Source organism: Streptomyces sp. NPDC002324 (assembly GCF_053593335.1).
In genome coordinates this window covers 169,924-280,496 of sequence record NZ_JBSFCF010000008.1, presented here as the reverse complement: position 1 = coordinate 280,496, position 110,573 = coordinate 169,924, and the positions used below count along the sequence as shown (strand labels likewise).

98 protein-coding genes, 2 tRNA genes and 2 pseudogenes (1 of these 102 running past the window's edge) are annotated in these 110,573 nt (G+C 71.8%); 39 read left to right on the top strand and 63 right to left on the bottom strand.

Annotated elements, in window-relative coordinates; genetic code table 11:
- Nucleotides 1–80 precede the first annotated feature (80 nt).
- The 4 genes from rsrA to ACWCRJ_RS14520 form a co-directional block, all read right to left on the bottom strand.
- Nucleotides 81–395 (bottom strand): mycothiol system anti-sigma-R factor, encoded by a 315-nt coding sequence (gene rsrA / locus ACWCRJ_RS14535; protein ID WP_450939593.1) that lies wholly within the window; start codon nt 393–395, stop codon nt 81–83.
- On the bottom strand, nt 392–1,063 hold the full coding sequence (gene sigR, locus ACWCRJ_RS14530) for an RNA polymerase sigma factor SigR (protein WP_020113984.1): 672 nt from the start codon (nt 1,061–1,063) through the stop codon (nt 392–394). Before sigR ends, rsrA begins: the two co-directional genes overlap by 4 nt.
- Nucleotides 1,064–1,330: 267 nt before the next feature.
- The gene (locus ACWCRJ_RS14525) at nt 1,331–1,978 is read right to left on the bottom strand and encodes an alpha/beta hydrolase family protein (protein WP_450939592.1); all 648 of its coding nucleotides are present in this window, start codon (nt 1,976–1,978) and stop codon (nt 1,331–1,333) included.
- Nucleotide 1,979: 1 nt separating this feature from the next.
- A complete protein-coding gene (locus ACWCRJ_RS14520) occupies nt 1,980–2,834 on the bottom strand; it encodes an SOS response-associated peptidase (protein ID WP_450939591.1) in 855 nt (284 codons plus the stop codon).
- A gap of 104 nt (nt 2,835–2,938) precedes the next feature.
- Between ACWCRJ_RS14520 and ACWCRJ_RS14515 the strand changes: the two genes are divergently transcribed.
- The 4 genes from ACWCRJ_RS14515 (at nt 2,939) to ACWCRJ_RS14500 (ending at nt 6,595) form a co-directional block, all read left to right on the top strand.
- Entirely contained in the window at nt 2,939–3,661 is a 723-nt protein-coding gene (locus tag ACWCRJ_RS14515; protein ID WP_450939590.1) for a M50 family metallopeptidase, read from the top strand.
- Nucleotides 3,662–3,790: 129 nt separating this feature from the next.
- The gene (gene aroA, locus ACWCRJ_RS14510; RefSeq protein ID WP_450939589.1) at nt 3,791–5,122 is read left to right on the top strand and encodes a 3-phosphoshikimate 1-carboxyvinyltransferase; all 1,332 of its coding nucleotides are present in this window, start codon (nt 3,791–3,793) and stop codon (nt 5,120–5,122) included.
- A 16-nt stretch (nt 5,123–5,138) separates the two neighbouring features.
- Nucleotides 5,139–6,152, top strand: a complete 1,014-nt coding sequence (rsgA, locus tag ACWCRJ_RS14505) for a ribosome small subunit-dependent GTPase A (protein ID WP_450939588.1) — start codon at nt 5,139–5,141, stop codon at nt 6,150–6,152.
- Between the two features lie 119 nt (nt 6,153–6,271).
- Entirely contained in the window at nt 6,272–6,595 is a 324-nt protein-coding gene (locus ACWCRJ_RS14500) for a DMT family transporter (RefSeq protein WP_450939587.1), read from the top strand.
- Nucleotides 6,596–6,627: 32 nt separating this feature from the next.
- Here the strand turns inward: ACWCRJ_RS14500 and ACWCRJ_RS14495 are convergent, their stop codons facing one another.
- Complete coding sequence (locus ACWCRJ_RS14495) at nt 6,628–7,251, bottom strand: TetR/AcrR family transcriptional regulator (protein WP_450939586.1); 624 nt, start codon at nt 7,249–7,251, stop codon at nt 6,628–6,630.
- Between the two features lie 481 nt (nt 7,252–7,732).
- On the opposite strand from ACWCRJ_RS14495, the gene hisN reads away from it, so the two are divergent.
- The 3 genes from hisN to ACWCRJ_RS14480 all read left to right on the top strand — a co-directional run bounded on the left by hisN (nt 7,733) and on the right by ACWCRJ_RS14480 (nt 9,919).
- Nucleotides 7,733–8,533, top strand: coding sequence for a histidinol-phosphatase (hisN, locus tag ACWCRJ_RS14490; RefSeq protein ID WP_097249392.1), 801 nt, complete (start codon nt 7,733–7,735; stop codon nt 8,531–8,533).
- 303 nt (nt 8,534–8,836) lie between these two features.
- A complete protein-coding gene (locus ACWCRJ_RS14485; protein WP_005480464.1) occupies nt 8,837–9,229 on the top strand; it encodes a CBS domain-containing protein in 393 nt (130 codons plus the stop codon).
- Nucleotides 9,230–9,502: 273 nt separating this feature from the next.
- Nucleotides 9,503–9,919, top strand: coding sequence for a Fur family transcriptional regulator (locus tag ACWCRJ_RS14480; protein ID WP_450939585.1), 417 nt, complete (start codon nt 9,503–9,505; stop codon nt 9,917–9,919).
- Between the two features lie 95 nt (nt 9,920–10,014).
- On the opposite strand, the gene ACWCRJ_RS14475 is transcribed toward ACWCRJ_RS14480, so the two are convergent.
- The 4 genes from ACWCRJ_RS14475 to ACWCRJ_RS14460 form a co-directional block, all read right to left on the bottom strand.
- Nucleotides 10,015–10,088, bottom strand: a tRNA-Met gene (locus ACWCRJ_RS14475).
- Between the two features lie 98 nt (nt 10,089–10,186).
- Nucleotides 10,187–12,193 carry a sel1 repeat family protein gene (locus tag ACWCRJ_RS14470; RefSeq protein ID WP_450939584.1) on the bottom strand — a complete coding sequence of 669 codons (2,007 nt, stop codon included), beginning with the start codon at nt 12,191–12,193 and terminating at the stop codon, nt 10,187–10,189.
- 171 nt (nt 12,194–12,364) lie between these two features.
- A tRNA-Met gene (locus ACWCRJ_RS14465) sits at nt 12,365–12,438 on the bottom strand.
- Between the two features lie 44 nt (nt 12,439–12,482).
- The gene (locus ACWCRJ_RS14460; RefSeq protein ID WP_450939606.1) at nt 12,483–15,416 is read right to left on the bottom strand and encodes a UPF0182 family membrane protein; all 2,934 of its coding nucleotides are present in this window, start codon (nt 15,414–15,416) and stop codon (nt 12,483–12,485) included.
- Nucleotides 15,417–15,579: 163 nt separating this feature from the next.
- Between ACWCRJ_RS14460 and ACWCRJ_RS14455 the strand changes: the two genes are divergently transcribed.
- On the top strand, nt 15,580–16,122 hold the full coding sequence (locus tag ACWCRJ_RS14455; protein ID WP_450939583.1) for a PPA1309 family protein: 543 nt from the start codon (nt 15,580–15,582) through the stop codon (nt 16,120–16,122).
- A gap of 72 nt (nt 16,123–16,194) precedes the next feature.
- Here ACWCRJ_RS14455 and ACWCRJ_RS14450 read toward each other — a convergent pair whose 3' ends face one another.
- The 4 genes from ACWCRJ_RS14450 to ACWCRJ_RS14435 form a co-directional block, all read right to left on the bottom strand.
- Entirely contained in the window at nt 16,195–17,292 is a 1,098-nt protein-coding gene (locus tag ACWCRJ_RS14450; RefSeq protein ID WP_450939582.1) for a YlbL family protein, read from the bottom strand.
- Between the two features lie 73 nt (nt 17,293–17,365).
- Nucleotides 17,366–17,530 (bottom strand): hypothetical protein, encoded by a 165-nt coding sequence (locus ACWCRJ_RS14445; RefSeq protein WP_013000832.1) that lies wholly within the window; start codon nt 17,528–17,530, stop codon nt 17,366–17,368.
- Nucleotides 17,531–17,716: 186 nt separating this feature from the next.
- On the bottom strand, nt 17,717–18,175 hold the full coding sequence (locus tag ACWCRJ_RS14440) for a molybdenum cofactor biosynthesis protein MoaE (RefSeq protein WP_450939581.1): 459 nt from the start codon (nt 18,173–18,175) through the stop codon (nt 17,717–17,719).
- 100 nt (nt 18,176–18,275) lie between these two features.
- Nucleotides 18,276–19,388, bottom strand: a complete 1,113-nt coding sequence (locus ACWCRJ_RS14435; RefSeq protein WP_450939580.1) for an SDR family oxidoreductase — start codon at nt 19,386–19,388, stop codon at nt 18,276–18,278.
- 190 nt (nt 19,389–19,578) lie between these two features.
- Here ACWCRJ_RS14435 and ACWCRJ_RS14430 point away from each other — a divergent pair, with 190 nt between their 5' ends.
- Together ACWCRJ_RS14430 and ACWCRJ_RS14425 are read left to right on the top strand one after the other, a co-directional pair.
- A complete protein-coding gene (locus tag ACWCRJ_RS14430) occupies nt 19,579–20,994 on the top strand; it encodes a zinc-dependent metalloprotease (RefSeq protein WP_450939579.1) in 1,416 nt (471 codons plus the stop codon).
- Complete coding sequence (locus tag ACWCRJ_RS14425; protein ID WP_450939578.1) at nt 20,991–21,506, top strand: NUDIX hydrolase; 516 nt, start codon at nt 20,991–20,993, stop codon at nt 21,504–21,506. Before ACWCRJ_RS14430 ends, ACWCRJ_RS14425 begins: the two co-directional genes overlap by 4 nt.
- Nucleotides 21,507–21,652: 146 nt before the next feature.
- Here ACWCRJ_RS14425 and ACWCRJ_RS14420 read toward each other — a convergent pair whose 3' ends face one another.
- From ACWCRJ_RS14420 to ACWCRJ_RS14405, 4 genes are all read right to left on the bottom strand, one after another.
- Nucleotides 21,653–22,405 carry an AIM24 family protein gene (locus tag ACWCRJ_RS14420; protein WP_005480483.1) on the bottom strand — a complete coding sequence of 251 codons (753 nt, stop codon included), beginning with the start codon at nt 22,403–22,405 and terminating at the stop codon, nt 21,653–21,655.
- A 27-nt stretch (nt 22,406–22,432) separates the two neighbouring features.
- Nucleotides 22,433–23,110: an AIM24 family protein gene (locus ACWCRJ_RS14415; RefSeq protein WP_450939577.1), complete on the bottom strand. Its 678-nt coding sequence runs from the start codon at nt 23,108–23,110 to the stop codon at nt 22,433–22,435.
- Between the two features lie 8 nt (nt 23,111–23,118).
- Entirely contained in the window at nt 23,119–24,744 is a 1,626-nt protein-coding gene (locus tag ACWCRJ_RS14410; protein WP_450939576.1) for a TerD family protein, read from the bottom strand.
- Nucleotides 24,745–25,010: 266 nt separating this feature from the next.
- Nucleotides 25,011–25,607 carry a M48 metallopeptidase family protein gene (locus tag ACWCRJ_RS14405; RefSeq protein WP_046919474.1) on the bottom strand — a complete coding sequence of 199 codons (597 nt, stop codon included), beginning with the start codon at nt 25,605–25,607 and terminating at the stop codon, nt 25,011–25,013.
- A 220-nt stretch (nt 25,608–25,827) separates the two neighbouring features.
- Here ACWCRJ_RS14405 and ACWCRJ_RS14400 point away from each other — a divergent pair, with 220 nt between their 5' ends.
- Nucleotides 25,828–27,093, top strand: coding sequence for a TOMM precursor leader peptide-binding protein (locus tag ACWCRJ_RS14400; RefSeq protein ID WP_450939575.1), 1,266 nt, complete (start codon nt 25,828–25,830; stop codon nt 27,091–27,093).
- Nucleotides 27,086–28,441, top strand: a complete 1,356-nt coding sequence (locus ACWCRJ_RS14395) for an ABC1 kinase family protein (RefSeq protein ID WP_450939574.1) — start codon at nt 27,086–27,088, stop codon at nt 28,439–28,441. The genes ACWCRJ_RS14400 and ACWCRJ_RS14395 overlap by 8 nt, the downstream gene beginning before the upstream one ends.
- A 64-nt stretch (nt 28,442–28,505) precedes the next feature.
- Here the strand turns inward: ACWCRJ_RS14395 and ACWCRJ_RS14390 are convergent, their stop codons facing one another.
- The 5 genes from ACWCRJ_RS14390 to ACWCRJ_RS14370 form a co-directional block, all read right to left on the bottom strand.
- On the bottom strand, nt 28,506–28,715 hold the full coding sequence (locus ACWCRJ_RS14390; protein ID WP_450939573.1) for a hypothetical protein: 210 nt from the start codon (nt 28,713–28,715) through the stop codon (nt 28,506–28,508).
- Nucleotides 28,716–28,864: 149 nt separating this feature from the next.
- Nucleotides 28,865–29,188, bottom strand: a complete 324-nt coding sequence (locus ACWCRJ_RS14385) for a hypothetical protein (RefSeq protein WP_450939572.1) — start codon at nt 29,186–29,188, stop codon at nt 28,865–28,867.
- Complete coding sequence (locus ACWCRJ_RS14380) at nt 29,185–29,553, bottom strand: WhiB family transcriptional regulator (RefSeq protein ID WP_005480495.1); 369 nt, start codon at nt 29,551–29,553, stop codon at nt 29,185–29,187. The genes ACWCRJ_RS14385 and ACWCRJ_RS14380 overlap by 4 nt, the downstream gene beginning before the upstream one ends.
- 173 nt (nt 29,554–29,726) lie before the next feature.
- Nucleotides 29,727–30,050 (bottom strand): hypothetical protein, encoded by a 324-nt coding sequence (locus ACWCRJ_RS14375; RefSeq protein WP_450939571.1) that lies wholly within the window; start codon nt 30,048–30,050, stop codon nt 29,727–29,729.
- Between the two features lie 164 nt (nt 30,051–30,214).
- On the bottom strand, nt 30,215–32,434 hold the full coding sequence (locus ACWCRJ_RS14370; RefSeq protein WP_450939570.1) for an ATP-dependent DNA helicase UvrD2: 2,220 nt from the start codon (nt 32,432–32,434) through the stop codon (nt 30,215–30,217).
- Between the two features lie 240 nt (nt 32,435–32,674).
- Between ACWCRJ_RS14370 and ACWCRJ_RS14365 the strand changes: the two genes are divergently transcribed.
- From ACWCRJ_RS14365 to ACWCRJ_RS14350, 4 genes and pseudogenes are all read left to right on the top strand, one after another.
- On the top strand, nt 32,675–32,932 hold the full coding sequence (locus ACWCRJ_RS14365; RefSeq protein ID WP_450939569.1) for a mycoredoxin: 258 nt from the start codon (nt 32,675–32,677) through the stop codon (nt 32,930–32,932).
- 97 nt (nt 32,933–33,029) lie between these two features.
- Nucleotides 33,030–33,842: a phosphotransferase gene (locus tag ACWCRJ_RS14360; RefSeq protein WP_450939568.1), complete on the top strand. Its 813-nt coding sequence runs from the start codon at nt 33,030–33,032 to the stop codon at nt 33,840–33,842.
- 286 nt (nt 33,843–34,128) lie between these two features.
- Nucleotides 34,129–34,326, top strand: coding sequence for a DUF6879 family protein (locus ACWCRJ_RS14355; protein WP_450939605.1), 198 nt, complete (start codon nt 34,129–34,131; stop codon nt 34,324–34,326).
- A gap of 72 nt (nt 34,327–34,398) precedes the next feature.
- Nucleotides 34,399–34,473 (top strand): annotated as a pseudogene (locus tag ACWCRJ_RS14350) (NrdH-redoxin); the annotation flags it as partial.
- Nucleotides 34,474–34,505: 32 nt separating this feature from the next.
- Here the strand turns inward: ACWCRJ_RS14350 and nudC are convergent.
- The 5 genes from nudC to ACWCRJ_RS14325 form a co-directional block, all read right to left on the bottom strand.
- On the bottom strand, nt 34,506–35,453 hold the full coding sequence (gene nudC, locus ACWCRJ_RS14345; protein WP_450939567.1) for an NAD(+) diphosphatase: 948 nt from the start codon (nt 35,451–35,453) through the stop codon (nt 34,506–34,508).
- Between the two features lie 98 nt (nt 35,454–35,551).
- Nucleotides 35,552–36,964 carry a dipeptidase gene (locus tag ACWCRJ_RS14340; RefSeq protein WP_450939566.1) on the bottom strand — a complete coding sequence of 471 codons (1,413 nt, stop codon included), beginning with the start codon at nt 36,962–36,964 and terminating at the stop codon, nt 35,552–35,554.
- Between the two features lie 10 nt (nt 36,965–36,974).
- On the bottom strand, nt 36,975–40,595 hold the full coding sequence (locus ACWCRJ_RS14335) for a UvrD-helicase domain-containing protein (RefSeq protein WP_450939565.1): 3,621 nt from the start codon (nt 40,593–40,595) through the stop codon (nt 36,975–36,977).
- A gap of 58 nt (nt 40,596–40,653) precedes the next feature.
- Nucleotides 40,654–44,049: an ATP-dependent helicase gene (locus tag ACWCRJ_RS14330; protein ID WP_450939564.1), complete on the bottom strand. Its 3,396-nt coding sequence runs from the start codon at nt 44,047–44,049 to the stop codon at nt 40,654–40,656.
- 311 nt (nt 44,050–44,360) lie between these two features.
- A complete protein-coding gene (locus ACWCRJ_RS14325) occupies nt 44,361–44,726 on the bottom strand; it encodes an MGMT family protein (RefSeq protein WP_450939563.1) in 366 nt (121 codons plus the stop codon).
- A gap of 185 nt (nt 44,727–44,911) precedes the next feature.
- Here ACWCRJ_RS14325 and ACWCRJ_RS14320 point away from each other — a divergent pair, with 185 nt between their 5' ends.
- From ACWCRJ_RS14320 to ACWCRJ_RS14310, 3 genes are all read left to right on the top strand, one after another.
- Nucleotides 44,912–47,713: a lysylphosphatidylglycerol synthase domain-containing protein gene (locus ACWCRJ_RS14320; RefSeq protein ID WP_450939562.1), complete on the top strand. Its 2,802-nt coding sequence runs from the start codon at nt 44,912–44,914 to the stop codon at nt 47,711–47,713.
- Between the two features lie 165 nt (nt 47,714–47,878).
- Nucleotides 47,879–49,429, top strand: coding sequence for an alpha/beta fold hydrolase (locus ACWCRJ_RS14315; RefSeq protein ID WP_450939561.1), 1,551 nt, complete (start codon nt 47,879–47,881; stop codon nt 49,427–49,429).
- Nucleotides 49,430–49,560: 131 nt separating this feature from the next.
- Nucleotides 49,561–51,096 (top strand): alpha/beta hydrolase, encoded by a 1,536-nt coding sequence (locus ACWCRJ_RS14310; RefSeq protein WP_450939560.1) that lies wholly within the window; start codon nt 49,561–49,563, stop codon nt 51,094–51,096.
- A gap of 89 nt (nt 51,097–51,185) precedes the next feature.
- Here ACWCRJ_RS14310 and moeZ read toward each other — a convergent pair whose 3' ends face one another.
- The 7 genes and pseudogenes from moeZ to ACWCRJ_RS14275 form a co-directional block, all read right to left on the bottom strand.
- Nucleotides 51,186–52,364 (bottom strand): adenylyltransferase/sulfurtransferase MoeZ, encoded by a 1,179-nt coding sequence (gene moeZ / locus ACWCRJ_RS14305; RefSeq protein ID WP_046916944.1) that lies wholly within the window; start codon nt 52,362–52,364, stop codon nt 51,186–51,188.
- Nucleotides 52,365–52,427: 63 nt separating this feature from the next.
- Nucleotides 52,428–53,177 carry a spherulation-specific family 4 protein gene (locus ACWCRJ_RS14300; protein WP_450939559.1) on the bottom strand — a complete coding sequence of 250 codons (750 nt, stop codon included), beginning with the start codon at nt 53,175–53,177 and terminating at the stop codon, nt 52,428–52,430.
- Nucleotides 53,165–54,124: an NAD-dependent epimerase/dehydratase family protein gene (locus ACWCRJ_RS14295; RefSeq protein ID WP_450939558.1), complete on the bottom strand. Its 960-nt coding sequence runs from the start codon at nt 54,122–54,124 to the stop codon at nt 53,165–53,167. The genes ACWCRJ_RS14300 and ACWCRJ_RS14295 overlap by 13 nt, the downstream gene beginning before the upstream one ends.
- A 199-nt stretch (nt 54,125–54,323) precedes the next feature.
- Entirely contained in the window at nt 54,324–55,694 is a 1,371-nt protein-coding gene (locus ACWCRJ_RS14290; RefSeq protein WP_450939557.1) for a hypothetical protein, read from the bottom strand.
- Nucleotides 55,691–57,892, bottom strand: a complete 2,202-nt coding sequence (locus ACWCRJ_RS14285; protein ID WP_450939556.1) for a DUF3492 domain-containing protein — start codon at nt 57,890–57,892, stop codon at nt 55,691–55,693. The genes ACWCRJ_RS14290 and ACWCRJ_RS14285 overlap by 4 nt, the downstream gene beginning before the upstream one ends.
- A 220-nt stretch (nt 57,893–58,112) precedes the next feature.
- Nucleotides 58,113–59,687, bottom strand: a complete 1,575-nt coding sequence (locus ACWCRJ_RS14280) for a DUF3152 domain-containing protein (RefSeq protein WP_450939555.1) — start codon at nt 59,685–59,687, stop codon at nt 58,113–58,115.
- Between the two features lie 568 nt (nt 59,688–60,255).
- Nucleotides 60,256–61,210: pseudogene (locus ACWCRJ_RS14275) on the bottom strand (alpha/beta fold hydrolase); the annotation flags it as partial.
- Nucleotides 61,211–61,505: 295 nt separating this feature from the next.
- On the opposite strand from ACWCRJ_RS14275, the gene ACWCRJ_RS14270 reads away from it, so the two are divergent.
- The 4 genes from ACWCRJ_RS14270 (at nt 61,506) to ACWCRJ_RS14255 (ending at nt 63,619) form a co-directional block, all read left to right on the top strand.
- Nucleotides 61,506–61,724 (top strand): hypothetical protein, encoded by a 219-nt coding sequence (locus tag ACWCRJ_RS14270; protein WP_450939554.1) that lies wholly within the window; start codon nt 61,506–61,508, stop codon nt 61,722–61,724.
- 201 nt (nt 61,725–61,925) lie between these two features.
- Nucleotides 61,926–62,567 (top strand): TetR/AcrR family transcriptional regulator, encoded by a 642-nt coding sequence (locus ACWCRJ_RS14265; RefSeq protein ID WP_005480530.1) that lies wholly within the window; start codon nt 61,926–61,928, stop codon nt 62,565–62,567.
- 344 nt (nt 62,568–62,911) lie between these two features.
- Nucleotides 62,912–63,139 carry a DUF3107 domain-containing protein gene (locus tag ACWCRJ_RS14260; RefSeq protein ID WP_005480533.1) on the top strand — a complete coding sequence of 76 codons (228 nt, stop codon included), beginning with the start codon at nt 62,912–62,914 and terminating at the stop codon, nt 63,137–63,139.
- A 207-nt stretch (nt 63,140–63,346) separates the two neighbouring features.
- Complete coding sequence (locus ACWCRJ_RS14255; protein ID WP_046914608.1) at nt 63,347–63,619, top strand: hypothetical protein; 273 nt, start codon at nt 63,347–63,349, stop codon at nt 63,617–63,619.
- Between the two features lie 181 nt (nt 63,620–63,800).
- On the opposite strand, the gene ACWCRJ_RS14250 is transcribed toward ACWCRJ_RS14255, so the two are convergent.
- Nucleotides 63,801–64,568 carry a ferritin-like fold-containing protein gene (locus ACWCRJ_RS14250; RefSeq protein WP_450939553.1) on the bottom strand — a complete coding sequence of 256 codons (768 nt, stop codon included), beginning with the start codon at nt 64,566–64,568 and terminating at the stop codon, nt 63,801–63,803.
- A 502-nt stretch (nt 64,569–65,070) separates the two neighbouring features.
- On the opposite strand from ACWCRJ_RS14250, the gene ACWCRJ_RS14245 reads away from it, so the two are divergent.
- Nucleotides 65,071–67,140, top strand: a complete 2,070-nt coding sequence (locus ACWCRJ_RS14245) for a DEAD/DEAH box helicase (protein WP_450939552.1) — start codon at nt 65,071–65,073, stop codon at nt 67,138–67,140.
- 147 nt (nt 67,141–67,287) lie between these two features.
- The gene (locus ACWCRJ_RS14240) at nt 67,288–68,163 is read left to right on the top strand and encodes an alpha/beta fold hydrolase (RefSeq protein WP_450939551.1); all 876 of its coding nucleotides are present in this window, start codon (nt 67,288–67,290) and stop codon (nt 68,161–68,163) included.
- Between the two features lie 43 nt (nt 68,164–68,206).
- On the opposite strand, the gene ACWCRJ_RS14235 is transcribed toward ACWCRJ_RS14240, so the two are convergent.
- A complete protein-coding gene (locus ACWCRJ_RS14235; RefSeq protein ID WP_450939604.1) occupies nt 68,207–69,112 on the bottom strand; it encodes an NYN domain-containing protein in 906 nt (301 codons plus the stop codon).
- A gap of 236 nt (nt 69,113–69,348) precedes the next feature.
- On the opposite strand from ACWCRJ_RS14235, the gene ACWCRJ_RS14230 reads away from it, so the two are divergent.
- Nucleotides 69,349–69,501: a hypothetical protein gene (locus tag ACWCRJ_RS14230; protein WP_020113966.1), complete on the top strand. Its 153-nt coding sequence runs from the start codon at nt 69,349–69,351 to the stop codon at nt 69,499–69,501.
- A gap of 85 nt (nt 69,502–69,586) precedes the next feature.
- Here ACWCRJ_RS14230 and ACWCRJ_RS14225 read toward each other — a convergent pair whose 3' ends face one another.
- From ACWCRJ_RS14225 to ACWCRJ_RS14210, 4 genes are all read right to left on the bottom strand, one after another.
- Nucleotides 69,587–70,192: a MarC family protein gene (locus ACWCRJ_RS14225; protein ID WP_450939550.1), complete on the bottom strand. Its 606-nt coding sequence runs from the start codon at nt 70,190–70,192 to the stop codon at nt 69,587–69,589.
- Between the two features lie 249 nt (nt 70,193–70,441).
- On the bottom strand, nt 70,442–71,302 hold the full coding sequence (locus ACWCRJ_RS14220; protein WP_450939549.1) for a PHP domain-containing protein: 861 nt from the start codon (nt 71,300–71,302) through the stop codon (nt 70,442–70,444).
- 343 nt (nt 71,303–71,645) lie between these two features.
- A complete protein-coding gene (locus ACWCRJ_RS14215) occupies nt 71,646–72,287 on the bottom strand; it encodes a DUF6758 family protein (RefSeq protein WP_326577722.1) in 642 nt (213 codons plus the stop codon).
- Nucleotides 72,288–72,529: 242 nt separating this feature from the next.
- Nucleotides 72,530–73,114 carry a suppressor of fused domain protein gene (locus ACWCRJ_RS14210; RefSeq protein WP_450939548.1) on the bottom strand — a complete coding sequence of 195 codons (585 nt, stop codon included), beginning with the start codon at nt 73,112–73,114 and terminating at the stop codon, nt 72,530–72,532.
- A gap of 588 nt (nt 73,115–73,702) precedes the next feature.
- Between ACWCRJ_RS14210 and ACWCRJ_RS14205 the strand changes: the two genes are divergently transcribed.
- The gene (locus ACWCRJ_RS14205) at nt 73,703–74,827 is read left to right on the top strand and encodes a magnesium and cobalt transport protein CorA (RefSeq protein WP_005480555.1); all 1,125 of its coding nucleotides are present in this window, start codon (nt 73,703–73,705) and stop codon (nt 74,825–74,827) included.
- Between the two features lie 68 nt (nt 74,828–74,895).
- Nucleotides 74,896–75,504, top strand: a complete 609-nt coding sequence (locus ACWCRJ_RS14200) for a hypothetical protein (RefSeq protein ID WP_450939547.1) — start codon at nt 74,896–74,898, stop codon at nt 75,502–75,504.
- A 273-nt stretch (nt 75,505–75,777) separates the two neighbouring features.
- On the opposite strand, the gene ACWCRJ_RS14195 is transcribed toward ACWCRJ_RS14200, so the two are convergent.
- Complete coding sequence (locus ACWCRJ_RS14195; RefSeq protein ID WP_450939546.1) at nt 75,778–76,536, bottom strand: hypothetical protein; 759 nt, start codon at nt 76,534–76,536, stop codon at nt 75,778–75,780.
- A gap of 176 nt (nt 76,537–76,712) precedes the next feature.
- On the opposite strand from ACWCRJ_RS14195, the gene ACWCRJ_RS14190 reads away from it, so the two are divergent.
- Genes ACWCRJ_RS14190 through ACWCRJ_RS14180 form a run of 3 tightly spaced genes read left to right on the top strand, consistent with a single transcriptional unit; the run spans nt 76,713 to nt 79,876 of the window.
- Nucleotides 76,713–78,014: a magnesium transporter MgtE N-terminal domain-containing protein gene (locus ACWCRJ_RS14190; protein WP_450939545.1), complete on the top strand. Its 1,302-nt coding sequence runs from the start codon at nt 76,713–76,715 to the stop codon at nt 78,012–78,014.
- Complete coding sequence (locus ACWCRJ_RS14185) at nt 78,004–78,699, top strand: DUF1003 domain-containing protein (RefSeq protein ID WP_450939544.1); 696 nt, start codon at nt 78,004–78,006, stop codon at nt 78,697–78,699. Before ACWCRJ_RS14190 ends, ACWCRJ_RS14185 begins: the two co-directional genes overlap by 11 nt.
- A gap of 43 nt (nt 78,700–78,742) precedes the next feature.
- Complete coding sequence (locus ACWCRJ_RS14180; RefSeq protein ID WP_028796511.1) at nt 78,743–79,876, top strand: Mrp/NBP35 family ATP-binding protein; 1,134 nt, start codon at nt 78,743–78,745, stop codon at nt 79,874–79,876.
- A 142-nt stretch (nt 79,877–80,018) separates the two neighbouring features.
- On the opposite strand, the gene ACWCRJ_RS14175 is transcribed toward ACWCRJ_RS14180, so the two are convergent.
- The 5 genes from ACWCRJ_RS14175 to sigE form a co-directional block, all read right to left on the bottom strand.
- Nucleotides 80,019–80,690 (bottom strand): hypothetical protein, encoded by a 672-nt coding sequence (locus ACWCRJ_RS14175; RefSeq protein WP_450939543.1) that lies wholly within the window; start codon nt 80,688–80,690, stop codon nt 80,019–80,021.
- Between the two features lie 310 nt (nt 80,691–81,000).
- On the bottom strand, nt 81,001–81,474 hold the full coding sequence (locus ACWCRJ_RS14170; RefSeq protein ID WP_450939542.1) for a sec-independent translocase: 474 nt from the start codon (nt 81,472–81,474) through the stop codon (nt 81,001–81,003).
- A 282-nt stretch (nt 81,475–81,756) separates the two neighbouring features.
- Nucleotides 81,757–83,361: a S1C family serine protease gene (locus ACWCRJ_RS14165; RefSeq protein ID WP_450939603.1), complete on the bottom strand. Its 1,605-nt coding sequence runs from the start codon at nt 83,359–83,361 to the stop codon at nt 81,757–81,759.
- Between the two features lie 1,028 nt (nt 83,362–84,389).
- Entirely contained in the window at nt 84,390–85,592 is a 1,203-nt protein-coding gene (locus tag ACWCRJ_RS14160; RefSeq protein WP_450939541.1) for an anti-sigma factor family protein, read from the bottom strand.
- Complete coding sequence (gene sigE, locus ACWCRJ_RS14155; protein ID WP_046706113.1) at nt 85,589–86,290, bottom strand: RNA polymerase sigma factor SigE; 702 nt, start codon at nt 86,288–86,290, stop codon at nt 85,589–85,591. The genes ACWCRJ_RS14160 and sigE overlap by 4 nt, the downstream gene beginning before the upstream one ends.
- Before the next feature lie 270 nt (nt 86,291–86,560).
- On the opposite strand from sigE, the gene ACWCRJ_RS14150 reads away from it, so the two are divergent.
- Nucleotides 86,561–87,262 (top strand): O-methyltransferase, encoded by a 702-nt coding sequence (locus tag ACWCRJ_RS14150; protein ID WP_450939602.1) that lies wholly within the window; start codon nt 86,561–86,563, stop codon nt 87,260–87,262.
- Between the two features lie 114 nt (nt 87,263–87,376).
- Here the strand turns inward: ACWCRJ_RS14150 and ACWCRJ_RS14145 are convergent, their stop codons facing one another.
- Entirely contained in the window at nt 87,377–87,544 is a 168-nt protein-coding gene (locus ACWCRJ_RS14145; RefSeq protein ID WP_003966491.1) for a DUF3117 domain-containing protein, read from the bottom strand.
- 375 nt (nt 87,545–87,919) lie between these two features.
- Between ACWCRJ_RS14145 and chcB the strand changes: the two genes are divergently transcribed.
- Entirely contained in the window at nt 87,920–88,711 is a 792-nt protein-coding gene (chcB, locus tag ACWCRJ_RS14140) for a 2-cyclohexenylcarbonyl CoA isomerase (protein ID WP_450939540.1), read from the top strand.
- Between the two features lie 59 nt (nt 88,712–88,770).
- On the opposite strand, the gene ACWCRJ_RS14135 is transcribed toward chcB, so the two are convergent.
- The gene (locus ACWCRJ_RS14135; protein WP_450939539.1) at nt 88,771–89,358 is read right to left on the bottom strand and encodes a DNA-3-methyladenine glycosylase I; all 588 of its coding nucleotides are present in this window, start codon (nt 89,356–89,358) and stop codon (nt 88,771–88,773) included.
- A complete protein-coding gene (locus ACWCRJ_RS14130) occupies nt 89,355–89,705 on the bottom strand; it encodes a DivIVA domain-containing protein (RefSeq protein WP_450939538.1) in 351 nt (116 codons plus the stop codon). Before ACWCRJ_RS14130 ends, ACWCRJ_RS14135 begins: the two co-directional genes overlap by 4 nt.
- A 119-nt stretch (nt 89,706–89,824) precedes the next feature.
- On the opposite strand from ACWCRJ_RS14130, the gene folP reads away from it, so the two are divergent.
- On the top strand, nt 89,825–90,685 hold the full coding sequence (gene folP / locus ACWCRJ_RS14125) for a dihydropteroate synthase (RefSeq protein ID WP_450939537.1): 861 nt from the start codon (nt 89,825–89,827) through the stop codon (nt 90,683–90,685).
- 147 nt (nt 90,686–90,832) lie between these two features.
- On the opposite strand, the gene ACWCRJ_RS14120 is transcribed toward folP, so the two are convergent.
- Both ACWCRJ_RS14120 and dapE read right to left on the bottom strand, forming a co-directional pair.
- On the bottom strand, nt 90,833–91,591 hold the full coding sequence (locus ACWCRJ_RS14120; RefSeq protein WP_450939536.1) for an LOG family protein: 759 nt from the start codon (nt 91,589–91,591) through the stop codon (nt 90,833–90,835).
- Nucleotides 91,592–91,696: 105 nt separating this feature from the next.
- Nucleotides 91,697–92,776 carry a succinyl-diaminopimelate desuccinylase gene (gene dapE / locus ACWCRJ_RS14115; protein ID WP_450939535.1) on the bottom strand — a complete coding sequence of 360 codons (1,080 nt, stop codon included), beginning with the start codon at nt 92,774–92,776 and terminating at the stop codon, nt 91,697–91,699.
- Nucleotides 92,777–92,906: 130 nt separating this feature from the next.
- Here dapE and ACWCRJ_RS14110 point away from each other — a divergent pair, with 130 nt between their 5' ends.
- Both ACWCRJ_RS14110 and ACWCRJ_RS14105 read left to right on the top strand, forming a co-directional pair.
- Nucleotides 92,907–93,911 (top strand): heavy metal transporter, encoded by a 1,005-nt coding sequence (locus tag ACWCRJ_RS14110; RefSeq protein WP_450939534.1) that lies wholly within the window; start codon nt 92,907–92,909, stop codon nt 93,909–93,911.
- A gap of 312 nt (nt 93,912–94,223) precedes the next feature.
- Complete coding sequence (locus tag ACWCRJ_RS14105; RefSeq protein ID WP_046915569.1) at nt 94,224–94,637, top strand: hypothetical protein; 414 nt, start codon at nt 94,224–94,226, stop codon at nt 94,635–94,637.
- 104 nt (nt 94,638–94,741) lie between these two features.
- On the opposite strand, the gene ACWCRJ_RS14100 is transcribed toward ACWCRJ_RS14105, so the two are convergent.
- The gene (locus ACWCRJ_RS14100; protein WP_450939533.1) at nt 94,742–95,842 is read right to left on the bottom strand and encodes a bifunctional succinyldiaminopimelate transaminase/glutamate-prephenate aminotransferase; all 1,101 of its coding nucleotides are present in this window, start codon (nt 95,840–95,842) and stop codon (nt 94,742–94,744) included.
- 188 nt (nt 95,843–96,030) lie between these two features.
- Nucleotides 96,031–96,348 (bottom strand): ferredoxin, encoded by a 318-nt coding sequence (fdxA, locus tag ACWCRJ_RS14095; protein ID WP_005480604.1) that lies wholly within the window; start codon nt 96,346–96,348, stop codon nt 96,031–96,033.
- Between the two features lie 140 nt (nt 96,349–96,488).
- Between fdxA and ACWCRJ_RS14090 the strand changes: the two genes are divergently transcribed.
- Together ACWCRJ_RS14090 and ACWCRJ_RS14085 are read left to right on the top strand one after the other, a co-directional pair.
- Nucleotides 96,489–97,559, top strand: coding sequence for a GNAT family N-acetyltransferase (locus ACWCRJ_RS14090; protein WP_450939532.1), 1,071 nt, complete (start codon nt 96,489–96,491; stop codon nt 97,557–97,559).
- 17 nt (nt 97,560–97,576) lie between these two features.
- Nucleotides 97,577–98,428 carry a transglutaminase-like domain-containing protein gene (locus ACWCRJ_RS14085; RefSeq protein WP_450939531.1) on the top strand — a complete coding sequence of 284 codons (852 nt, stop codon included), beginning with the start codon at nt 97,577–97,579 and terminating at the stop codon, nt 98,426–98,428.
- 496 nt (nt 98,429–98,924) lie between these two features.
- On the opposite strand, the gene ACWCRJ_RS14080 is transcribed toward ACWCRJ_RS14085, so the two are convergent.
- The 8 genes from ACWCRJ_RS14080 to ACWCRJ_RS14045 form a co-directional block, all read right to left on the bottom strand.
- On the bottom strand, nt 98,925–99,539 hold the full coding sequence (locus ACWCRJ_RS14080) for a response regulator (protein ID WP_450939530.1): 615 nt from the start codon (nt 99,537–99,539) through the stop codon (nt 98,925–98,927).
- Nucleotides 99,536–100,768, bottom strand: coding sequence for a sensor histidine kinase (locus ACWCRJ_RS14075; RefSeq protein ID WP_450939529.1), 1,233 nt, complete (start codon nt 100,766–100,768; stop codon nt 99,536–99,538). The genes ACWCRJ_RS14080 and ACWCRJ_RS14075 overlap by 4 nt, the downstream gene beginning before the upstream one ends.
- Nucleotides 100,765–101,505: an ABC transporter permease gene (locus ACWCRJ_RS14070; protein ID WP_450939528.1), complete on the bottom strand. Its 741-nt coding sequence runs from the start codon at nt 101,503–101,505 to the stop codon at nt 100,765–100,767. Before ACWCRJ_RS14070 ends, ACWCRJ_RS14075 begins: the two co-directional genes overlap by 4 nt.
- Entirely contained in the window at nt 101,502–102,455 is a 954-nt protein-coding gene (locus ACWCRJ_RS14065; RefSeq protein WP_450939527.1) for an ABC transporter ATP-binding protein, read from the bottom strand. The genes ACWCRJ_RS14070 and ACWCRJ_RS14065 overlap by 4 nt, the downstream gene beginning before the upstream one ends.
- A 163-nt stretch (nt 102,456–102,618) precedes the next feature.
- Entirely contained in the window at nt 102,619–104,769 is a 2,151-nt protein-coding gene (locus tag ACWCRJ_RS14060) for a hypothetical protein (protein WP_450939526.1), read from the bottom strand.
- A gap of 159 nt (nt 104,770–104,928) precedes the next feature.
- Nucleotides 104,929–105,360 carry a DUF6113 family protein gene (locus ACWCRJ_RS14055; RefSeq protein WP_450939525.1) on the bottom strand — a complete coding sequence of 144 codons (432 nt, stop codon included), beginning with the start codon at nt 105,358–105,360 and terminating at the stop codon, nt 104,929–104,931.
- A gap of 64 nt (nt 105,361–105,424) precedes the next feature.
- Nucleotides 105,425–106,414 carry an N-acetyl-1-D-myo-inositol-2-amino-2-deoxy-alpha-D-glucopyranoside deacetylase gene (gene mshB, locus ACWCRJ_RS14050; RefSeq protein ID WP_450939524.1) on the bottom strand — a complete coding sequence of 330 codons (990 nt, stop codon included), beginning with the start codon at nt 106,412–106,414 and terminating at the stop codon, nt 105,425–105,427.
- Nucleotides 106,415–106,538: 124 nt separating this feature from the next.
- Entirely contained in the window at nt 106,539–106,733 is a 195-nt protein-coding gene (locus ACWCRJ_RS14045; protein ID WP_005480627.1) for a hypothetical protein, read from the bottom strand.
- Nucleotides 106,734–106,957: 224 nt separating this feature from the next.
- Between ACWCRJ_RS14045 and ACWCRJ_RS14040 the strand changes: the two genes are divergently transcribed.
- Nucleotides 106,958–109,114: a prolyl oligopeptidase family serine peptidase gene (locus ACWCRJ_RS14040; RefSeq protein WP_450939523.1), complete on the top strand. Its 2,157-nt coding sequence runs from the start codon at nt 106,958–106,960 to the stop codon at nt 109,112–109,114.
- Between the two features lie 175 nt (nt 109,115–109,289).
- On the opposite strand, the gene ACWCRJ_RS14035 is transcribed toward ACWCRJ_RS14040, so the two are convergent.
- Nucleotides 109,290–110,441, bottom strand: coding sequence for a dipeptide ABC transporter ATP-binding protein (locus tag ACWCRJ_RS14035; protein ID WP_450939522.1), 1,152 nt, complete (start codon nt 110,439–110,441; stop codon nt 109,290–109,292).
- Nucleotides 110,422–110,573, bottom strand: partial view of an ABC transporter ATP-binding protein gene (locus tag ACWCRJ_RS14030; RefSeq protein WP_450939521.1) — the 3' portion only. It continues 844 nt past the right edge of the window; the window shows 152 of its 996 coding nt (coding positions 845–996); its start codon lies off the right edge, out of view; it ends in the stop codon at nt 110,422–110,424. Before ACWCRJ_RS14030 ends, ACWCRJ_RS14035 begins: the two co-directional genes overlap by 20 nt.

The window sequence follows — 110,573 nt, the reverse complement described above, 5'->3', positions numbered from 1 at the left end:
GCTGGACTTCGCCCGCGACGAGAGGCTCCCCGAGCTGCCCGTGTGGACGGCGGTGCCCCGCGGCTGGTGGGCTCGCGTGCTCAGCTCTCCTGCGGTGTGACCGGCGAGGCCGCCGTCACATCGTGCTCGGGCACGGTGTGCCCCGACCGGATCAGATCGATCCGGCCCATCACCTTGGCGCGCAGATCCGTGGGCACGTCGTCCTGCCCGCAGCACCGCTTCACCAGCTTCTTGACGGCCTGTTCGAGCCCGTACTTCTCCAGACAGGGCGAGCACTCCTCGAAGTGGTGCTCGAACTTGGTGCAGTCGGCGTCGGGCATCTCCCGGTCGAGGAACTCGTAGAGATGATCGAGGATTTCGCTGCAATCCGTCTCATGCGGCTCTCCGCAGCTCATGAGCCCGAGCCTTTCGATTCGTTCGACTCTCCGGCGCCGGCCGGGACAAGCCCGCGGTCACGGGCGTAGTCCTCGAGCATGCCGCGCAGTTGACGGCGGCCCCGGTGCAGCCGGGACATCACCGTACCGATGGGTGTCCCCATGATGTCGGCGATCTCCTTGTACGCAAAGCCCTCGACATCCGCGAGATAGACGGCGATGCGGAACTCCTCGGGGATCGCCTGCAGCGCCGACTTCACGTCCGAGTCGGGCAGGTGATCGAGCGCCTGCGACTCGGCCGAACGCAGACCGGTCGACATGTGCGACTCGGCGCGCGCCAGCTGCCAGTCCTCGATCTCCTCGGCCGCGGAGCGCTGGGGTTCGCGCTGCTTCTTGCGGTACGAGTTGATGAAGGTGTTCGTGAGGATGCGGTACAGCCAGGCCTTCAGGTTGGTGCCCTCACGGAACTGGTGGAAGGACGCGTACGCCTTCGCGTACGTCTCCTGCACCAGGTCCTCGGCATCGGCCGGGTTGCGCGTCATGCGCAGCGCGGCCGAGTACATCTGGTCGAGGAATTCCAGGGCGTCCCGCTCGAACCGGGCGCTGCGCTCCGCGGCGGTCTCGGTGCCCTCGGGCTGCTCCGCCTGGCCCCGTTCGGTCCCTGCGTCGGTCCCAGTGACCGGACCCACCTCCTCCAGCGTCTGTGCGATACCGAAACCGGTACCACCAGAATCGGAGGATAGACGACGATCCATGCCCGCCGCCGCCCGGACAGGGCCGCTCTTGGCCGCGTGCAGCACCGTCCAGTCCAGGTCAGCGCGGCTGCTGCGGCTCGGGCAATAGGTCGAACCCATGCGGCGGACTTCCTCTCCTACGGCGGTCAGCACGGTCCTTCGCGCTGTCTGATCCGCACAACAGGGTCACGCCGCTCAGCATTCCCGCCCCCACCCGCACCGTCATCCGAGTGACGCGATCCACTCCACGACACCGTCCGTGATCACCTTCAGCGCCTCCTCCTGCCCGAGGGGCGCCCGCTTCGGCACGGCGAACCCGTGATCGCCGTACGGCACCTCCACGAGCCCGTACGGGCCCTCCGGGAACTCCTCGGGCTTCCCGAACGGATCGTTCCCGCCCTGGACCACGAGGGTGGGAACTCCGGCACCGAGCAGCTCGTCGGCCCGCGACTTCTCGGGCCGGCCCGGCGGATGCAGCGGAAAGCTCAGCGCCAGTACGGCCACCGCGCCCAGCTCCGTCGCCGTACGGCAGGCCACCCGGGCCCCGGCACTGCGCCCGCCCGCGATCACCGGGAGTCCCGGCTCCGCCAGCGCCGGCCACAGTCCCCGCCAGCCCACGTCCAGCGTCTTCGGCGCGGGCGCCAGCTTCTTCCCGGCCACCCGCCACGGCTGCTCCACCAGGGCGACACTCACTCCGTGCGCGGGGAGCACTGCGGCCAGGGCCCGCAGATCACGGGCCTCGACACCACCGCCGGCACCGTGGCCGACAGCGAGGACGCAGGCCGGTCCCTCCGCCTCGTACCAGCTGACGCGGCCCGTACCGGCCTCCGTGTCGATCTCTTCCTTCGCCGCTGCCTCGATCTCGCTCACGTCAGAAGAGTGTGCCCTCCTCGGGCCCCTCCAGCTCCTTCAGCAGCTCCGGCCCGTTGTTGCGGACGTTGCTGACCGCGGTGGAGACGGGGTAGGCGCGCATCAGCCCGGCGGGCGGCGGTTCCAGCAGCCGGCGCAGATCGTCCGGATCCGTACGGGCCGGATCGAGCCAGCTGTCCCAGCGGTCGGGGGTGAGCATCAGCGGCATCCGGGGGTGGATCTCGGCCAACGAGCGCGGGCCGTCCTCGGGGGCCACGGCCAGCGGGGACGTCTCGGCCTCCGTCGTGATCACCGAACAGGTCGCCCACCAGGCCCGCGGATGGTCGTCCGGCAGCGTCCGGTCCCGCCAGAACTCGTACAGCCCGGCCATCGCGAAGACCGACCCGTCGGCCGGGAGCACGAAGTAGGGCTGCTTGCGCGGCCGCTTCTTCTTCCCCTCGACCTCCAGCTCCCGCTCCCCCGTGCCGGTGACCCACTCGAAGTACCCGTCGGCGGGCAGGATGCAGCGCCGGGTGGCGAAGGCCCGCCGGTACGACGGCTTCTCGTGCACGGTCTCCGCGCGGGCGTTGATCATCCGGGCGGCGCCCTCGGGGTTCTTGGACCAGGAGGGGACGAGCCCCCACTTGAGCTTCCGCAGCTGGCGAACCGGCCGCTTGTCGTCGGCGTCCTTCACAGGACGGTCCAGAACCGCGTAGACCTCCTTGGTGGGAGCCACGTTGTAGTCGGGCTCCAAGGACTCCTCCGGCTCCCTCCCCCGGAGGCTCGACTCCGCTCGCCCTGGGGGGACCCCCATCTCGATCTCAAAGACTCCTGCGAGATCCTCGGGCCTACGACTCGACGCATACCGTCCGCACATAAGTGCCACACTGCCAGGCCCACCCGTCACCCGACCACCACCCCCGACGACGGCGCCATCCGCCGGCCCCTGTCGATCGCGACCCCGAGGAGCCACCGCAGAACATGGAAAGCACCGCAGCCACCTCGCTGGCCGGCCTGTGGGACGAGGTCTTCGGCACCCAGCCCGACCCCGACCTCTGGGTCGTCATAGCCACCGCGGTCGCCGCGCTCGCGGCGATCGTCCCGCACGGCGTCTGGCGGCTCTCGCGCAACGCCATCACCATCGCGCACGAGGGCGGCCACGGTCTGGTCGCGCTGCTCACCGGCCGCACCCTGACCGGCATCCGGCTGCACTCCGACACCAGCGGCCTCACGGTGAGCCGGGGCAGGCCCACCGGCATCGGCATGATCCTCACCGCGGCCGCCGGCTACACCGCTCCCCCGCTCCTCGGCCTCGGTGGCGCCGCCCTCCTCGGGTCGGGCCGCATCACCCTCCTCCTGTGGCTCGCCACGATCCTGCTGATCGCCATGCTGGTCATGATCCGCAACGCCTACGGCGCCCTCACGGTCGTCCTCACCGGCGGCACCTTCGTGGTCGTCTCCTGGCTGGCGGGCCCCCAGATCCAGGCGGCGTTCGCGTACGCGGTGGTCTGGTTCCTGCTGCTGGGTGGCGTACGCCCGGCGTTCGAACTCCAGGCCAAGCGCCGTCGGGGAGGCGCCGGCGACTCCGACGCGGACCAGCTCTCCCGCCTGACCCACGTCCCGGCGACCGTGTGGCTCGTGATGTTCCATGTGGTGTCGCTGTGCGCGCTGATGGGCGGCGGCCGCTGGCTGCTGAACCTGTGACCCCGGCGGCTCAGGGGGCGCGGGGGGCGCGGGCATCCACCCGACCTGCCACGACGGAGGCGCACCGGACCGGCGACGCGTGTCAACCGGCGGAACCGGGCGGAGCCAACCCCCATTAAAGTGGGCCGCATGGCCCTGAACGCACAGCCCGCCCTCTGGCCCGCCCCCTACGCGAGCGGAGCCGTCGACGCGACGGTCCACGTCCCGGGGTCCAAGTCCGTCACCAATCGCGCCCTCGTCCTCGCCGCGCTCGCGAGCGAGCCCGGCTGGCTGCGCCGCCCCCTGCGCTCCCGCGACACGCTCCTGATGGCGGCCGCGCTGCGCGCGATGGGCGTCGGCATCGAGGAGACCGTGTCGTCCAGCTCCTCCGGCGCGGGCGGTTCGGGTGAGGCCTGGCGCGTCCTGCCCACCGGCCTGCACGGCCCGGCCACGGTGGACGTCGGCAACGCCGGCACGGTCATGCGCTTCCTCCCCCCGGTCGCCGCCCTCGCCGACGGCCCCATCCGCTTCGACGGCGATCCCCGGTCGTACGAGCGCCCGCTGCACGGCGTGATCGACGCCCTGCGCGTCCTCGGCGCCCGGATCGACGACGACGGCCGCGGCGCCCTCCCGCTGACGGTCCACGGCAGCGGCGCGCTGGACGGCGGCCCGGTGGCGATCGACGCGTCCTCGTCGTCGCAGTTCGTCTCGGCGCTCCTGCTGTCGGCCCCCCGCTTCAACCAGGGCGTGGAGGTCCGCCACACCGGCGCGACCCTCCCCTCCCTGCCCCACATCCGCATGACCGTCGACATGCTGCGTTCGGTCGGCGCGCAGGTGGACACCCCGGAGTCGGGCGGCGAGCCGAACGTCTGGCGGGTCACGCCGGGCGCGCTGCTCGGCCGCGACCTGACGATCGAGCCGGACCTGTCCAACGCCCAGCCGTTCCTGGCGGCGGCGCTGGTGACCGGCGGCAAGGTCGTCATCCCGGACTGGCCCTCGCGCACCACCCAGCCCGGCGACCAACTCCGCGAGATCTTCACGGAGATGGGCGGCACCTGCGAACTGACCGAGTACGGCCTGGTGTTCACCGGCTCCGGTTCGGTCCACGGCATCGACGTGGACCTGAGCGAGGTCGGCGAGCTGACCCCGGGCATCGCGGCGGTCGCCGCCCTCGCCGACTCCCCGTCGACCCTGCGCGGCGTCGCCCACCTCCGTCTCCACGAGACGGACCGCCTGGCCGCGCTCACCAAGGAGATCAACGAACTCGGCGGCGACGTCACCGAGACCGCCGACGGCCTCCACATCCGCCCCCGCACCCTGCACGGCGGTGTCTTCCACACGTACGACGACCACCGCATGGCCACGGCCGGTGCGATCATCGGCCTGGCCGTGGAGGGTGTGCGCATCGAGAACGTGGAGACGACGGCCAAGACCCTGCCGGACTTCCCCGACCTGTGGACCGGGATGCTCGGGAAGAACTGACGGGCGGACCGGGATCATGCGCCGTTACGGCAAGCACACCGACGAGGACGACATCCGCAGCCGCCCCAACCGCAAGGGCAACCGTCCCCGTACGCACATCCGTCCGAAGCACGAGGACGCCGCCGAGGGCATGGTCCTCACCGTCGACCGGGGCCGGCTGACCTGTCTCGTCGAGGACCGCGTCGTCCTCGCGATGAAGGCCCGGGAACTGGGCCGCAAGGCAGCGGTCGTCGGCGACAACGTCGCCATCGTCGGCGATCTCTCCGGCAAGAAGGACACCCTCGCCCGGATCGTCCGCATCGCCGACCGCACGTCGGTCCTGCGGCGCACGGCCGACGACGACGACCCCTACGAGCGCGTCGTCGTCGCCAACGCCGACCAGCTCGCCATCGTCACGGCCCTCGCCGACCCCGAACCCCGCCCCCGGTTGATCGACCGCTGCCTGGTGGCGGCGTACGACGCGGGTCTGGCCCCCCTGCTCGTGCTCACGAAGTCGGACCTGGCCTCTCCCGACAAACTCCTGGAGGCCTACGGCCACATCGACCTCCCGCACGTCGTGACGAGCCGCGAGGAGCTGGAGACGGGCGGCGCCGCCGACCGCGTACGCGAACACCTCGACGGCAAGGTCACGGCGTTCGTCGGCCACTCCGGCGTCGGCAAGACGACCCTGGTGAACGCCCTCGTCCCCGCGGACCTCCGCCGTACGACGGGCCATGTGAACGCGGTGACGGGCCGCGGCCGGCACACCACGACCTCCGCGCTGGCCCTGCCCCTGGCGGACTCGGACGGCGGCTGGGTGGTGGACACCCCGGGCGTACGGTCGTTCGGGCTGGCCCACGTCGACCCGTCCCGGGTCATCAATGCCTTCCCGGACCTGGTGCCGGGCACGGAAGGCTGTCCGCGTGCGTGCAGTCACGACGAGCAGGACTGCGCGCTGGACCAGTGGGTGGCGGACGGGCACGCGGACCCGGCCCGGCTCTACTCCCTGCGCCGGCTCCTCTCGACGCGCGAACGGCGGGAAGGCGACTGACCTCCGCGTTGTTTGCGCCCCCTCCCACCCGGTAAGTGCATAATCGCACCAAGTCGGAGCCCTACCAGACGAGAGCACACGAAGCGGTCACGGAACGTGGGGACACGGGAGGACGAGACATGGCGTGGCTGCTGGTTGTCGTGGCGGGACTTCTTGAGACCGGATTCGCCGTCTGCCTGAAGCTCTCGCACGGGTTCACCAGACTCTGGCCCACGGTCGCCTTCTGCGTCTTCGCCCTCGGCAGCTTCGGCCTGCTGACCCTCTCCCTGAAGAAACTCGACGTCGGCCCCGCCTACGCCGTCTGGACGGGCATCGGCGCGGCCGGTACCGCGATCTACGGAATGGTCTTCCTCGGCGACCTCGTCTCGACCCTGAAGATCGTCTCGATCAGTCTGGTGATCGTGGGGGTCGTGGGTCTGCAACTGTCGGGATCCGCGCAGTAGTTCGCGGCGTGGCGGGCACGATCCCGCGTCGGCTACAGGTGGTTGAGGGACCTGCTGGGCTGGCGGGGCAGCGCGGTCCGCACGAGCTCCGCGACCCCGCCCTCTCCCGGGGGTGCCGCCACGCAGGACAGGGCGAGCCGCACGGCGAGTTCGCAGGATCGGGCCAACTCCCCCGCGTCCGACCGGGGAGTGCCGGGCGCGGCCAGGGCGGCGACGGCCCGCTCGCGCACCAGTGCCACGAAGTCGGCGGGCGCGGGTAACGGTCCGTCCGCGCGGCGCTGGGCGGGCACGACGGAGGACGATGCCACCGCCGTGAGCGACGGCGAGGGCAGCCGCTCGCTCCAGCAGCCGGTGAGCATGGCCCGCACCAGCACGTTGGTACGGCAGGCCCGCACGGTCCACTCCGCGGTCGCGGCCAGCCTGTCCCGGGTGTCCGCGGGCAGGGCCAGTGCCCGGTCGACGCCCGCCAGATAGCCGTCCGCCTCCCTGCGGACCAGCGCCCTGGCGAGTCCCTCCTTGCTGCCGAACTCGTTGTACAGCGTCTGACGTGAGACTCCGGCCACCGCCGCCACGTCCACCATGCGCACGGCGGACCACGGCCGGCGCATCAGCGCCGTGTAAGCGGCGTCCAACAAGGATTCCCGCGCTGCAGGCATCATCGCCTCCCTAACAAGCGAGCGGGCGGCTCTGGCCCTCAGATTTGACGCGCTTCAAGTCACTGTCAAGAGTTCGCGGCGGCCCTCAGGGGCGCACTCCGGCCGGCGCGCGCGGCACGCACCGACCCCACCTCGACAAAGCCATCTCCACCCCCGTCGACGGCTCCCCCTCGTGTGCCCACGGCAACAGGGGAACATTCACGCCGGATCCCACATGATCACGGGCCCGCCCGTACCCGGCGCCGGGCATCGGCCTCCCCCACCGCGGACCGGGGTGTCCGCCGGGCGGGGAACCGGTGGGCGCCGCGGCACCCGGTGAGCACCGGTGGACGAAACCCACCGACCCCCGCTGTGACACAACACGCCCACTCCCGCTCCCGCCCGCCGGAGCGCCGGCCGATCGGCCGCCCCGCCCCCTTGCCCCTGGCGACCCCCGGCCCCCTGTAGCCCCGTAGCGACCTCGACAGATACCGTTCGCCACATGGCCGACTACCTCGACGACCTCCGCTTCGCCCACGTCCTCGCGGACGCCGCCGACGCGACCACCATGGCCCGCTTCAAGGCCCTCGACCTGAAGGTCGAGACGAAGCCGGACATGACCCCGGTCAGCGAGGCCGACAAGGCCGCCGAGGAACTCATCCGCGGCCAACTCCAGCGCGCCCGCCCCAGGGACGCCATCCTCGGTGAGGAGTTCGGGCTCGCCGGCACCGGCCCACGCCGCTGGGTCGTCGACCCGATCGACGGCACCAAGAACTACGTCCGGGGCGTCCCCGTCTGGGCCACCCTGATCTCCCTGATGGAGGCGGCCGAGGGCGGCTACCAGCCCGTCGTCGGCGTCGTCTCCGCACCCGCCCTGGGCCGGCGCTGGTGGGCGGCGAAGGGGCACGGCGCCTTCACGGGCCGCAGCCTCAGCTCGGCCTCCCGCCTGCGCGTCTCCCGCGTCGCCGAGCTGTCGGACGCGTCCTTCGCGTACTCCTCCCTCAGCGGCTGGGAGGAGCGCGGCAGCCTCAACGGCTTCCTGGACCTGACCCGCGAGGTGTGGCGGACGCGCGCGTACGGCGATTTCTGGCCGTACATGATGGTCGCCGAGGGCTCGGTGGACATCTGCGCCGAACCCGAACTGTCCCTCTGGGACATGTCCGCCAACGCGATCATCGTCACCGAGTCGGGCGGCACCTTCACCGGCCTCGACGGCCGCCCCGGCCCGCACAGCGGCAACGCGGCGGCCTCGAACGGTCTGCTCCACGACGAGTTGCTGGGATACCTGAACCAGCGCTACTAGACCGGTTCCGCCGCCCTCGTCCGGCTCTGCCGAGCGTTTCCGGCCTCCCACCACGTCACGCCACGGCCCGCCGCTTCCCGTCGCTTCCTGTCGCCTCCCGCCGTCACCGTCCGGTGCGCTCGGGACCCCGGAGTGATCCCAGAGCGCCCCGAACTGACCACGCACGCCCCCTTGTTGACCTCCGCTTTACCTGCCACATTGAGAGTCCCCCCACTTGTGAACTTGTGCAGTGCTCAATTGGCGCCTCCGGCGCCGGGCCTGAACTCTTCGTCACCGGGGTGCCCTAGGAGGTGGCTGAACTCCATGCTCGTCCGCGACGCCATGAGCACAGTGGTCCTCACCATCGGTCCCGATCACACTCTCCGGCAGGCCGCCGCACTGATGTCGGCCCGCCGGATCGGTGCGGCCGTGGTCCTCGACCCGGACGCCGGCGGACTCGGGATCCTCACCGAACGCGACGTCCTCAACTCCGTCGGCCTGGGCCAGAGCCCCGACGCCGAGCGCGCCCACGCCCACACCACCACCGACGTGGTGTTCGCCACGCCGTCCTGGACTCTGGAGGAAGCGGCCCGCGCCATGACCCACGGCGGCTTCCGCCATCTGATCGTCCTCGACGAGGGCGCCCCGATCGGCATCGTCTCGGTCCGCGACATCATCCGTTGCTGGACCCCGGCCCGACAGCACGCGACGGCCTAGCCGGCCCCGCACACGCGGAGGGGCCGGGACCTCGGACGAGATCCCGGCCCCTCCCCCACGACAAGCGGTCCAACCCCGGTCGGCCGCACAGGCCTGGACGGCGGCCTCCAAGCGCTTGCCGAAGCCTTGGCCGACGCCTCGAGGAGCGCCTCGGCCGAGCAGGATCCCGCTCACATCACATCCGATCCTACATTGGACCCATTCCAGCTCAAGGCAAGCTCTAAAGTCACACCTGTTCGGGAACTGTTCGCCCAGACTGTTACGCTGACCGGTATGAGTGACCTTCTGGAGCGGCTGCGCGGACGCGGATGGCGTATGACCGCACAGCGGCGTGTCGTGGCCGAGGTCCTCGACGGCGAACACGTCCATCTGACGGCCGACGAGGTCCACACGCGAGCTGTCGCCAAGCTGCCGGAGATCTCCCGGGCGACCGTCTACAACACCCTGGGCGAACTGGTCGTGCTCGGCGAGGTGCTCGAGGTCGCCACGGACAAGCGGGCCAAGCGGTACGACCCCAACGCCCACCGCCCGCACCACCACCTGGTCTGCGCCCGGTGCGGCACGATCCGGGACGTCCACCCCACCGGCAACCCCCTCGCCGACCTCCCCGCCTCCGAGCGCTTCGGCTTCACCGTCTCGGACGTGGAGGTCACCTACCGAGGCGTGTGCCCGACCTGCGCGACGGCATAGCCCCCGCGGCACATGACAAAGCCCCCGGCGCCGAACGGCCGGGGGCATACACCTAGGGCCCGGAACCTGATCGGTTCCGGGCCCTAGGTCTTCAGTAGCGGGGACAGGATTTGAACCTGCGACCTCTGGGTTATGAGCCCAGCGAGCTACCGAGCTGCTCCACCCCGCGGCGATGAACAGAACACTACGTCACGCCCATCGACCAGCGCAAATCCCTTAAGGAGCAGCCTGCGGTCCCACCCGGGGCCGACCAGGGCCGGCCGGTGGCTACGCCGACAACTCGTCCCGCAACGCGTCCCGCAACCGCGCCGCGCGCTCCGTGACCTCCGCCGGCCCGAGCGCCACGGCCCGGTCGGCCCACCGCTTGCCCTCCACCAGCTCCCCCCGACGCGCGTAGACGAGGGCGAGCCGCAAAGCCGCCCGCCCGTGCCCCGCGTCGGCGGCCCGGGCCCACCACAACGCGGCCTCCGGCTCGCTCCCCTCGCGTGCGAGCAGCAGCCCCAGGTTGAACGCCCCGTTCCGCGACCCGGACTCCGCCGCGGCCCGGTACCACCGAGCCGCCTCGACCACGTCACCCCTCCCGGCCGCCAGCATCCCGACCCGTACCTGCGCCCGCCGATGGCCCTGGGAGGCGGCCCTCTCGTACCACTCCTCGCACTCGTTCTTCTCCCGCACCGGCTCCCCCAGCTCATGCGCGGGAGCAGGCGGCCGGCGGGCGTCGAGCACGGCGGCAAGGCGGTACGCGGCCTCCGCGCTGCCCCCGCCGGCGGCACGCCGCAGATGCCGCTCGGCGGCCCTCTCGTCGCCGTCCCGCAGCCGCGCTATGGCGACCTGGAGCGCCGCCTCGGTGTGCCCGGCGGCGGCCGCCCGCTCGTACCAGACGAGCGCCGTCACGTCGTCGCCCCGCCCGGCGAACAGGATGCCCAGGTTGAAGGCGGCGTCCACACTGCCGGCCTCCGCGGCCTTGGAGAACCACGGCTCGGCCCCGGCCGCGTCCCCCACCTGCAGCAGCAGGATGGCCAGCGCGTTCGCCGCCTCACGGTGCCCGGCGTACGCGGCCCGCCGGTACCACTGCTCGGCCTGGGCGGTCCGCCCCTGCTCGGCGCAGAGCAGCCCGAGGTTGTACGCCCCGTTGACGTCACCGGCGTCCATCGCGGCGCGGTACCACCGCTCGGCGGTCTGCGTCTCACCGCGCTCGGCGTGCAGCGCGCCCAGCGCGTTCGCCGCGTTGCCGTCGCCGTCCTGGGCGGCCCGCAGCCACCACACGGCCGCGCTCTCGGTGTCGCCCGCGTCCCGCAGCAGGAACCCGAGCGCGCACGCGGCGCGCGGCTCACCGTCCTTGGCGGAGGTCAGATACCAGCGGCCGGCCTCCTTGAGTTCCCCGCGCCGCTCCAGGATCGCCCCGAGATGCAGCGCGGCCCGCCGGTGCCCGCGCGCGGCGGCCTGGCGGTACCACTGCTCTGCCTCCTCGGCGGCGGCTCCGACACCGTTGTCGGCGCCGGACTCCCCCGCACGCACGCCGGCGCGGCCCTCCCGTACGACGGGACGGCCCTCACGGGCGGCCTCACGGCCCGCGCCTGCGCCTGCGCTCTCGAACGCCGCGCGCGCGATTCTGCGCCCCTCACGCACCGCGGCGCGCTCCTCCAGCTCGGCGAGCCGGTCCAGCGCCCGGGCGAGCCGGTAGGCGGCCTCGCGGTGCCCGCGCTCGGCGGCGGCCCGCATCCACCGCTCCGCGGCGGGGTCACTGCGGTGTTCCAGCAGGTCGGCGAGGGCGTACGCACCGAGGGCATGGCCCTGCTCGGCGGACTGGCGCAGCCAGTACTCGGCGGCCGGTTCGTCACCGCGCTCGCGGTGGTGCCGGCCGAGCGCGTGCGCGGCGGCGGCCGAACCGGCGACGGCCGCGACCCGCCACCAGCTGGCGGCCTCGTCGGCGTACCCGCGCTGGTGCAGCAGGACACCCAGGTTGTTGGCGGCCGCACGGTCTCCGGCGGCGGTGGCGCCCCGCAGGTAGGGCTCGGCCCCGTCGAGGTCGCCTCGACGCAGCAGCATGGCTCCGAGGACGCTCATCGCCTCGGCGTCACCGGCTTCGGCGGCGAGCCGCTGACGCGCCTCCTCTACGGCGTCCCCCGTCTCGTCCTCGTCCGCCGCCTGCACGGACTCGACCGACGCGGCGGACTCGGCGGGCACCACGAAGTCGGCAGGCAGCGCAAAGTCGGCAGGCTGCGCAAACCGCCCTGTCTCCAACAGAGTTGCCTTGTCCCCCATAACGTCCATCGTCGCACCACCCGCAACCTGGGTACACCTGGTATACCGCAGCCATTGAGGTCACTACAGCGTTTTGTCGACATGCCCACAGAGCGACAAGTCAAACACAGATTGCCCGGCTCCCCCTGACAACACGTCGAAGGCCCGGATCCTTTGGAGGATCCGGGCCTTCAACTTCAGTAGCGGGGACAGGATTTGAACCTGCGACCTCTGGGTTATGAGCCCAGCGAGCTACCGAGCTGCTCCACCCCGCGCCGTTGTGTTGCAACCGTACCACGGCGCGGGAGGGAGCCTTGCATCAGCCGCTTCCGGAGCCTCCGTCGCCGCTCTTGTCGCTGTCCGCACTGCCGCTGCCGCCGGTCCCGCCGGTCTTGGCCTGGGCGTCCTCGGCACGCTTCAGCGCGTCCTCCAGGTCCTGTTGGGCCCGGCCGTACGCCTCCCAGTCGCCGTCCTTGAGGGCCTGCTGTCCCTCGTCGAACGCCTTCTGGGCTTCCTCCAGGGCCTGTTGGACCGTCGGGTCGCCGGTCTTCGGCGGCTCGTCGGTGCCCTCGTCGCCGTCGTCCACCGGTGGTTCCGTCGGCGGACCCTCCGTCTCGAACACCTTGTTGAGCGCGGCGTCGAGGGTGTCCTCGAAGGCCGTGTTGCCGCCGTAGGTGACCAGGACCTTGCGCAGCAGCGGGTACTTGAGTCCGCCGCCTCTCACATAGACAGGTTCCACGTAGAGCAGTCCGCCGTCGAGCGGGACCGTCAGGAGGTTGCCGTACTCGACCTGTGAGTCACCTCTCTTGAGGAGGCTGATGGTCTCGGCGATGTCCTGTTCGGAGTTGAACTGGCTCTGGACCTGTTTCGGTCCGTCGATCGGTTCGCTCGTCGGCAGTTTCAGAATTCTGATCTTGCCGTAGTCCTTGGTGCCCGCCTCGGCGTTGACCGCCACGAAGGCACTGAGGTTGTCGCGCCCGTTCGGCGTGAGCGTGGTGGTCAGCGAGAACGCCTGTGCCGTCTGGCCCGGCAGCTTCATGCTCAGGTAGTACGGCGGCACCGCGTTGCCCGAGGTGTTGGTCGGGTCGTCCGGGACCTGCCACACCTCGCTGCCGCTGAGGAACGTCTCGGCGTCCTTCACGTGGTAGCGGGTGAGCAGCTCGCGCTGGACCTTGAAGAGGTCCTGCGGGTACCGCAGGTGAGCCAGCAGCGAGTCGGAGATGTCGTCCTTCGGCTCCACCGTGTTCGGGAAGGCCTTCATCCAGGTCTTCAGGACCGGGTCCTCGGTGTCCCACTGGTAGAGCTTGACCTGACCCGTGTACGCGTCGACGGTCGCCTTCACCGAGTTGCGGATGTAGTTGACCTGGTTCTGCTGGGCCACCACCGCGCGCTGGCTGTTGTCGGCGGTCAGCGAGTCGGCCGTCGTGTCGCCCAGGGTGGTGCGGGAGGCGTACGGGTAGCCGTTGGTGGTGGTGTACGCGTCGACGATCCACTGGATCTTCCCGTCGACGACGGCCGGGTAGGCGTCACCGTCGATGGTCAGCCAGGGGGCGACCGCCTCCACGCGCTCCTTGGGCGTGCGGTTGTACAGGATCCGCGAACCCTCGCCGATGGCACCGGAGTAGAGGATCTGCGGCTCGTTGAACGCCACCGCGTACGCGGCCCGGTTGACCGGGCTGGAGAGGTTGATCCCGCTCTTGCCCTTGTAGCTGGTGGTCTTCTCCCCGCTGTCGTCGGAGTAGTCGATCTCCTTCTGGGGACCGCCGACGATCGAGTACTGCGTGGTCTTCTCGCCGTAGTAGACCCGCTGCTGGTACTTGCCCAGATCGCCCTTGGACGGCAGGTCGGACTCGGTGAACACCGGGCGGCCGCCGGAGGTGGCCTCGGTGCCCTTGGCGGCGACCACGCCGTAACCGTGGGTGTAGCGGAAGTGGTCGTTGATCCAGTTGTTCTTCGGGATGCCCGCCAGGTTCAGCTCACGCAGACCGATGACGGTGTCCTGCTCGGCGCCGTCCTCGTTGCTGTACCGGTCGACGTCCAGGTTCGTGGGGAACGCGTAGTAGTTCCTCATCTGCTGGAGCTGCTGGAAGGTCGGCGAGACGATGTTCGGGTCGAGCATGCGGATGCTGGCCGTGGTGTCGGCGTCCTTGCGGAGCTTGGCCTTGTCCGTGGTGTCGCTGACGCCCGAGTACTCCTCGACGTCGGTCCCGTCGATGCCGTAGGCCTGGCGGGTCGCCGCCAGGTTCTTCTCGACGTACGGCGCCTCCTTGGCCTGCTCGTTCGGCTGGACCTGGAACTTCTGGACGATCGCCGGATACAGCCCGCCGATGAGAATGGCCGAGAGCACCATCAGGCCGAAGCCGATGACCGGCAGCTGCCAGGTGCGCCGCCAGATGGTGGCGAAGAACAGCAGCGCGCAGATCACCGCGATGCAGAACAGGATCGTCTTGGCCGGCAGGTACGCGTTCGCGTCGACGTACCTCAGGCCCGTCCAGTTGCCCGTCGCCTTGAAGTCGCTGGACTTCACGGCCAGCCCGTACCGGTCGAGCCAGTAGGCGACCGCCTTCAGGGCGACGAAGATGCCGAGGAGCACCGACAGGTGTCCGGTGGCCGCGGCGGTGGCCCGCGCACCCGGGGAGGTGACCCTGAGGCCGCCGTACAGGTAGTGCGTGAGGGCGGCGGCGATCACCGAAAGCACGGCGGCGGCGAAGCCGAAGCCGAGCAGGAAGCGGTACCAGGGCAGGTCGAAGGCGTAGAAGGAGACGTCCAGGTCGAACTGGGGGTCCTTCTGGCCGAACGACACTCCGTTGACCCACATCAGCCAGGTGCGCCACTGCCCGGAGGCGGAGGCGCCGGCGATGAGGCCCACCAGGGAGGTGATCCCGAGGAGCAGCCATTTCTTGTAGGGCGCGATGCCCATGCGGTACCTGTCGAGGCTCTGCTGCTCCATCGACATGGCGCTCAGCGGTGGCCGCAGCCGGTGCGCGAGCCAGATGTTGAAGCCGACGGAGGCCGACATCAGCAGGCCGAAGACGAAGAAGAGCCCGATCTTCGTCCAGAGCGTGGTGGTGAAGACGGACGAATACTTCACCGACCGGTACCAGAGCCAGTCCGTCCAGAATCCCGCGAACATGACGAACGCCATGCCGAGGACGGCAAGGACGCCCAACGTCATGAGCAGCGTCCGGACACGTCGGGACGGTCGGCCCACTCTGATCCGCGGCCCCGTCGGGCCTCCGCCGCGGTCCGGCATCTGGAAAGCCAAGGTGCGCACCTCGAAGTTCGCTGTCGATACGTCAGGCCCGCGTCTACGGACCCTCCAGCGGGCCCCGTGATCGCAGGGGCCTCACCTATGCAACTTACTCACGCTTTACTCGGTTCCCGCTTCGGGGAACGAACGAGGCAGGATTGTGACCATGTCCAACACTCCCATGGCAGCGAACCCCCTCACCCGGGCCGTCCTCGAGATCGACGAGTACGCCTCTGGCCTCGGCTGGGACCAGCCCGCTCGCCTCTTCGCCCTGGTGGATACCGCGCGTCTGCGATCCCAGGAACCCGCCCTCGCGGCCCAGCTCGGTCTGCAGGACGAGTCCGAGACCGTCGGTCTCACCCCGATCGAGCAGGACGAGATTCCCGCGGGCAAGGCCCTGGACGAGTTCCTCGGCACCATCGCCTGGCCCGACGCAGTGGTCGGCTGCGCGCTGACCGTGGAGCGGCTGATGCTGCCGCCGTCCGCCGAGACGTCCGTCCCCGAGAACCTCGACGAGGCCCGTCTCGCCAAGTGGGTCGCCTCCCACCCGGAGCGCCAGGAGGTCCGTATGACGGTCGCCGTTCTCCGGGACGGCTCCCGCGACTCGGCCCTGCGGCTGCGCGAGAAGGACTCTCCGACCGAGGTCCTCACCGGCCCCGAACTGGTACCGGGCCTCGCCGAGGCCCTGTCCGCGACCTTCGTGGACTGACCCCCGCGTACGGCGGTGGGGGCGCCCCCGGATCCTCGGGAGCGCCCCCACGCGCGCGTACGTCCGTTTCCGTCAGCCCTTGGTGGTGCACTTCGGCAGGTCGGCGGTGTCGCCGGCGCGGATGTCCTTCAGGGCGCCCAGCGCGTCCTCGATGGTGCCGACCTTGACGAGGGTGAGTCCGTCGGGGACGTCCCCGGCGGCCGTGGCGCAGTTGTCCTCGGGCGTCAGGAAGTACTGGGCGCCCTTGGCGCGCGCGCCGACCGTCTTCATCTCGATACCGCCGATGGGGCCGACCTTGCCCTGGTCGTCGATCGTGCCGGTGCCGGCCACGAACTTGCCGCCCGTCAGGTTGCCCGGCGTGAGCTTGTCGTAGATACCGAGGGCGAACATCAGTCCGGCGCTCGGGCCGCCGACGTCGGCCAGCTTGATGTCGATGGTGAAGGGGAAGGTGTGGTCGGTCCCGGCCGAGATGCCGACGATCGCCCGCTTCTCGCCCGTGTCGTCGGACGTGCCCGTGGTGATGGTGACCTTCTGGGTCTCGGTCGCCGTCCTGTTCGCCTTCTCCGCGGCGGCCTGGGCCTTGGCGGGCACGATCAGGAAGTCGACGTCCTCGCCCGGCTTGTGCCTGGTGACCAGTTTCGCCACGTCCTCGGGCGCCTTGACCGCCGTACCGTCGACGGACTTGATCACGTCACCGGCGTGCAGCTTGCCCTCGGCCGGGGAGTCCTTGAGAACGGTGGAGACGATCACCCAGGACTGCACCGGGATGTCCAGCTCCTTCAGGGCCGCGACCTTGGCGCTCTCCTGGGACTGGCTGAACTCCTCGGCGTTCTCCTGCGTCGACTGCTCCTTGGTCTTGCCGTCCGGGTAGAGCGTGTCGTGCGGGACGACCTTGTTGTCGTGCGCCAGCCAGCCGTACACGGCCTCGACGAGGTTCATCCGGTAGTCGGCGCTGGTGACGCGGACCGTGGTCATGTTCAGATGGCCGGTCGTCCCGTACGTCTTGCGCCCGGAGATCTGCAGCACCGGCTCCCCGTCGTGCTCCCCGAGAGTGTTCACCGTCGGCCCCGGTGACATCTCCGAGTAGGGCACGGGAATGATCACACCCGCGCACAGGAGCGCGATCAGCATCAGGGTGGAGGCGAGCATCGTCGCGGTGCGGCGTGGCATGGAACGACAGTACGGGACAGGCCTGTAGGAGCACTGTCGGGGCCGTCCGTCCGGGGCGCGGGCGAGGTGGGCGCTAGCCGCCGGAGTGGGACCGCTCCATGGCTTCGCGGAAGCGGGAGTAACCCGCGAGCTCGGTGCCGTCCTCGATGCTCCTGCGGTTCCGGCTGGCCCAGCCGCCCCACAGTCCGGCACCGATCGCGGCCACGAGCGGAATCAGCAACCAGGCGAGCGCCGCCATGCCGGCCTCCCAACCCCTATCAAACAACCACAACTGACTGATCAGCAGATTATCCGTCCGCTCCGTCAACGCTCGCGCCGGGGGGCGGGTTACGCAACCGGAACGCGCGCGGGCGCATTCCGGTCACGCCTCAGCAGGCTCCCACCCGCCCTCCCGTCGCCCGACCACCGCCCCTCACCGGCGGCGCTACGCGCCGACCCATTCATCGGTGCCGTCCGAGAACTTCTGGTGCTTCCAGATGGGCACTTCGTGCTTCAGGTCGTCGATCAGTTTCCGACAGGCCTCGAAGGCCTCGCCCCGGTGCGGACACGACACGGCGACGACCACCGCCAGGTCCCCGACCTTCAGGTTGCCCACCCTGTGCACGGCCGCGAGCGCCCGCACCGGGTAGTCGGCGACCACCTTCTCCGCGATCCGCCGCATCTCGGCCTCGGCCGTCGGGTGACACGAATAGCCCAGCTCGTCGACATCCGCTCCCCCGTCGTGGTTCCGCACGGTCCCCACGAACAGCGCGGTCCCCCCGGCCGCGTCGTCCCCGACCGCCCGGAACACCTCGTCGAGGGAGAGCGCCGTCTCTCGAATCCCGATCAGCTTGACGGGCTCCTCGGCCCCCTGCTCGCCGGGATGATCATCATTCACTGCCATACCCCCATCGTGCCCCACCCGCCTCGCGACCGACATGGTCGAAAACGCCGTCACGCGCGCGTGGCGGCTTGGAGCGACCTCCATGGGCACAGGGCCGACCTCAGCGCCGCCCCCGAGCCTTCCGGACCTGCCGCACCAAAGCCGCCGTACCCAGCAACGCGACCGTCGCCCCCGCGGCACCCGCCGCGGTCGCGTCCTTGCGCCCCAGCCGCCGCCCGACCACGGTGTGCCGCCCGGCGACCTCCTCCAGCAGCTCCGCCAGCACTTCCTCGTTCGTCCACAGCGGCCGCCACCCGGCGTCGTGCAGCCGGCTCCCGCTGACGACCCACGGATACATCGTGTAGGCGAGATCCCCGGCCGGCGACGGCGTCAGACCGATCCGGTGGAGCCGGGCGGCGGCCCCGAGGGCGACGGCGGACGGCAGCTCCATGCGCCGGATCCCGCTGAGCTCCTCGACCTCCTCCTGCTCCAGCCACCCCTCGCACCCGACGGCCAGCTCCCCGTCGACCTTCTCCAGCACGGCGTACTCCAGCGCACCGCACAGATCCTCGACATGGCAGAACTGCCAGGCGGGCCGCGACCCAGCCACCACCAGCAGCCGAGGCGACTCGAAGTACCTGGTCAGGGCCGTGTCCGTGCCCCCGACAAGAGTCGCCGGGCGGACGACGGTGACATTGAGGCCCGGATGGGCGCGCGGCGCCCGGCGTGCGAGGCGCTCGATCTCCAGCAGGTCGCCGACCCCGGTGGCCTCGGCGGTCGCCCGCAGCTCGGCGTCCTCCGAGAGCGGCAGCTCGTTCTCGGGCAGCGCGCCGTAGACCATCGCCGAGGTGCACAGCACGACCCGGTGCACCCCGGCCGCGGCGGCCGCCGTGAGCACGGTCTGCGTGCCACGCACGTTGTACGCGCTGCGGGCCGCCGCGTCGGTGCCCAGGTCGAGGTCGACGGCGAGGTGCACGACGACGTCCGCCCCGCGCAGCTTCTCGGCGATCGCCGGGTCCCGTACGTCCAGGATGTGCCACTGCGCGGCCGCGCACTCCCCTCGCCGCTCGTCGATGGCGATGACCTGCCGGATCTCGTCGGACTCGGCGAGCCGCTCGGTGAGCAGCGCTCCGACGCCGGACGCGGCACCGGTGACCGCGACGACGGGCCCGCGCGCGGCGGGACTGGTTGAGTGGTTTCGCGCTGCGCGAACCTGTGGATCTGGGGAACTCACCGGGCGTCTCCAGCGGTTGTCTTCAGTACGAACGCGGGCGACGCGTGCGTACCAGGTGGCATCCATCCTGCCGCAGGCCAACGGTCGGCGGAGCACCGAGGCCTTAACCCGCCGTGGTGTCTAGGCTGGGTGGTGTTCGGGCAGCCGTGCCGTCGGAGAAAACCGATGGCCCTATCAGCCGAGGAATCCCGTGAGTGACACCCCATTCGGATTCGGCCTTCCGCCGGAGGAGCCGGACGACGGCGACGAGGGCAAGAAGAAGGACCAGGAGAGCGGTGGTGGTCAGGGACCGGCCAACCCGTTCGGCTTCGGGTTTCCCGGGGCCGGCGGCCCCGGCGCCGACAATCCGTTCGCCGCGATGTTCGGTTCCATGAACCCCACCGACCTGGGCGCCGCCTTCCAGCAGCTGGGCCAGATGCTCTCGTACGAGGGCGGCCCGGTGAACTGGGACATGGCCAAACAGATCGCCCGCCAGACGGTCGCCCAGGGGACCGCCGACGGCACCAAGGACGCGAGCGTCGGCCCCGCGGAGCGCACCGCCGTCGAGGAGGCCGTCCGTCTGGCCGACCTGTGGCTCGACGACGCCACCTCCCTGCCGTCCGGCGCGGGCTCCGCCGTGGCGTGGAGCCGCGCGGAGTGGGTGGAGGCCACCCTGCCCGCCTGGAAGGAGCTCGTCGATCCGGTGGCCGAGCGCGTCGGCGGCGCCATGGGCGACATCCTGCCGGAGGAGATGCAGGCCATGGCCGGCCCGCTGATCGGCATGATGAAGTCGATGGGCGGTGCCATGTTCGGCCAGCAGATCGGGCAGGCCGTGGGCGTGCTCGCGGGCGAGGTCGTCGGCTCCACCGACGTCGGCCTGCCGCTCGGCCCGGCCGGCAAGGCCGCGCTGCTGCCGATCAACGTGGAGGCGTTCGGCAAGGACCTGGGCGTCGGCAAGGACGAGGTGCGCCTCTACCTGGCCCTGCGCGAGGCAGCCCACCAGCGTCTCTTCGCCCACGTCCCCTGGCTGCGCTCGCACCTGTTCGGCGCGGTCGAGGGCTACGCGCGCGGGATCAAGGTCGACACGGCCAAGCTGGAGGACGTGGTCGGCCAGTTCGACCCGCAGAATCCGGAGGAGCTGCAGCAGGCGCTCCAGCAGGGCATGTTCCAGCCGGAGGACACCCCGGCGCAGAAGGCCGCCCTGGCCCGTCTGGAGACCGCTCTGGCGCTGGTGGAGGGCTGGGTGGACGCGGTGGTGCACGCCGCCGCGAAGCCGCGCCTGGCGTCCGCGGACGCGCTGCGCGAGACGCTGCGCCGCCGTCGCGCCACGGGCGGCCCGGCCGAGCAGACCTTCGCGACACTGATCGGGCTGGAGCTGCGTCCTCGCCGCCTGCGCGACGCCTCCCGGCTGTGGGCGTCCCTCACGGACGCGCGCGGTGTCGACGGCCGCGACGCCCTGTGGGCCCACCCCGACATGTTGCCCACTGCCTCGGACCTGGACGACCCGGACGGCTTCGTCCACCGTGAGCAGATGGACTTCTCCGAGCTGGACAAGATGCTCGGCGAGGCCGCGGGCGGCTCCACCGAGAAGCCGGACCTCAAGAAGAAGGACGACGACACCGAGTGAGCCTGCACGACGACGCGGTCCTCGTACTGAAGAGCTACGAGGACCAGGCCGAGCTGCGTCAGGCGTACCTCGACCATCTGGCGGCCCACCCGGACGGCATGTGGAAGGCGTGCGGCGACGGGCACATCACGGCGAGCGGCCTGGTGATCGACCCCGAGCGCGGCCGGGTGCTGCTCACTCTCCACCGGAAGCTGCGCATGTGGCTCCAGATGGGCGGCCACTGCGAGCCCGGGGACGGCACTCTCGCGGGTTCGGCCCTGCGCGAGGCCACGGAGGAGTCCGGCATCGCGGGCCTGACGCTCCTGCCCGGCGGCCCGGTCCGCCTCGACCGCCACCACACTCCGTGCGCCTGGCACCTCGACGTCCAGTACGCGGCCCTCGCCCCCGTGGGCGCCGTCGAGGCGATCAGCGACGAGTCCCTGGACCTGCGCTGGTTCGCCTACGACGAGGTGCCCACCGTGGCCGACGACTCGGTCGTACGCCTGCTGGAAGCCACACGAGCACGGCTCTGACCTCGCTCTTTCGTGTGGAGTGCGCGGTCGGGCGGTGTGCTGTCGGCGGAGGTGGGGAAGGCCCCCGCCGGGGGGACGGACGCGGTAAGGGGCATCCGCCAATGGCGGATGCCCCTTACCCATGTGCCGGCACGCGTGCCCGCTGATCAGTTGCGGCTGCCCCCGAGGGAGTTCCCGCTCAGTCCGCCGCCCCCCATGCCGAACTGTCCGAGCACTCCGGACGTACGCAGATGCTGCGGCGGCAGCAGCTCGCTCGGCTGCACCAGGACGTGCCCGTGGCCCCCGAAGTGCATCTCCCAGCCCTCACCGGTGGAACCCCTGCGGCGCCATACGGCGGACGTGGAGGTCGGCGCCTGGAGCTGGGTACGCAGGGAGGTGGACCAGGCGATGACGGCGTCCGAGTCGACGCAGATGTTCTTCTCGGGCGTCACCTCCAGGGCGAGCGGCTCCCCCGAGGTCATCAGGACGACCTTGCCGCCACCGGAGAGCTCAAGGTTGTACGCCCCGGCCGAGGCCACCTCGACGGCGCTGTCCACGGCGACGATGCCGACGTTTAGGGAGCCGTCGAAGGCGAGGACGGCGGAGGAGTCGACGGTGACGCCGCTGCCGACCTCCATGATGTGCAGGTACTGCGCGAAGTTGGCGAGATACACGATCCCGTTGCCCTTGCAGCGCATGAGTTCGAGGCGCTCACCGGTCATCCGCTCGGCGTTGCGCCAGCTGCGGTTGCGGTACTGGCTGTCGAAGTCGACCTGCCCCTCGAAGGCGACCATCGCGCCCTGGCGGGCCAGGACGGGGCTGCTGCCGATGGTGATGTCGGTCTTGAGCAGCTGTGGGTTCTGCAGTGTGTAGCGCTCGGTGTGGTTCACCGGGATGTGCGCGAAGAGTGTGCTGTGCATGGTGTGCTGTTCTCCTCTCGGTCCCGGTCAGCCACGGATCTTGAAACGGTCGCCGGTGTCCTCGCTGGGCTGGACGACCACGAAGCCACGTCCCTTGAAACCGATCTGGAACGCCTCCCCGCTGCCCCGGCCGATGAGCGCACTGGCCTTGATCGTGCGACGCGCCTTCATGTCGAGGCCGTCGGTCCAGGCGATCAGCGCGTCCGGGTCGACGTACGTCTCCCGTTCGGCGCAGTCGAGGGAGATCGGCACGCCCCGGCTGACCAGGGCGACCCACCCGGTGCCTCGGATCACGAGGTTGGTCAGGCCCGAGCCGGAGAGCTTGGCGAGGCCCTTGACCGGCTCGATGGAGAGCTGGAGCGAGGCGTCGCAGGCCAGGAGGGTGGGGCCGTTGACGGACAGCGCCTCGTTGTTCAGGTGGAGGATGAGGACGTCGCCGCCGTAGTCGGCGAGGTACAGGTCCCCGTCGCCCCGGCAGAGCATGAGCTTGCCGCCCTCGCCGCTGACCATTTCCTCCGCGCTGCGCCGCAGCGTGGCGGGCGGGCCGTCGAACTGCACGTAGCCGTCGTACGCGATCATCGAGCCGGCCTTGGCCAGGAGGTCCTGGCCGGTGACCATGGTGACCTTGAGCGTCTTGGAGCTGTGCACGCTCATGCGGACGCCGGTGGAGGTGGAGCGGTGCGCGTTGAGTGTCTGGAGGTCCATGCTCTGCCTCACACCTCGAAGGGCTGGACGACGACGAAGTTGCCGGGAGCGCCGCGGAACTGGAGGTTGATGGCCTCCTGCGTCTGCCGGGCGTACCCGGAGCGGCGCAGCCTGAGCGAGGTGGTGGTGACGGCCTGCGCACCGGCGGACCAGGCGATGACGGCGTTGCCGTCGACGTAGGTGGCCGGACCGACGGGCAGGACGACGGGAACGCCGCGCGTCTTGACGACGACCGCTCCCGTGCCGGAGAAGAGCATGCTGAACAGGCCGCCGCCCGGCAGGCCCGCGCCCTCGATCCGGCGGACCTCCGTGTCCAGGGACTCGTCGAAGGCGAGGACGCCCGGCGCGCTGGTGTAGAGCTGCTCGTTCTCCAGGCGGATGACGAAGAGACGGCTGCCCTCGTCCGCGAGGAACACCTCACCGTCTCCGGAACAGCGCATGAGGGACATGCCCTGACCGGTCAGCTGGCCCGTCAACTTGCCGAGCAGGCCGGAACCCTTGTGGGCGAAGTCGATGTCGCCCTGGTAGGCGACCATGCTGCCCTGCTTGGCGAGGATGTTGGCGCCCTTGGTGAGGGTCGTCCGTACCAGCTGCGGGTTCTGCTCGGTCCAGCGGTCGCCGACGGGTGCCTCGGAGTACTTCGTCAGTACGGCCCGCAGTCCCGCCTCCGGCGGCACCGGCGCGAGCTGGGTGCCGCCGCCGAAGGGCTGGGCCTGCCCCGGGAAGGCTCCGGGAGCGCCGGGGGGCGTGAACGGTCCGCCTTGCGGGGCCGCGCCGGGAGGTGTGAAGGGGCCGCCCTGGGGCGCGGCACCCGGAGGAGTGAAGGGTCCACCCTGGGGCGGCGCGCCGGGCGGGGTGAACGGGGCGGGCGGTGCCGGGGGCGGAACAGTGCCGCCGGGCGGCGTGTGCAGGGGAGCGACGATGGTCGGCGCGGCGTGCACAGAGGGTGGGGGCGCCGGGGGCGCGTAGCCCTGCGCGGGCGCCGGGGCCGGTGCGGGCGCCGGAGCCGGAGCGGGCGCCGGAGCGGCGGGTGCACCGAACGCGGGCGGGGCAAAGCCTGGCGCGGCGCCGGTCGGCGGCTGCTGCGGTGCGGGGGCGGGCTCCTCCTCGGCGACCTCGCCGCCGAAGTTCTTCAGCAGCGCGTCGAGGCCTCCGTCGAAACCCTGTCCGACGGCCGCGAACCGCCACACGTCCTTCAGGTAGAAGTCGCCCAGCATCACGGCACGTTCGGTGGAGAACTCCGAGCCGTCGAACGGGTACCGGGCCACCTCCTCGCCACCTGCGACGATACGGACGTAACCGGGGCTGATCTGCGACATCTGGCCGTTGCCGTCAAGGGTCGCCGTGAAGGACAGCTTCTGGATCCGGGGCGGGATCCTGTCCAGAGTGACGCGGAAGGACTCCGTGTCACCCGACTGGGCACCCAGGAGCTGGATCGACTCCTCGGGGGACTTCGGCTGGTTGAAGAAGACGAAGTAGCGATCGTCGGACAGCCGTTCGTCGGCGTCCAGACCGAAACAACTGATGTCGAAGGTCAGCCCGGGGCCGGAGATCTGTACGCCTACGTACAGATCCGTACCCGCGGTGAGGTCACTGATCTTGGCCTTGTGGCCGCGTTGGAATTCCCTGGCCATGCGTTACGACCGTCCCCCATCCCGAATGTGCGTGCGCCTGCGAGTGCGTCGCGTCAGGCTAACCGCAAAGTCGTGAAGCGTACGAGGCTGGTACAGAGCCGGTACAAAAGCGCGACTTCGGTCACCGGTCCCACAAACGCACACACACGCGCGTGGATACCCCCTTCCACGGGTCCTCCCCTCGGGCCGCGGGCCGCCTCGGGCCTTACGACCACCGGCCGTGCGCCAGGTCGGCCCGTATGCGCCAGGTCGGCCGGTGGGTGGTGTCACTCGTCCGGGGCGACCGGCAGATGCGGCAGCCGGTCGGCGGCGACCACCCCTTCGAGGTAGCCACGCGCCCGCTCGGTGCGCGGATAGGCCTCCAGCAGCCGCCAGAAACCGGGCCCGTGCCCTGGTACGAGCAGGTGTGCGAGTTCGTGGAGGAGGACGTAGTCGACGACGTACTCGGGCATGCCCTGCAGCCGGTGCGACAGGCGGATACTGCCCTCGGCGGGGGTGCACGAGCCCCAGCGGGTGTTCTGGTTGGTGACCCACCGGACGGAGGCGGGCCGGGCGCGGCCACCGAAGTACTGGTCCGAGAGCAGCGCGGCGCGCTCCGTCAGCTCGGAGTCGCCAAGGCGCCGTTTGCTTTCCTGCGCGGCCAGTTTGTCGAGCATGACGGTCACCCAGCGTTGCTCCTCCGCCTCGGACATCCGGGCGGGGATGAGCACGACGGTGCGATCGCCCTCGCGGTACGCGGAGACGGTTCTACGCCGTCGCGCGCTCCTGCGGACCTCGATCGCGCTCGCTCGTGAGCCGCTCGGCGGCTGGCTCGTCGTGCTGCGCTGTGGCTTTCCGGCGCGGTGCAGTGGGTCGGCGGGCACGTCCCGACGTTACCCGCTGCACACGGGGGAAGTCCCGCCTCCGGAAGGGTTCGATATCGATCCGCCCTCCGAGCGCCGGATTTGTCATACGGATGCCGCCGCCTGTGGACAACTCTCGACAGGCTTCGTCGCGGTCCGTGCATGCTGGCACTCGTCGGCGGACCGTGCACCCGCACCGTCGACACACAGGGACCTATTCCAAGGCTGACGGGGGCCGATCATGCATCCGATGGTGAAGCCCGCGCTCCGGCGCGGCTGGCGGGATCTCAACACCGTGCAGTTCGGTCTGGCACCGGCGCACGCCATGGTGCTGGGGCCGATGGACACGGCGACAGGCAGTTTTCTCTCCCTGCTCGACGGGACACGCGGACTGCCGCTCCTGCGGGAGGAGGGACGACGGATGGGCCTGCCGGACGGCCATGTGGACGGCCTGGTGGACCGCCTCACCCGATCCGGCCTGGTGGACGACGCGACGGGCGGCGGTCCGGCCGCGGACGAGCTGCGCGGCAAAAGCGAGGTCATGGAGCGGCTGCGTCCCGACGCCGCCGCACTCTCGTTGATCGCGCCCGAGCCGGGAGACGCCTTGAAACGACTGGCGGCCCGCCGGTCACTGAGAGTGCAGGTACGGGGCGCGGGCCGCGTGGGAGCGATGGTCGCCTCCGTGCTCTCGGCGGCCGGCGTCGGCGAGGTGGACGTACGCGATGTCGGCCGGGTCGAGCCGTGGGATGTGACGCCCGGTGGTGTGCCGGCCGAGTCGATCGGTGAGCGCAGGGACATGGCGGCACGCCGAGCCGCCCGGCACGCGGCACCCGATCGCCCGCCGCGTCGTCGCCGCGGGCCCAGGAAGCCCGCGGACCCGACCGAGGACATGCCGCCGGACCGCCTGCGCGAGGAGCCGGGCTTCTCCCTGGTGGTCCTCGCCCCGCGGGCCGGTGTCGACGTCCACGCCCCGAAGCCCTCGGCCGCCGAACCGCTCATCGACTCGGGCACGCCTCACCTCTATGCCGGCGTCGTGGAGGGGACGGGTGTGATCGGCCCCCTCGTACTCCCGGGCGAGACGGGGTGTGCGGGCTGCCTCGACCAGAGCCGCGCCGACCGCGACGAGACCTGGCCGCGGCTGGTCGCCCAGTGGCGTTCCGGACGCCCTCATCAGCTCGAGGCCTGTGATGTCACGCTGGCCACGACCGTGGCCGGACTGGCCGCGGGGCATGCGCTGGCGTTCCTCGACGGGCAGCTGCCGTCCAGCGCGGGCGCTCGCTGGGAGGTCTCGGCACCGGGGTTCGACTGGCACCCTCGTCCGGTGTGGCCCCACCCGGCGTGTTCCTGCTCAGCCGCAGAAAAGGGCGGCACAGCGAAAGGTAACGGGGAACACACCCCAAAGGAGGGGGAGGCGCGCGCGACAATGGCGGAGCAACAGCGGTCAACGAGGTTGTCCCGCAAGGCACACGCGGCACGGCCTGCTGGGACTTGGAGGGCGCATGTCTGATCTTCCCCGCAAGGCGGTCACCCGGACCGCCAAGCTCGCCGCGCTTCCGCTCGGCATCGCAGGCCGGGCCACCTGGGGACTCGGCAAGCGAATCGTCGGCGAGTCGGCGGAGCTCGTGGGCCGTGAACTCCAGCAGCGCACGGCGGAGCAGCTGTTCAAGGTGCTGGGCGAGCTGAAGGGCGGCGCGATGAAGTTCGGGCAGGCCCTGTCCGTCTTCGAGTCGGCCCTCCCCGAGGAGGTCGCGGGCCCCTACCGCGCGGCTCTGACGAAGCTCCAGGACGCCGCTCCCCCGATGCCGACCAGCACCGTGCACTCCGTACTGGAGGAACGCATCGGTGAGAACTGGCAGGAGCTGTTCCTGGAGTTCGAGGAGAAACCGGCCGCCGCGGCCTCGATCGGCCAGGTGCACCGCGCGGTGTGGCACGACGGACGCGCTGTCGCGGTGAAGGTGCAGTACCCGGGCGCGGGCGAGGCTCTGCTCTCCGATCTCGGCCAGCTCAGCCGGTTCGCTCGTCTGCTGGGTCCGCTGATCCCCGGGATGGACATCAAACCGCTCATCGCGGAGCTGCGGGACCGTGTCTCCGAAGAGCTCGACTACGGCCTGGAGGCGCAGGCCCAGCAGGCCCACGCGGAGGAGTTCGCGGACGACCCGGACGTCGTCGTTCCCGCCGTGGTGCACCAGTGCGATCAAGTGCTGGTGACCGAGTGGATGGAGGGCACCCCTCTCTCCGAGGTGATCACCGGCGGCACTCAGGAGCAGCGCGACCGGGCGGGCCAGCTGCTGACCCGCTTCCTCTTCTCCGGTCCGGCCCGCACCGGCCTCCTGCACGCCGACCCGCATCCGGGCAACTTCCGCCTGTTGCCGGACGAGAAACTCGGCTGGCGTCTCGGAGTCCTGGACTTCGGCACGGTGGACCGCTTGCCGGGCGGGCTGCCGGCCCCGATCGGTGCGGCCCTGCGGCTGACGATCGAGGGTGAGGCCGAGGCCGTCTACGAGATGCTCCGCACGGAGGGCTTCGTGAAGGAGTCGATAGACCTCGACCCGGACGCGGTCCTCGACTATCTGCATCCCATCATCGAACCGGTCCGCGCCGACGAGTTCTCCTTCGCCCGCGGCTGGATGCGCAGCCAGGCCGCCCGCATCGCCGACCCCCGTTCCCCGGCCCACCAGTTGGGCAAGCAGCTGAACCTGCCTCCGTCCTACCTCCTCATCCACCGGGTGACGCTGAGCACCATCGGCGTCCTGTGCCAGCTCGGCGCGACCGTCCGCATGCGCGACGAGCTGGAGGAGTGGCTGCCGGGGTTCCTGCTCGACGAGGAGGAGGGCGAGTCGGCCGCGGAGGCGTGACCGGTTCGCGCGCTCGACGGAACAGGGGCGGGCGCCGTCCTCGCGCCGAGGCCCTGCCCGGGGCTCACCACCAGGCGGAGTCCAGGCGGCCCTCGATCGCTCGCAGGTTCTCGCGGGCGCAGGCGGCGCAGAAGTAGTGCCGTCGGCCGTTCTCCACGGAGCAGGTCCACAGGGGCTGAGGGGCTTCGGCGGTGGTGCCGCAGCGGGCGCACATGAGGGTCTGGGGTTCTGCGGCGGAGCCGCCGTTGTCGCTGTCTCCGGAAAGACTCGTCACCCAGCGACGATAGCCCCGCGGTCGACGGATCCGTGGTCACCACGCACCGCGGGGGCCGGCCCGTTCGGACCGGCCCCCGCGGGGAGCGACTGCTGTCGGTGGTTCTGATGTGCCTGGCCAGGCTGGTGATGCAGGTTGCCGCGTGGCGGCTACTGCATGACCGCCATGGCGAGCGCACGGCGGGCGCGCATCGACGCACGCTCGGCCCGGCGCTGCATCCGGCGGGCGACCGCCAGGCGCATGGCCCGGCGTTCCTGCTCGGCCTGGTGCAGGCGCTCGTGCATATGCGCACGAGCCAGGGCTTCTGGCATGAGATGCATTTCTCGGGTCCTGTTCTGACGCGAGGCGTTCGCGCCGGTGGTGGTGAAGTCTGGAGTCACGGAGCCGAGGGGCTCGCTCGTGGACGGCTTCATCGGGGCCTGCTTCTTGGGATCGTGCGTGAGGGGGCGGTCGATCGTTCCGGTGATGTTCATGCTGTGACCGGGTTCTTGCGCGGGCGACCACGGGGCCGCTTGCGGGCCACGACAACACCCTGGACGAAGAGCTCGCCACCCCAGACGCCCCAGGGCTCACGCCGCTCCTTGGCGCCGGCGAGGCAGGCCTCCATCAGCGGGCAGGTGCGGCAGAGGGATTTGGCGTACTCGACGTCGGCCGGCGACTCGGCGAAGAAGACCTCCGGGTCGTAGGAACGGCAGGGGACGGGTACGCCGAGGTTCTCGATGGCGTCGTCGAGCGCGGTGAGCGCGGTGAGCGGGGTCAAGGTGGAGTCCTCCGTGAGGCCGGGCGGGGGGATCGTTTCGGAAGGCGGTACGGACGGGGCGTGCGCTTCGAGTTGCACGGTTCGTCTTCCTCGTCTGGTCGTTCCGGCCTGTTGGCCGGTGGCGGCTGGTACCGGGTTCTTTTCTTGTCCCGAGGCCCCTTCGCTCTGTAGCCCCCGGTCGGGGACAAACAGAAGGGCCGCGGATCCCGGGTGGGGTTCCGCGGCCCTGAAGGCGCCGGCCTGATCGTCGATCAGGCTGGATCACTCCAGGGTTCAGGCCCACGGAAGGCCCACATCAGGTGGTGCTGCGTCGTCTGCTTCCGGAATCCGGCACCGGCCGCCGCGAAGACATAGGCCTGAGCCTGTGCCTCTACTGCTGCTTCCAGTGCCTTGGTCGGTCGCTCATTGCGCTCACGGACGGGAAGACCCGCCAGAGACACGGAGGTGGCCGGACGGCCGCCACTGATGGCGGACAGACCGGTACCCAGGTTGGAGACACCGAGCATGCACAGGGAGACGGCCGAGCGATCGGTCATTTTGACCGTGCTGATGAAGCTGGTGTTGATGCTGATCACTGGACTCGCCTCCTCTCGGCGTCTACGGGGACCGGCGTAAGCCGTTCCGACGGATATGAAGTACACCACGAAACCGGGGCCTTCGAGAAGGCCGCTGCTCTCGTGCCTAAGAACCTATGGGGATTCCTGGGGCATGCGCAAACTATTTTTTCGACGAGTTCGTATCAGTCGTTCCCGTCCTCGCATGCAGGCTCCCGACCTGCGCAGATGTCCAGAACATCGGCCCCGTACCGCTGCAGCTTGCGTGCACGGACGCCAGGGATGCGACCGAGTTCAACCGGAGTGCTCGGCCCCGCTTCTGCGATCGCCATCAGCGTCCGGTCGGTGAAGACACAGAAGTCCGGTTGGCCGCTGCGTCGGGCCTGGGCCGCGCGCCACTCTCGCAGTCGCTCGTAGAGGCCTTCGTCCATGTCGGAGGGGCAGTCCTCGCAGCGCATCAGCTTCATGTCGCCGGCGTCGCGCAGGGTGCGCCCGCAGACACGGCAGCGAGCGGGGGTCCGGCTGGTGCGTCGCACGACCACCTCGGTGCCGCCCGTGGCGTCACCCGTCCGGCCGCCCCCCGAGCCCCGTTCGACGCCCCCGACACCGCTGCTGCCGGACCGGCCCGCCTTGGCGGTGGAACCGGGGCGCAGTCCGTCGAGGAAGCGGCTGGGACGGCGGTTGGGGCGGCCGCCGGGCGAGCGGGACAGGGCCCAGGAGACCGAGAGCTGTTCGCGGGCGCGGGTGACCCCCACGTAGAGGAGCCGTCTCTCCTCCTCGATCTGTTCGTCCGTTCGCGCGTAGGTGATCGGCATCATGCCCTCGGCGACACCGACCAGGAAGACGACGTCCCACTCCAGCCCCTTCGCGGAGTGCAGGGAGGCGAGGGTGACGCCCTGGACGGTCGGGGCATGCTGGGCGTTCGCGCGTTCGTCGAGTTCCGCCACGAGGTCGCCGAGTGTGGCGTCGGGCCTGGCCGCGGCGAAGTCGTGAGCCAGGCCCACCAGGGCCGCCAGCGACTCCCAGCGTTCCCTGACCGCGCCGGACCCCGCCGGCGGTTCACCGGTCCATCCCTCGCCGGACAGCACGGCCCGTACTTGCGAGGGAAGGTCCACGGCGTCCTCGAGCAGGGTGTCGTTGCCCCCGAAGCGGGCGGCGGCTCTCAGCGCCGCCCCTGCCTTGCGCACCTCGGGGCGGTCGAAGAAGCGTTCCGCGCCGCGCAGCTGGTAGGGCACTCCGGCGTCCGCGAGGGCCTGCTCGTAGGTCTCGGACTGGGAGTTCGTCCGGAACAGGATGGCGATCTCGCCGGCGGGCACGCCGGCGGCGACGAGATCTCGGATGCGGCGGGCGGCCCCTTCAGCCTCGGCGGGTTCGTCCGCGTATTCGGTGTAGCGGGGCTCAGGGCCCGGGGGGCGCTGGGAGATCAGTTCGAGTCGATGGTCGGCGGCGCGACCGCGGGCCTGGGAGAGCAGACCGTTGGCGAGGTGGACGACCTGCGGGGTGGAGCGGTAGTCGCGGACCAGCTTGACGACGGTGGCCCCGGGGTGGCGGTGGCGAAAGTCGAGCAGATGGTCGGGAGTTGCGCCAGTGAACGAATAGATCGTCTGGCTGGCGTCGCCCACGACGCACAGGTCGTCCCGGTCGCCGAGCCACAGCTCCAGAAGACGCTGCTGGAGGGGGCTGACGTCCTGGTACTCGTCGACCACGAAGTGCTGGTACTGGGAGCGGACCTGCTCGGCGATGTCCTGGCGGTCCTGGAGGATGCCGACCGTGAGCAGCAGGACGTCCTCGAAGTCGATGACCCCTCGCTCACGCTTCAGGTCCTCGTACGTCGCGTAGATCTTGGCGATCTCGGCCGGGTCACGGGGAGCGTCGCGGCCGTGCTTGGCGGTCGCGGCGGCGTAGTCGGAGGGCACGGTCCGGGTGACCTTGGACCACTCGATCTCCGCCGCGGTGTCGCGGAGTTCATTGCGATCGAGACGGATGCGGCAGGCGGCGGCCGCGTCCGCGACGAGGGGGATCTTGCGGTCGATGATGCGTGGCATGCCGCCGCCGACGGCCTTCGGCCAGAAGTACTGGAGCTGGCGCAGCGCGGCCGAGTGGAACGTCCGGGCCTGGACCCCGGAGGCGCCGAGCTGGCGCAGACGGCCGCGCATCTCGCCGGCGGCGCGGTTGGTGAAGGTGACGGCCAGCACGCCGGTGGGCTGGAGCATCCCGGCGCGCACCCCGTAGGCGATCCGGTGGGTGATCGCCCGGGTCTTGCCCGTGCCGGCGCCCGCCAGCACGCACACCGGACCGTGCAGGGCCGTCGCCACCGCGCGTTGCTCGGGGTCGAGCCCGTCGAGCACCGCGTCGGCCGAGTCGGGGACCCGCGGGAAGAGGGTGGAGTGCGTTGCTGCTGTCACACGGCCATGCTGCCAGGTCCCCGGAGAGGGCCGAGCGAGTTGTCCACAGGCAGGCCCCTGCGGTCGTATCAATGCGGCAGGCGCCCCCGTGTCCTGCTGCGGCGGGCACGCTGCCTCCGGTGCGGCGGACGTACCGCGCGAGGTGGTGGACGCCACCCGCGTCAGGGAATGGCGGGCGTGTCGCGTACGTTCCACTCACTGCAAGCAGCACCCCTCAGACCGTGAAGGAGCGCCAGGGACATGCCGGGCACTGTGACGATGTACAGCACCACGTGGTGCGGCTACTGCCGTCGGCTGAAGAGCCAGATGGACCGCGAGGGCATCACGTACGACGAGATCAACATCGAGCACGACCCGGATTCGGCCGCCTTCGTGGAGAAGGCGAACGGCGGGAACCAGACGGTCCCGACGGTTCTGGTGGTTCCCGCCCAGGGGGGCTCTGAGGTCGTCATGACGAACCCGAGCCTTGCCCAGGTGAAGCAGGCGCTCGGCGCCTGACCCACATGACGCACACGCCCCCCGACCGGCCTGGCGCCGGATCGGGGGCTTTGTGTGCCCGCCCTGTACGAGGCGGCTCGGCGGTAGCGTGATCGACATGACGACCGAGGACGAGGCGGACTACGAGGCGCTGGTCGGGGGCATGGTGAACGCGGGGGCGGTCTTCCGCCGGGGTGCGTTGGTGGAACGCCCGGCACCGCACAACGCACACACCCTCCATGCCCACCTCCTCGCGCTGAAAGCGCACGGCTTCGACGCGGCTCCGACTCCCGTGGGACTCACTGCTGACGGTCGTGAGCAGCTGACCTTCGTTCCTGGCGACGTGGCTCTGCCACCGTTCCCACCCTGGGTGCTGACGACAACCGCTCTCAAATCGGTGGGGATCCTGCTGCGCCGCCTGCATGAGGCCAGCGCGACCATCGCGGTCGACACAGACGTCGAGTGGCCCCAAGACCTCGCCGACCCGGAGGGAGGAAGGATGGTGTGCCACAACGACGTGTGCCCGGACAACGTCGTCTTCCGCGACGGTCGTGCCGCCGCCTTGATCGATTTCGACCTGGCGGCTCCGGGCCGTCCTCTCTGGGACGTCGCCATGGCTGCGCGCTACTGGGTGCCCATGCTTGATCCGGTATCCGCGGCTGCCCTGTATCCCGCCGGATTGGATGCGCCTGCACGGCTGCGGACCCTCGCCGACAGCTACGGCCTCTCGCCAGGAGAGCGCGCCGAATTGCCCGGCGTGATCGAACAGACCACGGAGATCTGTCGGGCCTTCGTCGCCCGCCGCGTGACTGACGGTGATCCTGTCTACCTCCAAGCACTCGCCGACCGTGGCGGATGGAAACGCTGGGACCGCATGCAGGCCTGGCTGACCGACCACCGCGAGACGTTCACTGTCGCGCTGCTGGACTGACGTGCTCGGGCGCTGATCCCCCTCATACCGGCCGAGGATTACCGGGACCACACCCATGCCGGACGCCATGTGCGCGACTTTCCCGTTCTGGAAAGCCGGGCATCTTGACCTTGCCGTCCGCCGGTCGAAAGCATCGAACGTGACAAGACCTGTCGACGTGAGGGAGAAGACGCGGGTGCACCGTTGCGGAAGCTGTCGGGAGACCCGGAGTGCAAGAACGGCACGTGTCCCACGCTGTGGGGTACGGACGACGGCAAGGACTACGTGGTGCAGGGTTACGTGATCACTGACCCTGAGCGGCTGGCACAGCTCGATCTTCGGTGAGGAGTTCGGTCGTCTCTTCGAGATTTCCGAGCGGACCGCGTTCCGGCCGGCGACGCTGGACGTGTACGACGTGGAAGAGGAGCGGGGCGAAATCGCGCGGTTCCTCGCGGGCGAGAACATGGGCCGGAGTGGGACGACAACCCATGGGTGCGCTCGATGACTCCCTGGCCGCCCTCACGCAGCGGGAATCTACAGACCGTGCCCACTGTCCCCTTCCCGGACAGCTCGACGCACCGTCCTCTTCCCGGACGGCTCGACGCTCACGAACCCCTCGCTGGCGCAGGTCAAGCAGAAGATCGGCGCGTAACGGCGGCGGGTGCCAGCCGCTGCGGACCGGGCCTAACCGATGTGACTTCGCGTCGGCAGGGGCTTGCCGTACCAGAGTTCGATCAGTCGGGCCGCGATCGAGATGCCGTAGGGAGGCAGGACTTCCTCGGACTCGAACGCGGCCCGCAGCTCTTCCCGGGAGAACCAGCGGGCCTCGTGGATCTCGTCGCCGTCGACGTTCACGTCGGTCGAGGTGGCGCGGGCCATGAAGCCCAGCATGAGGCTGGAGGGGAAGGGCCAGGGCTGGCTGGCGACGTACTCGACCTGGGCGACGGTGACGCCGACCTCCTCGTGGACCTCGCGCCGCACGGACTGCTCGATGGACTCGCCGGGTTCCACGAAGCCCGCGAGGGTGGAGAAGCGTCCCTCGGGCCAGTGCACCTGGCGGCCGAGCAGGATGCGGTCGTCGTCGTCCGTGACCGCCATGATCACCGCGGGGTCGGTGCGCGGGTAGTGCTCGGCGCCGCAGGCCTGGCAGCGGCGGATGTGACCGGCCGCCGCGATGACCGTGCGCTCGCCGCAGCGGGAGCAGAAGCGGTGGGTGCGCTGCCAGTTCTCCAGACCGACCGCGTGCACCATGAGACCCGTGTCACGCGGTGACAGCAGCATGCCGGCCTCGCGCAGACCTGCCGGGCGCGCGGACTGGTCCATGCGGCCGGGGAGCGCGTCCTTCTGCAGTGCGAAATAGCTCACACCGTCGGCGTCGGTGCCGAGGAAGTAGCGGTGCGCCTCGGTGAGCGGCGCCTCGAACGAGGGGGTCATGACGAGTTCGGTGGTGCCGTCCGGGGTCTCGTCGATGAGGACCTGGCCGCCGGAGACCACGAAGCAACGGGTCGTGGGGTGGCTCCACGCCGCGGCGAGCCAGGCCTCGTCGAGCCGGTGGTGGGCGGCCCGGTCGATGCCGCTGGGCGCGGTGAGCGCGATGGGGCGGTCGGCGGTGTGGTCGGTCCAGGTGGTCACGGGTGCTTCCAACTCCCCCGGTGAAACGGTTGATTGGGCGGCGGGCGGTTCGGCGAGGCGTGCGGCGGGCGGATGGGCTGGGGCGTGCGGAGTCTTCTTCAGTGTGCCTCGCGAGGGCCTCGGGCCAGCTCGCCCCAGAGGTACGCGCTGGTCTCGACACCTTTGAGGAGCAGATCGAGCTCGACCTTCTCGTTGGGGGCGTGCCAGCCGTCGGAGGGGACGGAGATGCCCAGGAAGAGCACAGGTGCGCCGAGGACCTCCTGGAGGTCGGCGGCGGGCCCGGAGCCGCCCTCGCGCGTGTAGCGGACCGGCTGCTCGAAGGCACGGCCCATGGCCCGCACCAGCGATCGCAGGGCCGGGTGGTCGAGCGGTGTCAGGCAGGGGCGGGTGGAGCCGCTGAACGTGATCTCGTGACGGATCCCGGCGGGGACGCGCTCGGCGGCCCAGGCGGTGACGGCCTCGCGAATGTGGTCCGGGTCCTGTCCGGCGACCAGGCGGAAGGACAGCTTCACCATGGCAGAGGACGGGATGATCGTCTTGCTGCCCGCGCCCTGATAGCCGCCGCCGATGCCGTTGACCTCGGCGGTCGGACGGGCCCAGACGCGTTCCAGAGTGGTGTGTCCGGTCTCGCCGTGCGCCGCCGTGGACCTGGCCGTGCGCAGCCAACGCTCCTCGTCGAAGGGGAGTTCGGCGAAGAGTTCGCGCTCGTGGTCGGTGAGTTCGGCGATGCCGTCGTAGAAGCCGGGGATCGCCACGCGCGCGTGCTCGTCGTGCAGGGCGGCGACGAGGCGGGCGATCTCGGTGGCCGGGTTCGGTACGGCGCCGCCGAAGGAGCCGGAGTGGATGTCCTGGTCGGGGCCGTGCAGCCGGATCTCGCACTCTGCGAGGCCCCGCATGCCGGTGCACACGGTGGGGGTGTCCGCGGCCCACATGCCGGTGTCGGAGACGACGACCGCGTCTGCGGCGAGCCGCTCGGCGTGCGCTTCGACGAGGGCGCGGAAGTTCGGGGAGCCGGACTCCTCCTCGCCCTCGATCAGCATCTTCAGGTGGACGGCGGGGGCGGTCCGGCCGGTCGCGGCGAGGTGGGCGCGGACCCCGAGTGTGTGGAAGAACACCTGCCCCTTGTCGTCGGCCGCCCCGCGCGCGTGGAGCCGGTTTCCACGGATCACCGGTTCGAAGGGCTCGGTGTCCCAGCCGTCCGCGAGGGCCGCGGGCTGCACGTCGTGGTGCCCGTAGACCAGGACGGTGGGGGCGTCGGCGTCCGCGGCGGGCCATTCCGCGAAGACGGCGGGGGCGCCCGGCGTCTCCCAGACCTCGGCGGTGGGGAAGCCGGTCTCCTTCAGCTTGGCGGCCAGCCAGTCGGCGCTGCGCCGTACGTCCGGCGCGTGCTCGGGCTGCGCCGACACCGACGGGATGCGCAGCCACTCCACGAGGTCGTCGAGGAAGGCGGCACGGTGGTTCTGTATGTACGTACGGACGACGCTGACGTCGCTGTCAACGGACTGGCTCATGCTCACGAGCCTATCGGCCCGCACCGACGCGCTCGTCCGGCGGTTCGTCCGTGGACCCTCCGGGCCCGTCCGCCGCCGATTCCGGCCGCTCCGGGTCGGGATCAGGGGTCCCGTCGGCGCCGGGATCCTCCAGGAGCAGCCGTTCCAGCGCGTCCCGGCCGGGGAGGCCCTCGGGTCGTACGACGTCGCCGGTGCGGACGTACAGGAAGGCCGCTCCGACGGCTTCCAGGGGCACGCCCTGCTGTTCGGCCCAGGCGAGACGGTAGATCGCGAGCTGGAGCGGGTCGGCGGTGCGGGTGCGGCCGGTCTTCCAGTCGACGATCTCGTACGTCGTCGTCCCGGCGGCGTCGCTCCGGCGGTAGACGGCGTCGATGCGGCCGCGTACGACGCGTCCGGCGATCCCCAGCTGGAAGGGTTCCTCGACGCGGTACGGCGTGCGCTGCGCGTAGGGAGTGCGTTCGAAGGCCTCCTTGAGGGCCTCCAGGTCCCGCTCGTCGGCGATCTCGGCGTCACTGCCGGGCAGTTCCTCGGGTTCCAGCATGGGAAGTCGCAGCTCTTCGAAGCGGGCCTCGACCCAGGCGTGGAAGCGGGTGCCGCGACGGGCCGCGGGCTGCGGCGGGCGGGGCATGGGGCGGGCGAGCTCCTGCGCGAAGCCGTCCGGATCGGCCGCCAGACGCATCAGCTGCGAGGCCGTGAGCGACGCGGGCAGCGGTACGTCCGTGACCTTGGCGCGGGCCCGCACGAGTTCTCCGGCGAGAGCGTCCAGGTCGCGGTCCCACGAGGCGACGGTGCGGGCTTCCTCGGGGCTGAGGCCGGACGCGGTGGGGTGCCTGCGGGCGTGCGGCACGGCCGGCGTGCGCGCGTCTGGCGCGGGGTGCTCCACGCGCGCGTGCACGGCCCGTGCGGGGCGGTCCGCCGACCAGGAGTCCCAGTCGCCGGTGTCCTCCTCGTCGGTGCCGCCGGAGTCGTCCGCCGGAGGGCCGTCGTCCTCGGGGGGCACCTCGTCCGGGAAGGCGTCGTCCTCGTACAGGAATTCCTCGTCGTCCGGCGGTGGCGGCCAGTCCGGGTCGTCCGATGAGCGGGGGTCCGGGGCGTGGTCGGCGCCCGGGTGTGTGTCCTCGTGGGACGCGGCCCGCTCCAGGTGGGCCAGTACGGTCGCGGCGGCGGCGCGGCGGCGCCGCAGGGCCGTGTCGTCGAGCGGGAGTGGCCAGGCGTGGTCGGCCACCGACTCGTGGAGGGCCGGGTTCTCGGCGTCCTCCTCGGGTTCGTCGGCCCAGGCCTCGATCTCGCCGTACCCGGCCGCGCAGTGGTCGTGGAGGGCGGTGAGGAAGTCGGACGGCCCGCGCGGGCGCTTCTGGGACGGGCCCCACCAGTGCCCCGAGCCGAGGAGCAGGGAGCGGGGGCGGGTGAAGGTGACATAGCCGAGGCGGAGTTCCTCGGTGTGCTGGTGGTCCTTCATGGCCTCCTGGAAGGCCTTCAGGCCGCGCGAGTCCCAGGACTCGACGTCGGGGAGGGTGTCGGCGTCGCCGCGCAGCTCGTGGGGCAGGACCTTGCCCTGTGCCGTCCACTTCTCGCGGCCCTGCGTGCTGGGGAAGGTGCCGGTGACCAGGCCGGGGACGGCGACCACATCCCATTCCAGGCCCTTGGACCGGTGGGCGGTGAGCACCTTGACGGTGTTCTCGCCGCCCGGCAGCGCGTTGTCGAGGCCCTTCTCGTACTGGGCGGCAGTCCGCAGGAAGCCGAGGAAGGCGAGCAGGGTGGCCTCGCCGGCGCTGTTGGCGGCGAAGGAGGCGGCGATGTCCAGGAAGTTCGACAGGGTCTCGCGGCGGCGTGCGGCGAGCGCGTGCGGGGACGCGGAGAGTTCCACCTCCAGGCCGGTGACGGCCAGCACGCGGTGCAGGACGTCCATGAGCGGGTCGGCGAGCGAGCGGCGCAGGTCGCGCAGTTCGGCGGCCAGCCGGGCGAACCGCACGCGCGCGTCGGGCGAGAACGGCAGCCCGTCGTCCTCCCCCTCGGCTTCGAGCGGCATTTCCAGGAACGTGTCCAGCGCGTCCGCCAGCGAGATCACCTCGGACGGGTCGACGCCCTCGACGGCCGCGGCGAGCCTGCGGTCCGGGTCGTCGTCGCCGTCCACGCGCGCGTGGGAGACGAGCAGCCTGGCCCGGCGGCCGAGGAGCGCGAGGTCGCGCGGGCCGATCCGCCAGCGCGGGCCGGTCAGGAGGCGGACGAGGGAGGCGTTGGCGCCGGGGTCCTGGAGGACCTCGCAGACGGCGACGAGGTCGGCGACCTCGGGGAGGTGGAGCAGTCCGGAGAGGCCGACGACCTCGACGGGGATGTCACGGGCCACGAGCGCGCCCTGGATCTCGGCGAAGTCGGTGGCGGTACGGCACAGGACGGCGATCTCTCCGGGTTCCTTGCCGGTGCGCACGAGGTGGGCGATCGAATCGGCGAGCCAGTCGAGTTCCTCGGCGTGCGTGTTCAACAGGGCGCAGCGGACCACGCCGTCGCGTTCGGCGCCGGGGGCGGGCCTCAGGGCCTCCACGCCCGCGTGCATGGCCCGCAGGGGCTCCGCGAGGCCGTTGGCGAGGTCGAGGAGACGGCCGCCGCTGCGGCGGTTCTCACTGAGCGCCTGGCGGGTCGCGCGCCGGCCGTCGGGGTGGGCGAAGTGGTCGGGGAAGTCGTCGAGGTTGGCGACGGAGGCGCCGCGCCAGCCGTAGATGGCCTGGCAGGGGTCACCGACCGCGGTCACGGGGTGGCCGGTGCCGTCGCCGAACAGGCCGGCCAGCAGGACGCGTTGGGCGACCGAGGTGTCCTGGTACTCGTCGAGCAGGACCACCCGGAACTCGTCCCGCAGGATGCGGCCCACCTCGGGGAGCCCGGCGAGGCCGGCGGACAGGGCGATCTGGTCGCCGAAGTCGAGGAGGTCGCGCTCGCGCTTGGCCGCCCGGTAGCGGACCACCAGTCCGGTGAGTTCGCGGCGGGCGGCGGCCGCCTCGGGGACCTTGCGAAGGTCCGCGTTGGTGAGCTTGACGCTCTCCAGTTCGCGCAGCAGTGCGGTGTCGTAGGCGGTCAGGTCCTCGGGTCGTACGAGGTGCTCGGCGAGTTCGGAGTCGAGGGTCAGCAGGTCGCCGACCAGGTCCGGGAAGGAGCGGGTCAGCGCCGGGTAGGGGCCCGGGGACTCCCGGAGCACGCGGGCGGCGAGCTGGTAGCGGGTGGCGTCGGCGAGGAGCCGGGAGGTGGGTTCCAGGCCGATGCGCAGGCCGTGGTCGGTCAGGAGGCGGCCCGCGAAGGCGTGGTACGTGGAGATGACCGGCTCGCCGGGCGGGTGGTCGGGGTCGATCGCGTCCGGGTCGGTGATGCCCGCCCTGACCAGGGCCTTGCGTACGCGCTCGGCGAGTTCGCCCGCCGCCTTGTTGGTGAACGTCAGGCCGAGGACCTGTTCGGGCGCGACCTGTCCGGTGCCGACCAGCCACACCACGCGCGCGGCCATCACCGTGGTCTTGCCCGACCCGGCTCCGGCCACGATCACCTGCGGGGCGGGCGGCGCGACGATGCAGGCCGTCTGCTCCGGGGTGAACGGGATGCCGAGGAGCTCCTTGAGCTGCTCGGGATCGCTGATACGGGCGGACATTCCAGAGAGGCTAGCGCCGGCCACTGACAGCGGATGCCGGGTCGCCGGGCGGGCGGCCTCACTCGACCACGTGACGGCCCTCCGCGCGGGCACTGCACGATGCCCGGAAAGCGCAGTGTGCACAGTGTTGTCCCGCGGTGGGGGAGAAACGCTCGTCCAGGACCTTGCCCGCGGCCGTGGCCAGGAGATCGCCCACCCACTCTCCCTGCAGGGGTTCCTGTGCCTGCACCTTGGGGACGGCCTCGCCACCGTTCTTCTTGGCGGCGCCCTGCCTCAGCTGGACGAGTTCGGCGCCGCCCGGTTCCGGCCGGGCGCCGCCGAAGGGCTCGTCGACAGCTCCCTCCCGGACCGCGAGCTGGTACACGGCGAGCTGGGGGTGCCGGGTGACCTCGGACGAACTGACGGCCTGCTTGCCCGTCTTGAAGTCGACGACGTACGCGCGGCCCTCGGCGTCGGTCTCGACCCGGTCCATGGAACCGCGGATGCGCACCTCGTAGTCGCCCGCTTCGAGGGTGACGTCGAAGTCGTGCTCGCTGGCCACCGGGGTACGTCCCGCGCGGTCCATGACGTGCCACTTCAGGAAGCGTTCGAGCGCCACGCGCGCGTGCTGCTTCTCCTGTTCCGACTTCCAGGGCGCGTCGAAGGCGAGCGCGTTCCACACGGAGTCGAGGCGCTCCATGAGGACGTCGAGGTCGGCGGGGGTGCGGCCGGAGGCGACCTCGTCGGCGAGGACGTGCACGACGTTGCCGAAGCCCTGGGCGGCGGTCGCGGGCGCGTCCGCCTTCACCTCGCGGCCCAGGAACCACTGCAGGGCACAGGTGTTGGCGAGTTGGTCGAGGGCGCTGCCGGACAGCACGACGGGCTGGTCGCGATCCCTGAGCGGCACCTTGCTCTCGGTGGGCTCGAACATCCCCCACCAGCGGTGCGGGTGCGCCGACGGCACCAGGGGGCGGCCGTCCTCGTCGCTCAGCGCGGCCAGCCTGGCCAGGCGCAGGGCCGCGGCCTCGCGCAGGGAGTCCGACACGCGCGGGTCCACCGTGGTGGCGCGCAGTTCGGCGACGAGGGAGGCGACGGACAGCGGGCGGCGGGGGCGCCCGGTGACGTCCCTGGGTTCGACGCCCAGTTCGGCGAGGAAGCGGGAGGGCTGGTCGCCGTCGTCGGCCGGTGCCTTCACCGCGGTGACGACGAGGCGTTCACGCGCGCGCGTGGCGGCCACGTAGAACAGCCGGCGTTCCTCGGCGAGCAGGGCGCCCGGGGTGAGCGGTTCGGCGAGACCGTCGCGGCCGATGCGGTCGGCCTCCAGGAGCGAGCCGCGTCGCCGCAGGTCCGGCCAGAGGCCCTCCTGGACGCCGGCGACGACGACCAGGCGCCATTGCAGGCCCTTGGAGCGGTGCGCGGTCATCAGGCGTACCGCGTCGGGGCGCACGGCCCGCCCGGTGAGCGTGTCGGCGGCGATGTCCTCGGCCTCGATCTCGGCCAGGAAGTTGAGGGCGCCGAGGCCACCGGTGCGCTCCTCCGCGCGCGCGGCGGTGGCGAACAGCGCGCACACGGCGTCGAGGTCACGGTCCGCGTTGCGTCCGGCCGCGCCACCGCGCCGCGCGGCCCGCTCCAGGCGCCTGGGCCACGGGGTGCCGTCCCACAGCTCCCACAGCGCCTCCTCGGCGGTGCCGCCGCCCGCGAGACGCTCGCGGGCCTTCCGCAGCAGCGCGCCCAGGCGTTGCGCTCCCCGCGCGTACACCGGATCGTGCGCCACCAGTCGCTCCGGTTCCGCCAGCGCGCGGGTGAGCAGTTCGTCCGAGGGCGGTGGTACGGGGTTGCCGCCGGCGCGCTCCTCCTCGCGCAGCGCGCGGCCGAGGCGCCGCAGATCGGCGGTGTCCATGCCCGCGAGAGGGGAGGCGAGGAGCGTGAGAGCGGTCTCGGTGTCCAGCCAGGAGGGCTGCGGCTCGGGCGCGTCGGACGACTGGTCGGGAGTGTCGGACGACGCGTCGGGCGCGTAGTCGGGGGCGGCGTCGGACGAATCGTCGGGCTCCTCGGCCGAGGCAGAGGGGTTCGCCGCCTCCAGCTCCGCCCGCGCGACCGCCCGCAGCGCCGTCAGCAGGGGCTGTACGGCCGGTTCGTGGCGCAGGGGCAGGTCGTCGCCGTCGATCTCCAGAGGGACGCCCGCGGCGGTCAGGGCGCGCCGCATCGAGGGGATCGTGCGGGCGCCGGCGCGCACCAGGACGGCCATCTCGCTCCAGGGGACGCCGTCCTCCAGGTGGGCTCGCCGCAGGACGTCGGCGATGTTGTCCAGCTCGGTGCCCGAGGTCGGGTACGTGTAGACCTCGACGCGGCCGCCGTCACGCACGGGCCGGAGCTCGCGGTGGGCCCGCACCTTCTCGGCGGGGAGGCGGGTGAGCGGCATCCGCTGGGTGAGCAGCCGGGTGGCGGTGAGCAGGTCCGCTCCCGAGCGGCGGGAGTTCCTCAGGACCGCCACCGGGGCCTGGCGGCCGTCCACGCGCGGGAAGGCCGACGGGAACTCCAGGATGCCGTTCACGTCGGCGCCCCGGAAGGTGTAGATCGACTGGTCGGGGTCGCCGAACGCCACCAGGGTGCGGCCGCCGCCCGCGAGGGCCCTCAGGAGCCGTACCTGTGCGGGGTCCGTGTCCTGGTACTCGTCGACGTAGACCGCGTCGTACTGGGCGGCCAGCCGTTCGGCGACCCCCGGCCGGCCGGCGAGGAGCACGGCCCGGTGGACCAGTTCCGCGTAGTCGAGCACTCCTTGCAGGTCGAGGACGTCGAGGTACTCGGCGAGGAAGGCGGAGGCCGCGAGCCAGTCCGGTCGGCCGATACGCGCGGCGAAGGCCCGCAGGTCCTCGGGGGCCAGGCCCAGTTCGCGGCTGCGGGCGAGGACCGCGCGGACCTCGTCGGCGAACCCGCGCGTGGTCAGGCAGGCACGCAGTTCGTCCGGCCAGCGCACATGTGCGAGCCCCAGGCGTTCCAGGTCGGGCTGGCCCGCGAGCAGTGCGCGCACGGCCACGTCCTGTTCGGGGCCGGACAGCAGCCGCAGGGGCTCGACGAACAGGTCGCTGTCCTGGTGCGCGCGGATCAGGGCGTAGCAGAAGGAGTGGAAGGTGGTGGCCTGCGGGGCGCGCGCGGCGCCCATCCGCAGGGCCATCCGGTCGCGCAGCTCCACCGCGGCCTTACGGCTGAAGGTCAGGACGAGCACGCGCGCGGGATCGGCTCCGCCGGCGATGCGGGCCGTCACGGACTCGACGAGGGTGGTCGTCTTGCCGGTTCCCGGACCGGCGAGGACGAGCAGAGGGCCGCTCCGGTGGTCAACCACCCCGCGCTGCTCGGCGTCCAGACGAGGGGGGTCCCTTCGGGCCGGTGGGGTACGCACCAGTCGGTAAGCGCCACGGCTCCCCTGTCGCACCTGGGGGTGCGACAGGCGCCTGGTGGAGAAAGAGGAGCTCACGTGGTTCGCCGGTCCTGGTGGGTGTGCGAGAGGTCACTGCCGGCGCGGTGCGCCGACGTCGAGGAGTGGTGGTCGGGAGACGGGCGCGCGGCCTGCCGTTCGGGGAGGCCGGTGGCCGCGGGGTGAGAGGGACACGCGCAGCCGACGCTACGCCGACCGGTGGTGCGGAAGCGGGGCTTCCTCTTGTTCCCTTCCGGCTCGCGCGGCACGTGCGCCCCTCGCCCCACGAACGTACGGCATGCCACCGACGTGCCACGCTTCCCCCGTTCGGAGCAGCGGGCGCACCGCAGTCCGTCGGCGGCCGGCGGCCGTCAGGTGTGCCCTTCCGCGTGCTCACCGCCGTCCCAGCGTGCCCGTCTCATGTCGACGCGCGGCACATGGCCCTCGGTCGTACGGCTCGCCTCGCGCAGGGGGGTGCCCTCCACGCGGTAGCGGTCCAGGGCTCTCAGTTCGTGTCCGGGCAGCAGCACGCCGTCGGCACGGACGACCCGCCACCACGCGACCGCACCACCGTAGAGGGCCATCACACGGCCCACCTGGCGCGGGCCGCCCTCCCCCAGCCACTCGGCGACGTCCCCGTATGTCATGACCCGTCCGGGCGGGATCAGGTCGGTGACCTCGAGGACCCGCTCCGCGTACTCCGGCAGGGCGTCCGCCGGAAGGCTCTCCTCGCTCATCCGCCCCATCCTGCCCCACCCCACCGACAATGGGACCAGGCGGCCGACGCGTGCGTCCCTCGCTCCGGGGGCGGTCTTCGGGCAGACTGTGCGCCCCCGCATTGCACCCTGATGCCCCTGTGTGCCCACCCGGCATGCCACCATCGTGCGGGCGGTGACTGGTGATACGAGACCAAGAAGAGACGATGAAGCAGCAGAGCGTGCACCCCGATGACGCGGCGGGCACCTCTGACGCCTCGTCGCGCCCGGACACCCCCGAGGAAGGCGACGGGGGTACCGAAGACGTCTCGAAGAAGGCCTCCGAGACCACCCCTCCCGTGGCCGAAACAGCCGCCCGAGGGGAGCCCGAGGACGAGGAGCAGCAGGTCGAAGAGGGCGACGACCCGGGGGAGGCCCACGCCGAGGAGGTCGAGGGCGACGAACCGCTGCTCCCCGCGCGCGTGCACCGTCCCTCCGACCTCATGCGACTCTCGGTCGGCATCCTCGGCATCGTCCTGCTGCTGGCGATCGCCGCGTTCGCCCACGGCACCACCTCCGGGCTCGAACAGGACATCAACAAGGGCACGGGCCAGGCGCCCGATCTGCTGATCAAACTCGCGGGCCTCGGGTCGAGCATCGCGATCCTGCTGGTGCCGGTCGCCTTCGCGATCGAACGCCTGATCAAGCGGGACGGGCTGCGCATCGCCGACGGCGTGCTCGCGGCGGTCCTGGCGCACGGGGTGACGCTGGCGACCGACCTGTGGGTCGCCAGGGCGGCCCCGGACTCGATCCAGGAAGCTCTCACCCAACCCTCACCCGGCGACATCCACGCCCTCACCGACCCCGTGCACGGCTATCTCGCGCCGGTGATCGCGTACATGACCGCGGTCGGCATGTCACGCAGACCCCGCTGGCGGGCCGTGCTGTGGATCGTGCTGCTGCTGGACGCCTTCTCGATGCTGGTCACCGGCTACACCACACCGTTCTCGATCATCCTGACGGTGCTCATCGGCTGGACCGTCGCCTACGGGACCCTGTACGCGGTCGGTTCCCCGAACGTACGCCCGACCGGCCGGACCCTGATGGCCGGCCTCAGGCGGGTCGGCTTCAAGCCGGTGAGCGCGGCCCGCGAGGAGATCCCGGACACGGTGGAGGGCGGGGACCGGGGCCGCCGGTACTTCGTGACGCTGGAGGACGGCCCGCCCCTGGACGTCACCGTCGTCGACCGGGAGCAACAGGCGCAGGGGTTCTTCTACCGCGTCTGGCGGCGGCTGACGCTGCGCGGCATCACCACGCGCCGCAGCCTGCAGTCCCTGCGCCAGGCGCTGGAGCAGGAGGCCCTCCTCGCGTACGCGGCCATCGCGGCGGGTGCCAACGCCCCCAAGCTGATCGCGACCTCCGAACTCGGACCGGACGCCGTGATGCTCGTCTACGAGCACACCGGCGGCCGCACCCTGGACTCCTTGGCGGACGACGAGGTCACCGACGCGCTGATGTCGGACACCTGGCACCAGGTGAAGGCACTGCAGTCGCGGCGCATCGCGCACCGCAGGCTCGTGGGTGACGCGGTTCTGGTGGATCGTTCCGGCACGGTGATCCTGACCGATCTGCGCGTCGGCGAGATCGCGGCCGGCGACCTGGTGCTGCGCATGGACGTCTCCCAACTGCTGACGACCTTGGGCCTGCGCGTGGGTGCCGAGCGTGCGGTGGCCTCGGCGGTGAGCGTGCTCGGCCCCGACGCCGTGGCCGACTGCCTGCCGCTGCTGCAGCCCATCGCCCTCTCGCGCTCCACGCGCGCGACCCTGCGCAGACTGGCCAGGGAGCGCGCCGAACGCGAGCGCGAGGCCGTCCTGGAGGCGTCCCACCTGGCCAAGCAGGCCCGCGCGGAGGAACACAGCAAGGCGGCGACCGAGCCCGACAAAGCCGACAAGAAGGCCGTACGAGCCGAGCAGCGGGCCGAGAAGCGAGCGATCGACGAGGCGCTGGAAGAGGCCCGCGAAGAAGACCTGCTCACCCAGATCCGCCACCAGGTGCTGCTGATCAGACCGCAGGCACCGGTCGAACCGGCGCGGCTGGAGCGGGTCAAACCGCGCACCCTGATCAGTCTCTTCGCCGGCGCGATCGGCGCGTACTTCCTGCTGACCCAGCTGACCCACATCGAGTTCGGACCGCTCATCGAGAACGCCGAGTGGGGCTGGGTCGCCGCGGCCGTGTTCTTCTCCGCCCTGAGCTACGTCGCGGCGGCGATGAGCCTGCTGGGATTCGTGCCGGAGCGGGTGCCGTTCCTGCGGACGATCGGGGCACAGGTCGCCGGCTCCTTCGTCAAGATCGTGGCGCCGGCGGCGGTGGGCGGTGTGGCACTCAACACACGCTTCCTGCAGCGCGCGGGGGTACGGCCCGGTCTCGCGGTGGCGAGTGTCGGCGCTTCACAGCTCTTCGGACTCGGCTGCCACATCCTGATGCTGCTCGCCTTCGGCTATCTGACGGGCACGGAGAAGACGCCGTCACTGTCGCCGTCCCGCACCGTCATCGCCGGTCTGCTGACGGTCGCGGTGCTCGTCCTCGTGGTCACGTCGATCCCGTTCCTGCGCAAGTTCGTCGTCACGCGCGTGCGGTCGCTCTTCGCCGGCGTCGTGCCACGCATGCTCGACGTGCTGCAGCGGCCGCAGAAGCTGGTCACCGGCATCGGCGGCATGCTGCTTCTCACGGGCTGCTTCGTGATGTGCCTGGACGCCTCGATCCGCGCCTTCGGCAACGAGGACGTCTCGATCAGCATCGCCAGCGTCGCCGTCGTCTTCCTCGCGGGCAACGCGCTGGGTTCCGCGGCGCCGACCCCGGGCGGTGTGGGAGCGGTGGAGGCCACCCTGACGGTGGGTCTGATCGCTGTGGGCCTTCCCAAGGAGGTCGCCGCACCGGCGGTGCTGCTGTTCCGCCTGCTCACCCTGTGGCTGCCGGTGCTTCCGGGCTGGCTGGCCTTCAACCAGTTGTCACGCAAGGGCGCGCTGTAGGAGGGGTGCACGCGCGCGTGGGTCCCCCTCCCCGCCGCTCGGCCCACGCGCGCTGACGGCGCCTCCGTCCTCACCTTGCCTCCGCATGCGTGGCGGCCCGTCCCCACTCACCCGCACGGCCCGTGCTCCGGGGCACATCGCCGCGGACACCTCCACGATGGGGGCATGCCCACCTCGCCCCGGACCCGTGCCGTCACCGCGGCCACGATCGCCGTCCTGCTGTCCCTGTCGGCGGCCGCCTGCGGCGACGATGCCAAGGGGGACGACACGGACCTGACCGCCCAGAAACCGCGCTGGAAGACCTGCGAGGCCCCGTCCGAGTCCGAGGGCGGTGGCACCGCGCCCTCACCGCTGCCCGACGGCGACGGGTGGCAGTGCGCGACCATGAAGGCCCCGCTCGACTGGGACGAACCCGACGGCGACACCATCGACATCGCGCTGATCCGGGTGCGGACCAGCGGCCCCAGGAGCCGGCGCATCGGCTCGCTCGTGTTCAACTTCGGCGGCCCCGGCGGCTCCGGCGTCAAGGCGCTGCCCGCCTCCGCCCAGGACTACGCAAAACTGCGCACCCGCTACGACCTGGTCAGCTTCGACCCACGTGGGGTCGGCCGCAGCGCGGGCGTCCGGTGCGAGGACGACGAGGAACTCGACGCGTACTTCCAGCAGGACGGGACCCCCGACGACGCGGCCGAACGGACGGACTTCCTCGACTCCACCAAGGCCTTCAACTCGGCCTGCGAGAAGAACTCCGGCAAGACCCTCCCGCACGTCCGCACCACCGACGCGGCCCGCGACATGGACCTCATGCGCCAGGTCCTCGGCGACGACAGACTGCACTACTTCGGCATCTCCTACGGCACCGAACTCGGCGGCGTCTACGCCCACCTGTTCCCCGAGAAGGTCGGACGCGCGGTGTTCGACGCGGTCGTCGACCCGACAAAGACGTCGGAGCAGGGCACGCTCGGACAGGCCAAGGGCTTCCAGCTGGCGCTCGGCAACTACGCCCGGGACTGCGTGTCGAAGGCGGAGGACTGCCCTGTCGGCGAGACCGAGCAGGACGTCGAGAACCGGATCACCAAGCTGCTCGACGACCTCGACACCCGGCCGATCGACGGCATCTTCCCCCGCGATCTCACGCAGACCGCCGCCACGAGCGGTATCGCCCAGGCCCTGTACTCCCAGGACCTCTGGCCGTATCTGACCGAGGGCCTCGAACTGGCGTACGACGGGGACGGCAGCCTGCTGATGTCGCTGTCCGACTCGATGAACGGGCGCGGCGATGACGGCGAGTACAGCAACCTCACCGCGGCGAACGCCTCCATCAACTGCGCGGACGCCAAGCCGCGCTACACCACCGCGGATGTGGAAGCGGGGCTGGGCACGTTCCGGGCGGCCTCCCCCGTCTTCGGCGAATGGCTGGCCTGGTCCCTGCTCTCCTGCACCGACTGGGCCGTCGCCGGTGCGGCGGACCACCCCGACGTGTGGGCCCCGGGCGCGGCACCGATCCTCGTGATCGGCAACACCGGCGACCCGGCCACACCGTACGAAGGAGCCCGGAAGATGGTCCAGGCGCTCGGGCCGGGGGTCGGGATCGAGCTGACGTACAAGGGGCAGGGCCACGGTGCGTACAACAGCGGGAATGCCTGCGTCCAGACGGCCGTGGACGGTTACCTGCTCACGGGGAAGGTGCCGAAATCCGGCCGGGTCTGTGCGTGAATTCGCAGATGAATCCGCAGGTCAGAACGTTATCCACAGGCAGTCTTGGTCGGGGCGGCAGTCCGCATACCATGGCATGACCGCCATTCGGGACATCCGGCGGACGGAACCGCCAGAGGGGGGACGTACGCATGGCGCGCTTTGTACGGGGGGCCGCACTGGCCGCCGCTGTGGTGCTGGTCACCGGTTGCAGCGGGGGCACGGGCGACAGGACGGGTGACGAGGCGGACGACGGAAAGGCCTCGTCCTCCGCACCGGCGGCGTCGGCGCCACCGGCACCACCCCAGAAGCTCGATTGGGGGCGCTGCGAGGCGACTGCGGAGGGGCCGGCACCGGGCGGCGACTGGCAGTGCGCGACGCTGAAGGTGCCGCTGGACTACGGGAATCCGGACGACGGGACGATCGGGCTCGCACTGATCCGCAGCAAGGCGACCGGCGACGCGGACGATCACATCGGCTCCCTCCTGTTCAACTTCGGCGGGCCCGGCGGTTCCGGCGTGTCCACGCTGCCGTCGTACGCGGGGCTGACGAGCGAACTGCACAAGCGGTACGACCTGGTGAGCTGGGACCCGCGCGGGGTGGCCGAGAGCGAGGGGGTGCGCTGCCGCAGCGACAAGGAGATCCAGGCGGGCGAGTCGGTGGACGCCACCCCCGACGACGCCGCCGAGGAGAGGACTTTCTTCCAGGACGCGGCCGACTTCGGCGCGGGCTGTGAGAAGGCCGCGGGCAAGCTGCTGTCACACGTCTCGACCGCCGAGACCGCCCGCGACATGGACCTCATGCGCCAGGCTCTCGGCGACGAGAAGATGCATTACTTCGGCATCTCCTACGGCACCGAACTCGGCGGGGTCTACGCCCATCTGTTCCCCCGCAACGTGGGACGCCTGGTCCTGGACGCGGTGGTCGACCCGACCGCCGACACGGTGGGCCACGCGAGGAACCAGACCCTGGGCTTCCAGCGCGCTCTCGACAACTACTTGAAGTCCACCGGCCAGAGCCCCGAGGCAGGCACGAGGAAGATCGAGAAGCTGTTGGAGCGGATCGACGCCGAACCGCTGGCGACGACGTCCGGCCGCGAGCTCACGCAGACACTGGCGACCACCGGCATCGTCCTGCCGCTCTACAGCGAGCAGAGCTGGCCCACACTGACCAGCGCGCTCGACGCGGCCGAGGACGGCGACGGCACCGAGCTGCTCGCGTTGGCCGACGGATACAACGAGCGTGATCCGGCGGGCCGCTACGGCACGACGACCCATTCCCAACGGGTCATATCGTGCTTGGACCAGAAGCAGCGGCCGAGCGTCGAGGAGACGAAGAAGCTGCTGCCCGAGTTCCGGGAGCTCTCACCCGTCTTCGGCGAGTTCCTGGGCTGGGACACCGCGGGCTGGTGCCACGACTGGCCGGTACCGGGCCTGACCGACTCGCCGGAGGTGAGCGCACCGGGAGCGGCGCCCGTCCTCGTGGTGGGGAACACCGGGGACCCGGCGACGCCCTACGAGGGCGCGCGGAAGATGGCCGCGGAACTGGGCGAGGACGTCGGTGTGATGCTCACCTGGAAGGGCGAGGGCCACGGCGCGTACGGCAGCGGCAGCGACTGCGTCGACTCGACGGTGAACGCGTATCTGCTCAACGGGACGGTGCCGAAGGACGGCAAGGTCTGCGCGTAGGCCGGGACGGCCGCCGCGCGTCTCTGCCGGGGGCAGCGGAGAGGGGCCCGGCACCCACGGTGCCGAGCCCCTCCCTGGAAGGTCTGTGCCTAGTAGACCGGCTTGCTCGGCTCGATCTGGTTGACCCAGCCGATCACGCCGCCACCGACGTGGACCGCGTCGGAGAAGCCCGCCGACTTCAGGACCGCGAGGACTTCCGCACTGCGGACACCCGTCTTGCAGTGCAGGACGATCTTCTTGTCCTGCGGGAGGGCCTCCAGGGCGGTGCCCATGAGGAACTCGTTCTTCGGGATCAGCTTGGCGCCCGGGATGGAGACGATCTCGTACTCGTTGATCTCGCGGACGTCGATGATCTCGATGTTCTCACCGTCGTCGATCCACTCCTTGAGCTGCTTGGGAGTGATCGTCGAACCGGCCGCCGCCTCCTGGGCCTCCTCGGACACGACGCCGCAGAAGGCCTCGTAGTCGATGAGCTCGGTGACGGTGGGGTTCTCGCCGCAGACCGCGCAGTCGGGGTCCTTGCGGACCTTGACCTGGCGGTACTGCATCTCCAGGGCGTCGTAGATCATCAGGCGTCCGACCAGCGGCTCGCCCGTGCCGGTGAGGACCTTGATGGCCTCGGTGACCTGGATGGAGCCGATGGAGGCGCACAGCACGCCGAGGACGCCGCCCTCGGCGCAGGAGGGGACCATGCCCGGCGGCGGGGGCTCGGGGTAGAGGCAGCGGTAGCAGGGGCCGTGCTCGGACCAGAAGACGGAGGCCTGGCCGTCGAAGCGGTAGATCGAGCCCCAGACGTACGGCTTGTTCAGCAGCACGGCCGCGTCGTTGACCAGGTAGCGGGTCGCGAAGTTGTCCGTGCCGTCGACGATCAGGTCGTACTGGCTGAAGATGTCCATCACGTTCTCGGCTTCGAGCCGCTCTTCGTGGAGGATCACGTTCACGTACGGGTTGATGCCGAGCACGGAGTCACGCGCCGACGCGGCCTTGGAGCGGCCGATGTCGGCCTGGCTGTGGATGATCTGGCGCTGCAGGTTCGACTCGTCGACCTCGTCGAACTCCACGATGCCGAGCGTCCCGACGCCCGCCGCGGCCAGGTACATCAGCGCCGGCGAGCCGAGGCCGCCGGCGCCCACACAGAGCACCTTGGCGTTCTTCAGCCGCTTCTGCCCGTCCATCCCCACGTCGGGAATGATCAGGTGGCGGGAGTACCTGCGGACCTCGTCTACGGTGAGCTCGGAAGCGGGCTCGACCAGGGGTGGCAGCGACACGGGGACTCCGTTGGTCGGTCAATCACTACGGTTGTTCTCCGCGTAACACTGCCACGCCCTTTTTCATTCCGAGACACCCGTTCCAACCAGCGAGACGATGTCGTCCCAGTAACCGGGCATCGTCTCCCAGGGGTCGGTCCGGCCGCCGCGGTCCGTGCGGTCGGTGAAGTAGATCGTGGCGGCGCCCTGCCAGCGGGCGATGCGCAGCGCCTCGTCGAGGTGGCCGCGCGGGACGCCGTGGACGAAGTGACAGAAGCGCTCGGGGGGATGGTCGGCGGTCCACTCCGCCACTTGCGACCAGCGGTAGTCGTTCCAGGGTCCGGAGAAGGTCACCAGTTGGTCGGCGGTCTCGACATAGCCGGGGTGTGGGTGGGTGCCCTGGCCGAGGACGATGTGGCCGCCGCCGAGGAGCGCGCGGAGCGCGGTGACCGTGCGGTCGATGTCGGGCAGGGCGCCGCGCTCGGTCGGGCAGCGGTCCAGGAAGAACCCGTCGATCCGGTACCAGTCGAGATACCGACGCGCGTCGGAGGCGATCTCGGCGAGGGCACGCGCCCCGTAGGCCGTGTCCAGGTGGCCGAGGACCTGTACCCCCGCGTTCCGCAACCGTCCGGCGGCTTCGAGGCAGTGCGGGTCGGGACGGGTGCCGGGGCCGCCGGAGACGTTCAGGACGACCCAGTGCAGGGGGGTCCCGGGGCGGACGAGTTCGCCCCATTCCAGAGGGGCGACGAGGGGGTGGGCATAGCCGGGGATGCCGAAACCGAGGCTTAAGCCAGTGCTGGCGATGGCGGACGGGGTCGAGGTCAGATACGGCATGCCGCCTCCATCCAGATGTCGGCGAGGGACTCCTCGAGGTTGATCCTGGGCCGCCAGCCGAGGCGGTCACGGGCGGTGCGGACGTCGGCCTGCTGCCAGCTGCCGCAGCCGTCCGGGTACGGATAGGAGACGGGGCCGGCGTGGTCCGGGTCGGGGCGGGGGTGGCCGATGGTGGACCTGAGGGGGCCAGGTGGAGCATCGAGTTCGTGGAGGGCGCCGCCGTAGCCGGCCACACGGGCGAGGACCGCCGCGGCGTCACGGAGACGCACGGCGCGGCCCGAGCCGATGTTGATCACGCCCTGGGCCGCGGAGAGTGAGGCGGCGTGGACGGCGCGGGCGACGTCGCGGACGTCGACGAAGTCGCGCTGGACACCGAGACCGCCGAGTTTGAGTTCGCCGTCGCCGGACTGCATGGCGCGGCGCATGGCCTCGGCGAGGCGGCCGAGCGGTGAGCCGGCCGGTGTGCCGGGTCCGGCGGGCGAGAAGACGCGCAGGACCACGGCGTCCAGGCCGGAGCCGAGGACGAGTTCGGTGGCGGCGAGCTTGCTGACGCCGTACGGGCCGCCGGGGCGGGGCACGGCGTCCTCGGCGGTGGAGGACCCGGGCTGGCTGGGCCCGTATTCGGCGCCGCAGCCGAGCTGCACCAGGCGGGCCCCGCAGCCGCTGCGGCGCAGGGCCTCGCAGACGGTGGCGACGGCGACGGTGTTGTGCCGGGTGAGTTCGCGGGCACCGCCGCGGGTGGCTCCGGCGCAGTTGACGACGACTCCGGGGTGGACGGCGTCCAGGAAGCGGGTGAGCGCGCCCGGGCTGCCAGTGGCGAGGTCGAACCGTACGTCGGCGTCGTCGCCGCGGCCGAGCGCGGTGAGCTGCACGGCCGGGTCGGCAAGAAGACGTTCGGCGACGAAGCGGCCGAGATATCCGTTGGCTCCGATCAGCAGGACCCTCATCGGGCGGCTCCCGGGGCGGGTTCTCCGGTTCGGGAGGTGATCATCTGGCGTTCTCCTTATAGGGGTGGTGCCGTGGGTGATGAGGTGGCCCGCGGTGTCGGCCCCGCGGGACGGGCGCCCGGGACATGAGCCCCGTGCATCGGTCGGGCCCGGAGTTCGAGCGGCGACGTGTGGCCGCCGGACGAAGGGCCCAGGTGGGTCAGGTCGCCCCGGAGGGCAGGGCGTGGGCCGAGGCCCGGGTCAGCGTGCGGGTGGCGTGGACGAGCAGGACGAGCGCGGCGGTGCCGCACACGAGGGCGGGGACGGCCCAGACCCCCCAGATGTCCACGACCGCGTCGACGGGGACGGCCAGGAAGGAGCAGCCGGGCAGGCGGCTCGCGAAGACCGTGCCCAGCGCGAGCGCCTCGGCCAGGGCGGCTGCGCGGAGGGCGACGGCCGGGGCCTGGGCGGCTCCATGGGCGATGAGGAGGCGGGCGAGCAGGAGAAGGGCACCGAGGGCGCCCGCGCCGACGTATCCGGAGGGCTCGTGCAGGACCTCACCGCACAGCGCGAGCAGGGCGGCCAGGGCACAGAGGTGGAGCGCGAACACGCCGAGGATCAGGGGCCTCACGGAGTCGGCGAACTCCGCGAGCCCTCGGCTGGCGGCGAGTTTGCGGCGGGCGCGGGCGCCGAGGAGCCCGGCGCACCAGACGGCGGGGGCGCAGGACAGGCTGAGCGCGAGCACGGGCGCGACCGCCAGGGGCCACGGCCCATGGGGACCGCCGTCGAGGCCGGCCGCGAGCAGGCCGTCGCCGAGGAGCGCGTACGCGACCAGCCAGCAGGTCCAGGCACGGGTACGGCCCGCCGCGTCCGACGACGCGCGCAGGGGGCCGCGGCCGAGGGCGACACGCAGGCCGAGCGCCACCGCGAGGGCTCCGACGGCTGCCACCGCGAGACGGGGCTGGCCGTGGGTGAGGCGCACGCCGACGACGGCCGCCGCGCACAGGGCACCCGGCAGGAGGGCGAGCACGGCCCACCCACCGCCTGCGCCGGGCGCGCGCGGCACCGGCTCACGCGCCGTGGACTCCTCGCCGTCCCGCGACACACGCGCGTACATCTCTTCGGCAAGCGAGAACACGTCCCGGTGCCGAAAGCGGGCAGCCGTACGGTCGGTCACCCCGTGCGCCTCCAGCCCGGCGGCGATCTCCAAGGGGTCCACCGCCCGCTCGCAGAGGGCCCGGTGCCGGTGCATCAATGCCTTCACGGGGTCGACGGCCCCCCGGCGGGAAGCGGACTTGGGGGCGGCCGCGGCAGTGTCGTAGTCGCCTGGTCGGTGGACCGGGTCGAGTGAGGCGACCAGGTCATGTGCCGTGCGGAAATCGGTCGAAGTCACGGCGCTGAGAAGGGGATCCGGGCCGGACAACTTCTTCACATCAACCGCGCCGGGGGCTCCACCGAAGCGCTGCAGCCCCTCCCGTCCGTTCAGCCCCTCCCGTCCGTTCAGCCCCTCCTCTCCATTCAGCCCCTCCCGTCCGTCCAAGCCGTCCAGCCCATCGGGTCCGTCCAGCCCGTCCCATCGCGACTCGCTCATCGCGCGCCCTCCCCCGCAGGCACGGGCTCCCCGGCCGCCGTACCCGGAGAACTCCCCGCGGCCGGGACCGCATCCGCCGCCGAAGCGGTAGACGATGCCGCAGCGGAGACGGAGGGAGTGCCTGCGGTGGAGGGAGAGTCCGTGGTGGAGGTGGTGGTCGTGGCGGGCGACGCCGCCGCCGGAGTCACGCCCGCTGCACGGTCCTGTGCGGGACCGGATGGAGAACCCTGTGCCATGCCGGGTGCGGCGCCGGGCGTCGAGGCGCGTGCGGTACCCGGAGCCGGCGTCGCGACCGGCTCCGAAGGCGTGGTTTCCACCACAGGCGTCGTCGCCCGCCCAGGGGTGTCGACGGCCCAGCGCGGCCGCCCGGGAACACCCCCACCGAGACCCGCGACACCGGCGACCCCCGCAACTCCTGCCACACCGGCGACCCCTGCAACTCCTGCCACACCGGCGACTCCTGTCACGCCGACGACCCCGAGGCCGCCCGTCACCAGTCGGGAATCGGTCCACCGGCCGGGCACGCGGGCCTCGGCGGGGGCTCCGAAGGGACGTGGTTCACCGGTGCCGTCGACAACGACCTTGCGCACCGGGGCCTGGGAGACGACCTCCAGGTAGATGCCACGAAATGCCTCGACGTTCTGTTCCACCGTGAAGAGTTCGAGAGCGCGTGCGCGGGCGGCCGCGCCGAGGCGCGCGCGGCGCTCGGGTTCTCGTAGCAGTGCCACACACGCCTCGGCCAGCGCCCGCGGGTTGCGCGGAGGGACGACCAGGCCCGTGCCGCCGATGACCTCCACGACCGCGCCCACGTCGGTGGAGACCGTCGGCCGGGCGCAGAACATGGCCTCGACCAGGCTGATCGGGAAGCCTTCGACGACGCTGGACAGCACGACCACCGCACCCGCCGCGTAGGCCTCGGCCAGATCGGGACCGGCCGGGTCGCCGATCTCCTCGAAGGAGACGGGGTGGTCGCCGACGGCGTGGACGCCCTCCGCCCGGTCGGGGAAGAGCTGCGCGGCCAGCGCGCGGCAGTGGCCCAGGTAGGCGGTGGCTTCGGAGCCCGCTGCCGCACCGACGATCCTGAGTCGCGCTTTGGGTTCCGCCCGGCGGATCTCGGCGAAGGCATGCAGCAGCGAGATCAGGTCCTTGGCGGGCTCGATGCGGCCGACCCAGACCAGCGTGTACGGCTCCGCGTATTCCGGCGACTCGCCGACCTCCGCGAAGCGGGCGCCGTCCATGCCGGGGTAGACCGTCCGGATCCTGGCCCGGTCGGCGCCGCAGCGCTCCTGCCAGCGTCGGGCGTGGGTGTTGCCGGGGGTGAGGCAGGCGGCCTGCCGGTAGACCTCGGCGGTCAGCCGCCGGTGGAAGGCCGCGAGCAGGGCGCGCACCGGCGCCTCTCCCGAGGCCCCTAGGTAGTGCGCCCGCAGCGGCACGCCGTACTCGGTGACCAGCAGCGGCACGCCGTGGAAGTACCGGGCCAGCAGCCCGGGAAGCGCGGCCGATCCACCGGCCGCCGCGTGGCACAGGTCGACCGAGCCGAGCCCGTCGTCCTCGTACCAGTCGAGTGAGAGGGGGCGCAGGGCGCGTTCGAGATGTGCGGCGACCGTCAGCAGATCCGGTACACGCGCCTCGCGCGCCCCTCGCAGGGCGCCCGGCGCGCGACAAGCGCGCTCCAGCGTGCGTACGGCGACCTCGGAGCGCAGTGCGCCGACCAGTCCACCTTCGTCGCGGCCCAACTCGGCGAGCCCGTACAGCGCGCTGCCGAAACGGTCCGCCTCAGCGTCGGCCCCACCGTCGGAAGCCTCCCCGAACCCACCGGACCCACCAGCCGCACCGGACGCACCGGACGCACCGGACCCACCAGGTCGGCCGGCCCCACCGACCCCACCATCGGCACCGCTCACGCTCCCCGAGCACACCGCCGACACCAGGTCGCCGTACGCCTCCGCGAAGCGCCTCCGCGCCCGGCGCCCGTGGACGACGCCGTCGTCCTCCGCCGCCCACAGCGGTGCCGTACGGACCCGCCTGACCTGGGACGGCAGCGGGATCCAGCCCTCGTCCTCCTGCCGCTCGCTCCGGCTGAGCGCGTAGATGTCGAACTCGTGTCGCTCCAGCCCACGTACGAGTCGGTCGCACCAGAGCCTGGCGTCACCGCTCACATACGGATAGCCACCCTCCGTAAGCAGTCCGATGCGCACGCGTGCACCCCCGATCTCCCGTTTGAGGAGCCGCCGTTCACCCGGCGGCTCGCAGCGGGACGAACGTATGCGGACAAGGCGGGGGTGCGACGGACGGTTGTCCGTCGCACCACCAAAAGGGGTGAACGGTCGTAACTTTCCCTAGCGGGACGCGTTTTGTCGCGCTAGGGGATCACCTGATCACGCCGCGTCAGGAAGGCGGACCGCTCGGCGGCCTTCGTCAACTACCGGGATACGGCCAGGGATTGGCCTTGCACGTGATCCCGTCGTACGTCAGGAACTTGCTCTGCTGCTGCATGACGGGCGCGAGTTCTCCGGCCTTGTCACACGTCTCATGGGGATAGCCGAGGCGGTGACCGATCTCGTGATTGATCAGCATCTGCCGGTACGCGTGGATCTGATCGCCGTACGTCTTCGACCCCTGGGCCCAGCGGTACGCGTTGATCATCACCCGCTCGGTGGCGGCCGAATCACAGGACACGTTGTCCACGGTCGTGTCGAGCCCCGACTTGGCGCACCAGGTCGCGGTGGTCCCCGGGCTGGCCAGCGTGATCACGAAGTCGGGTGTGCCCGAGGAGATCCGCTCGAACGTACGGCCGCCGCTGTGGGCCCAACTCCGCTCGTCGTTCAGGGTCTTCTGCACCGCCTCGGCGAACAGCGCGGGATCCAGACCGATTCCCTGCTCGACGTCGACGCGGTAGCGGAACTTCTGTCCCGTCCCCGGCGCCCTGTCGAAGCCCTTGACCGCCTCGAACTTCCCGCCGCCCTCCAGATCCGCGGCCAGCGGGTACGTCCTACCCATCTTCTGGTCGTACGACAACGGGGTCGCGCTCGGGCTCGGCGGACGGGCCGGCGTGGGCCGGTTGTCGCTGCGTGAGGCGCCGCGCACATCGCGCTCGCCGGCGGCGTCGGCGGCCCTCGGCTGCGAGGCGGTCTCGTCCTGCCCGCCGGCCATCTGCCCGACCGCGACGACGACCAGCACAGTGGTGACCGCGGCTGCCGCGATCCCGGCGAACGCCCGCCCCTTGGCCCCCTTCGCCGTCTCCGCGGCCCCGGCCGCAGCGCCCGGAGGCCGCTCCCGCGGCTCCTCCCGCCGCTGCGGCTTCTTCCGTGTCCCCTGCGGGGGCGGCTTCTCCTCGAAAGCCGCATCCGTCCGGCCCTCGGCGCCGCCATCGGCACCCGGCGTCGCACGCCGTGTCCGACGGGGTGCGCGGACGTCGTCGAAGGCGTCGTCGACCTCGTCGAAGGCGTCCAGATATGCCTGGCGGGGGCCACCGGGGGGCATGGTCTCCTGCCGCTGCCGGGGAATGGGAATGCGGCGCCCGGAACGCTCCGGACGCTCGCCGTACGGGGCGCCGGGGGGTGACGCCTCGCCCGGCACACCATACGGGGCCCCCGTGGGAGCCCCTCGCGCCACGCCGTGCCCGGCGCCCGTCCGGCGCCCGTCACCACCCAAGTGCCCCCATCCGCCGCCCGCTTCACGCTGCTCGGGGTGCCCACCACGACTCGGCGGATACCCACGGGCGGGGGCGCCGTCAGGCAGGCGGGGAAAGCCGTGCGCGGGCGTGCCGTCAGGGAGGCGCGGGAAGCCATGGGCGGGGGTGCCCTCAGGAAGACGTGCGCCCTGTTGCCCGGGCGCACTACCGGTGAACCGCGGCATTCCCTGATCGCCGGTTCGGTCGTATCCACGTGTCGGCAGCGGGCCGGCAGCTTGCCGCACACCCGCCTGCGCCTGGGCCGTCGCCGCCGCGGCCCGAGCGGTTCCGGCAGCCGAGGCAGCCGCCGGCCCGCCCATATCCCGGCCGCCCTGGCCACCTCGGCCGTTCTGGCCACCTTGGCCGTCCTGACCACCTAGGCCGACTAGGGGCCGCTGCGCCCCTTGAGCATCCGACGCTCGTCGCGCGGCCGGTACGCGATCGCTCGACCCGGCGGAAGCCGCCGCCCGGCTCGCCTCTGTTTCGTTTGTGTCGCCTTTCGGCGCCCGCCCCTTGCGGCTGTGCCGTCCCACGCCGCGCCTCAGCTCCCCCCGCCGGGAGTGCCCGGTGGAGGGCCAGTGTCAACCGATCCGGCACGATCGGCACCGGCCGAACCACCGCCGCCCACCGAACCACCCACACCCGAAGAGTCGACCGAACCCGAACCCGAACCCGATCCAGGACCCGAACCCGAACCCGATCCAGGACCGGAATCGGAACCGGAAGCCGATCCAGGACCGGAATCGGAACCGGAAGCCGACGCCGAAGCCGCACCGGACTCCGCACCCGTAGCACCCACAGCGCCCATCTGAGCCTGCGCCTGCGCCTGCCCCCGCGAGTGCGGGTCCGGATACACGTCCGAATCCCAGCCCCCCGCCCCCGACCCCCTCGCCCCGGCATCCGCGAGCAGATCCCGGAACGCGGCCGCCACAGCCTCCGGATACTCCATCATCGCCACGTGCCCCGCATCCGGCAGGCAGACGAGGCGGGAGTCTCGGAAGGAGCGGGCGGCACGCCGGGCCATGCGGTAGCCGACGAGCTGGTCGCGACGGCCGTAGACGAGGAGGGTCGGGGCGAGGACCCGCTCGGCCTGACGCCAGAGCGAGTGCTGCCCACCCAAGGTGTACGCGTCCACGAGCCCACGAGCGGAACGCGTCAACGCGTCCCACATGTACGGGAGTTGGAGGCGCCGCTCCATCTCCTCGACGGCGTTGCGGAAACCCTCGTCCGTGACGCGGCCGGGGTCGCCGTAACAGAGCGCCGTGACGCCCCGTACGCGCTGCTCGGCGCTCCAGCCCTTGGTGAAGCGGGTGAAGAGCGCCGAAATGCCCGGCAGCGCGAGCAGCGCGGTCGGCACGGCGGTCCGCTGCACGAGCAGCTCGGGCAGAGCGGGCGACACCAGGGTCAGGGTGCGGACGAGATCGGGGCGGAGGGCGGCGACGCGGGTCGCGATCGCGCCGCCGAGGGAATTGCCGAAGAGGTGCACGGGGCCGCGCCCCGCCGCGTCGAGGTGGCGGATGACCGCGCGCGCGTGTCCTGTGACGGAGTAGTTGCCGTCGTCCGGCGGCGGCGAGTCGCCGAAGCCGGGCAGATCGACGGCCTCGCCGTCCACGACGCCGTCGAGCAGCGACATCAGCGCGGACCAGTTCTGCGAGGAACCGCCCAGGCCGTGCACGAACAGGGCGGGCGGCAGCCCTTCGCGCACCGGCGGTCTCGACCTCACCGACAGCGTGATCCCCGGCAGCCGGACCGTTCTCAGCCGCTCGCCGGGCGCCACACGCACGGCACTCGCCTTCGGCGACGCGGTGGCGGTCAGCAGGGACGGCAGCTCGGTCGAAGACATGCGGGCAATGTTACGAGACGATCACGCAGTGACTCATGTGTTCGCCATCACAGGTACGGACTTGAACAAGCCGTTTGTACGGGACGGACCGCGGATCCCTCACCGCCGCGCTCACGGCGAGGCCGCCGGTGATCGCATAGCGCCACGATCACCCTTCTCCTAGGCTCATAAACAGGGCATCCAGGCTCGCGAAGAGGGCACCCGTACGTGGCCCGGCCGCCGAGGTGACGTCCGGCGGCGGCGGGGCAGGACCAGGAGCGACACCAGGGCAGCAGCACCAGGAAGGGGACCCACGATGGCCTTCGACCCGACCGATCCCGACACCTTCACCGAGGAGGAGCCCACGGAGTTCGACGACGTCGAGGCCCCGGAGGCCGATGCCGCCGAGCAGCACAAGGACATCGCGCAGCACCGGGACGACCCCTTGACCGACGCCGACCCGGGGGCCGCCAACGAGGCCGATCTGGCGGAACAGGCCCGCGTGGTCTCGCTCGACGAGGAGGACTACCGGTAACCCGATCCCCATCAGGGACGACGACCGGTGACGAGAAAGGGCTTCCTTCTGCCCGCTATGCACATGTTTGGTGTGGTACGCGGCACTTTCCCCGGCGTCCGGTCCGTGAAATTCTGCGCTCGCACCGCGCACACCCGGGTTACCGAAAAGTACGATGGCGGCGCGGCGCACACCCGCACGTGGACGATCTTGGGAGGCGGCGTGACAGCCATCGAGCAGACAGAGGCGGCGCGCCCGCGAGGCACCCGGCTGCCCCGCCGAGCCCGGCGGAACCAGTTGCTGGGCGCCGCCCAGGAAGTCTTCGTGGCCCAGGGCTACCACTCCGCCGCGATGGACGACATCGCCGAGCGCGCCGGAGTCAGCAAGCCGGTGCTCTACCAGCACTTCCCCGGCAAGCTGGACCTCTACCTGGCGCTGCTGGACCAGCACTGCGAGTCCCTGATCCAGGCCGTGCGGGGTGCGCTGGCGTCGACGACCGACAACAAGCAGCGGGTCCTGGCGACGATGGACGCCTATTTCGCGTACGTCGAGGACGAGGGCGGTGCCTTCCGGCTGGTCTTCGAGTCCGACCTGACGAACGAGCCCGCCGTGCGCGAGCGCGTCGACAAGGTCACCAACGAGTGCGCCGAGGCCATCCGCGACGTCATCGCGGAGGACACCGGCCTCTCGCGCGCGGAGTCGATGCTCCTCGCCTCGGGACTGGGTGGCCTCTCCCAGGTGGTGGCGCGGTCCTGGCTGCACAGCGATCGCAGCGTCCCGCGCGAGCAGGCGGTCCAGCTGCTCGCCTCGCTGGCCTGGCGCGGTATCGCCGGCTTCCCTCTGCACGGCCTCGACCAGCACTGATCGGCGCGGCCGACCGACACCGCCGACCAGCACCGATCCGCGCGACCGGCCAACACCGATCCGCGCGACCGGCCAACACCGATCCGCGCGGCCGGCCAACACCGCCGATCAACACCGATCGGCACCGCTGATCGACAACGCCGACCGTCGGCCCGGTCGGCGGCACCGGCCGAACGACCCCGGGCCGGCCATCGCGGCTCAGCCCCGGTCCGGGATTTTGTTCCCACGCTCTGTTCGCTCCTGGCGTTCTCAGGCGGAGCGTGTACGTCCCCTCACCGGGCTAATGTGTGCTGGGTACGGCGCGGAAGCCCGCGCACTTCACTGACCGTCGGAGGGACATAGCCGTGGAGGTCAAGATCGGCGTGCAGCACGCGCCCCGCGAGATCGTTCTGGAGAGCGGTCAGAGTGCCGAGGAGGTCGAGCGTGCCGTTGCCGAGGCGCTGACCGGCAAGTCGGCGCTGCTGAGCCTCACGGACGAGCACGGCCGCAAGGTGCTGATCCCGGCCGACCGTCTCGCCTACGTCGACATCGGCGAGTCGGCCGTCCGCAAGGTGGGCTTCAGCGCGCTGTAGTCGCGAGGCACTGGAGACGTACGGAGGGGCCCGGTGGTGTGAAAACCACCGGGCCCCTCCGTATGTCCGCTTCCATGGCTCCCACCGGCCGAGGCGTACCGAACCGGCACATCCCCGGTGCCGACGATGATTGCGTCCCACAGCTCACGGGTAGTACGGGCTACGACCGATCTGCCCAGGCCAGGCCGTGCGGGAGGGAACCCGATCATGTTCTTGGAAGCACTCGGATCCGCACTCCTCGGGTTCGCCCTGGCCTGTGCCGCCGCCTACCGGCTCCCGCACCGACTGCCGTCCCGCACCCTGGTCCTTCCGACCGGCACCGCGGGCGCCCTCTTCGGCGCCTTCCTGACCCACACGGCACTGGGCTCGGCGAACTACCCGCTGATCCTCACCGGCGCACTGGTCGTGGCGGCGGCGTCCCTGTCCCTGCTGCTGCGCCCGACGGAACGCTTTCGACACAGCAGCTCGGCCACGGCGTGAGGAAGATCCGCCGGGTACGGAAGATCCACCGCGCGCGGAAGAAGACCCTCTGACGGCGGCGAAGCCGCCCGTCCAGGGGCGCGGGGAACCACGCGACCGGCGAGGACCAGCCCCGGTCCCGCACCCGCACCCACAGGACGGCACCGCACCCCGGAGCGATTAGGCACTCACGGGCAGCCGCTCACGCGGCCAGGCCCAGCGCGGCCATCCGCTTCGTGTGCGCCTCGGTGATCCGCGAGAACATCCGCCCCACCTCGGCCAGATCGAACCCGTCGGCGACACCGCCCACGAGCATCGTCGACAGGGCGTCGCGGTCGGCCACCACCCGCTGCGACTGCGACAGCGCCTCCCCCATCAACCGCCGTGCCCACAGCGCCAGTCGGCCGCCCACCCGGGGGTCCTCGTCGATCGCGGCGCGCACCTTCTCCACGGCGAAACCGGCGTGCCCCGTGTCGTCGAGGACGGCGAGCACCAGCCCACGCGTGTCCGAGTCGAGGTGCGCCGCGACCTCCCGGTAGAAGTCGCTGGCGATCGAGTCGCCGACATACGCCTTGACGAGCCCCTCCAGCCAGTCCGACGGCGCGGTCTGCCGGTGGAAACCGTCGAGCGCGTCGACGAACGGCTCCATGGCCCGCGTCGGCTCCTCGCCGATCTCGGTGAGCCGGCCGGCGAGCCTCTCGAAGTGGTGGAACTCGGCCGCCGCCATCTTCGCCAGCTCCGCCTTGTCGACGAGGGTCGGCGCCAGCTTCGCGTCCTCCGCGAGCCGTTCGAACGCCGCCAGTTCCCCGTACGCCAGCGCGCCCAGCAGATCCACCACCGCCGCGCGGTACTGGGGGTCGGCGGCTGCCCGGGCCCAGTCCTGGGCTGCGATCCCGGTGACCTCGGCGGTGTCGGCGGGCTCGCCGCCGGTGGCGTTCTCAGGCTTGTCAGACGTGGTCATGAAGCGCACAATAGCCCGCTCCGCGCGACGCGGAAGGGCCCGGGCATTTCGCGTGGCCTTCAGTGTGACAACCACTACGTGACCAAACTGGCCATCGCATATGCGCGATTCCGGGGTATGGTGGTAATGCGCCTGCTGGTACGTCGACGTAGTTCGATCGTTCGACCGTATCTCGACAGGCCGCACGCATGAGGATGCCCGGTCGGTGGCCCGATCGGCTCCGACCCGACAGCCCTCCTTCTCCGTACGGCACATCGCGTACGGCGTCCGGAGGGAACCCCTCAGCGGTATGAGCGCTAGAGCGTCGGCAGTGGTCCCGTGCCACACGGTCCGCCCGTGAGGCGGCCGACGTCCCCCGGCACGGTCCGACACGACCCCCGCGCTCGCCTCACACCGCGTACACAGAAGAGGCAGCACCCTGACTACGACTTTCCGAGATCTCGGAATCTTTCCCGAGACCGCCGAGGCGCTTGAGGCCGTCGGCATCATCAACCCCTTCCCCATCCAGGAGATGACGCTCCCGGTCGCCCTCACCGGCACCGACATCATCGGCCAGGCCAAGACCGGCACCGGCAAGACGCTGGGCTTCGGCCTCCCGCTCCTGGAGCGCGTCGTCGTCCCCGCCGACGTCGAGGCCGGCCGCGCCAAGCCCGAGGACCTCGTCGACTCGCCGCAGGCGCTCGTTGTCGTCCCCACGCGCGAGCTGTGCACCCAGGTCACCAACGACCTGCTGACCGCCGGCAAGGTGCGCAACGTGCGCGTCACCGCGATCTACGGCGGCCGCGCCTACGAGCCCCAGGTCGAGGCCCTGAAGAAGGGCGTCGACGTCGTCATCGGCACCCCCGGGCGGCTCCTCGACCTCGCGGGCCAGAAGAAGCTGAACCTGAAGCACGTCAAGTGCCTGGTCCTCGACGAGGCCGACGAGATGCTCGACCTGGGCTTCCTGCCCGACGTCGAGAAGATCATCAACATGCTTCCGGCCCGCCGCCAGACGATGCTGTTCTCGGCGACCATGCCGGGCGCGGTCATCGGCCTGGCCCGCCGGTACATGTCCCAGCCGACCCACATCAGCGCCACGTCGCCGGACGACGAGGGCGCGACGGTCCGGAACACCGCGCAGCACATCTACCGCGCGCACAACATGGACAAGCCCGAGATCGTCTCGCGCATACTGCAGGCCGACGGCCGGGGACTGGTCATGGTCTTCTGCCGTACGAAGCGCACCGCGGCCGATCTCGCCGACCAGCTCAAGCAGCGGGGCTTCGCCTCCGGCGCGGTCCACGGTGACCTCGGCCAGGGCGCCCGCGAGCAGGCCCTGCGTGCCTTCCGCAACGGCAAGGTGGACGTCCTCGTCTGCACCGACGTCGCCGCCCGCGGCATCGACGTCGAGGGTGTCACCCACGTCATCAACTACCAGTCCCCCGAGGACGAGAAGACGTACCTGCACCGCATCGGCCGTACGGGCCGCGCGGGTGCCAAGGGCATCGCGATCACCCTCGTCGACTGGGACGACATCCCGCGCTGGCAGCTGATCAACAAGGCGCTGGACCTCGGGTTCAACGACCCGCCGGAGACCTACTCCACCTCCCCGCACCTCTTCGAGGAGCTGAGCATCCCGGCCGGCACCAAGGGTGTCCTGCCGCGCTCCGAGCGCACCCGTGCCGGGCTGGAAGCCGAGGAGCTGGAGGACCTGGGCGAGCCGGGCGGGCGCGGTCCTCGCGGCCGTGGCGGCCGTTCCTCCGCCCCGTCGTCGTCCGCCGAGCGCGAGCGTGAGCGCCCGGCGCGTACGCCGCGTCGTCGCCGCCGTACGCGCAGTGGAGCCACCGTGGACGGGGTGTCCCCGGAGGCCGCGGCCGTCACGCAGCCCTCGGCGTCCGCGCGGACGCCGGACGCCGGTTCCGTGGAGTCCGAGGGCGAGAGCCGTACGCCTCGCCGTCGCCGCCGCACCCGGGCCGGGGCGAACCCCGGTGCCGAGGCCGTGGCCGGGACGGCCGAGAGCACGTCGGCCGAGGCCGTGGTGGAGACCGTCGCCGGTGCTCCCGCCGAGCCGGTGGAGGAGGCGGCCCAGCCGCGTCGCCGCCGCACCCGTAAGTCGGCGGAGGCTGTCGAGGCCCCCGTCGTCGAGGCCGCGCCCGCTGCCGAGGCCGCGCTCGACACCGCCGAGGGGACGGCTACCGAGGAGGCTCCCGCCAAGCCGCGCCGCCGGACCCGCAAGGTCGCCGCACCCGCCGAGGCAGTGGTCGCCGAGACCACCACCGAGGAGACACCGGCCGCACCCCGCCGCCGCACCCGCAAGGCCGCCACCGCCGCCATCGAGACCACCGACAGCGCCGCCGAAGCAGCCGTCGACACCGTCGAGGAGCCCAAGCCGCGCCGCCGCACCCGCAAGACCGTGGCGGAAGCCGCCGAGGCGGCGGTTCCGGCCCAGCCGACGGAGGAGCAGGCCACGAAGCCGCGTCGTACGCGCAAGGCCGCGGTGGCCGCGCCTGCGGCCGGCGGCGAGGAGGCGGTGGCCGAGGCCCCGGCCCCGCGTCGTCGCGCGCGTAAGGCCGCCGCCGCCGTGGAGGCCGCGGAGGGCTGAGCCGTCCAGCCGAGTGCAGGCCCGGTCCCCTTTCGGGGGCCGGGCCTTCGGCGTTCCGGGCGCGGTTCGTCCCGGTTGTTCGCGCCGTTCCTCGCGCCCTCAAGGGGTGCCCAGGAGGAGTGGAGGAAAGGCGGTTACGCTCCCCCCATGAGCCGTCCGCCTACCTTCACCCCGCCCGCCGGTGCCAGGGCGTACCTTCTGCGTACCGCGCGTGGGGAGTTCGCCGTGATCGAGGCGGGGGCGCCGGTGAAGGGCACCGTGTTGCTCGTGCCGGGGTTCACCGGGAGCAAGGAGGACTTCATCGCGCTGCACGAGCCGTTGGCGGCCGCCGGGTACCGGTCGGTGGCGGTGGACGGGCGCGGGCAGTACGAGAGCCCGGGTGCCGAGGACGACGAAGCCCCGTACGCGCAGGAGGAGTTGGCGAAGGATCTGCTCGCCCAGGCGGAGGCCGTGAGTGAGGGCACCCCGCTGCACCTCGTCGGCCACTCCCTCGGCGGCCAGATCTCCCGCGCCGCCCTGCTGCTGGACGCCTCCCCCTTCGCCTCGCTCACCCTGATGGCCTCGGGCCCCGCCCAGATCTCGGTGGGCCAGCAGGAGCGCGTGAAGCTGTTGCGGGACGCCCTCGCGGTGATGGACATGGAGCAGGTCTGGGACGCCATCCAGGCGATGGACGCGCCGGAGCCGGAGGAGGCCGAGACGGGCGCCCTCGACGAAGGCCTGGACGACCGCGCCGACCTGCGGCGCCGCTGGCTCGCCACCAGCCCCGCCCAGCTCATCGCCACGGGCCGCCAGCTCTGCGCGGAGCCCGACCGCGTCGCCGAACTCGCCGCCCTGGACCTGCCCAAGCACGTCCTGTCCGGCGAACGGGACGACACCTGGCCGATCCCGGTCCTCGACGACATGGCCGTACGGCTGAACGCCCACCGCACCGTCGTGCACGACGCCGAGCACTCCCCGAACACCGATCAGCCGCAGGCGACGGCCGCCGCCCTGATCGGCTTCTGGGACCGGATCGCCCGCTGAGTACCGCCACCGGCACGCCCCGGGACACCGGATGGGACGCCCGCTAGTACTGCGCCCGCAGATGCTCCCAGAAGCCGTCCCGCAGCGCCCGCCTCAGGTCGGCCTGCCCCCGCAACGAGTACTGGAGCAGCCCCTCCGCCTCGACGAGCAGGTCCTGGTCGACGGAGCCGGGGAGGTACGGGTGGCTGTGGAGAAGCTCCTGGAGGGTCTCCCGGCCCCGGGAGGCGAGCCACTTCGCGGCGATCTGGGCGCCGACGAAGCGGACGTCCTCGCGGCTGGGGCGGGCACCGGTGGGCGCGTCATAGGTGGCGGCGGCCCGCCGTGACACGTACGGCTTGAAGAAGTCGAGGTCGAAGGTCCGCTGGCTGTCGACCTCCCAGAGCAGCGGCTCGGCCTGGTTGCGGCCCTCGGGCGCCTCGATGCCCCACAGGTGGACCCGCGCCCCGTACCCCTGGGCGGCCTCAACCGCCGAGACCAGGTCCTCGTCACCGCCGATGAGGGCCGCGTCGCTGATCGCGCGGTGCCGGGCCAGTGACTCCAGGTCGCTGCGGATGAGGGAGTCGACGCCCTTCTGTTGGTTGTTGGCGTTGAGGTTGCCCAGGCGCACCTTCACGTCCGGCAGCTCGGCGATCGACTGCTGTTCGGCCGTATGGATGCGGCGGCGCGCGCCGTCGTACCAGTAGACCCGCAGCAGCCGGCTGTCCGCGAAGATCGTGCGCGCCTTGTCGATCAGCGCGTCGATGAGCCCCTCCGCGTCGAGATCGAAGGACCGCCGGTCCTCCGTCCCCGCGGCGAGCCGTCCCACTGCCGCGTACAGGTACCCGGCATCGACGAAGATCGCGTGTGTCGAGGGTGTCTTCGCCACCTCGGCAAGCATGCGGTGCAGCAGCTCGTTCGTTCGGTCGATGCGGGCGCCGAGCGCCGTGAGGTCGTCGTTCATCACGTCCATTGTCCCGGCGGTCACGCTGCGAACACAACCGGTCCCAATCAGTCTTCCTGCTTGCCGGTAGACAGACACGCACACCGCTTACCGGCTAGTAATTAGGTTCTCGAAAATTTTCCTTAGCGTAAGGAATGTTTGTAACACGCATACCGTTGACTACTCATGGAACACGGGCACCGATGACCCGCGAACCACCACCAGTAGTTCTCCTCAGGAGGATGACCAGACGAAGGGAGAAGCCCTTGCGCTTCGAAATCCTGCGACTCGACGATGTCAGCGGCACGCCCGTGGACAGCACTGTCGTGGAAGCCGCCTCCGTCAACCGGATCGTGCAGCAGGCCGCCGCCATCGGGCAGCGCCTCTGGATCCGCCCGGCCGACGTGACCGCCTCGTAGTACGCGGATCCGTTCACACTTCCGAGCCCCGTACGGCATCGATGCCGTACGGGGCTCGGCTACGTCCCGGGCCGGGTGTGGTGGCCTACGAGGCCTGCACGACCTGGGTGACCCCGTTGATGATCTGCTGCACGGCGATCGCCGAGAGCATCATGCCCGCGAGCCGGGTCACCAGCACCACGCCGCCGTCCTTGATGACCCGGATGATCAGCAGCGAGTACCGCATCGTCAGCCACAGCACGACGTGGATCGCCAGGATCGCCAGCCACACCGACACCTGACCGGCCACCCCGTCCGCCTTCTGCACCGCCAGGATCACCGACACGATCGCACCGGGCCCGGCCAGCAACGGCATCCCCAGCGGGACGAGGGCGACGTTCACGTCCTTCGTCTGAGCCGGCTCGTCGCTCTTGCCGGTCAGCAGATCGAGCGCGATCAGCAGGAGCAGCAGCCCACCCGCGATCATCAGCGCCGGCACGGAGACATGCAGATAGTCCAGGATCTGGTGCCCGAGCAGCCCGAAGACCGTGATCACACCCCCCGCCACACAGACGGCCTGGAACGCCATGCGCTTCTGCGTCCGAGCGGGCCGCCCGGCGGTGAGCCCGAGGAAGATCGGGGTGATCCCGGGGGGATCCATGATCACGAAGAGGGTGAGGAAGAGGGAACCGAAAACGGCGAGATCGAACACAGGGGTGCCTTGGGGAAGTGAAGAACGGAGGAAGACGGGGAGCAGGGACGAAACGGGGGAGCAGGGACGAGGGAGAGAGGGCAGCCCAGTGTGATGGCCGGTGACCATCGTGGGCAATCGTTTCCGCAGAGGAAGACGGGCAGAGCCGGCAGCCGCCGGGTGCCGCACGACGAAGACGAAGACGAAGACGAAGAAACGAAGTCCGAGACGTCAGACGCGGACGAGGGCGAGGAGCAGGAAGAGGGAGGGCTAGCGGGCTCCGCCGGTCCCGGGGACGGGGAACGCTCCGGTGGCCCGTCGGGTGATCTCTCCGTACACCTCGGGGTCGGTCGTGTACTCGCCGAGCACGCAGGTCTTACGGCTGCCGTGGTAGTCCGAGGAGCCCGTGGTGAGCAGTCCCAGCTGCTTCGCCAGGCCCCGCAGCCGCGCCCGGGTCGCCGTGTCGTGCTCCATGTGGTCCACCTCGATGCCGTCGAGCCCTGCGGCGGCGAGCTCCGCGACGGCGGATTCCGGAACGGTCCGGCCGCGCTTGGCGGCGGCGGGGTGGGCGAAGACCGCGACACCGCCGGCGCCCTTGATCAGCCGGAGCGCCTCGAAGGGGTCCGTCTCGTGCTTCGCCACGTGGGCCCGGCCACCGTCCGCGAGCCACTGCTCGGTGAAGGCCTCGTCCACCGTCGGTACGACGCCGAGGTCGACCAGTGCGGTGGCCACGTGCGGGCGCCCCACGGAACCGCCGCCGGCGATCCGCGCGACCTGCTCCCAGGTCACCGGCACACCCAGTTCGTTCAGCTTGACGATCATGGCGCGGGCGCGCGGCACGCGGTCGTCCCGGACCAGCTCACGCTCGGCGAGCAGTTCGGGCTCCTCGGGGTCGAACAGGTAGGCCAGCATGTGCATGCTGACGCCGTCCAGGCGGCACGACAGCTCGGCGCCGGTGACCAGCGTGAGCCCCTCCGGCAGCGCGGCGATCGCCTCGGCGTGCCCGCGCGTCGTGTCGTGGTCGGTCAGCGCGACGACGTCCAGCCCGGTCGCCCGCGCCTTCCGCACCAGTTCGGCCGGGGTGTCCGTACCGTCGGAGGCCGTGGAGTGACAGTGCAGATCGATACGCACGACTCGGACTCCAGGGCAGACGGAACGGAAGCGGACGGTCCAGGATAGCGCCCCGGCGGCCTGCGTCTGTCACACCCGAAACCGGTGAGCGCCCCCTACCGAAGCGACGCTTCACAGCCTGGGGCCTCCGGTCGCGTCGACGGCTCCCCGGCACGGCGAAAGGCCGAGCGCGCACGTCCGCACGCCTTGGCCCACAGACGTCCTACGGAGGTCCGCACGCCCTTCACCCACAGACGTCCTACGAGGTCCGCACGCCCTTCACCCACAGACGTCCTACGAGGTCCGCACGCTCTTCGCCCGCAGACGTCCTACGAGGTCCGCAGGCCCTTCGCCCGCAGGCGCCCTACGGTTCCAGGATCCGCGGTGAGAGCGCCCCGCACGGCAGCAGTTCCACCTCCGCGCCCGCGTCCCGCAGATCCGTCAGGACCAGTTCGTCGTACATCAGAAGTCCGGTCTGCTCGGGCCACACGACGGCCCAGAGCCACAGGCCGAGCGCCTCCCCCGCGAAGACGGCGCGATCGTCCGGCGTACCGGTGACATGCCACAGCGGCGTGGGACGGCCGGCGGCGAGCACCTTCGCCTGGGGTGGCTTCTCGACGCTCAGGTAGGGCCCCGGGTCGGGGCCGTCGATGCCGGCGTACCGCGCTCCGAGACCCACGCCGAGTTCCTCCGCGATGAGGACGAGTTCGCCGACGCCGCCGAGCGGCCCGGGACCCGAACAGGCCACGGCGGTGGCACGTCCGCCGCTGCGGTCGTCACCGGCGAACGCGGCGCCCGTGAACAGCCAGCCCACGGGCAGCGGCCACGGCATCCAGACGGGCACCTTGGCACGGTGCACCACGACGCTGAGGGCCTCGACGCTGGGCGGGATCACGGGCTGCAGCGGGTGCACCGTCCCGTGCGCGGCGCACTGCCAGGAGTCGGCAAAGAGGCCGGGAGCCCTGACCCGGCCACCACACTTCGGGCAACTGGGTTCGCCCCTCATAGGGCCCAACGGTCCTCCCCGTGCTTCCTCGCGTCAAGGACGATCACCCGACCGGCGTGTGCGCGTCACAGTCCGCGCACGCACACCGGTCTCCGGGCGGCGGCCGGTCCGTCGGGCCGGCCAACGGAATCAACTACCCACACGGTCAAGGGAAGCGGTGGTTTTCGGCCACCTCCCGGGCCGGCTCCGGTCACGTATGGCGTGCCGTCGGTCACACGGGGAAGTCGCGCGGGGCCGTCCGGTCAGTCCATGGGGACCGACCTGCGGGACGGGTCGCGCAGGTCCGTCCCCTGGGTGAGCCAGCGCTCCTGGAGGGCCTGGGCGCCGTGCACGCGCTTCCAGGCCGCCTCGTTGGCGGTCATCGGCAGCAGGGGCAGGAACCGTACGGGGTCGGCGGGCGCGTCGAGTTCGAGGTCCTCGACCAGGCCGCCCGGCTCGGCGACGAGGACGGAGGTGAAGGGGGCCCCCGGCCAGAGCGGGCCGCCCACGTCGAGAGAGGCGCCGGAGGCCACGACCACCCCTTCGACCTGCGGTGACGCCGCGAGCACGGCGAGCGGGCGGAGCACCTTGTCGGTGTCGGCGATGCCGTGCCGCACGGACAGGACGAGTTCCGCGCGGGGGCCCTCCACGGGGTCGGCGAGGACCGCGGTGGGGTCGGCCATCGGCTGGGCCGACATGCCGAGCGTGGCGTACCGGACGACGTCGCCGTCGACGAAACGGAGAACCTCGATACGGTCCGTGCCGAGAAAGGTGACCGCGGCGCGCGCGTCCGGTTCGCCCAGCGCAGTGCGCAGACGGGCCTCCACCAACGGAAGAACATCAGCCATGATCCGAGCATAGAACTCGTCAGGAACCGGCAAACGGGCGCCTTGACACCGCGGCCGACTGTTAGTCTGGGCCGCCGGTCGGGACAGCATGCGGGCAGCACGCAGCGGCCTCGCGCTCAAGGCTTCTCATGCCTTCGCGTCCCGGACCGAAAAGACTGACTCCCCTACGGGGAACCCCGAACGGGGTATGGAACGTCCCTCACGGGGGACCGGCCGGAGGAGGTGGGGCTGCGATGGACCGAAGTCGACCTGGCAGTACCACCCGCTCTTCCGCTCGCCGAGTTCCGTAGCTCCCGCCGTAGCCGTATTTCTCGCTCCGCTGGCTACAGCCCTCGTCCCGCGTCGTGCCGCTCGCCGGTCGTCGCGCATCGGAAGAGCACTTCTTTCCCGTCTTGATCTACATCGCCGATCGGACGTCTCCGGCTCTCACCGGTCGGGCGTCGCCCGGTCCGAGTCAAGCGAAGCTGTCACCGCGACGGTGCGGTGCTCCCCGCTTTGTGGACGTGCCAAACATCCGAAGTCAAAACGTCCCCATTCCGGGTAGTTCCAACCGTCGCCGGCGGCCTTTCGTTGCGAAGGAGCCTGCTCATGTCGATGATCCACAACCTGCGTGCCGCGGTCCGCCCGTCCCGCCCCTCCCGGCTGTCGCTGCGCAAGGACGGTGGCGTGTACGACGCCACGCGTCCGGCGGAGGCGCCCACGGCCGTGGTCGACTGCGGCGTGTACCGCGACGGCGCGCGTGTCACGTTCGAGCGCGACCTGACGCCGCACGAGGCGATCCGTCAGGCGCGCCGCGACGGCGGATTCGTCTGGATCGGGCTCCACGAGCCCTCGGAGGCCGAATTCGCCGGTATCGCAGCCGAGTTCGGGCTGCACCCGCTGGCCGTGGAGGACGCGGTGCACGCGCACCAGCGGCCCAAGCTGGAGCGCTACGACGACACCCTCTTCACCGTCTTCAAGACGATCCACTACGTGGAGCACGACGAACTCACCGCCACCAGCGAGGTCGTGGAGTCCGGCGAGGTCATGTGCTTCACGGGGCGGGACTTCTTCATCACCGTGCGGCACGGCGGGCAGGGTTCGCTCAGGGCGCTGCGTCACCGGCTGCAGGACGACCCGGAGTTGCTCGGCAAGGGCCCCTCGGCCGTGCTGCACGCCATCGCCGACCACGTCGTCGACGGGTACGTGGCGGTCGCGGACGCCGTGCAGGACGACATCGACGAGGTGGAGACGGAGGTGTTCTCCCCCGGGCGCAAGGGCACGCCCCGGGGCACCGACGCCGGCCGGATCTACCAACTCAAGCGCGAGGTCATGGAGTTCAAGCGTGCGGTGCTGCCGCTGGTGCGGCCCATGCAGCTGCTGAGCGAGCGGCCGATGCGGCTGATCGACCCGGACATCCAGAAGTACTTCCGTGACGTGGCCGACCACCTCGCCCGCGTCCAGGAGCAGGTCGTCGGCTTCGACGAGCTGCTCAACTCGATCCTCCAGGCGAACCTGGCACAGGCCTCCGTCGCGCAGAACGAGGACATGCGCAAGATCACGTCGTGGGCGGCCATCATCGCCGTCCCGACGATGGTCTGCGGCGTCTACGGCATGAACTTCGACTACATGCCGGAGACGCACTGGAAGTTCGGCTACCCGGTGGTCCTCGGCGTCACGGTCGCGCTCTGCCTCGGTATCCACCGCACGTTGAAGCGCAACGGGTGGCTGTAGGCCGCCGGGCACCGGGGCGGGGCGGCGGGGTCGGGCATCTTCGGGGAGCGCGCGGTTAGGCTGCCCCCATGACCTCCGACTCCCCGGCCTCCGACTCCCTGGCCTCCGATGTGCCGACCGTCGATGCGCCGACGGACGATTCGTCGACGGGCGACGCGCTGCTGGACCGGGCCCTCGTCGAGGAGGCCACCAAGAAGTCCGGGCTCGTCTGGGTACGCGGTGGCGGGGCGCTCCAGGGCCGGGAGGCGCCGTCGCGCGCGCTGTGGCACGTCTGGCACGAGGGTGCGGCGTGCCTGGTCGGTGACGGGCCCGGTGAGCAGCCGTTGCCGGATCTGGTCGACGGGGGCCCGGCCGTGGTGACCGTCCGCAGCAAGGACAAGGGCGGGCGGCTGGTCGCCTGGGCCGCGCGGGTGGTCGAGTTGGCCCCCGGGTCCGCCGAGTGGGAGGCCGCCGTGGCCGAGCTCAAGGGCAAGCGCCTCAACGCCCCCGACGGCGAGGCGATGCCGGGCCGCTGGGCCCGTGAGTGCCGGGTGCTCCGCCTGGAGCCGACGGGTTCGACCCTGCCGGTGCCCGACGGAGACCTGGCGCGGGCTCCGGTGCCGACCCCCGCGACGACGCGCCGGCCCGTTCCGGCGGCGGTACCCCGCCTGCTCTTCGGCCGCCGCAAGCGGAAGTGACGTGACGCTGCGACGCGCCCTCGGCGGCGAGGCACCGACGGGCGGAGCTTCGGACCGACGCGCGGGGGACGAGCCGACCGACGGGGCTCGTCCGACTGACGGAGCCGGGCCGACCGACGGGACCGGGCCGACCGACAAAGCCCAACCGACCGACGGGACCGGGCCAACCGACGAGACCAGGCCAACCGACGGGGCCCAGCCGACCGACGGAGCCGGGCCGGCTCACCGGCCCCCCGACCGGTGGGCCGGGCTGTCCGGCGGGTCCGGGCGGGCCTACGACGTCGGCAGCTGCCGCCCGTAGTCCACCACCGACTTCTCGTCCGGCTCCTTCAGGGCGAAGTCCTTGCCCCAGTCGGTGAGGAGGATGGTGCCGGCGTCGCCGGCGCGGACGAGGCGCAGGGGGTAGGGGGTGCCCTTCAGGGAGACGTCGAGGGTGCCGCCGGAGCCCTTGTCGCCGGTGATGCGGATCGTGCGGGTGCCGGACTGTTCGTGGTGCCCGTCCTTGGACAGCGAGCCGTGCAGGGTGAGCAGGCTGTTGAGGAGGACGTCCTTGTCGGTGAAGCCGCTGAGCCGCTTGTAGGCGGGGTCCCCCGTCGGCACCTTCACGTACATGCCGTCCAGCTTGTCCGCCGCGCCCGTCTCCGAGCCGTCGTGGTCGCCGCCGTTCTTCCCGGCGTCCTGGTGCTCCCAGAAGTCCTTGTCGGCCTTGAGGAAGAGGTGTTCGCCGACCTTCAGCAGCCGGAAGGTGGACCCCTCGGACGTCACCGAACCCGTGCCGCCGTCCTCCTTCAGGCGCATGTCCAGCCGGTATGTCTTGCCGCTGGTCACCACCGCCCCGGACAGCCGGACCGTGTCCGCCGCGGTGGCCGCCGCCAGGGTCGTGCTCTGGATCTTCGCCGGCTCCAGCTTGCCGACCCCGTTGGTGCCCTCGTCGGGATCCTCGCCGCATCCGGTGAGCCCCAGCCCGCAGGCCACGAGGGTGCAGACGGCGCTCACCAGTGCGGCCCTTCGGGTACGGGGAATCACAGTCACGCGCGATGCACCTCTTCGTGGGGAGTCCAGGCGTACCGCAGAGTACCGGGGCTCCCGGTACACCCGGGACCCAGTCCGTCCGCACCGCTCACCAGGGCATATCCGATCGGGACGGGCTAGCCTGAAGCCCTCCTCGGCGGACATTCCCCTCTCGACGCGAAGGAAAGGGGCGGCTCATGGCGGCGGTGGCGCCCCGGATCTTCGTCTCCCACCTCTCCGGCGTCGCCGTCTTCGATCCGAGCGGCGATCAGGTGGGCCGCGTCCGCGACCTCGTCGCCATCCTGCGGGTGGGCCGGAAGCCGCCGCGGCTGCTCGGTCTGGTCGTCGAACTGTCCACCCGCCGCCGGATCTTCCTGCCCATGACCCGGGTCACCGGCATCGAGTCCGGCCAGGTCATCACCACCGGTGTGCTGAACGTGCGCCGGTTCGAGCAGCGCCCCACCGAGCGTCTCGTCGTCGGGGAACTGCTGGACCGCCGGGTACAACTCGTCGACACGGGCGAGGAGGTGACGGTCCTCGACGTCTCCGTCCAGCAGCTGCCGGCCCGCCGGGACTGGGAGATCGACCGGGTCTTCGTCCGCAAGGGCAAGGGCGGCGCGTTCCGGCGCCACAAGGGGGAGACGCTGACGGTGGAGTGGTCGGCGGTCACCGGGTTCTCGCTGGAGGAGCACGGGCAGGGCGCCGAGAGCCTCCTCGCGACCTTCGAGCAGCTCCGCCCGGCCGACCTCGCGAACGTGCTGCACCACCTCTCCCCCAAGCGCCGGGCCGAGGTCGCCGCCGCCCTCGACGACGACAGGCTCGCCGACGTCCTGGAGGAGCTGCCCGAGGACGACCAGATCGAGATCCTCGGCAAGCTCAAGGAGGAGCGGGCCGCCGACGTCCTGGAGGCCATGGACCCGGACGACGCCGCCGACCTCCTCGCCGAACTCCCGGAGGAGGAGCAGGAGCGGCTGCTGACGCTGATGCAGCCGGACGACGCGGCGGACGTACGGCGGCTCATGGCGTACGAGGAGAAGACGGCCGGCGGTCTGATGACCACCGAGCCGATCGTGCTGCGCCCGGACGCGACCGTCGCCGACGCGCTCGCCCGGGTCCGCAACGCCGACCTGTCCCCCGCGCTGGCCGCCCAGGTCTACGTGTGCCGGCCGCCCGACGAGACCCCGACCGGCAAGTACCTGGGCACGGTCCACTTCCAGCGCCTGCTGCGGGACCCGCCGTACACCCTCGTCGGTTCGATCCTCGACGACGATCTCCAGCCGCTGGACCCGGAGGCCGCGCTGCGCGCCGTCGCCGGGTTCTTCGCGACGTACGACATGGTCGCGGCGCCCGTGGTGGACGAGAGCGGCTCGCTGCTGGGCGCGGTGACCGTGGACGACGTGCTGGACCACATGCTGCCCGAGGACTGGCGGGAGACGGAGTTCCATCTGCACGAGGACGACTCCGTCACCGTCGAGGAGGGAGCGTCCGATGGCTCCTGACCGGGAGGGGCGCGAAGGGCGTCCGGGGGCCCGTGAGAGCCGGCACACGGGGCGTGAGCGGGCGCACTCCGGCGGGGGCGCCCGGGAGCGCACGGCCTCCTCCGGAGGGCCTCAGCGGGAGCGCGCGCTCTCCGGGGCCACCGCCCGCCCCCGTACCCGTCTCGACCAGCCGCTGCCGCGCCGGGCCAGGTTCCTGCCCGAGTGGGACCCGGAGGCGTTCGGACGGCTGTCGGAGCGGATCGCGCGGTTCCTGGGCACGGGCACGTTCCTGGTCTGGATGACGGTCGTCATCATCCTGTGGGTCGTGTGGAACGTCTCCGCCCCCCGCGACCTGCGCTTCGACAACTACCCCTTCATCTTCCTGACCCTGATGCTGTCCCTGCAGGCCTCCTACGCCGCCCCGCTGATCCTGCTCGCACAGAACCGCCAGGACGACCGCGACCGGGTCAACCTGGAACAGGACCGCAAGCAGAACGAGCGCTCGATCGCCGACACCGAGTACCTGACCAGGGAGATCGCCGCGCTGCGCATCGGCCTCGGCGAGGTCGCCACCCGTGACTGGCTGCGTTCCGAGCTGCACGACCTGGTCAGGGAGCTGCAGGAGCACGACGGGGAGGGTCCGCGCGGAACCCGGAAGGTATTCCCGCCGGAACATCCGCGCGGACGTGACAAGGGCGACCGCTGACGGGGCTCCCGGGGGCCACGCGGGTCGCCGTACCATCGTCACTATGGCTACGGAAGACGCGGTGCGCGAGGCACTGTCGACGGTGAACGACCCCGAGATCAACCGTCCCATCACCGAACTGGGGATGGTCAAGTCGGTGGAGATCGGCGCGGACGGAGCGGTCGCGGTCGCCGTGTACCTGACGGTCTCCGGCTGCCCCATGCGCGACACGATCACCCAGCGGGTGACGGACGCGGTCGCGGCGGTCGAGGGCGTGACCGGCGTCACCGTCGAACTGGACGTCATGAGCGACGAGCAGCGCAAGGAGCTGGCGGGTGCCCTGCGCGGCGGCCAGGCGGAGCGCGAGGTCCCGTTCGCCAAGCCGGGCTCCCTCACGCGCGTGTACGCCGTCGCCTCCGGCAAGGGCGGTGTCGGCAAGTCCTCGGTGACGGTGAACCTGGCGGCGGCGATGGCCGCCGACGGCCTCAAGGTGGGTGTCGTCGACGCCGACATCTACGGCCACTCCGTGCCCCGCATGCTGGGCGCCGACGGCCTTCCCACCCAGGTCGAGAACATGATCATGCCGCCGTCCGCGAACGGTGTGAAGGTCATCTCGATCGGTATGTTCACCCCGGGCAACACCCCGGTGGTCTGGCGCGGCCCGATGCTGCACCGGGCGTTGCAGCAGTTCCTCTCGGACGTCTACTGGGGCGACCTGGACGTGCTGCTCCTGGACCTTCCGCCGGGCACCGGCGACATCGCCATCTCGGTGGCCCAGCTGGTCCCGAACGCCGAGATCCTCGTCGTCACCACACCCCAGCAGGCGGCGGCCGAGGTGGCCGAGCGCGCCGGGTCCATCGCCGTGCAGACCCACCAGAAGATCGTCGGTGTCGTCGAGAACATGGCGGGCCTGCCCTGCCCGCACTGCGACGAGATGGTCGACGTCTTCGGCACCGGCGGCGGCCAGTCCGTCGCCGACGGCCTCACCCGCACCACCGGCGCCACCGTCCCGGTCCTCGGCAGCATCCCCATCGACGTCCGCCTGCGCGAGGGCGGCGACGACGGCCGCCCGGTCGTCCTCTCCGACCCCGACTCCCCTGCCGGCGCGGCCCTGCGCGCCATCGCGGGCAAGCTGGGCGGCCGCCAGAGGGGCCTGTCGGGCATGAGCCTGGGAATCACCCCGAGGAACAAGTTCTAGGACGCCTGTCGAGGCGGGGGGCCGCCTCTCGGGCGCGCGGGGAACCGCGCGACAGCCCGCCACGCACCCGCGGCCCCCGAACCACCGAAACCCCTACGGCTAGGGAGGGCACCGCAGCACCACACGGCGGTGCCCTCCATCCCTACGCGTACGCCTCGATGTCCTTGATCACGGCGAAGCCCAGACCGTAGGCGCTCATCCCTCTCCCGTACGCCCCCACATGCACCCCTTCCGCGGTCGACCCGGCGAGCACCCAGCCGAACTCGGACTCGCGGTAGTGGAAGGTCGTGGGCACCCCGTCCACGGGCAGGGACAGCGTCGACCAGTCGGGCCCGGCCAGGTCGTCCGCCAGGACCCACGCCGTCTCGGTCTGCTGGTCCAGCCAGTCGTCCCGCAGGGTGTGGTCCAGCTGTCCCGGCCAGGTGAAGGACAGCAGTCCGACGCCCGCGAGCCAGGCCGCCGAGGAGACCGACGTGGCCTCCAGCACACCTGTGCCGTCCGCGCTGCGCCGTACGTCGTTCGCGGCGACGGTCACCACGACCGCGAACCGCTCCTTGACCTCGTCGTCCGCCGAGGCGGTGTACTCGTTGCGCACCGAGGGCTCGTCGCCGTGTCCGATCGAGCCGTGCTCGACGGCCCCCTCCGCCGACATGCCCACCTGCATCAGCCAGCGCGGCCCCGTGAAGGCCTCGTCGAGGCCGTACCAAGGGAAGGGCGCCAGCAGGTAACCATCGACCGTGCGGCGGGCGGAAGGGACCTGTTGTCCGCCCTCCGCGGCCGACGCCTGCGCGCCTACCCGACTCGTCGTCTCCATGCCGGACGCCTCCTAGCTCTCGACGGACCGGAGCGGCCCGCCCCCCACGGGCGTCGTCGCTCGCTCTCCTTACGGTCCGCACAACAACTGGGCAGCATAGCCACAGCTCTCCGAGCAGCAGGGAAAGCGCCCGGCGCGTAGGACGGCGTACGGGCGGCCGCGGGCCCTGGGCGGGTGCGCGGCGGTATGAGACGCGTCACGTGCGGGGGCGCGGCGGTACCGGGGCCCTGGGCACGGAAGGCCAGGCCGGAGGCGGTGCGGGCGCCGAGCGGACGTGCGGTGACCGGCGTACGGATGTCGCCCGTACGGCTCAGGTGGCGTCCAGGTCGTACGGCGGACGCTCGGCCGGCTCGGACTTTTTCGTCATGTCGATGGTTCCGCCGGACGAGCCGGACGCGGAGCCGTCGGAGCCGGAGCCGATGGCGGCGGTGGAAGAGGTGGACGAGGACGACGACTCCGACTCGTGGCCGTGGACCGCGTCGGTCAGCTCGGCCATCTCCTTCTTCAGGTCGAAGCCGTTGCGGATCTCCTTCAGCCCCAGCTCGTCGTTGTCCATCTGCTTGCGCAGGAACGTCTTGGGGTTGAGGTCCTCGAACTCGAAGTCCTTGAACTCCGGGCCGAGTTCGCTGCGGATGTCCGCCTTGGCGCTGTCCGAGAACTCGCGGATCTTACGGATCGTCCGCGTGACGTCCTGGATCACCTTCGGGAGCTTGTCCGGGCCGAAGACGAGCACGGCGAGGACGACGAGCGTCACCACCTCGAGCGCACCTATGTCATTGAACACCTGAAGCTCCTTGCGATGTCCTCGGTCCCGATCCGCGGGCCTCGGCAGGTCTTCCGCGGTCCGGGCCGGATCCACGGTACCCGGCCACCCCCGCGATCCGGTACCTTCGCACGGCTTCGGACCGCGCCCGCACGACGGTTTTCCCAGCTGTTTGCCTGGCGGGGACCGGGCGGGAGGCCGGGCGGGGCTCCCGCCTGTGACGTTGCTGTCAGTACGCCGCCGCCGTCCAGGGCGCCGGCCGACGGCCTGGACGGCGGCGGCGTACTGACCGTCGGCCGACGGTCAGTCGCCGGCGGACGAACCGAGAGTGAGCGTGACCGTCCGCTCGCTGCCGTCCCTCAGGAGGGTCAGCTCCAGCCGGTCGCCGGGCCGGTGGGCGCGGACCTTGACGATCAGTTCGTCGCCGGAGTGGACCCGCTGGCCGTCGACCTCGGTGATGACGTCACCCGGCCGGATGCCCGCCCGGTCGGCGGGGCCGCCCTCGGTGACCCCGGCCGCGCCCGAGTCGCCCTTGGCGCCGATCCGGGCGCCGTCGCCGGAGTAGTCCATGTCGAGGGTGACACCGATCACCGGGTGGCTCGCCTTACCGGTGTTGATCAGCTCCTCGGCGACGCGCTTGCCCTGGTTGATGGGGATCGCGAAGCCGAGCCCGATCGACCCGGCCTGGCCGCCGTCCGACTCGGAGCCGCCGCCCGCGGACCGGATGGCGCTGTTGATGCCGATCACCCGGCCCTTGCCGTCGAGGAGCGGTCCGCCGGAGTTGCCGGGGTTGATCGGCGCGTCCGTCTGCAGCGCGTCCACGTACGACACGTCGCTCACGTCGCCGCTCTCGCCGCCGGCCGTGATGGGCCGCTCCTTGGCGCTGATGATGCCGGAGGTGACGGTGTTGGCCAGGTCGAAGGGGGCGCCGATGGCGACGACCGGGTCGCCGACCCGCACCTCCTCGGAGTTGCCCAGGGGCAGCGGTTCGAGGCCTCTGACGCCGGACACCTTGACGACGGCCAGGTCATAGCCGGTGTCCCGGCCGACGACGGTGGCCTTGGCGGTCTCGCCGCCGCTGAAGGTCACCGATATCTCGCCGTCCGTACCGGCGGGGTCGACGACGTGGTTGTTCGTGAGGATGTGACCCCGCTCGTCGAGCACGAAGCCGGTGCCCGTGCCCTGTGCGCTCGCCCCGCTCACATGCAGGGTCACGACACCGGGCAGCGCGCCGGCGGCGATACCCGCGACGCTGTCGGGCGCCCGCCCGGTCACCCCGTCACCGGTCTGCGGCAGCTCGACCGCCCCGACCCCGCCGTTGCGCTCCAGATACGCGCCCACGGCTCCGCCGACGCCACCGGCCACGACGGCGATCAGCACGGCCCCCACCAGCAGACCCCGTCCCCTCCGCCGGCGCCGCCGCGCCCCGTCGTCCACCGCGGCCCCGTTCTGCTGCAGCGACCCCGACCCGGCCCACGGGTCGTAGTTCCGCCAGGGCCCCTGCGGGGCGGCGGGGTGCGGCTGCGCGGGATCGGCGTAGGCGGCCGGCGCCGGTGGAGATCCGTCCGCGTAGGCGGCCGGGGCGGGCGCGGACCCGCCCGCGTAGGGCGGCGGCACGGCCTGCGCGGAGTCACCGAAAGGCGGTGGCCCCGGCTGGGAGGGATACGCGTAGGAGGCGCCCGGGGGATGCGCGGCCGCGCCGGGCCCGGGCGCGGCCGCGTACAGGGTGGCCGTCGCGGGCTGGTGGGCGGTCGCCGGTACGGGGGTCTCGTGGGCCGGGGGCACCGGGGCGGGCGGCGGTGTCGTCGAGGCCGCTTCGGTGAGCGTCGCGGCGGTCGGCATCGTGCGTGTCGGCACTTCGGCCGGGGCCACCTCGTCGTGCGGCTGCGCCCCCGCTGCCGTGGGCACGGCTGGTGCCGGGTGCCCCGTCTCGGCTGTCGTCGCGTGTGTGGAAGTCGTCGCCGGGTGCTGGACCGGCGGAGCGGGCGCCCAGGGGCCGGGCTCGCCGTAGGGAGGGGTGCTGTAGGGATCAGGGGCGTGCAGCGGCTCGGGGCCCTCAGAGGGCGCGCCAGAGGCGCTCAGGGCCCCTGTTCCGCCCGAGGGCCGGGCCGAGGCGACGGTGGTGCCGGGTGGAACGCTCGCGGAGACGGTGGATCCGGCCTCGGCGGATCCCCACTCGGCGGATCCGGGCTCGGCTGATCCGGGCGCGGCTGATCCGGACTCCGCGGACGAACCGCCCGGCTCGCTCGCCGCACCGCTCCCACCCGCGCCCGCCGGTCGCTCCAGTTCGAAGTCGCCGTCCGTGTCGCGCCCGGGGTCGGGGGTCGTCGAGGTGCGGGACCGGAGCGTGGCTTCGGCAGCCGGGCGGGCCAGTTCGAAGTCGGACTCGGTGTCGGAGTCCGCATGGTTCGCATGGTCCGCATGGTTCGCGTGGGAAGAGGCGTCGGAGCCGCCCCGGGCCTCGCCCCCGACGGGATCGGTCACCGTCACCGGCCGCTCCAACTCGAAGTCACCCTCGGTGTTTTCCCCACGGACCGCGTCGACAGTCCCCGTCGTCGCCCCGGTGCTCCCCGGGACTCCGCCGGCCTCCGTAGGCCGGTCGGACCCCGCGGAGTCAGCATGCCCCACGGCTCCCCCGAGCCCCGCCGCCCCGGCGGTCCCCGTGGAGACGGGGGTTGCCGTCGGTCCGGCAGAACCCCGGGCGTCTCCGTGGTCCCCCGCTGTGTCGGCCCCCGGGCCGTGCGCTCGGGGGCGGCTCCACCATTTCGCCTTCGTGGGCTTCCCCTCGTTCATGCTCTCCCCACACCTAGGGCCCGTCCCGAGGACCGGCCCGCCGCCCACCGTTCGCCGAGTGCCTCGGGCCGGGAGCGGCCCGGGCGGACACGGCCCACCCCGGATTCAACCAGGTTCGCGGGCCGGCGCGCAGAACTCGGGTGTCAGCGGAGGACGGGGGAGGTGGGTGTGGGAGACGAGGTGGTGTCGGGGGCCGTCAGCAGGCCCGGTCCCGTGAGCTCCGGCGCGGAGGACCAGTCGGTCAGCTGCAGCGGTGGTACGGCGGTGAGCGGACCTATGAGCGGGGACAGGACAGCCGCGCCGACCGGCACCGGCGCGGTCAGCGGGTGTATCGCCTGACGGTCCTGGCCGGCCGGAGCGGGGACTCCGGGCAGCAGGGGCGCGGCGATCTCCGTCGGGGCGACGGGCATCTCGCCCAGGGACTGGTGCCCTTGCCCGAGCAGCGGCCCCATGGTGGATCCCCGGCGGCGCTGTGACTCGGGGGTCGGAACCGTGCCCGCGGCCTGCGTCCGCAGCGGGGTGACATTGCTGCCGGAGCCGGGACCGCCCCGGGCGTCCGCCGTCTCGACGGGCGCCCCGCCGGTCACACCGCCGAGGGCGATCGCGGCCAGCGACACCGCGCCCGCCGCCACGAAGGCGAACCGCATGCCGCGCGAGGCCGAACGCTCGGACTCCGGCCGGCTCACGGCGTGGATGCGGAAGCCCCGTTCACCCGTGCCCCGGGTGCCGTCGGTGGCTCTCTCCTCCCGGTCCGCACGGTCGTCCGCGTCCCCGTCGCCGGGGAGGTCGCGTCCGCCGCCCAGGAATCCTCGGTCGCCCGGCGTCCCGCGGTCGCCGAGGAAACCCCGCCCGCCCAGGAAGCCCCGGTCACCGAGGAAGCCACGGCCGCCGGTCGGACCCCGGCCGCCCAGTACCCCACGGCCCTCCGACGGTGTCAGAGAGCCGCCGTGTGGTCCCGACGGGACGTATCCGAAGGAGCCGCCGCCGGCTCCGTACACACCGAAGCCCGCGAAGTCACGGGAATCGGCGGGATCGGGCAGGCTCGGCCCGCCGGCCGCGCCCCCGATTCTTCCCGCGAGGCCACCGGACAGCGGTGAACCGCTGTCGCCGCCCGCCGGAAGCATCTGGAGCCGGGCCAGAAAGCTCTCGGAGGGGGGCGGCGGGGCGGCCTCCGCGAAGACGTTCTTCAGACGGCGCTGCTCGTCCGCCTCCGTCTTGCACTTCCCGCAGGTGGCGAGATGTGCCAGGACGCGGTCACGCGCCTCATGACCGAGTTCTCCGTCGACCAGGGCGGAGAGGCGGTCTCCCAGGTGCTGCTCGGCAGGCGTAGGACGGGATCCACTCACGCGGTCGCGCCCCCTCCTCCCAGCACGGGCACCCGCGGCACCGTGAACCCGCGGCGCTGCTCGGCCCGGGCCTCCGGGGAGCGGTGCGCCAGGGCCTTGCGGAGCTGGGAGCGGCCGCGGTGGATACGCGAGCGGACCGTGCCGAGCTTGACGCCCAGGGTCGCGGCGATCTCCTCGTACGACAGTCCCTCGATGTCGCACAGGACGACGGCGGCGCGGAACTCGGGCGCCAGGGTGTCGAGGGCCTGCTGGACGTCCGCGTCGAAGTGCGCGTCGTTGAAGATCTGCTGCGGGGTGGGCTCGCGGCTGGGCAGGCGCTCGGCCGCGTCGTCCCCGAGGGCGTCGAAGCGGATGCGCTGCTTGCGCCGGACCATGTCCAGGAAGAGGTTGGTGGTGATGCGGTGCAGCCAGCCCTCGAAGGTGCCGGGGGTGTACGTCGACAGGGAGCGGAAGACGCGTACGAAGACTTCCTGGGTGAGGTCCTCGGCGTCGTGCTGGTTGCCGGTCAGACGGTAGGCGAGCCGGTAGACGCGGCCGCTGTGGGTGCTGACGATCTCCTCCCAGGTGGGCGGAGTCCACGCCTGCGCGTGCGCGTCCGTGGTGAAGGTCGCGGTCTGTGCGACGGCGGCGTGGCTGTGGTCAGCGGTGTCGTTCACGGATTTCGGCTTGCCCGCCGATCCGAGAAAGCGCCGTAGCACTCCTCCCCGATCCACAGGCGCGGCCGCACCTCCCCTGTCGGCTCTGGTGGTGTCCAGTGGAGCCCCTACCATAGCCACCTCGCCCGTTAGCTCCGGATAAGCGGTTTTATAAGAAATTGATGTGCGCCGATGTGGCTCATTTCGCTGACACGGCCCAGGTGGCTCCGTCAGCACCAGCCCCGAAGCCCGCGCCCGCTCGTCGGACCGATCCACCCCGTGCCCCCCGTCGCGGCCCCCGTCACTCACTCATCCCTTTAAACGACCGGTCCCATCAGGAGGTTCCCGACGGCAACGGATACAGTCACGCCCAGGCAACCACGGGGACATAAGGAGAGGGTCATTACCGGCAACCGGCTGACGAGCTGGGCGTTCGCCGACGCCTTTGTCGCCGAGGACGAGGCGCTGCGCTGGGCCCGCGACCGGGCCCGGGAGGCAGGGCTGCGCTCGGTGTCGCCCGGCACGGGCGCCGCGCTGCGGGTGCTCGCCGCCACCGTGGACGCGAAGGCGGTGGCGGAGATCGGGACCGGGACCGGTGTCTCCGGGATCCATCTGCTGCACGGTATGCGGCCGGACGGGGTGCTGACCACCGTGGATCCGGAGCCGGACCACCAGCAGTTCGCCCGGCAGGCGTTCCGCGCGGCCGGCTTCGCCAGCAACCGCGCGCGCTTCATCCCGGGCCACGCGCTGGACGTGCTGCCGCGGCTCGCGGACGCGGGCTACGACCTGGTCTTCTGCGACGGCGACCGGCTGGAGTGCCTCGACTACCTCGCTGAATCGTTGCGGCTGCTCAGACCCGGTGGGCTCGTCGCCTTCGAGGGTGTCTTCGCCAGCGGACGCACCGTGGACTCCAACCCGCAGCCGACCGAGGTCATACGTCTGCGGGAGCTGCTGCGCACGGTCCGGGAGAGCTCCGAACTCGTGCCGTCCCTGCTCCCGGTGGGCGACGGTCTGCTCTGCGCGGTCAAGCGCTGAGGGACACCCCACGGGGCCCGTCCGGCCCCCGCGGGCCTTCCGGCACAACAGCGCCCCGGCACCGCCGAGTGGGGCGGTGCCGGGGCGACTGAAAGGGTATGGTCGCTACGCGCGTCAGCCGACGACCTTCTTGAGGGCGTCGCCGAGGGCGTCTGCCTCGTCCGGGGTCAGCTCGACGACGAGCCGTCCGCCGCCTTCGAGCGGAACTCGCATGACGATGCCCCGCCCCTCCTTGGTCACCTCGAGCGGGCCATCGCCCGTCCGCGGCTTCATGGCCGCCATGCTCGTACCCCTTCCTGAAACCAGCTCATCGCCTAAGCCGACGGCCCGGGAGGGCAGGCGCGGGCCCACCAGGGGACACGCGACACCGGCATCGAACACATTGCTTCCAGGCCATTATCCCGCATCTCATGACCCGATGACCAACATCGGTAGGCATCGCTTGGGCAACGCGCGCGAGCAAAACCACCCAATTCGGCGGTGTGACTGCGATACTGCGCCACCGCACGGTCCCGGGCGGGTGCTCGGCCATTGGTGATTCTTTGACGCAGGTCACACGTCCGGCCCCGGCCGTCCCCCGTGATCTCCGCCATGCTGTGCTGTGACGAGGGCGTACTGACCAGTACGTCGCCTGCGCGACACCGGAGGGGAACCCCCATGGCCGACACCGTGCTCTACGAGGTGCACGACGGACTCGCGACGATCACGCTCAACCGCCCCGAGGCGATGAACGCGCTGGACATCGCGACGAAGGTGGCCCTGCGGCAGGCCGTGGAGGCGGCCGCCGGGGACGGCGCGGTGCGCGCGGTGCTGCTGACCGCCGCCGGGGAGCGGGCCTTCTGTGTGGGGCAGGACCTCAAGGAACACATCGGGCTGCTGGCCGAGGGCTCGGGGCAGGTCATGAGCACGGTCAGGGAGCACTACAACCCCGTGGTGAAGGCCCTCACCGAGATGCCGAAGCCCGTGGTGGCCGGGGTGAACGGGGTGGCCGCCGGCGCCGGCCTGGGCTTCGCGCTCGCGGCGGACTACCGCGTGGTCGCCGACTCCGCCTCCTTCAACACCTCCTTCGCCGGGGTCGCGCTCACCGCCGACTCCGGAGTGTCGTGGACCCTGCCCCGGGTGATCGGCCCCGGCCGGGCCGCCGATCTGCTGCTCTTCCCGCGCAGCATCAAGGCCCAGGAGGCGTACGAGCTGGGGATCGCGAACCGGATCGTGCCGGCGGCCTCGCTGCACACGGCCGCGGAGCAGGTGGCGCGGATGCTGGCCGAGGGGCCGACGGTGGCCTACGCGGCGATCAAGGAGGCGATGGCCTACGGGTTCTCCCACTCGCTCGCCGAGACCCTGGAGAAGGAGGACGAACTGCAGACGCGGGCAGGAGCCTCGGAGGACCACGGGATCGCGGTGCGGGCGTTCGTGAACAAGCAGACGCCGGAGTATCTGGGGCGCTGACCGCTCGGCGAGCGGGAACCGCGGGTCCGAACGGACGGTCGCGCGGTTCCCCGGGCCCCTCAGGGGGCGCTTCTGGCGACGCACGTCTCCAGGTGGTCGTCGACCAGGCCGCAGGCCTGCATCAGCGCGTACGCCGTCGTCGGGCCGACGAAGCGGATGCCGCGCTTCTTGAGGGACTTCGACAGGGCGGTGGACTCGGGGGTGACCGCCGGGACGTCCGCGAGGGTCCTGGGGACCGGGCGGGTCGCGGGGTCCGGCGCGTGCGACCAGATCAGCTCGTCCAGCTCGCCCGGGGCCCAGCCGGACAGCTCGCGCGCGTTGGCGATCGTGGCCTCGATCTTGGCGCGGTTGCGGATGATGCCGGGGTCGGCGAGGAGTCGCTCCTGGTCGGCCTCCGTGAACGCGGCGACCGAGGCGATCTTGAAGTCGGCGAAGGCGGAGCGGAAGCCCTCGCGGCGGCGCAGGATGGTGATCCAGGAGAGACCGGACTGGAACGCCTCCAGGCAGAGCCGCTCGTACAGCGCGTCGTCGCCGTGGACCGGGCGGCCCCACTCCTCGTCGTGGTACGCGACGTAGTCCTCGGTGGACAGGGCCCAGGGGCAGCGCGGTGCGCCGTCGGGGCCGGCCAGGGCGGTGCCGTCGGTCACCGGTGCTCACCCTCCTCCGGCTTGTGCAGCGAGGTCACGGACGGCGCGTGGGCGCCCGCGAGGGCGGACTCCAGGTCGGCGATCCGGGCGTCCCGCTCGGCGATCTCGGCGCTGAGCCGGCCGAGGGCGTCGTCCACGTCCGCCATGCGGTAGCCGCGCACGGCGACCGGGAAACGGAGCGCCTCGACGTCCGCGCGGTTGACCGGGCGGTCCGCCGGAAGCGGGTCCTGGAGCCGCTCGCCCTCGGCCTCCGGCAGCACCGCGTTGTCGCCGCCGCCCACGACGGCGAGCGTCACCGCGGCGACCACGACGGCGAGCGCGACGACCAGGAACAAGAACATGAACATCGCTGGGTCCCCTCGAGTGTGTTCGGCTCCGATCGTGCCATGCGAGTCTGACAGTTAAGGTCGCAGGCGGTTGGGCAAGGCCGTCCATCGGCGGGACGTACTGGGAGAGGTCACAGCGGATGCTCAGGCTGGGCAAGCGGGAATTCGGCCCGCACGAGCCGGTGATCATGGCGATCGTGAACCGGACCCCCGACTCGTTCTACGACCAGGGGGCCACCTTCCAGGACGAGCCCGCGCTCGCGCGCGTGGAGCAGGCGGTCGCCGAGGGCGCGGCGATCATCGACATCGGCGGGGTGAAGGCGGGGCCCGGGGAGGACGTCAGCGCGGCGGAGGAGGCGCGGCGGACCGTGGGGTTCGTCGCGGAGGTGCGGCGGCGGTTCCCCGAGGTCGTCATCAGCGTCGACACCTGGCGGCACGACGTCGGCGAGGCCGTGTGCGAGGCGGGGGCGGATGTCCTCAACGACGCGTGGGGCGGGGTCGATCCCCGGCTCGCGGAGGTCGCGGGGCGGTACCGGGTGGGGCTGGTGTGTACGCACGCGGGTGGGGCGGAGCCTCGTACGCGGCCGCATCGGGTCGAGTACGACGACGTGATGGCCGACATTCTCCGGGTCACCGTGGGGCTGGCGGAGCGGGCGGTGGCGCTGGGGGTGCCCCGGGAGTCCGTGATGATCGATCCGGGGCACGACTTCGGGAAGAACACGCGGCACAGTCTGGAGGCGACCCGGCGGCTCGGGGAGATGGTCGCCACGGGGTGGCCGGTGCTGGTGTCGCTGTCCAACAAGGACTTCGTGGGCGAGACCCTGGACCGGCCGGTGAAGGAACGGGTGGTGGGGACGCTGGCCACCACCGCCGTCTCCGCCTGGCTGGGGGCTCAGGTGTACCGGGTGCATGAAGTGGCCGAGACCCGGCAGGTGGTGGACATGGTGGCTTCCCTCGCGGGGCACCGGGTGCCCGCGGTGGCCCGGCGGGGGCTGGCCTAGGGTTTTTCGCCCCCGCCGCCCCTACCCGTCCCGCAGGGGGCTGCGCGCCCCCTGCGGCCCCGCGTCGAAGAATCGGGGCTCCGCCCCGGGCCCCGTTCGCGCAGTTCCCCGCGCCCCTGAAGAACGGGGTGCGGGGGACCCGCGAGGTTACCTGCCCGCCTCCTTCGAGACCAGGGCCACCGCCTCGTCCACGTCGTCCGTGACGTGGAAGAGGGTCAGGTCCTTCTCCGCCGCCTTGCCCTCGGCGATCAGGGTGTTCGTGAGCCAGTCGACGAGGCCGCTCCAGTAGGACTCGCCGAACAGGACGATGGGGAAGCGGGTGACCTTCTGGGTCTGGACGAGGGTGAGTGCCTCGAAGAGTTCGTCGAGGGTGCCGAGACCGCCGGGGAGGACCACGAAACCCTGGGCGTACTTGACGAACATCATCTTCCGGACGAAGAAGTAGCGGAAGTTCAGCCCGATGTCGACGTAGGGGTTGAGGCCCTGTTCGAAGGGCAGCTCGATGCCGAGGCCGACGGAGGTGCCGCCCGCTTCGAGGGCACCCTTGTTGGCCGCCTCCATCGCGCCCGGGCCGCCGCCGGTGATGACGGCGAAGCCGGCCTCCACCAGGCCGCGGCCGAGCCGGACGCCCGCCTCGTACTCCGGCGAGTCGGCCGGGGTGCGGGCGGAGCCGAAGACGCTGATCGCGGGCGGGAGTTCGGCGAGCGTGCCGAAGCCCTCGATGAACTCGGACTGGATGCGCAGGACACGCCACGGATCCGTGTGGACCCAGTCCGAGGGGCCGCCCGCGTCCAGCAGCCGCTGGTCCGTGGTGCTCGCCTGGACCTGACCTCGTCTGCGCAGCACCGGCCCCAGCCGCTGCTCGTCCGGTGGCTGCTTCTTGCCCTCGGGGTTGCCGGTCGCCATGTCCGCTCCCTCCGCCGTGCTGGTGGTTCACCTCAGCGTAGATCCATACGGGTTACGGACGGGGGACGTGAGCGTGTCCGCCCGTGATCCGTCACCCGGGACGCCTCACGCCGTCAGCCAGGACCTCAGGCGTTCCTCGCCCGCCAGGATCAGCGCCGGGTCCACGCGTTCGTCGCGGCGGTGCGCCAGGTGCGGGTTGCCGGGGCCGTAGTTGACGGCCGGGACGCCGAGCGCACTGAAGCGGGAGACGTCCGTCCAGCCGTACTTGGGCTGGGCCGTGCCGCCGACCGCCTCGATGAAGGCCGCGGCCGCCGGGTGGGACAGGCCGGGCAGTGCGCCGGGGCTGTGGTCGTCGACGGTGAACTCCTCGACCCCGCAGTCGGCGAAGACCTCGCGGACGTGGGCGATGGCCTCCTCCTCGGTGCGGTCGGGCGCGTAGCGGAAGTTGACCTTCACCACGCACGCGTCGGGGATGACGTTGCCGGCGACGCCGCCGGAGATGCCGACCGCGTTGAGGCCCTCGCGGTACTCCAGGCCGTCGATGACCGGGTACCGCGGCTCGTAGGACGCCAGCTTGGCCAGGATGGGGGCCGCCGCGTGGATGGCGTTGGAGCCCATCCAGCCGCGGGCGGAGTGGGCCCGCTCGCCCTTGGTCGTCAGCAGGACCCGCAGGGTGCCCTGGCAGCCGCCCTCGACCTCGCCGTTCGTGGGCTCCAGGAGGACCGCGAAGTCGCCCTCCAGCCACTCGGGGTGGGTCTCGGAGACGTGCTTCAGGCCGTTCAGGTCCGCGGCGACCTCCTCGTTGTCGTAGAAGACGAAGGTCAGGTCGCGGTTGGGGGCCGGGACCGTGGCCGCGATGCGCAGCTGGACCGCGACGCCGGACTTCATGTCGCAGGTGCCGCAGCCCCACAGGACGCCGTCCTCGTCGAGGCGGGAGGGGACGTTGTCCGCGATGGGGACGGTGTCGATGTGGCCGGCCAGGATCACCCGCTCCGCCCGGCCCAGGTTCGTACGGGCGACGACGTTGTTGCCGTACCGGTCGACCGTGAGGTGCGGCAGGGCACGCAGGGCGCTCTCGATCGCGTCCGCGAGGGGCTTCTCGGTGCCGCTCTCGGAGGGGAAGTCGACGAGCCGCGCGGTGAGCAGCGCGGCGTCCAGCGTGAGGTCAATGGGGGTCTCGGCCATGTCCCCGACCCTAACGCGCCGCCGGGACGGGGCCGCCCGGCGAGCGGATTCCGTCACTCCCGTCCCGCTGTTCACATCACTGTTCACAAGACCTGCACGAGGGCCATTACCGTCCAGTACCTTGGACCGCGTGTCGGAGCCGTACCCCTTCCCCCCAGGTCCCCGTCCCCGCCGTCGCGGCCGTCGCGTGCTGCAGTTCATGGCGGCTTTCGTCGTGCTCGCCGCGATCGGGGCGTATCTCACCGTGCAGTATCTGACCGGGGGGAACGGTACCCCGCGGTGCGTGGTCGTGTCCGGGACGGACGACGGGCAGAGTTACGAGTTCACCCCCGAGCAGGCGGCGAACGCCGCGACGATCTCGGCGGTCGGCACCTCGCGCGACCTGCCCGAGCGGGCCGTGACGATAGCGTTGGCGACCGCGCTGCAGGAGTCGGGTCTGCGCAACATCGCGCACGGCGACCGGGACTCCCTCGGCCTCTTCCAGCAGCGGCCCTCGCAGGGCTGGGGCACCGAGCAGCAGATCCAGGACCCGGTGTACGCGGCGGGCGAGTTCTACGAGCACCTCGTCAAGGTCGCCGACTACGAGCGGCTGCCGCTGACGGTCGCCGCCCAGAAGGTGCAGCGCAGCGGCTACCCGGAGGCGTACGCCAAGCACGAGCCCGACGCCACGTTGCTCGCGGCCGCGCTGACCGGGCGGTCGGCGGCCTCGCTGACCTGCGAGGGGCGCCGGGAGACGACCGGCACCGCCTACGCGGGCGGGCCCAAGGCAGTGCGCGGCGCGCTCGCGCGGGACTTCGGGGACGACGCGTTCGAGTCGGCCGCGGCGGTGGTGAGTTCCGAGGGCGGCGCCTCGGCCGAGGCGAGCCCGTCGCCGAGTCCGAGCGTCTCCCCCGGCTCCGGGACGGTCACCATCCCCCTCACGGACGCCGGTGACGCCGAACAGGTCCCGCGGCGCGGCTGGGAGCTGGCGCACTGGGCCGTGGCCAACTCCTCCCGGCTGGGCGTCGAGCGCGTCACGTTCGCGGGCCGGGAGTGGGTCGCCGAGGGCCGGGCCGGTGCCTGGCGCAAGGTCCCCGGCACGGCCGGCGAGGGGGCGGGCTCCGCCACCGAGGTCCGAATCGTCACTGGACAGTAGCCCGCGAGCCTCACCCGTGCGGGGGATGCGCGGCGCGCGGGGTGGACGGGGTGCGCGGGATGCCGGCTACTCACCCCCATGTCGTGGGATGCGTTGGGGCCACAGGGCCGTAAGGATTCGGCAGACTGTCGGACCGGGTGGCGTTTGTCCGACTGAATCCGCATTTGATAATGCGACGCATTGCCAACTCTTTACGTCGGGTCGCCGCAACCTTCAGGGGCTTCGAGCGGTAGTCACTGCGTCCGAGCCCGGAACGGTCAACTCCCGGGCACGCTCGGACACTTCAACGTTCTCTTCCGTCAAAGGAGCACCATGTCCCTCCCCCTGACCCGCCGGATCGCCCGTGCCGCGCTGCTGACCGCAGCGGGAGCGGCCTCCGTGGTCGGTGCGGCCGGCTCCGCGAGTGCGGCGCCCGAACTCCCGGCCACCCCGAACCTCGGCGGTCTGTCCGCCGTGGACGGGGCCAACGCCGGCTCCACCGTGGACGGCGCGACGCAGAACGTCACCGGGGTCGCGAGCGACACCGGCACCAAGGCGGCCAAGCAGACGCTGCCGACCGTGAGCAAGACCGGCGGCAAGGCCGTCAAGACGACGACGCCCGTCGCGCAGAAGGCGGCCGGGCAGACCGCCGGGTCCGCCGGGACCGTGCTGGGTGACACGACGAAGACCGCGACCAAGGGCGGACTGCCCACGGGGCAGCTGCCGGCCCAGAGCCCGCTCGGCTGACGTCCGGCCGAACCGTCCGAAGGGGCCCGGGGTTTCCCGGGCCCCTTCGGGCTGTCCGCGGCCGCGGTGAGGTCTCACGGCCGAGGCCGTGCGGGGCGCGGGCGCTACGCCCCGGCCAGGCGCTCCACGGCTGCCGCCACCCGCTCGTCCGTCGCCGTGAAGGCCACGCGGACGTGGTGGTCGCCCGCCGGGCCGTAGAAGTCGCCGGGGGCCACGAGGATGCCCAGGTCGGCCAGGTGGGCGACGGTGGTCCAGCAGGACTCGCCCCGGGTGGCCCAGAGGTAGAGGCTGGCCTCGCTGTGCTCGATGCGGAAGCCGTGCGCCCGCAGGGCCTCGCGCAGAGCCTCGCGGCGGGCGGCGTACCGGGCACGCTGTTCGTGGACGTGGGCGTCGTCCCCGAGGGCGGCGACGACGGCGGCCTGGGTCGGGGCCGAGGTCATCATGCCGCCGTGCTTGCGGATCTGCAGGAGCGGGCCGAGGACGGCCGGGTCGCCGGCGAGGAAGGCCGCGCGGTAGCCCGCCAGGTTGGAGCGCTTGGAGAGGGAGTGGACGGCGACGATGCCCTCGTACGAGCCGCCGTTGACGTCCGGGTGGAGGACCGAGACCGGGTCGGCGTCCCAGCCCAGCTCCAGGTAGCACTCGTCGGAGAACAGCAGCACGCCGTGCTCGCGGGCCCAGGCGACGATCCGGGTCAGCTCGGCCTTCGACAGGACCCTGCCGGTGGGGTTGGACGGCGAGTTCAGCCAGAGGAGCTTGAGGCCGGCCGGGTCCAGCGACGTGGGGTCGTCGTAGGCCTCGTGCTCGGCGCGGGCGAGCCGGGCGCCCACCTCGTACGTCGGGTAGGCCAGGCGCGGGTACGCGACCCGGTCGCCGGGGCCGAGGCCCAGCTGGGTGGGGAGCCAGGCGACGAGTTCCTTGGAGCCCACGATCGGCAGGACGTGGTGGTGGGTGACGTCGCGGGCGCCGAGACGGCGCTCCAGCCAGTTCGTGATCGCGTCGCGCAGCTCGACGGTGCCCCAGACCGTCGGATAGCCCGGCGAGTCCGCCGCCGCGACCAGCGCCTTCTGGATCAGCTCGGGCACCGGGTCGACCGGCGTGCCGACGGACAGGTCGACGATGCCGCCGGGGTGGGCGGCGGCCGTCGCCTTGTACGGCTCCAGCTTGTCCCAGGGAAAGGTGGGGAGGCGGTCGCTGACTGCGGACACGAAATCTGGCTCGCTTTCTCGTGCGGTCTCGTCCGTACGTTCCCGGGCGGTGGGACGGGCTCGTGCGTACCGCCCGTACGGCGAACGCCTCGGTCCCGTACGGCGATCATGGTGACCGGGCCGTACGGGACCGAGGCGGCGCGGATGCGGGCCGCCGGGGCGTCACCCCGGGGTCCGCGGCGTCGCTCTCAGGCCTGCGGCGGGAGTGCGGCGACGAAGGGGTGGTCGCGCTCGATCAGGCCGAGCTTGCTGGCACCACCGGGCGAGCCGAGCTCGTCGAAGAACTCGACGTTCGCCTTGTAGTAGTCCTTCCACTCCTCCGGGGTGTCGTCCTCGTAGAAGATCGCCTCCACCGGGCACACCGGCTCGCAGGCACCGCAGTCGACGCATTCATCCGGGTGGATGTAGAGGGACCGCTGGCCCTCGTAGATGCAGTCGACCGGGCACTCTTCGATACATGCCTTGTCCTTGACGTCGACACAAGGCTGCGCGATGACGTAGGTCACGCTGTCGTTCCTCCTCGGTAGGGCGCCGGCGGGCCTCCTCAGGCTCCGCCGCCTGGCGCGCGGGAGCGCGGCGTCGTCGATGCCCGCACCTAGTATCTCCGTTCCTGGGCATGATCCGAACAGGAGGGGTGGACGGACCTGTGGAAATCTCTGCCGGTGGACGTCTCACGATCCGTGTCTCCGCCGCTGACGTGGGCAAACGCGTGTCCGTGCGGCGCATCGACGACGATCCCGCCGGGGGTGGGAAATTCACCGACACGGTTGGTGTTCTCACATCATGGGACGACGGCGTGCTGCTGATCACCCGGCGGGACGGGGAGCGGGTGCGGATCGAGGAGTCGTCGCTGGTGGCCGGGAAGGTGGTTCCCGCCGCCCCCGCCCGCCGGCGTGGCCCGGCCGCCTCGTTCGCGGAACTGGCGCGGGTCGCGGCGCGGTCCTGGCAGCCGGTCGAGCGGGAGTCGCTCGGTGAGTGGGAGCTGCGGGCCGCCGCCGGATTCACCCGGCGCGCCAACTCGGTGCTGCCCCTCGGCGACCCCGGAATGCCCCTGGACGAGGCCCTGACGGCCGTACGCCGCTGGTACGCCGCCCGTGGGCTGCCCGCGTTCCTCCAGCTGGCCACGGGCGCCGAGGGCGCCCACGAGATGCTCTGCGCCGAGGTGGCGGAGCGCGGCTGGGTCAGTGCCGTCACCGCCGAGGTGTGGACCGGGGCGCTCGCGCCGGTCTCGGACCGGGAGGCGGGCGGGGTCGGGCTGTCCCGGAGCGCGGACGAGGCGTGGCTCGGCCGGTACCAGCGCAAGGGCCTCGGCGAGGTCGCGCTGAAAGTGCTCGGGAGCGGGCCCTCGGTGTGGTTCGCGACCGTGCCCGGGGCGGAGGGCGCGGGGCCCGCGGCCATCGGGCGGTGCGTCGTGGACGGGCGGTGGGCCGGGTTCTCCGCCGTCGAGGTCGATCCCGCCCAGCGGCGGCGGGGGCTCGCGACGGCCGTGATGGCGGCGCTGGCGCAGCGAGCCCTGGACGAGGGGGCCTCGGCGGGCTGGCTGCAGGTGGAGACGGACAACGCGGGGGCGCGGGCGTTGTACGGGGGGATGGGGTTCTCGGCGCACCACGCGTACCACCACTACCGGGAGCCGGGGCCGGAGGACGCCGTGCCCGGTGGTGCCTCGGGTGCCCGTACCGGCACGGGTTCCGGCTCCGGGCCGGACGGGGCGTCGTGAGCGGGCATCAGCCGGCTGTGCCGGCGCCGCGCCCTCCGGAGCCGGAGCGGGCCGACGAGGTGCGGCGGAGGTTCGCCGAGGAGGCGCGGGCCGAGCGGCCGGACCTGGCCCTGCTGTGTCTGCTGGTCGGCGCGGCGGGTGACGGGGCGCTCGACGAGGCGGGGATCGACGCCGCCGGGATCGAACTCGACCGGCTGGCGGGACTGATGCCGTACCGGCCCGGTGCACCTCGCGCGTGGGCGGTCGCGACGGCCGGACTGCTCGGGGAGCGCTACGGGTTCCGGGGCTCGCCCGGCGACTACCAGCGGCTGGAGTCGTCGCTGCTCCACCAGGTGCTCGAACGGCGGCGGGGGCTGCCGATCCTGCTGTCGGTGGTGTGGATGGAGGTGGCCCGGCGGGCGGGCGCGCCCGTCTACGGGGTCGCGCTGCCGGGGCACTTCGTGGTGGGGTTCGGGCCGCCCGAGGAGCAGGTGCTCGCCGATCCGTTCGACGGGGGGCGCGTGCTGACCGGGAGCGATGCGGAGCTGTTGGTCGCGGGGGCGACGGGCGCCCCGTTGGATCCCGCGATGCTGACGCCGGCCGATCCGCTGGACGTGGTGGTGCGGGTCCTCAACAACGTACGGGCGTGGGCCGCCGCCCGCCCCGAGCGGACGGATGTCGCGCTGTGGGCGCTGGAGTTGTCGCTGGCGATGCCCTCGCATCCGGCGCGGCTGCGGTACGAGTGGGCGCGGTTGCTCGTGCAGCGGGGGGAGTACGTGCGGGGCGCCGCCGCGCTGGAGGAGTACGCCGAGGTGGTGGGCGGGGTGGACGAGGGGGCCGCGGAGAAGGTGCGCCGGCAGGCGGGAGCGGCTCGGGCGCTGCTCAACTGAGGCGCGGGCGGCGGCGGGGTGGGGCGCCTTGTCGGCTGCTGGGCGCGAGTGCCGTGGGGCGCCCTGTTGGCTGCGGGGCGCGCGTGCCGTGGGGCGCCGATTCGCCGTGCGGCGCCTGTGCGCCGTGCCCACGGCTGTGCGCCGCGGGGTGGTTGTCCGCTGAGGATACGTGCCCGCCGTGCAGCGACTTCCGGCCGTGCGGCGCGCCTGCCCGCCGCACGGTGCAGTCCGCCGTGCGGCGCCTGTGCGCCGCGAGGCGCCGTGCGCTACAGGGTCTCTGTTCGCTGTGGGGTGTCTGTCCGCAGCGGGATGCCTGCTCGCCGTGCAGCGCTCTCCCACCGCGCGGTGCCGTCCGCCGTGCGGCGCCTGTGCGCCGTGGGTGTCGGTTGTCGGGCGGGGGCGAGCCGATCGTGCTGGGCTCGGCCGTGCTGTGGAGCCGCGATGTGTCCGGCGCGTCGCCGGTCCGCGCGCCTGACTCCTCGCGGTCCGGCGGCAGTTACAGCCAACCCTTCTCCCTCGCGGTTCTGACCGCCTCCGTCCTGTTGCGCACCGCCAGTTTCTGGATCGCCGTGGACAGGTAGTTGCGGACCGTGCCCGGGGAGAGGTGGAGGGTGCGGGCGAGTTCCGCGTTCGTGGAACCGTCGGCCGCCGCGCGCAGGACCTCGCGTTCCCGGTCCGTCAGGGGGTTCGCTCCCCCGGCCAGGGCCGCCGCGGCGAGCGTGGGGTCGATGACCCGGTCGCCCGCGAGGACCCGGCGTACCGCGTCCGCGAGTTGGGCGGCGGGGGCGTCCTTGACCAGGAACGCGTCGGCGCCGGCCTCCATGGCACTGCGGAGGTACCCGGGGCGGCCGAAGGTGGTGAGGACGACCAGTTTCACCGCCGGGAGGGCCCGGTGCAGCTCGGCGGCCGCCTCGATGCCCGTAGCGCCCGGCATCTCGATGTCGAGCAGGGCCACGTCGACGGCGTGCGCGCGGGCGGCGGCCAGGACCTCGTCGCCGCGGGCCACCTGGACCACGACCTCGATGTCGTCCTCCAGACCCAGGAGGGCTGCCAGGGCCTCGCGGACCATGGACTGGTCCTCGGCGAGCAGGACCTTGATCGTGCGCGTCATGCGCCGGATCCTACGTCCGGGTCCGGGTCCGGGTCCGGGTCCGGGTCCGGGTCCGGGTCCGGGTCTGGGGACGTGGCAGGGGCCCTGGCCACCAGGCGGAAGCCGTGCCGGGAGCGGCCCGCCTCCAGGGTGCCGCCCACCTTCTCCAGCCGCTCGGTGAGCCCCGCCAGACCGCTGCCGGAGGCGTCCCCCGGGGTCCCGGCCGGGCCGCCGGGAGCACCCGTTCCGTCGTCGTCCACGGTCAGTTCGAGGATCGGGCCGTCGAGGGTCTGGCGGCGGACGAGGTCCACCGTGCAGCGGTGGGCGCCGCTGTGCCGTACGACGTTGGTGACGGCCTCGCGCAGTGCCCAGGCGAGGGCGGACTCGCTGTCCTCGGACGCGTCGGCGAGGGCGGGGCCGGGGTCGGCGGGCAGGTCGGCGGTGATGCCGGCCGCCGCCAACGCGTCCCGGGCGCCGGCGAGTTCCGCGCCGAGGCGGGGGCGCCGGTAGCCGGTGACGGCCTCGCGGACGTCGACCAGGGCCTGACGGCTGACCTGTTCGATGTCGGCGACCTGCTGGGCGGCCTTCTCGGGGTGGCCGGGGAGCATCCGGCCCGCCAGTTCGCTCTTGAGCGTGATCAGGGAGAGGGAGTGGCCGAGGAGGTCGTGCAGGTCGCGGGCGAGCCGCAGCCGCTCCTCGTTCGCGGCCAGCTGGGCGACCGTCGCCCTGGCCTCGCGGAGTTCCTGCGTCGTCCGGATCAGTTCGCGGACCCCGGTCATGGAGAAGCCGCCGAGGAGGGCCGGCAGGAGCAGGGAGGCGAGATAGGCCTCGCCGTCCGGTACCGCGAAGGCGATGGCCGTGAGCAGGGCCGACACCGCCGGGATCGTGAAGCGGGCGAGCCGCAGCGGGAGGGCCGCGCCGGACGCGACCGACACGTAGACGAACAGGACGAGCCACTCGCGGCCGAGGCTGAGCGACAGCACCGCGGACTGGGCCGCGAGGACGGCGAGCGCGCCGAGCACCGTCCGGGTGGTGTCGCGACGGCCGGTGCGGAAGATCAGGAGGAAGTACCAGGCGACGAAGGCCACCAGGCCGATCCAGCCGAGGACGACGACGCCGTCGCTGTGGCCCCCGTGCAGCAGGTCGCTGACGGGGGCGCTCAGATAGGCGAGCCAGATACCGGTCCAGAGGAACTTGATCGCCCGCTGTCTGCGGTTGCGCGGGCGCTGCCCGATACCGACGCCGCTCACGCCTTCCGCGTGTCCTTCCGGTAGAGCCAGGCCGCGCCGCCCGCGAACAGGGCGAAGTAGGCGGCCAGGACGGCGAGGTCCTTGGCGTGCGGGGCCTGGCTCTGTTCGATGGCCTGCCCCAGGGCAGCGTACGCGTGGGTCGGCACCCACTTCGCGATGTCCTGCAGCCACCCGGGGAACGTCGTGGTCGGCATCCACAGGCCGCCGAGCATCGACAGGCCGAAGTAGACGATCATGGTGATCGGGCGGACCGCGTCCCCGGTGGCGAGGTAGCCGATGGCGACGCCGAGGGCGGCGAAGACGAGGCTGCCGGCCCAGATCGCCCCGGTGAGGGCGAGCCACTGCCAGGCGTCCAGGCGTACGCCCTTCACGGTGGCGGCGACCAGGAAGACGATCACGATGGACGGCAGGCTGACCACGGCCGCGCCGGCCGTCTTGGCGAACACGTAGCCGCGCCCCGGCAGCGCGGTGAGCCGCAACTGCCGTACCCAGCCGCCCTCCCGCTCCTTGGCGATGCGCTCGCTGTTGCCCATCAGGACGGCCGTCAGGGCGCCGAAGGAGGCCATGGAGACCATCATGTAGGTCGGGAGGGTCAGACCGGTGTCGCCGAGCTTCTCGGTGCTGCTCGCGCTGCCCGCGATCAGCAGGAACAGCAGCGAGGGGTAGAGCACCGAGAAGAACATCGACTTGCGGTTGCGCAGGGCGCGGGTGAGTTCCAGCTTGATCAGGCTGTTCACTTCGACTTCGCCTCCTCGGCGGCGGTGATCGCGACGAAGGCCTGTTCCAGGCCGAGACCGGTGACTTCGAGGTTGCGGGGGAAGACGCCGAGGCCGTACAGGGCGTGGACGGTCGCGTCGGCGTCGGTGGACTGGATGCGGACCGTACGGCCGGGACCCTCGGCGGAGCCGCTGTGCGACAACGTGATCGTGGTCAGGAAGGGGAGGGCCCGCAGCGCGGACTCGTCGGCCCCGCCGTCGGGCAGGTCGAAGGAGATCCTGCGCGCTCCCGCCTTGGCCTTGATCTCGGCGGCCGTGCCGTCGGCCAGCAGACGGCCCCGGTGCAGGACGAGCACCCGGTCGGCGACGGCGTCGGCCTCTTCGAGGTAGTGGGTGGCGAAGAGGACGGTACGGCCCTGGTCGGCCTGTTCGCGCATGGTGGCCCAGAAGGCCTGGCGGGCGGTGACGTCCATGCCGGTGGTGGGCTCGTCCAGGACGATGAGGTCGCTGTCGCCGGCCGTGGCGAGGGCGAAGCGGACGCGCTGGGCCTGGCCGCCGGAGAGCTTGTGGACCTTGCGGCCGGCGATCTGGGTGATGCCGGAGCGGGCGAGGACGTCGGAGACCGGGTACGGCCTCGGGTGCAGGTCGCAGGCGAGCCGGACCAGCTCGGCGACCGTCACCTCGTCCGTGAGGCCGCCGCTCTGCAGCATCGCGCCCACGCGTCCGGCGACGATCGCCTCGCGCGGGGTGGTGCCGAAGACGCCGATGGTGCCGCTGTCGGCGTTCTTCAGGCCGAGCAGGAGGTCCAGGGTGGTGGACTTGCCGGCGCCGTTCGGGCCCAGCAGGGCCACGGTCTCCCCCGGATGCAGGGCGAGCGTGAGGCCGTCCACGGCCCGGACGTCGCCGTACGCCTTCGTCACCTTGTCGAATCCCACCACCGTGGTGTCGGTGGCCCTCGTCGTGGTCGTCATGTGCACCATCGTCGGCGCGCGGGGGGCGCCCGCGGCAGTGTCGGCGGTCCTGACCCCGGCATGACAGAAGTCATACCGGGGAGGGTGACCGGGCCGCACCGGTGTACGGCGAGGGGGCACCCGGCGTGTGCCGGGTGCCCCCTGGGCGCTGCTGTCGGACCGGCTAGCTCGGGTCGGTCTCGATGGTGGCCGTACGGTTCGTCGTGCTCTTCAGGGCCTGGCGGAGGGCGCCGTAGACGTCCTCGACGGTGACCGGGGTCTTCTCGCCGGTGCCCCGGGTGATGAGCACGCCGTCGAAGGCGCCGCCGTAGAGCTCCTTGAGCGCCTTCTCGTCGTAGGAGTCGACGAGCTTGCCGTCGACGGCCTTGACGGTGAGGAACTTCCACAGGGAGTTCTGCGGGCTGAGCAGGACGGAGTGCGCGGGGTCCGTCTGGACGGTGACGCTGGCCGACATGGCCGGCTGTGCGAACTCCTTCATGAACCGGTCGACCTCCGCCTTGTCGACGGACGGCTCCTTCGCCGTGGTCGGGAGCCGCACCGGCGTGGTGCTGCCGGTCTCGACCTGGGTGCGGTAGGCCTCCTCGACGGCGGCGGTGGACTCGCCGACGGCGATGCCCTTGCCCGCCTTGCCGTAGACGGCGACGGCCTTGCCGGCCTCGTACTTGACCGTGCCGTCGCTCGCCGAGCCGGCGCCGCCGGCCGCGCGCTCCAGCGCGGCCCGCAGCTTCTCCTCGTCGACCGGCATGACCGGCGAGACGACCCGCTGCTGACCGAAGAGCGAGCCGATCACCGAGACGGGGTTGTAGTCGCTCACGGCGGCGGCGCTGACCGTGGCCTGCTTGTCGAACTGGAGTCCGGCCTGGTCGGGGGTGAGGGAGACGGTCTCGCCGTCGACCGAGAGCTTCAGGGCCTGGACGGTGCGCTTGCCGAAGGCCGCGTCGAGCTTGTTGACGGCCTCGTCACGGGTGCCGCCGCCGATGTCGACGCCGAGGACGGTCGTGCCCTTGGGGACGTCGGAGTGGTTCATCAGCAGACCGGCGCCGTAGACACCGCCGCCGAGGACGACCACACCTCCGACGAGCAGTCCGAGCTTGCTGCGGCCCTTCTTCTTGGCCGGCTTGGCGGACTTGGTGTTCTTCGCGTTCTTCGCCGGGGCGGTCTTCGCCTGCGGACCGGGGTCGGGCAGCTTCGGCGGGGTGTGCCGCACCGCTCCGTCGGTGTCGCCGTTGCCGAACGGTGCGCCCTGGGTGCCGGGGGGCACGACCGGGATACCGCTGGTCAGGGTGTGCCCGGAGGGGTTGTCGACGACGGGGCCGGAACCGCCGTAGCCCGGCTCGGGGGCCTGGCGCTGCGGAGTGAGGACGGCGGTGTCGTCGCTGATGCCGCCGCCGGGGCGGGCATAGGCGCCGGAGGCACCGGGCGCCGCGAAGTCCGCGTCGGGGCCGAAGGGGTTGCCCTGGTAGCCGGGGCCGCCGGGACCGCTCTGGACGGGCGGCGGGCCGAGCGGGCTGTCGCCGGTGACGGGGCCGCCGGTGGGGCCCGCCGGACCGGGGCGGCCGTCGGGACGGCCGCCGTTGTCGGAGAAGTACGGCAGGTCGTCGCGCTCCGGCTTGGTGCCGGCCAGCGCGGCCGAGACGTCGAAGGAGCCGGTGCCGCCGCCGTGGCCGGGAGCGACGGGCTGGCCGCCGGTGGCACCGGGGAGGCCCGCGCCGTTGGTCCCGCCGGGCCTGGGGCCGGCGGGCGCGCCGGGGCGCGGGCCGGCGGGGTTTGCGGACAGCGGACCGGTGCCGCCCGTGCCCCCGGGGCGGGGGCCCGCGCCGGGGCCGCCCGGCGCGGCGGTGCCCTGGCCGCCGAGCGTCCCGACGGAGAACCCGGCGCCGTTGGTGCCGCCGGTGCTCGTGCCCTTGGCCGGGGTGGCGCCCTTGCGCGGCGCGAACCAGTCGCTGGTGGGCTTGTCGTCGCCCGGCGCGGCCGGTTCCGGCGCGGGCGCCGGGTCCGTGAACACGGGCATGGCGGTGGTGCCGGTGGTCTCCGACTCGGACCCGGTGTCGTCCGGGGCGCCCTCGCCGTCGCCGACCGGCGTGCGGACGACGACCGGCGGGATCGGGCGCGAGCCGGGGATGTTGATCCGGACCCGTGTGGTCAGCGTGGTCTCGGTCCTGGGTCCGTCCGGGCGCTCGGCGGCGGCCGACCGGGCCGCCTCGGCACCGGCCTCGGTGGCCATGGGCGTGCCGTACGGCGGTGTCCCCGACGGGTACGCGGTGCTGCCGCGCCCATTGGCCCCGGAGGACGAAGTGTCAGTTTCACGACTCAAGGCAGGTTCTCCCGGTTTGCTCCGCCGCCCGTCACGACCTCAACTCAGCGGGCAGCTCGGCGGCGCGCACCACCATACTGGCCACTTCCGGCGCGTATCCCACGACCGTGTGGGAAACCCACACCGGACCCGCACCCGCGTACCGCGGCGAAGCGGTGGTCACTTCCCAAGTCGGGCGTCGGGCCCGGTCGGTTGCCGCCCCCCTCCAAGGGTGGCGCACATCACAGCCACAGCCATGCCACCGAGCAGGAAGAGATACGAGCCGACTCCCACGCCGAACAGGAAGTCTCCCTCCGGACGCGTGGACGTCAGCAGGACGACGGAGATCATCCAGCCGACGGCCGGCGCAACGGCCCCCGCCCGGCCCCCCGTCGCCCGTGCCCCACCCAGGAAGAGCCCGGCCGCACCCAGCAGCGCGAGCAGCAATCCGCCGGGGAACCACGCCGCTTGGAGCAGCCCTCCGGCCGCCCCCACCACCGCTCCCAGCACGAAGAGTCCCAGGTGGGCGGCGGCGCGCGCCGGCGCGGGAAACGTCAATGGCTGGGCGAGCGCGCCGCCTTGTCCGCCCGTCGGCGGGTCCGTCCGCTTCATCGCCGGACCGCCCCTCGGGGGTCGTGCGCGCGCACCACTCGTGTGTCATACCCATGCGTACGCATCACAGGGCCGTTCCGTTCTGTTGTTCCCCGAAAGTCTGCCGTTCCTCGAAAGAAATATCGGGAATCCCCTCGAACAAGTCGCTCTCCCGGCTCCCCCCTTCGCGTCTGCCGCGCACCAACTCGTAGTACTCGGTGCTCAGGAAGGGCTGGGCCAGCGCGTTGGAGAGGGCGAAACAGGACTCGGCGACCTCGATCTGGGTGGCGTGGGCGCGCATCGCTGCGGCCTTCGCTGCCGCGAAGGAGGTGCCGTCGATCTCGGTGGTGACGATGTGGTCGTCCACCACTCCGGGCACGTCGGTGACGCTCGCGGCCCGCCGGAACGGCAGCCGTCCGGGCTCGGCGAGGTCGCGGCGCAACCGGCTGAAGCCTTCCAGGAGCACTCCGCGCGGCACCCGGTTCCAGTAGACCTTGGCGATCTCCCAGGGCTCGCCGAGGTCGGGGCGGTAGGCCGGGTCCGCGGTCAGGTCGGCGGCGCGCATGGCGACGCGGTGGGCCTGGATGTGGTCGGGGTGGCCGTACCCGCCGGCCGGGTCGTAGGTGACGAGGACCTGGGGGCGGACCTCGCGGATCACCCGGACCAGGTGGGCGGCGGCCTCGTCGACGTCGGCGGACCAGAAGGCGCCGGGGCGCTCGTTCTGTTCGACGCCCATCATCCCGGAGTCGCGGTAGCGGCCGGGGCCGCCGAGGAAGCGGTGGTCGGTGACGCCGAGTTCCTTCATGGCCGCGGCCAGTTCGTCCGCCCGGTGCGGGCCCAGCGTGTCGTCACGGTCGGGCGCGAGGTGAGCGAGACCGGGCGGGATGACCTCGCCCTCCTCGCCGAGGGTGCAGGTCACCAGCGTCACCCGCGCCCCCTCGGCCGCGTACCTGGCCATGGTCGCGCCGTTGTTGATCGACTCGTCGTCCGGGTGCGCGTGCACCAGGAGCAGTCGGCGAGCGACGCTTGAGGAGGTTTCCCCCGGCCGGGGGCCTGAGGAGGGCAGATCCGTCATGGACCCACCCTACGAGGCGCCCGGACCGCGCCCGTGCCGGGCGCGGTCGTTCACAGGGACGGTCGGCCGCGAGGGTCCGGGGCCCGGCGGGACGGGCCCGGAAGGATCCCGACGGCCGGAGGCGTCAGAACTTGATACTGCCGATCATGCCCGCGATGTTGGTCGTCAGCTCGCTGATCGTCGGCGCGATGGTCGAGGAGGCGAGGTAGAACCCGAGCAGGATGCAGATGATCGCGTGTGGTGCCTTCAGCCCTGACTTCTTGATCAGGATGAAGACGATGATCGCCAGCAGCACCACCGCCGAAATCGAGAGTGCCACGGCGGCTCACCTCCAAAAGTTCCCTGGGACCTGGGGAGCGAAGCAGTTGTCGTGGGCTGACGGCGGAGCCGTCGTCAACCGGTGACGTGGGTGACGCAGTTGTGAATCCGTACAGCGGCCAGCAGGTTCATACCCACCCAGCGGTAGTGATCATAACTATCCATACGCGCGCATCGATCGGCGCACGGCCGCACAAGGGGGCGCATGGCCAATATGGTCGGAGCATGACGACCCAGCCCGAGTCCTTTCCTCGCCGACACGCCCGGACACAACGTTTCACCCTCGGCGCGCCACGGGCGTTCTCCGTCGCGCCGGACGGTTCCCGTGTCGTGTTCCTGCGGTCCTCGTCCGGTACCGATCGGGCCCAGAAGCTGTGGGTTCTGGACCTCGCGGACGGCGAGGAGCGCGTCGCGGCCGACCCGGGCACGCTGCTCGCCGGCTCCGCGGAGAAGTTGTCGGCCGAGGAGCGCGCCCGCCGTGAGCGGCTGCGCGAGGGCGGCGCCGGGGTCGTCGGCTATGCCACCGACGCGGCCGTGGAGTTGGCCTCCTTCGCCTTGTCGGGGCGGCTTTTCGTGGCCGAGCTGCGGGCCGGCACGGCTCGTGAACTGTCCGTTCCCGGCCCGGTGATCGACCCCCGCCCCTCCCCCGACGGCCGGTACGTGGCGTACGTCGCCCGGGGCGCGCTGCGGGTCGTGGGCACGCGGACCGGCGACGACGTGGCACTCACCGAGGAGGAGTCGGAGAACGTCACCCACGGTCTGGCGGAGTTCATCGCGGCCGAGGAGATGGGCCGTTCGCGCGGCTTCTGGTGGGCACCCGAGTCGGACCGCCTGCTGGTGGCGCGCGTGGACGACACGCCGGTGCGCCGCTGGTGGATCTCGGACCCCGCGCAGCCGGAACGGGACCCGCAGCGGGTGGCGTATCCGGCCGCCGGGACCGCCAACGCGGACGTCCGGCTCTTCGTGATCGACCTCTCCGGGACCCGCACGGAGGTCGTGTGGGACCGGGTGCGCTACCCGTATCTGGCACATGTGCACTGGTCAGCGGCGGGTGCCCCGCTGATCCTGGTGCAGGCGCGGGACCAGCGCAGCCAGCTGTTCCTGGCCGTCGACCCGGACACGGGGGCGACCCGGATGGTGCATGCCGACGAAGATCCACATTGGCTTGATCTTTTCCCCGGGGTGCCCTCGTGGAGTCCGTCGGGGCAGCTCGTGCGTGTCGCGGACGAGGGCGGCGCGCGGGTGCTCACGGTCGGCGAACGGCCGCTGACAGGACCGCAGTTGCACGTCCGCGCGGTGCTCGACGTGGCCGACGCCGACGTGCTGGTCTCCGCGTCGGCCGGTGCGTCGGCGGCCGACCCGGAGACCGGGGAGATCCACGTCTACCGCGTGAACGAGCTGGGCGTGGAGCGCGTCTCGCAGGAGCCCGGCGTGCACTCGGCGGTACGCGCCGGGGGCGTCACCGTACTGGTCTCGGCCGTTCCGGACCGGGCGGGCACCCGCGTCCAGGTACTGCGGGACGGCGACCGAAGGGAGATGGGGGTCTCCCCGGCCGGAGGCTGGGGGAAGGTGACGACCGTGGCGTCCTATGCGGAAGACCCCGGTATGTCCCCGCGCGTACGGTTCACACAGGGGGGCGCACGCCGCGTACCGTGCGCCCTGCTTATGCCGAGGGACTACGACGGGGCCACCCCCCTGCCGGTTCTCATGGACCCCTACGGCGGACCGCACGGCCCCCGGGTGCTCGCCGCCCACAACGCGCACCTCACCTCGCAGTGGTTCGCCGACCAGGGCTTCGCGGTGGTGGTCGCGGACGGACGCGGTACCCCCGGCCGCTCCCCCGCCTGGGAGAAGGAGATCGACGGCGACTTCACACTCTCCCTGGACGACCAGGTGGACGCGCTGCACGACCTGGCGACCTCGCACCCGCTGGACCTGTCCCGGGTGGCGATCCGCGGCTGGTCGTACGGCGGCTGGCTGGCGGCCCTCGCGGTGCTGCGCCGCCCGGACGTGTTCCACGCGGGGATCGCGGGCGCCCCGGTCACCGACTGGCGGCTGTACGACACCCACTACACCGAGCGGTACCTGGGCGATCCGACGGCGAACGCGGCCGCGTACGCGAGGAGTTCGCTGATCACGGGCGAGGGGCTGTCCGCGCCCGCCGAGCCGCACCGCCCGCTGATGATCGTCCACGGCACCGCCGACGACAACGTGGTCTTCGCCCACGCCCTGCGCCTGTCCTCCGCGCTCCTGGCCGCCGGCCGCCCCCATGAGGTCCTGCCGCTCTCCGGGGTCACCCACATCACCCCGCAGGAACAGGTCGCGGAGAACCTGCTGCTGCTCCAGGTGGACTTCCTGAAGCGCTCGCTGGGACCGGCGTAGGCGCGGCGGCCGACACGGCGGCCGGGCACGGCAACGGGCCGGGGCTACATGGCGAGCCCCGGCCCGTTTACGGCACCCGCACGGCCGTACGCGTAGTAGATTCCCGCGTCCGTATATCGGAACGGGGTCAGTCAAGTTGCCTGTGTGTTAACGCGGTTGGTGCTGATTTGTAAGCTTATTCCGCCTCATTCGCATGATCATCCGCAGATTCCTCCGTGGATTCTTTCGTGGGTTCTTTCGTGGGTTCTTTCGTGGGTTCCCCTGTCGATTTCTTGGGCGGCTCCTCGGGCGGCACCACCTGCTTCTCCTCCGCGAAGTGGCAGGCCGAGTCATGGGCCGCCGGGCCGCTCGTGAGCCGGAACTCGGCCGGGACCGCGAGCAGCGGCACCTCCAGCGCACACCGCTCCCGGGCCTTCCAGCAGCGGGTGCGGAAGCGGCAGCCGGAGGGGATGTTCGTCGGAGAGGGCACGTCCCCGAAGAGGATGATCCGCTCCCGGTGCTCGCGGGCCTCGGGGTCCGGGACGGGCACGGCGGACAGCAGGGCCTGGGTGTAGGGATGCGTCGGGTGGTCGTAGATCTCGGCGTCGCGACCGATCTCGACGATCCGCCCGAGGTACATCACGCCGACCCGGTCGGAGATGTGCCGCACGATCGACAGGTCGTGCGCGATGAACACGTAACTCAGTCCGAACTCGCCCTGGAGCCGGTCCAGCAGGTTGATGACCTGGGCCTGGACGGAGACGTCGAGGGCGGAGACGGGTTCGTCGGCGACGATGACCTCGGGGCGGAGCGCCAACCCGCGTGCGATGCCGATGCGTTGGCGCTGACCGCCGGAGAACTGGTGCGGGTAGCGGTTGATGTACTCGGGGTTGAGGCCGACCACGTCGAGGAGTTCCTGCACCCGGCGCCGGCGGTCGCCCTTGGGCGCGACCTCGGGGTGGATGTCGTACGGCTCCCCGATGATGTCGCCGACGGTCATGCGGGGGTTGAGGGAGGTGTACGGGTCCTGGAAGACCATCTGGATGTTGCGGCGGACGGTCTTGAGGGCCTTGCCGGAGAGCTTGGTGACGTCCTCGCCCTTGTAGCGGATCGAACCGGCGGTCGGCCGTTCCAGGTGGACCAGCATCTTGGCGACCGTGGACTTGCCGCAGCCGGACTCGCCGACGATGCCGAGGGTCTCGCCCCGGCCGAGGGCGAAGTCGACGCCGTCGACGGCCTTCACCGCGCCGATCTGCTTCTTGAAGAGGATGCCCTGGGTGAGCGGGTAGTGCTTGACCAGGCCGCTGACCTCCAGGATCGGCTCGGCCTCAGCCGTGGTGGTGGTCATCGAGGCACTCCCTCCAGAAGTGGCAGGCGCTCGTCCGGATCCCGTCCGCCGGCTCCACGTCGTACAGCGGGGGTACGTCGGTCCGGCACAGGTCGCGGGCCATCGGGCAGCGGGGGTTGAAGGCGCAGCCGG

Excerpts from the sequence above, each read along its gene's own strand:
- rsrA (WP_450939593.1), bottom strand. The coding sequence starts at position 395 with ATGAGCTGCGGAGAGCCGCATGAGACGGATTGCAGCGAAATCCTCGAT.
- ACWCRJ_RS14520 (WP_450939591.1), bottom strand. The coding sequence starts at position 2,834 with ATGTGCGGACGGTATGCGTCGAGTCGTAGGCCCGAGGATCTCGCAGGA.
- ACWCRJ_RS14515 (WP_450939590.1), top strand. The coding sequence starts at position 2,939 with ATGGAAAGCACCGCAGCCACCTCGCTGGCCGGCCTGTGGGACGAGGTC.
- aroA (WP_450939589.1), top strand. The coding sequence starts at position 3,791 with ATGGCCCTGAACGCACAGCCCGCCCTCTGGCCCGCCCCCTACGCGAGC.
- rsgA (WP_450939588.1), top strand. The coding sequence starts at position 5,139 with ATGCGCCGTTACGGCAAGCACACCGACGAGGACGACATCCGCAGCCGC.
- ACWCRJ_RS14500 (WP_450939587.1), top strand. The coding sequence starts at position 6,272 with ATGGCGTGGCTGCTGGTTGTCGTGGCGGGACTTCTTGAGACCGGATTC.
- ACWCRJ_RS14495 (WP_450939586.1), bottom strand. The coding sequence starts at position 7,251 with ATGCCTGCAGCGCGGGAATCCTTGTTGGACGCCGCTTACACGGCGCTG.
- hisN (WP_097249392.1), top strand. The coding sequence starts at position 7,733 with ATGGCCGACTACCTCGACGACCTCCGCTTCGCCCACGTCCTCGCGGAC.
- ACWCRJ_RS14485 (WP_005480464.1), top strand. The coding sequence starts at position 8,837 with ATGCTCGTCCGCGACGCCATGAGCACAGTGGTCCTCACCATCGGTCCC.
- ACWCRJ_RS14480 (WP_450939585.1), top strand. The coding sequence starts at position 9,503 with ATGAGTGACCTTCTGGAGCGGCTGCGCGGACGCGGATGGCGTATGACC.
- ACWCRJ_RS14470 (WP_450939584.1), bottom strand. The coding sequence starts at position 12,193 with ATGGACGTTATGGGGGACAAGGCAACTCTGTTGGAGACAGGGCGGTTT.
- ACWCRJ_RS14460 (WP_450939606.1), bottom strand. The coding sequence starts at position 15,416 with ATGCCGGACCGCGGCGGAGGCCCGACGGGGCCGCGGATCAGAGTGGGC.
- ACWCRJ_RS14455 (WP_450939583.1), top strand. The coding sequence starts at position 15,580 with ATGTCCAACACTCCCATGGCAGCGAACCCCCTCACCCGGGCCGTCCTC.
- ACWCRJ_RS14450 (WP_450939582.1), bottom strand. The coding sequence starts at position 17,292 with ATGCCACGCCGCACCGCGACGATGCTCGCCTCCACCCTGATGCTGATC.
- ACWCRJ_RS14445 (WP_013000832.1), bottom strand. The coding sequence starts at position 17,530 with ATGGCGGCGCTCGCCTGGTTGCTGATTCCGCTCGTGGCCGCGATCGGT.
- ACWCRJ_RS14440 (WP_450939581.1), bottom strand. The coding sequence starts at position 18,175 with ATGGCAGTGAATGATGATCATCCCGGCGAGCAGGGGGCCGAGGAGCCC.
- ACWCRJ_RS14420 (WP_005480483.1), bottom strand. The coding sequence starts at position 22,405 with ATGCACAGCACACTCTTCGCGCACATCCCGGTGAACCACACCGAGCGC.
- ACWCRJ_RS14415 (WP_450939577.1), bottom strand. The coding sequence starts at position 23,110 with ATGGACCTCCAGACACTCAACGCGCACCGCTCCACCTCCACCGGCGTC.
- ACWCRJ_RS14410 (WP_450939576.1), bottom strand. The coding sequence starts at position 24,744 with ATGGCCAGGGAATTCCAACGCGGCCACAAGGCCAAGATCAGTGACCTC.
- ACWCRJ_RS14400 (WP_450939575.1), top strand. The coding sequence starts at position 25,828 with ATGCATCCGATGGTGAAGCCCGCGCTCCGGCGCGGCTGGCGGGATCTC.
- ACWCRJ_RS14395 (WP_450939574.1), top strand. The coding sequence starts at position 27,086 with ATGTCTGATCTTCCCCGCAAGGCGGTCACCCGGACCGCCAAGCTCGCC.
- ACWCRJ_RS14385 (WP_450939572.1), bottom strand. The coding sequence starts at position 29,188 with ATGAACATCACCGGAACGATCGACCGCCCCCTCACGCACGATCCCAAG.
- ACWCRJ_RS14365 (WP_450939569.1), top strand. The coding sequence starts at position 32,675 with ATGCCGGGCACTGTGACGATGTACAGCACCACGTGGTGCGGCTACTGC.
- ACWCRJ_RS14360 (WP_450939568.1), top strand. The coding sequence starts at position 33,030 with ATGACGACCGAGGACGAGGCGGACTACGAGGCGCTGGTCGGGGGCATG.
- ACWCRJ_RS14340 (WP_450939566.1), bottom strand. The coding sequence starts at position 36,964 with ATGAGCCAGTCCGTTGACAGCGACGTCAGCGTCGTCCGTACGTACATA.
- ACWCRJ_RS14335 (WP_450939565.1), bottom strand. The coding sequence starts at position 40,595 with ATGTCCGCCCGTATCAGCGATCCCGAGCAGCTCAAGGAGCTCCTCGGC.
- ACWCRJ_RS14325 (WP_450939563.1), bottom strand. The coding sequence starts at position 44,726 with ATGAGCGAGGAGAGCCTTCCGGCGGACGCCCTGCCGGAGTACGCGGAG.
- ACWCRJ_RS14320 (WP_450939562.1), top strand. The coding sequence starts at position 44,912 with ATGAAGCAGCAGAGCGTGCACCCCGATGACGCGGCGGGCACCTCTGAC.
- ACWCRJ_RS14315 (WP_450939561.1), top strand. The coding sequence starts at position 47,879 with ATGCCCACCTCGCCCCGGACCCGTGCCGTCACCGCGGCCACGATCGCC.
- ACWCRJ_RS14310 (WP_450939560.1), top strand. The coding sequence starts at position 49,561 with ATGGCGCGCTTTGTACGGGGGGCCGCACTGGCCGCCGCTGTGGTGCTG.
- ACWCRJ_RS14300 (WP_450939559.1), bottom strand. The coding sequence starts at position 53,177 with ATGCCGTATCTGACCTCGACCCCGTCCGCCATCGCCAGCACTGGCTTA.
- ACWCRJ_RS14295 (WP_450939558.1), bottom strand. The coding sequence starts at position 54,124 with ATGAGGGTCCTGCTGATCGGAGCCAACGGATATCTCGGCCGCTTCGTC.
- ACWCRJ_RS14290 (WP_450939557.1), bottom strand. The coding sequence starts at position 55,694 with ATGAGCGAGTCGCGATGGGACGGGCTGGACGGACCCGATGGGCTGGAC.
- ACWCRJ_RS14280 (WP_450939555.1), bottom strand. The coding sequence starts at position 59,687 with ATGGGCGGGCCGGCGGCTGCCTCGGCTGCCGGAACCGCTCGGGCCGCG.
- ACWCRJ_RS14270 (WP_450939554.1), top strand. The coding sequence starts at position 61,506 with ATGGCCTTCGACCCGACCGATCCCGACACCTTCACCGAGGAGGAGCCC.
- ACWCRJ_RS14255 (WP_046914608.1), top strand. The coding sequence starts at position 63,347 with ATGTTCTTGGAAGCACTCGGATCCGCACTCCTCGGGTTCGCCCTGGCC.
- ACWCRJ_RS14245 (WP_450939552.1), top strand. The coding sequence starts at position 65,071 with ATGACGCTCCCGGTCGCCCTCACCGGCACCGACATCATCGGCCAGGCC.
- ACWCRJ_RS14240 (WP_450939551.1), top strand. The coding sequence starts at position 67,288 with ATGAGCCGTCCGCCTACCTTCACCCCGCCCGCCGGTGCCAGGGCGTAC.
- ACWCRJ_RS14235 (WP_450939604.1), bottom strand. The coding sequence starts at position 69,112 with ATGGACGTGATGAACGACGACCTCACGGCGCTCGGCGCCCGCATCGAC.
- ACWCRJ_RS14215 (WP_326577722.1), bottom strand. The coding sequence starts at position 72,287 with ATGAGGGGCGAACCCAGTTGCCCGAAGTGTGGTGGCCGGGTCAGGGCT.
- ACWCRJ_RS14210 (WP_450939548.1), bottom strand. The coding sequence starts at position 73,114 with ATGGCTGATGTTCTTCCGTTGGTGGAGGCCCGTCTGCGCACTGCGCTG.
- ACWCRJ_RS14205 (WP_005480555.1), top strand. The coding sequence starts at position 73,703 with ATGTCGATGATCCACAACCTGCGTGCCGCGGTCCGCCCGTCCCGCCCC.
- ACWCRJ_RS14200 (WP_450939547.1), top strand. The coding sequence starts at position 74,896 with ATGACCTCCGACTCCCCGGCCTCCGACTCCCTGGCCTCCGATGTGCCG.
- ACWCRJ_RS14190 (WP_450939545.1), top strand. The coding sequence starts at position 76,713 with ATGGCGGCGGTGGCGCCCCGGATCTTCGTCTCCCACCTCTCCGGCGTC.
- ACWCRJ_RS14185 (WP_450939544.1), top strand. The coding sequence starts at position 78,004 with ATGGCTCCTGACCGGGAGGGGCGCGAAGGGCGTCCGGGGGCCCGTGAG.
- ACWCRJ_RS14180 (WP_028796511.1), top strand. The coding sequence starts at position 78,743 with ATGGCTACGGAAGACGCGGTGCGCGAGGCACTGTCGACGGTGAACGAC.
- ACWCRJ_RS14175 (WP_450939543.1), bottom strand. The coding sequence starts at position 80,690 with ATGGAGACGACGAGTCGGGTAGGCGCGCAGGCGTCGGCCGCGGAGGGC.
- ACWCRJ_RS14145 (WP_003966491.1), bottom strand. The coding sequence starts at position 87,544 with ATGGCGGCCATGAAGCCGCGGACGGGCGATGGCCCGCTCGAGGTGACC.
- chcB (WP_450939540.1), top strand. The coding sequence starts at position 87,920 with ATGGCCGACACCGTGCTCTACGAGGTGCACGACGGACTCGCGACGATC.
- ACWCRJ_RS14130 (WP_450939538.1), bottom strand. The coding sequence starts at position 89,705 with ATGTTCATGTTCTTGTTCCTGGTCGTCGCGCTCGCCGTCGTGGTCGCC.
- folP (WP_450939537.1), top strand. The coding sequence starts at position 89,825 with ATGCTCAGGCTGGGCAAGCGGGAATTCGGCCCGCACGAGCCGGTGATC.
- ACWCRJ_RS14120 (WP_450939536.1), bottom strand. The coding sequence starts at position 91,591 with ATGGCGACCGGCAACCCCGAGGGCAAGAAGCAGCCACCGGACGAGCAG.
- dapE (WP_450939535.1), bottom strand. The coding sequence starts at position 92,776 with ATGGCCGAGACCCCCATTGACCTCACGCTGGACGCCGCGCTGCTCACC.
- ACWCRJ_RS14105 (WP_046915569.1), top strand. The coding sequence starts at position 94,224 with ATGTCCCTCCCCCTGACCCGCCGGATCGCCCGTGCCGCGCTGCTGACC.
- ACWCRJ_RS14080 (WP_450939530.1), bottom strand. The coding sequence starts at position 99,539 with ATGACGCGCACGATCAAGGTCCTGCTCGCCGAGGACCAGTCCATGGTC.
- ACWCRJ_RS14065 (WP_450939527.1), bottom strand. The coding sequence starts at position 102,455 with ATGACGACCACGACGAGGGCCACCGACACCACGGTGGTGGGATTCGAC.
- ACWCRJ_RS14055 (WP_450939525.1), bottom strand. The coding sequence starts at position 105,360 with ATGAAGCGGACGGACCCGCCGACGGGCGGACAAGGCGGCGCGCTCGCC.
- mshB (WP_450939524.1), bottom strand. The coding sequence starts at position 106,414 with ATGACGGATCTGCCCTCCTCAGGCCCCCGGCCGGGGGAAACCTCCTCA.
- ACWCRJ_RS14040 (WP_450939523.1), top strand. The coding sequence starts at position 106,958 with ATGACGACCCAGCCCGAGTCCTTTCCTCGCCGACACGCCCGGACACAA.
- ACWCRJ_RS14035 (WP_450939522.1), bottom strand. The coding sequence starts at position 110,441 with ATGACCACCACCACGGCTGAGGCCGAGCCGATCCTGGAGGTCAGCGGC.